The following is a 112,612-nucleotide window of genomic DNA, read 5'->3' on the forward strand; positions in this document are numbered from 1 at the left end:
CCCCCCCCCCCCCCCCCCCCCCCCCCCCCCCCCCCCCCCCCCCCCCCCCCCCCCAAAACCCACAAACCCCCCCCCCCCCCCCCCCTCCCCCCCTCCCCCCCCCCCCCCCCCGCTCCCCCCCCCCCCCCCCCCCCCGCCCGGCGGGAACTGGCGTCGGCGTGACGTTTCAGCAGCTCCCGAGGGGCATCCCGATGTGACGTTTCGCTGTCGATCGATCTCTTAGCGCGACCGAACGCGAACCGCACGGGAAAGTTACGACCGTTCACCCCTTTTGGTGGCGCGATGGACAACCGTCCGTCGCGCCACCGCCTTGTCCGCATACGTTCGTCCCGCTGCGAGCCACCGAGGCAACGGTGGCTCCCCATACGGGAGATCGATCGGGGGTGCACACGTGCGCATCGGACTGCTTACGGAGGGTGGCTATCCGTATGTGAGCGGTGACGCCAGACTCTGGTGCGACCGGCTCGTGCGCGGGCTCGGGCAGCACGAGTTCGACCTCTACGCGCTCAGCCGCAGCAGGCGTCAGGAGGACGAGGGCTGGCTGCCGTTGCCGCCGCATATCAGCCGGGTACGGACGGCTCCCTTGTGGACCGCCGAGGAGGACGGGGTCGCGTACGGCCGGCGCGCGCGCCGGCGCTTCGTCGAGAGCTACGGGGAACTGGCGGGGGTGCTGTGCGCCGGTCCGGGCATCGGCGGCCCGGCCGGTCCGGGCCCGGACGGCGCAAACGGTGCGGACGGCTCCGGTGCGGGACCCGGTCATCTGGCGGACCGTTTCGGCAGCGCGCTCTACGGACTCGCCGAACTCGCCCGTGACGAAGGCGGACTGGTCGGCGCACTGCGCTCCGACAGCGCCGTGCGCACGCTGGAGCGTGCCTGCCGCGCACCCGGCGCACTCGGTACGGCGCGCGAGGCGCGCGTGCCGGATCTGCTCGCCGTCGCCGCGCACCTCGAACGCGCTCTGCGCCCCCTCTCGCTCGACTGGTACGGCGACGACGGCCTCGGCGCCGCCGACCTCTGCCACGCCACCGCCGGCGGCCCGGCCGCCCTGCCGGGCCTGCTCGCCCGCCACTTCTCCGACGTTCCGCTGCTGGTCACCGAGTACGGCGTGCAACTGCGCTCGCACTACCTCGCCTCCGGCCCCGACGCGGCCACCCCGGCCGTGCGCGCCCTGCTCGCCGCCTTCCACGGTCGGCTGGCCGCCGAGGTCTACGGCCGCGCCGCGATCATCACCCCCGGCAACGCCCACGCCCGCCGCTGGCAGGAACGCTGCGGCGCCGAGCGCTCCCGCATCCGCACCGTCCACCCCGGCATGGAGGCCGGCCGCTTCGCCGAGGTCGGCGAGGCACCGGACCGGGCCGACCTGGACACGCTGGTGTGGGTCGGCCGGACAGAGCCGTCCAAGGACCTGGTGTCGCTGCTGCACGCCTTCGCGGAGGTCCGCAAGGAGGAGCCCAAGGCGCGGCTGCGGGTCGTGGGCGCCCCGACGGGACCGGAGGGCCGGGCCTACCTGGGCCACTGCAAGGCGCTCGCCGCCCAGCTCTTCCCCGACGAGGCCGACGGGGTGCACGCCGTCGGCGACAACCCGGTCGCCTTCGAGGAGATCGGCGGCCCGGAGGCGCCGACCCTCGCCGACGCCTACGCGTCCGGATCGGTCGTCGTCCTCTCCAGCGTCGTCGAGGGCTTCCCGGTCGGCCTGGTCGAGGCGATGCTCTGCGCCCGCGCGACCGTCTCCACCGACGTCGGCGCCGTGGTGGAGGCCATCGGCGGCACCGGTCTCGTCGTACCCCCGCGCAACCCGCGGGCGCTTGCGGAGGCGTGCGTGGCGCTGCTGCGCGACCCCGAGCGCCGTGAGCGCCTCGGAGCCGCCGCACGCGCCCGGGCGCTCGAACTGTTCACCGTCGAGCAGAACATCGCGGCATTTCACGGCATTTACCTGGAGATCGTCTCGCACTGCCCGGTGCGCCGGGTCGTCCTCGACGAGGCCGGGGAGCCGCTGCCGTTCGCGGCTCCGGCCGAGGCCCACGTCCCCGGCCGCTGGACCGGCCCCACGGCCCGCGTCGTGAGCCGGGGCGGGCCCGGCTGGGCCCTGGGCGCCCCCGCCGGGCCGACCCCGGTACGGGGCACGCCGCTCGCGGCCACGGAGGGCGCCCTGTGAACGGCGACGAGGACGACGCCGTGAACGGCGGTCCGGGAGAGCTTGACCAGCCCGGGCGCCCCGGTGGGGCCGACGCCTGGGACGCACGGTCGGAGGAATGGCTCCTGGGCATCGCGGAGGGCGGCTCGGCAGACGCCCTGTCCGGGAGCCGGTCGCCTGGATCGGCCGCGGTGTCCGGCGGGGGCACCACGCGGACTGCCCGGGAGACCGCGGGCCGCTGCGGATCCACCCCACGCCGAGGCGTCGCCGACCCCGTGAAAGCGCTGATGCACCGCCACCGCGCGCTCTGCGAGCAGGCCGTCGACCCACTGGAGATCGCGGCGGGCCTCGAAGCCCACGGCGTCACCGACCGGACCGCCGCCCGCTTCCGGCACCGCGACGTCTTCTCACTCGCCGAGGAGCTCTACGCGCGCGTGCCCCGCGACGGCGACCGGCGTCCGTGCCCGGAACCGGCGCCCGCGCCCCGCGTGCGCGCCGACCGGGCGCTGCTCACGCTCCTGCCTGGCGCGGTCGGCGTGGCGGTCGTGACCGGCGTACGGCTCACCGAGGGGCGCCCGCGCCTCCTGACGGCGGCCGCCGGCGCGCTCGCCCTCGCCCTGGCCGCCGGCCTGGCCCTGCGCCGCGGCCCCCTGGCCGTGCCCGCCGGTACCCTCGCCCGGCACACCCTGACCGGCACGCGCGCGTGGACCTGCTGGCTCCTCGCCTACGCCCTTCTCGGCAACGGCCTCCTGCGCGCCGTCCTGGACGGCGGCCCCGACGGCCTTCCGACCGGCGCCGCGCACGGCCCCTGGCCGGTGACCACCGCACCCGTCCTCGCTCTCACCCTGGCCTGCGCCCCGGCGGCCTGGAGTGCCCATCTCTTCACGGCGGGCGCCCGTCGCAGGCTCACGGGCAGCCGGGGCCTGGAGGAGTTCGCCGGGGCCGTACAGCCGCTCCTGCTCGGCACGTTCGCCCTCTACCTGGGCGTCCTCACCGCCCTGCTCGCCCTGTGCGGCGCCGCCCTGGGCGAACCCGCCGGCTACCCGGAGGCCCTCACCCTCGGCGCCGTGCTCCTGCTCGCCCGCCTCCTCACCGTCCACAACGTGCCGCAGGGCCCCACTCTCGCCCTCGCCGCCGCCACCGAGGCGGCCGCCGTGGGGCTGGTCCTGGCCGGCCGGCTGCCCGGCTGCGCCTTCCTCGCGGCCCCCGTCGACGCCCTGGCCGGCGCGTGGGGCGCGGGCAGCGTCCCGGCACTCGTCTGCGGCACCGCGGCCCTGGCGCTGCTGTTCCAGGCGACCCGCACCCTCACCCGTGCCTCGGCCCACGCGCCCACGGAGGACCCGGAGTGAGCAGAGCCGCCGTTCTCTTCGCCTGCCTCACCGTGCCGTCGCGGCGGCAGGCGCCCGGCACCCCGCCGGAGGCAACCGCACCACCCCTTGAAGGAGACCACCAGATGACCACCTCCCGACCCGGACCCGGAGCGTCCGGAACCACCGGAGTCGCCGGAGCGCACACCCCGGGAGCCACGCGATGAGGGTTCTGCTGATCGGAGCCAACGGATACCTCGGCCGCTTCGTCGCCGACCGGCTGCTCGCCGACCCGGCCGTCCAGCTCACCGCGCTCGGCCGCGGTGACGACGCCGACGTCCGCTTCGACCTCGCCACCGGCAGCCCCGGTGCGCTCACCCGCTTCCTCGACGCGGTCCACCCGGGCGTCATCGTGAACTGCGCCGGCGCCACCCGCGGCGGTGCCAGGGAACTCACCCGGCACAACACCGTCGCCGTCGCCACCATCTGCGAGGCCCTGCGCCGCAGCGGCTGCGGCGCCCGCCTCGTGCAGATCGGCTGCAGCGCCGAGTACGGCCCGAGCCAGCCCGGCTCCTCCACGGCCGAGGACGCCGTACCGCGCCCCGGCGGCCCGTACGGCGTCAGCAAGCTCGCCGCCACCGAACTGGTCCTCGGCTCCGGCCTGGACGCCGTCGTCCTGCGCGTCTTCTCGCCCGCCGGGCCCGGCACCCCGGCCGGCTCCCCGCTCGGCCGCCTCGCCGAAGCCATGCGCCGCGCCATGCAGTCCGGCGACGGCGAACTCAAACTCGGCGGCCTCGGCGTCCAGCGCGACTTCGTCGACGTACGCGACGTCGCCCGCGCCGTCCACGCGGCCTCGCTCTCCGCCGCCCAGGGCGTCATCAACATCGGCTCCGGCCGCGCCGTCCGGCTGCGCGACGCCGCCGCCGTCCTCGCCCGGGTCGCCGGATACGGCGGCGCCCTGCACGAACTCGACGGCCCGCCCGGCCCGCTGCGCAGCCCCATCGGCCACCCCCGCCTGGACCCCGACCACGCGGCCCCGGTCGCGTACCCGTACCCGGACGGCTGCGGCAGCTGGCAGCAGGCGGACGTGCGCTGCGCCCGCGACCGGCTCGGCTGGCGGCCCCGTATCAATCTCGAAGAATCCCTCGCGGACATCTGGATGGAGGCGGCATGCCGCATCTGACCAGTACCAGGGCGGGCGCCGCGACCACCGGCGTCCGCACCGCCTTCGGCATCCCGGGCTACGCCCACCCCCTCCTCGCCCCGGCGCAGTGGGCCGAACTCACGCGCCCGGGCACCCCTCTGCACTGGGTCGTCCTCAACGTGGCGAACGGCCCCGGCAGCCGCCCCGACCCGCACTGCCTGGAGGCCGCCGGCCGGCTCCGCAACGCGGGCGTCCGCGTCCTCGGTCACCTGGACACCACCTACGGCGCCCGCCCCCACGGTGACCTGCTCTCCGACGCCCGCCGCTATCACGACTGGTACCGCGTCGACGGCTTCCTGCTGGACCGCTGCCCGGGCGAGCGCACCGCGCTGCCCGACATCCGCCGTGCGGTCGCCAGGCTGCGCACCATCGGTGACGCTCCCCACATCGTCCTCGGCCACGGCACCCACCCCCACCCGGGCTACGCCGAGAACGCCGACCAACTGGTGACCTTCGCCGGTACCTGGAGCGACTACCGCTGGTCCCACGTCGCCGAGTGGACCGCGGACTATCCGCCGGACCACTTCTGCCACTTCGTGCACGGCGTGCCCCGCGGCCACCTCGACGAGGCACTGCGCATCGCCCGCTGGCAGGGCGCCGCCACCATCTACTTCACCGACCGCACGGATCAGGGCGGCCGCGCGGATCCCTGGGAGAACATGCCCGGCTACTGGGACGACATCGTCTCGCGGGTCGGGACAGGTGTCTCGGAATGAAGATGGCCATGGCAGTGTTACAGGGAGAACATCTGTAGTGATTGACCGACCAACGGAGTCCCCGTGTCGCTGCCACCCCTGGTCGAGCCAGCCTCTGAGCTCACCGTAGACGAGGTTCGCAGGTACTCCCGCCACCTGATCATCCCCGACGTCGGGATGGACGGGCAGAAGCGGCTGAAGAACGCCAAGGTGCTCTGTGTGGGCGCCGGCGGCCTGGGTTCGCCGGCGCTGATGTACCTCGCCGCGGCCGGTGTCGGCACCCTCGGCATCGTGGAGTTCGACGAGGTCGACGAGTCGAACCTGCAGCGCCAGATCATCCACAGCCAGGCCGACATCGGCCGTTCCAAGGCCGAGTCCGCCCGTGACTCCGTCCTCGGCATCAACCCGTACGTGAACGTGGTCCTTCACGAAGAGCGGCTCGAGGCCGAGAACGTGATGGACATCTTCAGCCAGTACGACCTGATCGTCGACGGCACGGACAACTTCGCCACCCGCTACCTGGTCAACGACGCCTGCGTGCTGCTCAACAAGCCGTACGTCTGGGGTTCGATCTACCGCTTCGACGGCCAGGCCTCGGTCTTCTGGTCCGAGTACGGCCCCTGCTACCGCTGCCTCTACCCGGAGCCCCCGCCGCCGGGCATGGTCCCCTCCTGCGCCGAGGGCGGCGTCCTGGGCGTGCTGTGCGCGTCCATCGGCTCCATCCAGGTCACCGAGGCCATCAAGGTCCTCACCGGCACCGGTGAGCCCCTCGTCGGCCGGCTGATGATCTACGACGCCCTGGAGATGCAGTACCGCCAGGTCAAGGTCCGCAAGGACCCGAACTGCGCGGTCTGCGGCGAGAACCCGACCGTCACCGAGCTCATCGACTACGAGGCCTTCTGCGGCGTCGTCTCCGAGGAGGCCCAGCAGGCGGCGGCCGGCTCGACGATCACTCCCAAGCAGCTCAAGGAGTGGATCGACGACGGCGAGAACATCGAGATCATCGACGTCCGCGAGCCGAACGAGTACGAGATCGTCTCCATCCCGGGCGCCAAGCTGATCCCGAAGAACGAGTTCCTGCTCGGCACCGCCCTGGAGGGCCTGCCCCAGGACAAGAAGATCGTCCTGCACTGCAAGACGGGTGTCCGCAGTGCGGAAGTCCTCGCGGTCCTGAAGTCCGCGGGCTTCGCGGACGCCGTTCACGTCGGCGGCGGCGTGATCGGCTGGGTCAACCAGATCGAGCCGGAGAAGCCGGTCTACTGAGCGCAGTCTCCGCGACGGGCGGGGGCTTCGGGTGCTGCAGGCGCCCGGAGCCCCCGCCTTCGTCATGAGCAGACCTTGCCGTCCTTCGGGACCGTGCCGTCCAGCAGATAGCCGTTCACCGTCGAGTCCACGCAGTCGCTCCCGCGGCCGTACGCGCTGTGGCCCTCGCCCTTCCAGGTCAGCTCGACGCCGACGCCCTTGCCCAGTTCGTCGGCCATTCTCCGGGCGCCCTCGTACGGGGTCGCAGGGTCGCCCGTGTTGCCCACCAGCAGGATCGGGGCCGCGCCCGGGGCGCTCACCTCCGGGGTGTCGTACTCCCCGGCCACCGGCCAGTCGTGGCACCAGCCGGCCGTGTCCCAGCCCAGGAAGTCGCCGAAGACGGGCGAGATCTTCTCGAACTCGGGCAGCAGCCTCTTCGTCTGGGCGAGCGAGGGCCGCTGCTTGTCGTCCAGGCACGATATGACCCGCTGGGAGTGGGCGCCCGTGCCGTAGTGCCCCGAGGTGTCACGTTCGTTGTACTGGTCCGCGAGCGACAGCAGCTCCGAGCCGTCGCCGTCCTCGGCTGCCTGGAGCGCGCTGGTCAGCGTCGGCCAGCTGTCCTGGCTGTACAGCGGCAGGAAGATGCCGGTCACCGCGAGGGTCTGGGTCAGCTTCCGCCCGGAGGAGGTCGTGAGCGGCTCGCTGTCGAGCTTCTCCAGCAGGTCCACGATCTTCCGCGAACCCTGCTCCGGGTCCTGCCCGGTGGACTTGAGGTAGTCGTCCAGCGCCCGCTGGAAACCCTGGGCCTGGTTCTTCGCATGGCCGACCGAGTCCGCGGCCGGGTCGACCACCGCGTCCAGGATCAGCCGCCCCACCTTCTTCGGGAACAGGTGGGCGTAGACGCCCCCGAGTTCGGTGCCGTAGGAGATACCGAAGTAGTGCATCTTCGTATCACCGAGCACCTGGCGCATCAGGTCCATGTCCCGGGCCGTGTCGGTCGTCGAGACATGCGCGATCAGCTCGCCGGCCGCCGTCTCGCAGCCCTTGCCGAAGGCGGCGGCGTCCTGGAAGTACGCCGTCTCCTCCGCCGCCGTGTCCGGGGTGGCGTCGATCGACTCGGCGGACCGCATGTCCTTGTCGCTGCGGCAGCGGATCCCCTCACTGGCGCCCACCCCACGCGGATCCCAGCTCACCAGGTCGTACCGCTCGCGCAGGGCGGAGGCGGTGGTGGCGTAGTACGGCATCCTCGAGACGCCCGAGCCACCCGGGCCGCCGAAGTTGAACAACAACGAGCCGATCCGCTTGCCCGAACCCCCGCTCGCCTGCGCCCGGATCAGCGCCAGCCCTATGGTCTTCCCGTCCGGCTTCGCCCAGTCCAGCGGCACCTTGAGCGTCGCGCACCGCCACTCGGCACCGGGCGCCACGGAGTCCGAAGTGCCTTTGCAGCGGCCCCAGTCGAGCTTCTGGGAGGTGAGGGAGGCGGGCAGAGCGGCAGCGGCGGTGGAAGAGGGCGAGGGCTGTTCGGACCGTGTCTTCCCTTCGTCCCCGCCCCCGCCGGAGGACCCGCCACCGCACCCGGCCACCAGCAATCCGGCGGCAACAGCGGCCGCCCACCGTACAGAACGCAACATGCGCGCACACCCCCCACACAGGCTCTCCGCAGGTTCGTCGCGGAAAGCGGTCAGGTCATAGTAGGCGGATCGAGCGAAGGCTGTTGCGGCCTGTGGATAACCTTTTGACCTGCGGTTTCTTAACTCGCCCCGCTCACGAACAGACCGTGCCGGCCTTCGGTACCCTCCCCTCCAGCAAGTAGCCGTTCACGTCCGACTGCACGCACTTGTTCTTGCTGTCGTAGGCCCCGTGCCCCTGCCCCCGGTACGTCAGCTCCACCCCGACGCCCTTCCCCAGCGACTCCACCATCTTCTTCGCCCCCTCGTACGGCGTGGCCGGATCGCCCGTGTTCCCCACGACCAGGATCGGCGCCGACCCGGGCGCGCTGACGTCGGGATGGTCGGCGGCGCCCGGCACCGCCCAGCTCGTGCAACTGACCATGCCCCACGCGAGGTAGTCGCCGAACAGCGGAGACGCGGCGCGGAATTCGGGCAGTTTCCGCTGGACGTAGTCGGCGCTGTACCGAGGCTTCTCGTCGGCGCAGTTGATGGCGATGTTCGCCGCCATGATGTTGCTGTACTCGCCGTTCTGGCTGCGGCCGTTCATCGAGTCGGACAGCAGCATCAGGATCTTCCCGTCGCCGTCGTACGCCTCTTCGAGCCCCTCGGTGAGGTACTCCCAGAAGTCCTTGGAGTACAGGGACTGGGCGATGCCGTTGGTGGCGGCGGTCTCGGTCAGCTGGCGGGGGAGGATGCCGGGGATCGGCTTCTTGTCGAGGTCCGCGAGGAGCTTGGCGATACGGTCCTTCACGTCCTGCGGGGTGTCGCCGATCGGGCACTCGGTCTTCTTGGACGTGCAGTCCTCGGCGAAGTTGTCGAGCGCGAGCTGGAAGCCCTTGGCCTGCCCCAGCGAGCTCTGCTCGGGATTCTGGGTGGGGTCGATGACGCCGTCGAGGACGGCCCGGCCCACGTTCTTCGGGAACAGGTGGGCGTAGACGCCGCCGAGTTCGGTGCCGTAGGAGATGCCGAAGTAGTGCAGTTGCCGGTCGCCGAGGACCTGGCGCATGAGGTCCATGTCGCGGGCCGCGTCGGTGGTGCGCACATGCGGCAGGATCGACTTGGAGTTCTTCTCGCAGGCCGCGTTGAACTGCTTGGTGCGGTTGATCAGCTGGGTGCGTTCGGTGCTGGTCTCGGGTGTCCCGTCCTGCTGGAAGTAGTTGTCGAGCTGTTCGTCGTTCTCGCACTCGACGGGGTCGCTGCGGCCGACTCCGCGCGGGTCGAAGCTGACGAGGTCGTAGCGGGTGCGCAGGGCCGCGTAGTCCTCGGCGAACGCGGGGAGTGTGGTGATCCCGCTGCCGCCCGGCCCGCCGAAGTTGAAGATCAGGGAGCCGATCCGTTTGCTCGCCTCGCCGCTGGCCTTGGCCCGGATCAGCGCCAGGCCGATGGTGGCGCCCTTCGGCTTCGACCAGTCCAGCGGCGCCTTCATGGTGGCGCACTGCCAGGCGCCGCCACCGGGCAGGGGCGAGGGGGTGTCGCCGCCGCCCTCGGCCTCGTCGGGGGCCGGGCAGGCCTTCCAGTCCAGCTTCTGTGCCGCCAGATCCCCGTCCTTGGCGGCGCTGTCGCTGCACCCGGTCAGCAGACAGGACAGCGCCAGAGCGGCGGTCAGGGCGGCGACAGGGATCCGGAAGGGGTTCGGCATGCTCCCATCCTGGGGTCGCGCGCGGCCACGCGCGCGGGGCGCGAGCCGTACGAGGTACGGCCCCGGTACGGCCGTGGCGCGTCCCGTACGAGCCGGAGCGCCTCGCGCCCTCGGCTCCGGCGCCGTGGCTAGAGCGCTCCCTTGCGGGACAGGTGGTTGAAGGCCAGCCAGCCGGGCAGGACCGGCAGCCACAGGGTCAGCAGCCGGTACAGCAGGACGGCGGGGGCGGCGACCTCCTTGGGGAGGCCGACGGCGATCAGGCCGACGGTCAGGGTCGCCTCGACCGCGCCGACACCGCCCGGGGTCGGCGCCGCGGAGCCGAGCGCGTTTCCGGCGAGGAAGACGACGGCGACACTGGCGATGCTGAGCGAGGAGCCCTCGTTGCCGAACGCCCGGATGGAGGCGTCCAGGCACATCACGAAGCAGGCGGTCAGCAGCAGCATGCCGCCGATGCCGGTGACTAGCTTCTGCGGCCGCTGCAGCACGTCCAGCATGCGCGGTACGACGCCCGCGAAAAGCGACCGCACGCGCGTGGAGACGAATTTCCGCAGGAACGGCACCGAGGTCACCACGAGGACCAGGACCGCGACGGTCAGCAGGCCCGCGATGACGGTGCGGGACGGCGACAGCGACGGGGTCTTCTCGGTGCCGGTCAGGTAGCCGAAGGAGAGCAGCATCAGGATGTGACAGCCGAGGCCGAACAACTGCGAGGCGCCGACACTCGCCACCGCGAGGCCGGGGCGCACACCGGCGCGCTGCAGGAAGCGGGTGTTGAGGGCGACACCGCCGACCGCCGCGGGCGCCACGATCTTCACGAACGACCCGGCGACCTGCGCCGCCACGGTCCGCACGAACGGCACCCGCTCGGGCACGAACCCGAGCAGCGCCATCGCGGCGGCGACGTAGCTGACCGCCGAGAACAGCACCGCGGCGATCACCCAGCCCCACTGGGCGTTCGCGACCAGGGGGCCGAACTCGATGTGGGTGAGCTGGGTCAGCAGGTAGTACGCGCCGATCGCGCCGGCGATGAGGCTGATCAGCGTGCGCGGCCGCACGCGCTCCAGGCGGGCCGGCTCGACGGGCGCCTGCGGCCTGATCTTCAGCACCTGGTGCCGGATCTGGGTGAGCAGGTCCTCTTCGCGGGCCTCTTCCAGCGCGTCGTCCAGGGCCCGCTTCTCGGCCCGCTGCTCGGCGCGCACCGTCTTCTTGTCGGGCTTTTCGGCTTCCTCCGCGCGGGCCTGCTTGGCCTGCCGGGACGCCTCCAGGACCGCGTCGCGTTCGCGCTCGGCGCGCTCTCTGGCCAGTCTTCGCAGCGTCGCGCGCGTGGAGCGGGTGAGCGCGATCGGCTGGAGCATCGGCAGGCAGTCGGCGACGGTGTCGGGCCCGAGGACGCCGACCGCCGATGCCACCGCCCGCTCGGCGCCGACCCGCAGACCGAGCGTGGTGACGAGCTGGGCGACGTCCATGCGCAGCAGCAGCTCGCCGGCCGCGATCTCGCCGCCGCGCAGGTCCGTGAGGATCACCGTGCCGGAACGATCCACCAGGATGGCGTCACCCGCGAGTCTGCGGTGCGCGATCCGGCGCGACTGCAGTGCCTGCACCTGGTGCCAGGTGTTGCGCAGCAGTTCGTCGGTGATCTCCTCGTCGGCCAGCGAGTCGAGGGTGCGGCCGCCGGTGTGCTCGTAGACGAGCATCACGGCGTCCGGGCCCAGCTCGGAGGTGGCGATCAGCTTGGGCGCGTTGGCACCGGCCGCGATCGCCGCGTACGCCAGCAGCGCCTCCTGCTCCAGGGCCTGGCGCAGCGACTGGAGGCTGGAGCGGGTGGCGAAGCCGCGCAGTGTCAGGTTGCGCCAGGCGCGGTAGAAGAAGCCCTGGGCCTGCTGTTCCCGGTCGACGACCGTGACGTCCAGCGGCGGGCCGTCCTCCAGGGTGACGAAGTAGCGCCGGCCCCGGTCGCCGTTCTCGGTGTCCAGGGCCTCCTCGCGGGCCGCGCCGACCGGGTGGAAGCCGACGTGCCTGAGGCCCGCCAGCAGGGTCCGGCCGGTGGGGCGGACGTTGGGGGAGCCGACCGCGTAGAGCGTGCCGTAGGCGACGGTCCAGCCGATCAGCACCGTGAGGATGATCGAGAACGGTGTCGTGTAGCCGGTGACGAGCATGGAGAACGCGTCGAGCATCAGCACGATCCACAGGACCGCGCGCCATCTCGGCCGCCGGGACATGCCGACGGCCGTCATATAGGCGATGACGGGCGCGAGATAGCCGTGCACCGGGTCGGTGAGGGCGTGGATGTCACCGGGGGAGGGCTGGGTGAGCGCCTCCTGGATGGAGCCCGGGGCGGCCCGGGCGACCCACAGGTCGGTGGCGAGGGTCACGCCGTGGGCGAGGACGGCCGCGAGCACGCCGTCGGCGATGCGCAGCCCGTCCCGCTTGATGAGGCGCTCGATCGCGAACGCGACCGGCACCAGCAGGATCGCGATGCTGGAGGCCAGCCCCGCGATCTTGATCAGCAGGTCGGGGGCCTGCCCGGTGCCCTTGTTGATGTCCTGTTCGAGCCCGGAGGTGGTGCCGTGCGCGAACGCGGCGATGCCGAGCAGCAGGGCGATGGCGAGCACGCCGACCAGGAGGCGCATGAGGTCGGAGGGGCGGTGCACGCGCGCGGGGAGCAGCGGTTCGTCGCCCTCCACCTCGTCCGTGTGGATCTCGTCCGGCACGTGTTCCGCCTCGGAGGCGTCGGGGGCGGCGTCGGGACCGACGGCGGGGGGCGGGTGTCCGGTGTCCGGTTCCACGACCTCCGCGCTCGCGGATTCCGAAGGTACGGTGCCGGATTCCGCCGCGTCCGGGCGTGCGGCGGCGTCAGAGGTGCCCGCCGCTCCGTCGGGGTGCACGCCCTGCTGCTCGGTCGTCTCTTCTTGATCTCGTATCACCAGTCACCGCCCGCACGATGGTGGCATGCCCCACCGACACACGAGGGCATCAGGGTGCAGATGCGGGGGCGCACAGTCTGCCCCAAGCGCCGCCCGAGGGCGAGGCGGCGACCTGACGCGCACCGAGCGGGTTGTCGGTGGGGTGCGGCAGGATGGGGCGAATGAGCGAGCAGAGCCATCCCGGGGACATCCGAGAGGGGTACGCGGACGAGCTGCCCGAGTACGCCGAGCGGGTCCTGGAGGTCGCCGAGCGGATCCCGCCCGGGCGCGTGATGACGTACGGCGACGTCGCGGAGTGGCTGGAGGAGGGAGGGCCGCGCCAGGTGGGGCGGGTGATGTCCCTGTACGGGGGCTCCGTCCCGTGGTGGCGTGTGGTGCGCGCCGACGGGGTGCTGCTGCCGGGGCACGAGCTGGGCGCCTTGGACCACTACCGGGCCGAGGGCACTCCGCTGAAGGAGGCGAGCAGGGCCGCGGAGGGGCATCTGCCGCGGCTCGACATGAGGCGGGCGCGGTGGGACGGCGGCACGGACACGGGGGCTCACACCTGACAGCTTCCGCCATCCGGGGCCCTCGGGGGGAACCTGTGGTCCGTTCGAGGGACACCGGGGACGTCCGTGGCATGACGTACGTTCGTGGGATGTGGGGTGCGCGTGCCACGAGTGCCGCCCGAGACGGACGGGAAGAAGCGGAAGCTCTGCTTCCGCCCGGTTCGTCGGCGTAGCGTCGGCTGCGCGTGTCCCGCTCACCCCACGGCCACCGCACTGCCCGCGCGACCGCGAGCCAACCAGCACACCCACCAGGACCGGCGAACCACGTGAGCTCCTCTTCCTCCACCAGGCGCCTGTCGCACCTCCAGGTGCGACAGGGGACCCGTGGCGCTTACCGACTGGTGCGTACCCCGCCGGCTGATGCGGATCCCCCTCGTCTGGACGCCGCACAGCGCGCCGTGGTTGACCACGCGGCCGGCCCGCTGCTCGTCCTCGCAGGTCCCGGCACCGGCAAGACCACCACCCTCGTGGAGTCGGTGGCCGCGCGGATCGCCCGCGGCGGGGACCCCGAGCGGATCCTGGTGCTGACGTTCAGCCGCAAGGCCGCCGTCGAACTGCGCGACCGCATGGCCCTGCGTGTCGGCGCGGCCCGCGCACCGCGGGCGACCACCTTCCACTCGTACTGCTACGCCCTGGTCCGCGCCCACCAGGACAGCGGCCTGTTCGTCGACCCGCTGCGGCTGCTGTCCGGACCCGAGCAGGACGTCACCGTCCGCGAGCTGCTGGCCGGCCAGCCCGACCTGGAGCGGCTCGGGCTGAACCACGTGCGCTGGCCGGACGAACTGCGCGCCTGCCTGACCACCCGGGGCTTCGCCGACGAGGTCCGCGCGGTCCTCGCCCGCAGCCGTGAACTGGGCCTGGACCCGGCCGCCCTGGACGCCTTCGCCCGCCGTATCGGGCGGCCCGACTGGCGGGCTGCGGCCGCCTTCCTCGCCGAGTACCTCGACGTCCTCGACCTCCAGGGCGTCCTCGACTACGCCGAACTCGTCCACCGCGCGGTACTGCTCACGCAGCGCCCCGAGGTCGCCCTGGACCTGGCCGGCCGCTACGACGCCGTGTACGTCGACGAGTACCAGGACACCGACCCCGCCCAGGTGCGACTGCTGGACGCCCTGGCCGGCGGCGGCCGCACGCTGGTCGCCTTCGGCGACCCGGACCAGTCGATCTACACCTTCCGCGGCGCCGACGTGAACGGCATCCTGGATTTCCCGTCGGCCTTCGCGCGCGTGGACGGCCGCCCCGCTCCGGTGCAGGTGCTGCGCACGGCCCGCCGCTCCGGGGCCGGCCTGCTGGCCGCGACCCGGCTGCTGACCCAGCGGATGCCGCTGACCCGGCTGCCCGTCGACAAGGTGCGTGCCCACCGCGAGTTGGCCGCCGCGCGGGACGGCGGCGGCGTCGAGGTCTACACGTACCCGACGCCCGGCACCGAGCTGGACAACATCGCCGACATCCTGCGACGCGCGCACCTGGAGGACGGCGTGCGCTGGAGCGACATGGCCGTCCTGGTGCGCGCCGGGTCCAGCACCATCCCGACGGTCCGCCGCGCCCTCACCGCGGCCGGCGTCCCCCTGGACATCGACGGCGACGACGTTCCGCTGCGCCACGAACCGGCGGTGGCACCCCTGCTGACGGCGCTCCGGGCCGTGGCGGAGGCGGAAGCGGCACACCCGGGTGCGGGCGTGAGCACAGAATCGGCCGGCCCCGGGACGGAAGCGGAACACCCCGGTGCGGGTGCGAGCACAGAGGGGGCCGGCCCCGGCGGGGACGAGGGCACCGCGGCGGCCCCCTGCTGGCTCGGTACCGAGACCGCGCTCACCCTGCTCACCTCGCCCCTCGCCGGCATGGACGCAGCCGACCTGCGCCGCCTCGGCCGCGCCCTGCGCGACGAGGAGCGGGCGGCCGGCAACGCCCTGCCGCCCCCCTCGGACGACCTGCTCGCGCGGGCCCTCGCCGAACCCGAGCGCCTGGCCGTCCACGACCCCGGCTACGCGCGTGGGGCGCAGCGGCTCGGCGCGCTGCTCAGGAAGGCCCGGGAGCGCCTGGCGGGCGGCGGTACGGCCGAGGAGGCGCTGTGGGACCTGTGGAACGGCACGCCCTGGCCCTCACGCCTGGAGCGCGCCGCCCGGCGCGGCGGCGCGGCGGGCCGCAACGCGGACCGTGACCTGGACGCCGTGTGCGCGCTGTTCGCCACCGCCGCCCGCGCGGAGGAGCGCAGTGGCGGCCGGGGCGCGCTGAACTTCCTCGCGGAGATCGAGGCCGAGGACATCGCCGCCGACACCCTCTCCGGGAGGGCGGTACGCCCCGACGCCGTCCGCCTGCTGACCGCGCACCGCTCCAAGGGCCTGGAGTGGCGCCTGGTCGTCGTCGCCGGCGTCCAGGAGGGCCTGTGGCCCGACCTGCGCCGCCGCGGCTCGCTCCTGGAGGCCGACCGCATCGGCCGCGACGGACTCGCCGAACCGCTCACCCCGGGCGCGCTCCTCGCGGAGGAGCGCCGTCTGTTCTACGTCGCCGCCACGCGCGCGCGTGAACGCCTCGTGGTCACCGCCGTGAAGGCCCCCGCGGACGACGGTGACCAGCCCTCCCGGTTCCTCACCGAACTGGGCGCCGAACCCCAGGACGTCACCGGACGGCCCCGCCGCCCGCTCTCGGTGGCCGCCCTGGTCGCCGAGCTGCGCGCGACCACGGTCGACCCGCGCGCGTCCGAGGCGTTGCGGGAGGCCGCCGCCCGGCGGCTGGCCCGGCTGGCCGCGCTCGCCGACGAGGACGGCCGCCCCCTGGTGCCCTCCGCCCACCCCTACCGCTGGTGGGGCATGTTCGAGCCGACCGAGAGCAAGGTGCCGCTGCGCGACCGCGACCAGCCCGTCGTGCTCTCCGGCAGCGCCCTCGACCAGCTGGCCAACACCTGCAGCCTGCAGTGGTTCCTGGGCCGCGAGGTGAAGGCCGACGCGCCTGCCACCACCGCCCAGGGCTTCGGCAACGTCGTGCACGTCCTGGCCGACGAGGTCGCCTCCGGACGCACCCCCGCCGACCTCGCGGTCCTCATGGAGCGCCTGGAGTCGGTGTGGAACGCGCTCGCCTTCGACGCCCCCTGGAAGTCGGCCCAGGAGAAGGACAACGCGCGCGTGGCGCTCGAACGCTTCCTGAAGTGGCACGTCCTGGACCGCACCGCACGCACCCCCGTGGCCAGCGAGCAGGACTTCGACGTCAGCCTCGAAGCGGGCGACTACGAGGTGCGCATCCGCGGCCAGATGGACCGCGTGGAGACGGACGGCGAGGGCCGCGCCTACGTCGTCGACTTCAAGACCGGCAAGCAGGCGCCCAGTGCCGCCGAGGTGGCCCGGCACCCGCAGCTCGCCGTCTATCAGCTCGCGGTCCGCGAGGGCGCCGTGGACGACGCCTTCGACGGCGTACGCCCGGAGGCCGGCGGCGCCGAACTGGTCCACCTCCGGCAGGGCGCCGCCCAGCGCGACGGCGGCGAGACCCTGCCCAAGGTGCAGGCCCAGGAGCCGCTGGAGGGCGAGTGGGTCGGCGACCTGCTGGCCACCGCCGCCGGCAAGGTCCTCGACGAACGGTTCACGCCGACCACCGGCCAGCACTGCACGCACTGCGCCTTCCGGGCATCGTGCAGCGCGCGGCCTGAGGGACGTCACGTGGTCGAGTGACGTACGACGCCCGTCCCACCGTTGTCAGTGGTCACCGTTAGCCTCGACGGCATGCCCGCCCGCATCACCGACCCCGAGCAGCTCAAAGAGCTCCTCGGCATCCCGTTCACCCCGGAGCAGACGGCCTGCATCATCGCGCCGCCCGCCCCGCAGGTGATCGTGGCCGGAGCCGGTTCGGGCAAGACGACGGTGATGGCGGCCCGCGTGGTCTGGCTGGTCGGTACCGGACAGGTGGCCCCCGAGCAGGTCCTCGGGCTGACCTTCACCAACAAGGCGGCCGGCGAGCTCGCCGAACGCGTCCGCAAGGCACTCGTCAGGGCGGGCGTCACCGACCCCGAAGTCATCGACCCGGACAACCCGCCCGGCGAGCCGGTCATCTCGACGTACCACGCTTTCGCCGGCCGCCTGCTGACCGACCACGGCCTGCGCATCGGCCTGGAGCCGTCCTCCCGGCTGCTCGCCGACGCCACCCGCTTCCAGCTCGCCGCGCGCGTGCTGCGCGAGGCCCCCGGCCCCTATCCGGCCCTCACCCGCTCCTTCGCCGACCTGGTCGGCGACCTGCTCACCCTCGACTCCGAGCTCGCCGAACACCTCGTCGGCCCCGAGGACCTCAGGGCCTGGGACGCCGGACTGCTGAACACCCTCGCGGCCGTCAAGCTCGGCAACGCCGACCTGCGCAAGGTCCCCGAGACGGCCGCCGCCCGCCGCGAACTGGCCGGACTCGTCGTCCGTTACCGGAGCGCCAAGCGCGAGCGGGACCTGCTCGACTTCGGCGACCAGATCGCGCTGTCCGCCGCGCTGGCCGGCATCCCCGAGGTGGGCCGGCTGCTGCGCGAGGAGTTCCGGGTCGTACTCCTCGACGAGTACCAGGACACCTCGGTGGCCCAGCGGGTGCTCCTGGCGGGTCTGTTCGGCGGCGGCACCGGCCACCCCGTGACCGCCGTCGGCGACCCCTGCCAGGCCATCTACGGCTGGCGCGGTGCCTCCGTCGCCAACCTGGACGACTTCCCCGAGCACTTCGCGCAGGCCGACGGAAGCCCCGCCACCCGCCAGGCGCTCAGCGAGAACCGCCGCAGCGGCGGCCGCCTCCTCGACCTCGCCAACGGCCTCGCCGAGCCGCTGCGCGCCATGCACGCGGGCGTGGCGGCCCTGCGCCCGGCCCCGGGCGCCGAACTCGAGGGCACGGTCCGCTGCGCCCTGTTGCGCACCCACGCCGACGAGATGGACTGGATCGCCGACTCCGTCGCCCACCTCGTCCGCACCGGCACGGCACCCGGCGAGATCGCGGTCCTGTGCCGTACGGCGACCGACTTCGCGGAGATCCAGGGCGCCCTCGTCGCGCGGGACGTCCCCGTCGAGGTGGTCGGCCTCTCCGGGCTGCTGCACCTGCCGGAGGTGGCCGATCTCGTCGCCGTCTGCGAGGTCCTCCAGGACCCGGGCGCCAACGCCTCCCTGGTCCGGCTGCTGACCGGCCCGCGCTGGCGCATCGGCCCCCGCGACCTCGCCCTCCTCGGCCGCCGCGCCCGGCTGCTGGTGTCCCACGCGCGCGTGGGCGACGCCGACGACCCGGACCGCAGGCTCGCCGAGGCCGTCGAGGGGGTCGACCCGGCCGAGGTGATATCGCTCGCGGACGCCCTGGACACCTTCCTGGAGCTGCCGCTCGACACCCAGCAGCAGGACGACGGCCTGCCGTTCTCGCCGGACGCGCGCGTGCGCTTCGCCCGCCTGGCGACCGAACTGCGCGAGCTGCGCCGCTCCCTGTCCGACCCGCTGATGGACGTCCTGCACCGCGTCCTCGCGGTCACCGGCCTGGAGGTGGAACTGTCCGCGTCCCCGCACGCGCTGGCCGCCCGCCGCCGCGAGACGCTCTCCAACTTCCTCGACGTCGCCGCCTCCTTCGCGGCCGGCGACCAGGAGGCGACCCTCCTCGCCTTCCTCGGCTTCCTGCGCACCGCCGCCCAGTACGAGAAGGGCCTGGACAACGCCCTGCCCGGCGGTGAGAACACCGTCAAGGTGCTGACCGCGCACAGGTCCAAGGGCCTGGAATGGGATGTCGTCGTCGTCCCCGGCCTGGTCAAGGGCACCTTCCCGAGCAGCCAGGGGCGCGAGAAGTGGACCGCCCAGGCCAAGGTGCTCCCGCACGCCCTGCGCGGCGACTCCGACACCCTGCCCGACGTCGAGAGCTGGGACTCGCGGGGCATGAAGGCCTTCCACGAGGCCATGAAGGACCATCAGCACACCGAGGAGCTCCGCCTCGGCTACGTCACCTTCACCCGGCCCCGCTCCCTGCTCCTCGGCTCCGGCCACTGGTGGGGCCCCAGCCAGAAGAAACCGCGCGGTCCCTCCGACTTCCTCCAGGCCCTGTACGACCACTGCGCCACCGGACACGGCGAGATCGAGGCCTGGGCCGAGCAACCGGAGGAGGACGAGGAGAACCCGGCCCTGCACACGTCGAGCGTCGACCAGGTGTGGCCGCTGCCCCTCGACGAGGCCGCCCTGGCCCGCCGCCGCGCGGCCGCCGAGACCGTCCTCGCCCACCTGGACGCGCTCACGACAGAGGACGGCCACCCCGCGGCCGGTCACGACCCCGCCGCCCACGAGGACCCGGAATGGCCCCCGCCGCCCGACGACGAGGAACCCGACCCCTACGAGGACGACCTCCCGGACGAGGACCCCGCCGACTGGGAATCCCTGAGCGCCGACCGCCCCACGGTCCCCCACCAGGCCACACCCGCCGAGCGCACGCCCCCGCACACGCCGGAGCACGCACGCGTCCCAGAACCCGGGCACGCGCGCGAGGCGCAATCCGAGCAAGCGCGCGCCCCTCGCACCCCCGAGGAGGGCCGCGTCACCCCCGAGGAGGCCCGCGCCATCGCCTCCTGGGACCGCGACCTCGACGCCCTCACCGGCGAGCTGCTGCGCGCCCGCCGCAGCGTCACCGACGTGCCCCTGCCCGCCGCGCTCTCCGCCACCCAGCTGATGCGGCTCGCCGAGGACCCGGACGGGCTCGCACAGGAACTCGCACGCCCCATGCCGCGCCCGCCACAACCGGCCGCACGCCGGGGCACCCGATTCCACGCCTGGGTCGAGGCGCGCTACGAAGAGCTCACCCTGCCCATGCTGGAGCCCGACGAGCTGCCCGGAAGCGACGCCGAGATCGCCGACGAACGCGACCTCGAGGCCCTCAAAGAGGCCTTCGAGCGCACCGAGTACGCCCACCGCACGCCCTACCGCGTGGAGGCACCCTTCCAGCTCGCCCTCGCCGGCCGGGTCGTACGGGGCCGGATCGACGCCGTCTACCGGACCGGGCACGGCGACGAGGCGACGTACGAGATCGTCGACTGGAAGACCAGCCGGACCCGGGCCGCCGACCCGCTCCAGCTCGCGATCTACCGGATCGGCTGGGCCGAGCAGCAGGGCGTGCCCCCCGAGTCGGTCACGGCCGCGTTCGTGCACGTCCGCAGCGGTGAGGTCGAGCGACCGGAGGGGCTGCCCGACCGGGCCGCCCTGGAAAAGCTGATCGTCGGACAAGCTGTCGGGCAAGTTGTCGGACAGGCCGAGTGTGACGAACCGCCCGCCGAGGATGTCGGTGCGGGCCGATAGGCTCGTGACCATGAGCCAGACCCCGGACAGCGCTGTCCGTACGTACATCGAGCAGCACCGTGCCGCCTTCCTCGACGACCTCGCCGAGTGGCTGCGCATCCCGTCCGTGTCGGCCCAGCCCGAACACGCCGCCGATGTCCGCCGCAGCGCCGACTGGCTTACCGCCGCACTCAAGAAGACCGGCTTCCCGACCGCCGAGGTCTGGGAGACACCGGGCGCCCCGGCCATCTTCGCCGAATGGCCCGCGGGCGACCCCGAGGCCCCCACGGTCCTCGTCTACGGCCACCACGACGTACAGCCCGCCGCCCGTACGGACGGCTGGCACAGCGACCCCTTCGAACCGGTCGTCCGGGAGAACCGCCTCCACGCGCGCGGGGCCGCCGACGACAAGGGGCAGGTGTTCTTCCACACACTCGGCGTCCGCGCCCACCTCGCCGCCACCGGCCGCACCGCACCCGCCGTCCACCTGAAGCTGCTGATCGAAGGCGAGGAGGAGTCCGGCTCCCCGCACTTCCGCGCCCTCGTCGAGGAACGCGCGGACCGGCTCGCCGCGGACACCGTGATCGTCTCCGACACCGGCATGTGGTCCGAGGACACCCCCACGGTCTGCACCGGCATGCGCGGCCTCGTCGAGTGCGGGATCGTCCTGCACGGCCCCGACCAGGACATCCACTCCGGCGCCTTCGGCGGCGCCGTCCCCAACCCGGCCACCGCCGTGGCCCGCCTGGTCGCCGCGCTGCACGACGAGCACGCGCGCGTGGCGATCCCCGGCTTCTACGACGGCATCGTCGAGCTCAGCGACCGTGAGCGGGAGCTGTGGGCCGAGCTGCCCTTCGACGAGGAGGGCTGGCTGCGCGAAGCACACTCGTACGCCACCGAGGGCGAGGCCGGGCACACCACCCTGGAGCGCATCTGGGCCCGCCCCACCGCCGAGGTCAACGGCATCGGCGGCGGCTACCAGGGCTCCGGCAGCAAGACGATCATCCCGTCCTCGGCCATGGTCAAGCTGTCGTTCCGGCTGGTCGCCGGTCAGGAGCCCGACCACATCGAGAAGGCCGTCCGCGCCTGGGTCACCGAGCGGATCCCCGCCGGCATCCGCGCCGAGATCACCTTCCTGCCGGCCACCCGCCCGTGCCTGACCCCGCTCGACCACCCGGGCCTCCAGTCGCTGGCCCGCGCCATGGGCCGCGCCTTCGAGGGACCGGTCCGGTTCACCCGTTCGGGTGGCTCGGGACCCGCCGCGGACCTCCAGGACGTCCTCGGCGCACCCGTCCTCTTCCTGGGGATCTCCGTCCCCTCCGACGGCTGGCACGCCCCGAACGAGAAGGTCGAGCTGGACCTTCTCCTCAAGGGCGTCGAGACCAGCGCCTACCTGTGGGGTGACCTGGCCGAGAACTGGCGCCATGCCCCCTGACCCGTCCGAGCCGTCCGGAGCGACAGCGCGCGCGGGGCACACTGGAAGGGCCGCCCCGCCCGTCTTGTCCCCGCCCGACCCGGTCTCCTCCCGCCCTTCGTCCCGCTGAACCGCCCGCTGAAACATCCGTTGCACTGGGGGAGTTGGAAGCACCCGTGACCACCTGGACCGACCACACCGCCGACCGACCCATCTCGCTCACCGCCCCGAACGGCATCGACCGCGCCGCCCACCACCGGCTCGACGAGGCCTGGCTCGCGGCGGCGTGGAGCCACCCCGACACCCGCTGCTTCGTGGTCTCCGGCGGCCAGGTCCTCATCGACGAGACGCCCGAAGGCCGTACCGAACTCGTCATGACCCCGTCCTTCGAGGCCCCCCTCACCGAAGCGCACCGCTATTTCCTGGGCACCGACGAGGACGGCGTCAGCTACTTCGCCCTCCAGAAGGACGCCCTGCCCGGCCGCATCGACCAGTCCGCACGCCCGGCCGGGCTGCGCGAGGCCGGACTGCTGCTGTCCCCCCGGGACACCGGCCTGATGGTGCACGCGGTCGGCCTGGAGAACTGGCAGCGCACCCACCGCTTCTGCTCCCGCTGCGGCGAGCGCACGGTCATCGCAGCCGCCGGCCACATCCGCCGCTGCCCCGCCTGCGGCGCCGAGCACTACCCGCGCACCGACCCCGCCGTGATCATGGCCGTCACCGACGAGGACGACCGCATCCTGCTCGGCCGCCAGGTCCACTGGCCCGAGGGCCGTTTCTCCACGCTGGCCGGCTTCGTCGAGCCCGGCGAGTCGATCGAGCAGGCGGTGCGCCGGGAGGTCTTCGAGGAGGCCGGGGTCACCGTCGGTCCCGTCGAGTACGTCGCCAGCCAGCCCTGGCCGTTCCCGTCCAGCCTCATGCTCGGCTTCATGGCCCGCGCGACCTCGACCGAGATCAACGTCGACGGTGACGAGATCCACGAGGCCCGCTGGTTCTCCCGCGACGAACTGGGCGCCGCCTTCGACTCCGGCGACGTCCTGCCGCCGTACGGGATCTCCATCGCGGCCCGCCTGATCGAGATGTGGTACGGCAAGCCGCTGCCGACGAGGAGCTTCGTCTGAGACGGCGACCCGGCTGATGACCGACACCCACGACACCTACTGGAATCACAACGTCCACTACCACCCGGTGGTGCTGGACGCCGTACCGCCCGGCTGCCGTGCCGCCCTGGACGTCGGCTGCGGCGACGGCCTGCTGGCCGCCGAGCTCGCGGCCCGGGCGGAGTCGGTGACCGGCGTGGACCGGTCACCGGAGATGATCCGGCTGGCGCACAAACGGGACACGGGAAACGTCACCTTCCTGGAGGGTGACTATCTCGACGGCGCGCTCCTCGACGAGGGGAGCTACGACTTCGTCAGCGCGGTCGCCGTCCTCCACCACGCCCCCTTCGACGACGCGATCGAACGGCTGGTGAGGCTGCTCGCGCCGGGCGGCCGGCTGGTCATCGTCGGCATGGCACACGACCGCACCCTCCTGGACCGGGTGATCAGCGGCTGCGGAGTCCTCGTTTCGTTGCTGCAGCGTGCGTGCAGGCGCGGCGGCGAGGGAGGTCCGTCGGGTATGCCGGTCGAGGACCCGATCATGAACTGGAAAGAGGTCCGGCGGGCCACCGGGCACCTGCTCCCCGGACGCCGGTACCGGCGTCGGCTGCTGTGGCGTTACACCCTCGTGTGGGACAAACCGGGCGACACGCACGAAGGCGGCCCCTGACCGGGTCAGGGGCCGCCTAGCGCGAGGACGCGAGGGAAACTACGCGCTGATCTTCTGCTTGACCTGGGCCAGCGAGGGGTTCGTCAGCGTCGAGCCGTCGCCGAAGAGGACCGTCGGGACCGTCTGGTTCCCGCCGTTCGCCTTCTCCACGAACGCGGCCGACTCCGGGTCCTGCTCGATGTTGATCTCGGTGTACGCGATGCCCTCGCGGTCCATCTGGCTCTTCAGCCGGCGGCAGTAGCCGCACCACGTGGTGCTGTACATCGTCACAGTGCCCTGCATCTCGCTCGCGCTCCTTCGGCAGGTCGGGGAAGGTCATCCAGGAGAGGAACGTACGCGGCCCGCCCGCCATTCCCCGCGGCACCAGCCGCCCGAGTGACGCCTGCCGCATTAGTACGACTGCAAGGGGCTGCCTGTGGACAACCGGCACAGCAGTCTCCGGCGACCTGGCAGCATGGCCGTGTGACAGCAGCAACGCACTCCTCCCTCTTCCCGCAGGTACCGGACTCTGCCGACGCGGTGCTCGAAGGGCTCGACCCCGAGCAGCGCGAGGTGGCGACCGCCCTGCACGGTCCGGTGTGCGTGCTGGCCGGAGCCGGTACCGGCAAGACCAGGGCGATCACCCACCGGATCGCCTACGGGGTACGGGCCGGCATTCTCCAGCCGTCCAGCGTGCTCGCCGTCACCTTCACCAACCGCGCCGCCGGGGAGATGCGCGGCCGGCTGCGCCAACTCGGCGCCCAGGGAGTGCAGGCCCGCACCTTCCACTCGGCCGCGCTGCGCCAGCTCCAGTTCTTCTGGCCGAAAGCGATCGGCGGGTCGCTGCCCCGGCTCGTCGACCGCAAGGTCCAGCTGGTCGCCGACGCGGCCGCCGCCTGCCGTATCCGCCTCGACCGGGGCGAGCTGCGCGACGTCACCGCCGAGATCGAGTGGTCCAAGGTCACCCAGACCGTTCCCGCCGACTATGCGCTCGCCGCCGTGAAGGCCGGCCGCGATGCCCCTCGCGACCCGGCCGAGATCGCCCAGATCTACTCCGTCTACGAGGACCTCAAGCGTGACCGCGCGGTCATCGACTTCGAGGACGTCCTGCTGCTGACCGTCGCGGTCCTGCAGGACCGGCACGACATCGCCGAGCAGGTCCGCGCCCAGTACCAGCACTTCGTCGTCGACGAGTACCAGGACGTCAGCCCCCTCCAGCAGCGCCTGCTGGAGCTTTGGCTCGGCGACCGCGACAGCCTGTGCGTGGTCGGCGACGCCAGCCAGACGATCTACTCGTTCACGGGAGCAACCCCCGACCATCTGCTCGACTTCCGCACCCGCCACCCCGGGGCCACCGTCGTCAAGCTGGTCCGCGACTACCGCTCCACACCCCAGGTCGTCCATCTCGCCAACGGCCTGCTGGCCCAGGCCCACGGCCGCGCCGCCGACCACCGCCTGGAACTGATCTCCCAGCGCCCCGCGGGACCCGAGCCCGTCTACACCGAGTACGCCGACGAGCCCGCCGAGGCCGAGGGCGCCGCCCGCCGTATCCGCGAGCTGGTCGACGCCGGGGTCCCGGCCGCCGAGATCGCCATTCTGTTCCGCACCAACTCCCAGTCCGAGACCTATGAGCAGGCCCTCGCCGACGCCGGGGTGCCCTACCAGCTGCGCGGTGCCGAGCGGTTCTTCGACCGGCCCGAGGTGCGCAAGGCGGGTGTCGCCCTGCGCGCCGCGGCCCGCTTCGGCGGCAATGACGCGCTGCTCGACGACACCGTGGACCTGCCCTCCCAGGTGCGCGCGGTCCTCTCCGGAGAGGGCTGGACCACCGAGCCCCCGGCCGGCTCCGGCGCGGTCCGGGAGCGCTGGGAGTCACTGGCCGCCCTGGTCAACCTGGCGCACGACGTCACCGCCGGCCGGCCGACCGCCACCCTCGCCGACTTCGTCGCGGAACTCGACGAGCGCGCGGGTGCCCAGCACGCCCCGACCGTCCAGGGCGTCACTCTCGCCTCCCTGCACTCGGCGAAGGGCCTGGAGTGGGACGTCGTCTTCCTGGTCGGTGTCGCCGAGGGCATGATGCCGATCACCTATGCGAAGACCGACGAGCAGATCGAAGAGGAACGCCGTCTCCTTTATGTCGGCGTGACCCGTGCCAGAGAGCGGCTCCATGTCTCCTGGTCTCTCTCCCGCACCCCCGGTGGCCGCCCGAACCGCAGGCCCAGCCACTTCCTGGACGGCCTGCGCCCCGGCTCCACCGGCACCGTCGGCCGTGGCGCCGGTGCCGGCGCCGGAGGCGTTGAACGCGGCTTCACCGGCGGCCCCGTGGCCGCACCCCGGCGCACCCAGCGCTCTCCCGCCCGCTGCCGGGTCTGCGGGCGCACTCTCACCGACGCCGGCGAGATGAAACTGATGCGCTGCGACAACTGCCCCTCCGACATGGACGAGGGGCTCTACGAGCGGCTGCGGGAGTGGCGCGCGGACCAGGCCCGGCTCAGCGGCCAGCCCGCCTTCTGCGTCTTCACCGACAGGACGCTGATGGCCATCGCCGAGAGCGCGCCGGACGACGACCGCGAGTTGGCCCGCATCCCCGGCGTCGGCATGCGCAAGCTCAACCGTTACGGCGCCGATGTCCTGGCCATCTGCGCAGGCCAGCAGCCCGGGGGAGCCGTTGAGGGGGACTGATGCCAACTCGTCGAAAAAATAGTTTGCGCATGCCCCAGCAATCCCCATAGGTTCTAGGCACGGAAGCGGCGGCCTTCTCGAAGGCCCCATTCCGTGTTGTACTTGCATATCCAAGCGGACTGGCTCACCCCAGTCCCCATAGACGCCGAGAGGAGGCGAGTCCAGTGATCAGCATCAAGACCAACATCAGCGCGGCCAAAATGACCGATCTCTCGGCCGTCTCCGCGTGCATGCTCGGCGTCCCGAACCTGGGCACCGGTCTGTCCGGCATTCCTGCCGTGCGTCCGGCGTCCTCCGTTTCTCTCGCGGGCCTTCCCGTCCGTGAGCGCAATGAGCGACCGACTGAGGCACTGGAAGCAGTAGCGGCACAGGCCAAGGCCTATGCCTTTACGGCAGCCGGTGCCGGAAGCCGGAAGCAGATGACGCAGCACCACCTGATGTGGGCCTTCCGTGGGCCAGAACCCTGGAGTGATCCAGCCTGATCGATCAGGCCGGCGCCTTCAGGGCCGCGGAACCCCATCCGGGATCCGCGGCCCTTCTGTTTGTCCCCACCACAGGGACGGACGGGCGAAGGGGCCTCGGGGCAAGAGCAGAACCCGGTACCAGCCGCCAACCGGTCCAACCCGACCGGCACGACCAGACGAGGAAGAACAGCCGTGCAACTCGAAGCGCACGCCCCGTCCGTACCGCCTTCCGAAACGATCCCCCCGCCCGGCCTCACGGAGGACTCCACCTTGATCCCGCTCACCGCGCTCACCGCGCTCGACGACGCCATCGAGAACCTCGGCGTGCCCGTCCCCTGCCGTTCCTACGACCCGGAGGTCTTCTTCGCCGAGTCGCCGGCGGATGTCGAGTACGCCAAGTCCCTCTGCCGCACCTGCCCGCTGATCGAGGCCTGCCTCGCCGGTGCCAAGGAGCGGCGTGAGCCCTGGGGCGTCTGGGGTGGCGAGCTGTTCGTCCAGGGTGTCGTCGTCGCCCGCAAGCGGCCGCGTGGCCGCCCGCGCAAGAACCCGGTCACGGCATGAACATCCAAGGAACGATCGACCGCCCCCTCACGCACGACCCCAAGAAGCAGGCCCCGATGAAGCCGTCCACCAGCGAGCCCACCGGCTCCGCGATCCCAGACTTCACCACTGCCGGTACGACCACCGGCTCGCGTCAGAACAGGACCCGCGAGATGCAACTCATCCCAGAAGCCCTTGCTCGTGCGCATATGCACGAGCGACTGCAAGAGGCCGAGCGGGAACGCCAGGCCGTGCGCCTGGCGACCGCTCGCCGGATGCAGCGCCGGGCCGAGCGCGCCTCGATGCGCGCCCGCCGTGCGCTCGCCATGGCCGTCATGCAGTGATCCCGAACACCTGAAGCGGTAGCCTCCCGGCTGAGGGAGGCGAAAACTTCACGCGGGGGCCGGTCCGGCCGAACGGACCGGCCCCCGCGGTGCGTTGTGCCCGCGGATCCGCGCACCGCGGCGTTATCGTCGCCGGGTGACGAGTCTTCCCGGAGGCAGTGATCACCGGGACTCCGGCACGGAGTCCCACCCTCCCGCGTGTGCCCGCTGCGGTAGCCCGGCCGACGGCCCCCTGCCCGCCACCTGGACCTGCTCCGTGGAGAACGGCGTCCGCCAGTTCTTCTGCGACACCTGCTCCAGGGAGAACCTCAGAGCGATCGAGGGTCGGCTCGACTCGTCCTGGTGGTGACCACCGCCCCTGCCGCGCCCTTACTGCGCCTCTACGGCCGCCTCCATCTCCTCGGCGTCCTCGGCTTCTACGGCTTCCTCAACTTCTTCGGCCTCTTCGAGGACGAACCCGGGCAGCCACGCCTCCAGTTCCTCCCGCAGCCGCACCGTCGCGCCCAGCTGGCAGAGCACGCCGATGGTGCTCAGGGTCACCCGGTGTATCAGCAAGTAGGCCGGTGGCAGGTTGAGCTGTTTGCCCAGCTGGTGGGCGGGGTTGCGAGGGTCGGCGATACGGGCCGCCTGGCTGCGCATCCAGTTGCGGGTGAAGGTGAACTCGTCGACCTCCGCCGGTTCGATGATCGGCAGCAGATAGTCCAGGACGGCGTCGGGGTCCAGCTCTATGGAGTCCTTGACGAACCCCTCGGCGCACAGCAGCTCGTAGACCGCCTCGGCGTCTCCGTCCAGTGTCATCCGCAGGGAGTCGCCGATCGGGGCGGGCAGGCCACCCGCGAGGCGGTCGACCGTGCCGAAGTCCAGCACGCCCAGGAGCCACTCCTCCTCGTCCTCCGGCCCACCGGGCAGCAGCCGGAAGTTGCCCGGGTGCGGGTCGGCATGCAGCAGACCGGTGCGGGCCGGGCCCGAGAAAAGGAACCGGGCCAGGAGCTGACCGGCCCGGTCACGCTGCTCCTGCGTCCCCTCCGAGATGATCTCCGAGAGCGGTATCCCGTCGATCCACTCGGTGACCAGGACCTGCTCGCACTGGTGCACCACCGCGGGGACCACCACATCGGGGTCGTCCGCGAACTCCTCCGCGTGCGCCTCCTGAGCCTGTGCCTCCAAGGCGTAGTCCAGCTCCTCGGAGACCCGGTCGCGCAACTCCGCGATCAGGGGCTTGATGTCCATGCCCGGGATCAGCGGACCCAAAAGGCGGGCGAAACGGCTCAGTTGCCCCAGGTCGGACAGCAGAGCCTCGCCGGCTCCCGGATACTGCACCTTGACCGCGACCGCCCGGCCGTCGTGCCACACCGCCCGGTGCACCTGGCCGATCGAGGCCGCCGCCGCGGGCTTCTCCTCGAACTCCAGGAACAGCTCCCGCCAGTCCTCGCCGAGGCGCTCGGCGAGCACCGCGTACATGGTGCGGGCCGGCATCGGCGGTGCGGCGTCCTGGAGTCTGGTGAGGGCCGCCCGGTAGGGGCCGGCGATCTCCTCGGGGAGGGCGGACTCGAAGACGGACATGGCCTGTCCGAACTTCATGGCCCCGCCCTTCAACTCTCCCAGAACCTTGAAGAGTTGCTCCGCCGTGCGCTGTTGCAGCTCGCGGCTGACGATCTCCGCGGACTCACCCACGATGCGCTTGCCCAGACCCCAGGTCGCCCGGCCGGCGAAGCCGAGCGGGAGCGCGGCGAGCTTGGCGGTCCGGGTGACCGCCTTCCGGGGAAGATCAGACATGCGCCCTCCAAGTCCCATTCGGCCGGGCGGCGTCCGCGCGCTCTCGTCGCTCCGCCGACGGCCGTTGCACCACCATTGTCTCGTGCGCGGCCCCATTGGTTGAGGAGTGTTCCCCCTTAGCTTTCTCCGCAGCTCCGCACGGGCATGCGGAGTGCGGCCGGACCGGCCGCGCATGCCACTGCAGAGCCGGCACGGACGCCTCCCAGCGCACTCCCGTGCCGGACGGCGACTCCCCGTCGAGGAAGGCCACGGCATGCGCGGCGGCCAGCCCGGCCACGGCCGTCGCCAGCGTCAGATCGCAGGCCCCCACCCGGCGGGCCTGGCCGGACCGCCACTGGGCGATCAAGCGAGGCCAGGCCGGATCCCGGTCCGAGCGGTGCTCGTGCAGACAGCGCGCGCAGCCGGTCCCGCCGGGCAGGACGAGCGGACCGACGACGCCCGTGCCCTCCACGACGCCCGTGTAGAGGTGAGGTGTCCCGGAGGCCATGAGCGGCTCGGCGGCGCGCGCGTCGGGGGCGTGCACCAGGACATCGTCACGCGGGGCGATGATCACCAGGGAGAGGCCGGGTTCCTCCGCGGCCGGGTCCGGGCGGCGCGGCGGGCGGTCCGGGGCGGCCCGGCGGACGACTCTGCGGGCGGCCTCGTCCCGTCGCTCGCCGACCGCCTCCGCGGGCAGCCCGCCCGGCGCCACGTCCCACGGCTGGACGCGACCCACGTCACGCACGTCGACCTCGCCGACCCCCGCGCCCGACAGCAGCGCGGCCAGCGTGACACCGACCCGGCCCGCGCCCCGGACCTGCACCCGCAGGGCACGCCGGGCCGCCAGCCGGCCGATCGCGCCGCCCGGCTCCGGAGTGATCAGGGACAGCGACGCGAGATCGGGACCGAGCCGGTCCAGGACCTCCTGCTTCGTGCGCAGCGCCGCCGCCGCCGGCCCGCCGCCGCGCGCGTCGTCGACGAGCCCGGCCCGTGACAGCCGCTCGACCAGCGCGTCGACATGCCCGTCCGGCAGGTCCATGCGCCGCCCCTCCGCACGCAGCAGTTCGAGCCCCCGGGTGCCGTTGAGCAGGTCCAGAAAGCTGCCGGTCGCCGTGTCCATCGGCCCGAGTGTCATCGCGTGCACCGGGGTCATCCCGAACTGCACGGTGTTGAGATCACGCCAGCCGCGCCGGAGCGCGGGCTTCACCAACGGATGCATGACAGTCCCCCGTAGCTGTCGAAAGGTCATGGAAGATCCCCGTCTGCCGGTGGAGCCGGTCACGCTCCGCCGACGACTGCCAGCATGCCCGGCCCACTCGGCGGACGCCGAAAGTTGTCCACAGGCGGTGGGTATTCGTCGTACAAATCAAACGCATGGTGGGGGATCGGCATCGAACCGTCCCGGACCCGGGACTTCCCCCGTGCGCAGCGGGTAACGTCGGGGCGTGCCCGCCGACCCACTGCACCGCGCCGGAAAGCCACAGCGCAGCATGACGAGCCAGCCGCCCAGCGGCTTGGGGGTGAGCGCGATCGAGGTTCGCAGAAGCGCCCGGCGCCGCCGGACCGTCTCCGCGTACCGCGAGGGCGATCGCACCGTCGTGCTGATCCCCGCCCGGATGTCCGAGGCGGAGGAGAAACGCTGGGTGACCGTCATGCTCAACAAACTCGCCGCCCAGGAGAGCAAGCGAGTGCTGGGCGACGCCGAACTGGCCGAGCGCGCCGAGCGGCTGTCGATCCAGTACTTCGACGGCCGGGCCAGGCCCGTCTCGGTGCGCTGGGTCACCAACCAGAACACCCGCTGGGGTTCCTGCACCCCCGCCGAGGGCAGCATCCGCCTCTCGCACCGGCTCCAGGGCATGCCCGAGTACGTCGTCGACTACGTCCTCTGCCATGAACTGGCCCACCTGCTGGTGCCTGGGCACGGTCCCGACTTCTGGCGGCTCCTGGAAGCGTATCCGCGGACCGAGCGGGCCCGGGGTTACCTCGAAGGGGTGGTCGCCGCCGACCGGCTGCCCCATGTGCCCGGCGCGCGCGATGAGTGACGCGCCCGGCCAACGCTCCCTTCGGGGCCGCTGAGCCCGGTTGTGTACCGGCTCTGTACCGACTTCCTCCGATGTCCGAGTTAGCCGTTAGCCTGGCGCGACGCACTCACATTCGGGATGGGGGACGGTCGTAGCGCATGGCCAGGGAATTCCAACGCGGCCACAAGGCCAGGATCAGTGACCTGACGGCGGGCACGGATCTGTACGTAGGCGTGCAGATCGCCGGGCCCGGACTGACCTTCGACATCAGCTGCTTCGGCCTGGACGCCGACGAGCGCCTGTCGGACGACCGGTACTTCGTCTTCTTCAACCAGCCGAAGTCACCCGAGGAGTCCATCCAGCTGCTGGGTGCGCAGGCGGGCGACACGGAGTCCTTCCGGGTCACGCTGGACCGGATCCCGCCGCGGATCCAGAAACTGGCGTTCACGGCGACCCTCGACGGCGCCGGGCAGATGTCCCAGGTCGCGCCCGGATACATCCGGATCGTCGCGGGCGGCGAGGAGGTGGCCCGGTACTCGTTCAACGGTTCGGAGTTCTCCACCGAACGCGCCGTGATGCTGGGCGACTTCTACCTGAAGGACGTGTGGCGCTTCGCCGCCGTCGGCCAGGGCTTCGACGGCGGCCTGGACGCGCTGCTGAAGAACTTCGGCGGCGAGGTGATGGAGGAGGAGGCGCCCGCCGCGCCCGAGCCGCAGCCGTCGCAGGCCGGGCCCGCGCCCGGGTTCGCGCCGCCCGCGTTCGCCGCCCCTGCCGCGCCCGCGCCGAGCCCCGCGCCGGCGCCCGCCCCGCCGGCCCCCGCGCCCGCCCCGGCCCCCACGCCCCAGGGCTTCACCCCGCCCCCGGCACCCGGCCCCGTGCCGGCTCCGAACGTGCACGGCGCGCCCACCGTCATCGCCCCGCTGGCCCCGCCCGGCCCCGGCACCGTGCCGCCCCCGTCCCCGGCCCCCGCGCCCTACGGCCAGCCGCCCGCCCCGAGCGCGCCCATGCCGCCCGGCTACGGCCAGCCCCCGGCGGCTCCGCAGTCCCCGCCCTCGCCGCCCGGCTACCCCCAGGCGCCCCAGGCCCCGACCCCGCCCCCGGGCTACGGCCAGCAGCCGACGTTCGGGCAGGTCCCCGGCCAGCAGACCTACGGAATCCCGCAGGGCGCTCCCCAGGGCGGAGCCGGAGTCGGCGCGGCGCTCCAGAAGTTCAAGGAGACGCCCACCGGGCAGCGCTGGACGCAGCAGAACAAGAAGCTCGTCCGGGTCGACCTGGGCATGGGCGGCCAGCCGGTGCTGGCCCGGCAGGGCAGCATGGTGCTCTACCAGGGCAAGGTCGACTTCAGCTACAAGGGCGCCGGGTTCGCCGGCCGGATCGTGGGCAACGCGACCGGCCAGGAGATGCAGCTGATGCGCTGCACCGGGCACGGCCAGGTGTTCCTCGCCGAGAACTCCGCCCATCTGCACCCCATCGAGCTCCAGGGCGACGCGATCTGTGTCTCCGCCGAGAGCGTCCTCGCCTTCGACGAGAGCCTCCAGTACGAGGTCCGCCGGATCGAGGGCCACGGCATCCCCGGCGGCGCGCTGTTCACGATGCAGTTCCAGGGCACCGGCACGATCGTCGTCAAGACGCACGGCACGCCCGTCGTGCTGCCCGTGACGCCGACGACGTTCGCCGACTGCAACGCCGTGGTCGCCTGGTCCGCGGCCTCCCAGGTGGTCGTCTCCAGCCAGGTCCGGATGCGCCGCAACGCCTACCCGGGCGACACCGGCGAGAGCGTCAACCTGCAGTTCCGGGGCGCCCCCGGCAACTTCATCGTGGTCCAGCCGTACGAGGTCTGAGGGAGCCCGTCATGAACCAGCCGCTCGCGGGCTACGCCCCCGCACCCGTCACCGCCCGCATGGAGAACCACGGCAACAACATGCTCAAGGTCGCCATGCAGACCGGGAACGACCTCCTCGCGCGCGTGGGGTCGATGGTCGCCTACGAGGGCTTCGTCCAGTACGAGCCCAACCCGCCGGCCGTGCGCCAGATCGCCCGTGACTGGATGACCGGCGAGGGCGCGCCCCTGATGAAGTGCTCCGGCGACGGACTGCTCTACCTCGCGGACTACGGCGCCGATGTCGTCGTCATCAACCTCAACGGCGACGGCATCTCCGTCAACGCCACCAACCTGCTCGCCTTCGACGCGCACCTCACCTGGGGTGTGGAGCGGGTCAAGGGACTGGCGAAGTTCGCCGGTCAGGGCCTGTGGAACACCAAGATCTCCGGGCAGGGCTGGGTCGCGCTGACCTCCCGGGGCAAGCCGATCGTCGTCGACTGCGGCGGCGGCGAGGACGAGACGTACGTCGACCCGGACGCGCTGGTCGCCTGGTCGCCGAACCTCAAGGTCAAGGGCAAGCGCAGCTTCAAGGCGCAGTCCCTGATCGGCCGGGGCAGCGGCGAGGCCTACCAGATGGCCTTCTCCGGGCAGGGCATCGTCGTCGTCCAGCCCAGCGAGGACAGCACCGACCGCCTTCGTTTCCGGGGCTGAGGGGGAGTCAGACAATCATGCAGAGCCCGCTTTTCGCGCACAACGACTCCCAGGTCCGGGACCGCTACAGCCTGCAGAACAAGCAGATGCTGCGGGTCGTCCTGGAGGGCCACGACGACATCCTCGCCCGCAAGGGCACGATGGTCGCCTACCAGGGACTCGTCGAGTTCGACGCCGAGTACACGAACAACCAGCAGTCACGCGCGCGTGCGTACACCGGCGAGGGCCTGGACCTGATGCGCTGCCACGGGCAGGGCACGGTCTACTTCGCCAACCTCGCCCAGCACGTCCACGTCCTGGACGTCGAGCAGGACGGGCTGACCGTGGACAGCGGCTACGTCCTCGCCATGGACTCCTCGCTGCACTACGAGGTGGTCGCCGTGGACAGCCTCTACGGCATCTCCGGCTCCGGGAAGTACCAGCTCAACATCACCGGCCGTGGCAAGGTCGCCCTGATGACCTCCGGCGCGCCGCTGCTGATGCAGGTCACGCCCGACAAGTACGTCAACTGCGACGCCGACGCGATCGTCGCCTGGTCCACCGGGCTCCGTGTCCAGATGCAGGCCCAGACGCATTCCTCGGGCGTATGGCGGCGTCGCGGCAACACCGGCGAGGGCTGGGAGCTCAGCTTCATGGGAAGTGGCTTCGCGTTGGTCCAGCCGAGTGAACTGCTCCCGCCGCAGAGCGCCCAGATCGGCCAAGGCCTCGCCGCCCAGTTCGGGATGGGCCAGCAGGGCGCGCGCGCAATGAACCAGGGCAACGCCTGGAGCTGACGGCCACGAGGTAAGGGGCGCACGCCGTGGCAAGCGCCCCTTACACGGGTCTTTGCGCAGGTCCCCGGTTCAGAGCCGTGCGCGGGTCGCTTCCAGGAGCCGTACGACCGAGTCGTCGGCGACCTCCGCGACCTCGTCGTAGGCGAACCAGCGCAGGTCCAGGGACTCGTCGCTGATCGCGTGGGCGGCGCCCGGCGGGGCCACGGCCGCGTACTGGATGTCGAAGTGCCAGTGGCACGGCGCCGGGATCGGGTGCCGGTCCAGGCGCACCGGGCCGCCCGGCAGCAGCGTCAGTCCGGGGATCCCGGACTCCTCGGCCGCCTCTCGCAGGGCCGCCGCGGCCAACGTGGCGTCGCCCGGCTCGCAGTGGCCGCCCATCTGCAGCCACATCCGCAGCTTCCGGTGCAGGGTCAGCAGCGCCCGGCCGTGCTCGGGGTCGACGACCAGCGCGCTCGCCGTGACATGCCCCGCGTGGCACGCCTTCCACATACCGTCGGGGTGCGCCGCGAGATGGTCCAGATAGGCCAGGCGCAGCTCTTCCTGGCCCTCGTACCCCTTGAGGACGAGGACCGTGTCGTCGTACAGGCTCACTCGGTGTCGTCGCCCTTTGCCTGGTCTTCCGCCGGGTCCGCCGGATCTTCCTTCTTGCGCAGGTCGGGCTTCTGGGCCGCCTCGCCGAGCATCTTGTCCAGCTCGGAGAAGTCCAGCTGCTCGCGGTGCACGAAGCCGTCCGGGTCGTCCAGGTCGCTCGCCGTCGGCAGCATGTCCGGGTGCGCCCACAGAGCGTCCCGGCCGTCGACACCGCGCGCGTCGGTGAGCGAGGCCCACAGCCGGGAAGCGTCGCGCAGCCGGCGCGGGCGCAGCTCCAGGCCGATGAGCGTGGCGAACGTCTGCTCCGCGGGACCGCCGGTGGCACGGCGGCGGCGCAGGGTCTCGCGCAGCGCGTCGGCGGACGACAGACGCGGCTTCGCGGCCGCGTGGACCACCGCGTCGACCCAGCCCTCGACGAGGGCCAGAGCGGTCTCCAGACGGGCCAGGGCCGCCTTCTGCTCGGGGGTGTCCTCGGGCTGGAACATGCCCTGCTGGAGGGCGTCCTGGAGCTGCTCGGGGTTCTGCGGGTCGAACTGGCCGACCACGTCCTCCAGCTTGGCCGTGTCGACCTTGATCCCGCGCGCGTACCCGTCGACCGCGCCGAACAGGTGTGAGCGCAGCCACGGCACGTGCGCGAACAGACGCTGGTGGGCCGCCTCGCGCAGCGCGAGGTACAGCCGCACCTCCTCCTTCGGCACACCGAGGTCCTTGCCGAACGCCTCGACGTTCACCGGCAGCAGCGCGGCCTTGCCGGCCGGGCTCAGCGGCAGGCCGATGTCGGTCGAGCCGACGACCTCGCCCGCGAGCACGCCGACGGCCTGCCCGATCTGCGTGCCGAACATGGCGCCGCCCATGGAGCGCATCATGCCGATCAGCGGGCCCGCCATGGCCTGCATCTCCTCCGGCAGGACATCGCCCATCGCGGCGCCGACCCGCTCGGCGACCGGGTCGACCAGCTCCTGCCAGGCGGGCAGCGTCGCCTCGACCCACTCCGCGCGCGACCACGCCACGGCCGAACCGGAACCGGACGGCAGAGACGTCGCGTCGTCCAGCCACAGGTCGGCCAGCCGCACCGCCTCCTCGACCGCCGTGCGGTCGGCGGGGCCCACGCTGGCGTCCTTGACGCCGTCCGAGGTGCCCTGGGAGACCGTCTGGCGGGCGATCTGCTTGGCCATGTCCCAGTTCACCGGGCCGCCCTCGTACGAGAGCATCTGGCCCAGCTGCTGGAAGGCCGCGCCCAGGTCGGTGGGGTTCAGCGAACCGAACATGGCAGCGAACGGATTGTCGGCGCCGGGCGTGCCGAAGCCGCCGGCCCCGGGTGTGCCGAAACCGAACGGGTTGGCCGGTCCCTGCCCACCACCGCTCTGCTGGTCCTTCTTCTTGCCCTCGTCGCCGTCTTCCGGCTCCTCCGGCGGAAGGCCGAAACCGAATGGGGTGTCACTCACGGGAATCCTCGGCTGGTAAGGCCACCGGTTCTCTCCGGCGGCGCGGCTGCCCGACAACACCACCCAGCGTAGACACCCCGACCCGATCGGGCCTCGGTGCTTCGCCGACAGTCGGCCTGCGGCAGGATGGATGCCACCTGGTACGTACGCGTCACTCACGCTCGTACTGAAGACAACCGCTGGAGACGCCCGGTGAGTTCCCCAGATCCGCAGGTTCGCGCAGCGCGAAACCCGTCAACCCCCGCCGCCGTGCGCGGACCCGTCGTCGCCGTCACCGGCGCCGCGACCGGGGTCGGCGCGCTGCTCACCGAGCGGCTGGCCGCCTCCGAGGGGATCAAGCAGGTCATCGCCATCGACGAGCGGCGCGGGGAGTGCGCGGACGCCCAGTGGCACATCCTCGACGTGCGGGATCCGGCCATCGCGGACAAGCTCCGCGGGGCCGACGTGGTGGTCCATCTCGCGCTCGACCTGGACCTGGAGACCGATCCGGCCGCCCGTACGGCCTACAACGTGCGGGGGACGCAGACCGTGCTGACCGCGGCGGCCGCGGCCGGGGTGCACCGTGTGGTGTTGTGCACCTCCGCGATGGTCTACGGCGCGCTCCCGGACAACGAGCTGCCGTTGTCCGAGGACGCGGAGTTGCGCGCCACGGCGGAGGCCACCGGCGTGGGGGACCTGCTGGAGATCGAGCGGCTCGCGCGCCGGGCGCCCCGCGCGCACCCCGGGCTCAATGTCACCGTCGTGCGCCCCGCAGTGCTCGTCGGAGGCACCGACACCGCTCTGACCAGGTATTTCGAGTCTCCCCGCCTGCTTGTCGTCGCCGGGTCGCGGCCCGCCTGGCAGTTCTGCCACGTCGAGGACCTGTGCAGCGCGCTGGAGTACGCCGTGCTGGAGCAGGTCGAAGGGGAACTGGCCGTTGGCTGTGACGGATGGCTGGAGCAGGAGGAGGTCGAGGAGCTCAGCGGGATCCGGCGGATGGAGCTGCCGTCGGCGGTGGCGCTGGGCGCCGCGGCCCGGCTGCACCGCATCGGGCTGACGCCGTCGCCCGCGGGGGATCTCGCCTACACGATGTATCCGTGGGTGGTGAGCGGCAGCCGGCTGCACGATGCCGGGTGGCGGCCGGGGTGGACGAACGAGGAGGTGCTCGCAGAACTGCTGGAGGAGGCGGCCGGGCGGCACACGGTGGTCGGCCGGCGGCTCGGCCGCAAGGACGCGACGGCCGCGGGCGCGGCAGGCGCGACGGTCGCGCTGCTGGGCGCGGCGGCCGTGGTACGGCGGGCACGAAAGGCCCGACGGCGGATCTGAGGGGTTTCGCCCCCGCCGCCCTTAACCCGTCCCGTCCTCCGGAAGGCCGGCCCCCTTCGGCCCCCCGTACCTGGGGGCTGTCGCCCCCGGACCCCCGCTTGGCCTGGACGGTCTCGTCCTCGAACGCCGGACGGGCCGGAGCGTGAGCGCTCACGCTGTAGGAGTCTCCAAAGCCGCACGCGCGCGTGCCTGGTGTTGGTCGTATTCCGTGCGGTCCCGGGTGTGCGGCACGATGGGGGTATGGCTGCTGTGAACGATCACCCCGGTGAGCTGGGTGCCGAAGATCCCGTCAAGCTGATCGGGATCCGGGAGAGCGCGCTCTCCGTGGACGAGGTCTTCGCGGCCGTGGGGGACGACGCGGCCGGTGGCATCGCGCTGTTCGTGGGGACCGTGCGGAACCACGACGGGGGCGCCGATGTGGACGCGCTCGGCTATTCGTGTCATCCCAGTGCCGAGAGCGAGATGCGGCGGATCGCGGAGAAGGTCGTCGCCGAGTATCCGGTGCGTGCGCTGGCGGCGGTGCACCGGGTGGGGGACCTGCGGGTGGGTGACGTCGCCGTGGTCGTCGGCGTGTCGTGTCCGCATCGCGGGGACGCCTTCGAAGCCTGTCGGAAGCTGATCGACGACATCAAGCACGAGGTGCCCATCTGGAAGCACCAGAAGTTCTCGGATGGGACGGAGGAATGGGTCGGAGCCTGCTGAAGAACGCCTGTCCGGCTTCCGGTTGCGTAACCGTACCCCCCGCGTGAGCGTTGTCAGTGCGGATGATTAATCTGCTGATCAGTCAGTCGCGGACGGTCATGGGGTTGGGAGGTCGGCATGGGGGCGCTTGTCTGGTTGCTGATTCCGCTTGTGGCCGCGGTCGCTGCCGGTCTCTGGGGCAGCTGGGCCAATCGGACCAGGAGAGCCCGGAGCGACGGGCCCGAACTCGACGGATACGCACGGTTCCGCGAGGCCATGGAGAGGTCCCACTCGGGCAGCTGAGACATGTCTGACGGGTGGCCCTGACGGTGCGCTGACAGACCCGTCCCGTACTGTCTTCGCATGCCACGCCGCACCGCGACGATGCTCGCCTCCACCCTGATGCTGATCGCGCTCCTGTGCGCCGGTGTGCTCATCACCGTGCCGTACTCGGAGATGTCCCCCGGTCCTACCGTGAACACGCTCGGGGACCACGGCGGCGAGCCGGTGCTGCAGATCTCCGGTCACAAGACCTACGCGACCTCCGGGCACCTGAACATGACGACCGTCCGGGTCACCAGCGCCGACTACAAGATGAACCTCGTGGAGGCCGTCTACGGATGGCTCTCGCACGACACCAAGGTCGTGCCGCACGACACGCTCTACCCGGACGGCAAGACCGAGCAGCAGTCCACCCAGGAGAACGCCGAGGAGTTCAGCGAGTCCCAGGAGAGCGCGAAGGTCGCCGCCCTGAAGGAACTGGGCGTCCCGGTGAAGTCCTGGGTCATCGTCTCGACGGTCCTCAAGGGCTCGCCGTCCGAGGGCAAGCTGCACGCCGGTGACGTGATCAAGGCCGTCGACGGTACGGCGGTCAAGGAGCCGGCCGACGTCGCCACGCTGGTGACCAAGCACAAGCCCGGCGAGGACGTCGTCTTCACGGTCGTACCGGCCAAGGAACAGGCCGCCGCCGAGAAGGCGAAGAAGACGGCCACCAGGACCGAGAAGGTCACCATCCCCACGACCACCTCCTCCGACGGCGGGGAGAAGCGGGCCGTCGTCGGGATCTCCGCCGGGACCGATCACACGTTCCCGTTCGACATCGACATCAAGCTTGCCGACGTCGGCGGACCGAGCGCGGGCCTCATGTTCGCGCTCGGCATCTACGACAAGCTCACCCCGGGCAACCTCACCGGCGGCAAGTTCGTCGCCGGCACCGGCACGATCGCCGACGACGGCACGGTCGGCCCGATCGGCGGCATCTCCCTGAAGACCATCGGCGCGCGCGACAAGGGCGCCCAGTACTTCCTGACCCCGGCCGACAACTGCGCCGAGGCCGCCAAGGGCACCCCGAGCGGTCTCACCCTGGTCAAGGTCAAGACGATCGACGACGCCCTCGGCGCCCTCAAGGACATCCGCGACGGGGACACCGGCGCCCTGCCGAAGTGCGGCACCAAGAGCTGAGGACCGGCAGACGACCGGAAAAGCCCGGGGGCGCCCTTCCTGACGAGGGGCGCCCCCGGTGCCGTGTGCCGGGCGTGTACGAGTGCGTACGACCGTGTGCGGGAGGCTCAGTCCGCGAACGTCGCCTTCAGGGCCTCCGCCAGACCCGGGACCAGGTCGGGGCCGGTGAGGACCTCCGTCGGGGAGTCCTTCTCGCGCAGCCGCACCGCCGCGTCGCGGCTGCCGTCCCGCAGCACGCCCACCGTCATCCGGACCTCCTGGCGGTCGGGGTGCTGCGCCACCCACTTGGCCAGCTTGGCCTCGCTCAGCCCCTCCGGGACCTGGGTCTCGGCGGACGGCGGCAGCATCAGCCGCTCCACCGTGAGCGCGCAGCCGACCACCGCGTCCGGCCAGGCGATGGTGCCCAGGAACTCATCCAGCGCCTTGTCCGTTGGCACTTCGTCCTGCTCGATCGGGGTGAGACCGGTGGTCACGGACTCGTCCTCCAGACCGAGCTGGGCGGCGAGAGCCGGTTCCTGGGTGCGCAGCCGTGCGGTGTCGACGAGGGCGAAGAGGCGAGCGGGCTGGTCCCAGCCGAGGCCGGAGGCGTACTCGTCGATCTCGAGGACGGCCCGGGTGAGCGGGTTCGCTGCCATGGGAGTGTTGGACATGGTCACAATCCTGCCTCGTTCATGGCCGGAATCGGGAACCGAGTAAGTCGTGAGTAAGTTGCATAGGTGTGGCCCCACGATCACGGGGGGCCACGTCCGGCCCGCGAACAAGAGGGTCTGACGCAACAAAAGCGGATCAACAGCGAATCAAACAGCGAACTTCGAGGTGCGCACCTTGGCTTTCCAGATGCCGGACCGCGGCGGAGGCCCGACGGGGCCGCGGATGAGAGCGGGCCGCCCGTCCCGGCGAGTCCGGACCCTGCTCATGACACTGGGCGTCCTGGCCGTACTCGGCATGGCGTTCACCATGTTCGCGGGCTTCTGGACGGACTGGCTCTGGTACCGGTCGGTGCACTACTCCTCGGTGTTCACCACCACCCTGTGGACGAAGATCGGGCTGTTCTTCGTCTTCGGGCTGCTGATGGCGGCCGCGGTGGGCTTCAACATCTGGCTGGCGCACCGGTTGCGGCCGCCGCTGAGCGCCATGTCCATGGAGCAGCAGAGCCTGGACCGCTACCGGATGGGCATCGCGCCGTACAAGAAGTGGCTGCTGTTCGCGGTCACCGCGCTGGTCGGGCTGATCGCCGGCGCCTCCGCGGCCGGACAGTGGCGCACCTGGCTGATGTGGGTCAACGGCGTGCCCTTCCACCAGAAGGACCCGCAGTTCCACCTCGACGTCTCCTTCTACGCCTTCGACCTGCCCTGGTACCGGTTCCTGCTGGGCTTCGGCTTCGCCACCGCGATCCTCTCCCTGATCGCGGCCGCGCTCACCCACTACCTGTACGGCGGGCTGCGCGTGACCAGCCCCGGCGCGCGTGCCACCGGTGCCGCGACCGGCCACCTCTCGGTGCTGCTCGGCTTCTTCGTCGCCCTCAAGGCGGTCGCCTACTGGCTCGACCGCTACGGACTGGCCGTCAAGTCCAGCGACTTCAAGGCCACCGACAACTGGACGGGCCTCAGATACGTCGACGCGAACGCGTACCTGCCGGCCAAGACGATCCTGTTCTGCATCGCCGTCATCTGCGCGCTGCTGTTCTTCGCCACCCTGTGGCGGCGCACTTGGCAGCTGCCCGTCATCGGGTTCGGCCTGATGGTCCTGTCGGCGATCCTCATCGGCGGCCTGTACCCGGCGATCGTGCAGAAGTTCCAGGTCCAGCCCAACGAGCAGGCCAAGGAAGCCCCGTACGTCCAGAAGAACCTCAAGGCGACCCGCGAGGCGTACGGCATCGACGACACCCAGGTCACCGAGTACACGGGCAAGAGCACGACCACGGGCAAGACCAAGCTCCGGGACGACGTCGACGCCACGGCGAGCATCCGGATCATGGACCCGAACATCGTCTCGCCGACGTTCCAGCAACTCCAGCAGATGCGGAACTACTACGCGTTCCCGACCAATCTGGACGTGGACCGCTACACCAAGGACGGCAAGGTCCAGGACACCGTCATCGGCCTGCGCGAGCTGAACCTCGCCGGCATCCCGAAGAACAACTGGATCAACGACCACTTCCGCTACACCCACGGCTACGGCGTGGTCGCCGCGAAGGGCACCGAGGCCGACAACCAGGGCCAGCCGGTCTTCACCGAGTCCGACCTGCCGTCCCAGGGCGACCTGGGGACGTACCAGCAGCGGGTCTACTACGGCGAGAAGACCAACACCTACTCGATCGTCGGCGGTCCCCAGAAGGAGATCGACTACTCCGACGACAATGGTGAGAAGCTCACCAGCTACCAGGGAAAGAGCGGGGTCAGTCTCTCCAGCCCGATCAACCGCGCCGCGTACGCGATGGCGTTCAACGAGCCGCAGATCCTGTACTCGGGCGCGATCGGCAAGGGCTCGCGGATCCTTTACAACCGCACGCCCAAGGAGCGGGTCGAGGCGGTCGCCCCCTGGCTGACCATCGACGGCGACGCGTACCCGGCGATCGTGGACGGCCGTATCCAGTGGATCGTCGACGCCTACACCACGTCGAACGGCTATCCCTACGCCTCCCGTACGACCCTCGGTGACACCACCGCCGACTCGCTGACCGCGAACAACAACTCCCGCGCGGTGGTGGCCCAGCAGAACCAGGTCAACTACATCCGCAACTCGGTGAAGGCGACCGTCGACGCGTACACCGGCGACGTCAAGCTCTACCAGTGGGACACCGAGGACCCGGTGCTGAAGACCTGGATGAAGGCCTTCCCGGGCACGGTGCAGCCCAAGAGCGCCATCTCGCAGGACCTGATGAACCATCTCCGGTACCCGCAGGACCTGTTCAAGGTGCAGCGCGAACTGCTCACCCGCTACCACGTGACGGACGCCCAGACGTTCCTGACCGGCAGCGAGGTGTGGCAGGTGCCCGACGACCCGAGCAACAAGTCGGGAGACGCGGTACCGCCGTACTACCTGAGCATGAAGATGCCGGACCAGAGCGCGCAGACGTTCTCACTGTCCACGACGTTCACGCCCAATGGCCGGGACAACCTCAGCGCGTTCATGTCGGTCGACTCCGAAGCCGGTTCCAAGGACTACGGCAAGATCAGAATCCTGAAACTGCCGACCAGCACGACCGTCGACGGACCCAAACAGGTCCAGAGCAAGTTCAACTCCGAACAGGAGATCGCCGCCGCCATCAAACTCCTCAAGGGCGGCGACTCCGAGGTCGAGTACGGCAATCTGCTGACCGTGCCGCTGGACGGGGGCCTGCTGTACGCGGAGCCCGTCTATGTACGCGGCGCCGGGGTCAAGTACCCACTGTTGCGCAAGGTGTTGGTCACCTATCAGGGCAGGACCGAGTTCGAGAACACCCTCGACGAGGCGCTCAACAAGGTGTTCGGCTCGAACGGCTCGGACACCGGGTCCTCGGACACGGGATCCTCCGACAACGGGACGACCACGCCGCCGGCATCCGGCAACCCGACGGTCCAACAGGCGCTGAACGACGCCCAGAAGGCCTTCGAGGCGGGCCAGGAGGCCCTCAAGAAGGGCGACTGGACGGCGTACGGCAAGGCCCAGGACGAGTTGCAGGACGCGCTCAGCCGGGCCGAGGCGGCGCAGTCCAAGGCCGACAAGACCGGCAGTGGCACATCGTCCGGCAGCACCCCGAAGCCCAGCGCCAGTGCGAGCCCCGGCACCAGCGCGAGCCCGGGCGCGAGCAGCAGCCCCAGTCCGAGCGGATGATCGCGCCCGCCCCGCGCCGTGGTACGGTTTGAACACAACGGCGCGGGGTGGAGCAGCTCGGTAGCTCGCTGGGCTCATAACCCAGAGGTCGCAGGTTCAAATCCTGTCCCCGCTACTGAAATCGAAGGCCCGGATCCTTTTGGATCCGGGCCTTCGTGGTGTGCGGGCAGGCGGCCAACGGCGCCCGGACCGGCGGCTCGTGGTGTCCGGACGGTCGGCGCCCGTGTCCGGACGGACGGCGAACGCATGTACCGGTGCGCGAGGTCGCCGTGCCGCTGTGGGGAGTTGGCAGAGATGTGTTTGACTTGTCGTTCTGTGGGCATGTCGACAAAACGCTGAAGTGACCTCACGGGTTGCGGTATACCGGATGTACCCAGGTTGCAGGTGGTGCGACGATGGACGTTATGGGGGACAAGGCAACTCTGTTCGAGACAGGGCGATTTGTGCAGCCTTCGGGCGAGGAGCCGACCCGCGACGAGGCCGCCGAGGCCGCTGAAGAGGCACGACGCCGGCTCCATGCCGAGGCCGGTGACGTCGAGTCGATGAGTGTCCTCGGCGCCATGCTGCTGCGCCGTGGCGACCTCGACGGGGCCGAACCCCAGCTGCGTGCCGCCACCGCCGCCGGTGACCGTGCCGCCGCCAACAACCTCGGCGTTCTGCTGCACCAGCGCGGCTACCCCGACGAGGCCGCCGGATGGTGGCGGATCGCCGCCGTGGCCGGCTCCGCGGCCGCTGCCCATGCCCTGGGCCGGCATCACCGTGAGCGCGGCGACGAACCCGCCGCCGAGTACTGGCTGCGCCAGTCCGCCGAGCAGGGCCACGCGCTCGGCGCCTACGCGCTGGCCGATCTGCTGGAGCACCGCGGCGACGCGAACGCCGGTCAGTGGATGCGGGCCGCCGCCGAGCGCGGGCACCGGGAGGCGGCGTACCGGCTGGCGCGCGCGCTCGACCGCAGAGCGGGCGCGGACGAGGGCGAGGCCGGGGCCGACAACGGTGTCGGCGCGGAGAGCACCGCCGGGGCCGCGGAGACCGAAGAGGCCGAGCAGTGGTACCGGCAGGCCGCCGCCCGCGGCCACCGGCGGGCCGCGCTGCACCTCGGGGCGATCCTGGAGCGACGCGGCGCGCTCAAGGAGGCCGGGCGCTGGTATCTGACCTCCGCCAAGGACGGCGAGCCCCGGGCCGCCTGCGCGCTCGGCTTCCTGCTGCGCGACGCCGGGGACACCGAGAGCGCCGCCGTGTGGTGGCTGCGGGCCGCCCAGGACGGCGACGGCAACGCCGCCAACGCGCTCGGCGCGCTGCACGCCGAGCGCGGCGAGACCCAGACCGCCGAGCGCTGGTACCGGGCGGCGATGGACGCCGGCGACGACAACGGGGCGTACAACCTCGGGCTGCTCTGTGCCGAACAGGGGCGGACCGCGCAGGCCGAGCAGTGGTACCGGCGGGCCGCCTACGCGGGGCACCGGGAGGCGGCCAACGCGCTCGCCATCCTGCTGCTCCAGGGCGGCGACACGGCCGGCGCCGAACCGTGGTTCTCCAAGGCCGCCGAGGCCGGCAGCGTGGACGCCGCGTTCAACCTCGGGATCCTCTACGCCGGGCGCGGCGAGGACCGTGTCGCGCTGCGCTGCTACGAGCGGGCGGCCGCCGCCGGGCACACCGAGGCGGCGCTCCAGGTCGGCATCGCCCGGCTGCGGGAGGGCGACGAGGCCGCCGCCGAGCGGCATCTGCGGTGCGCCGCGGGCGGCGGCAGCGCGGAGGCCGCCTACCGGCTGGCCGCCGTGCTCGACGCGCGCAGGCCGGCGGTCTCCGAGCACGAGCTCGGGGAGTCCTCGCTGCACACCAAGACCGAGTGCGAGGAGTGGTACGAGCGCGCCGCCTCGCAGGGGCACCGGCGCGCCCAGGTTCGGGTCGGGATGCTCGCCGCGGCGCGCGGGGACGTGGTGGAGGCGGCGCGGTGGTACCGCGTCGCGGCCGAGGCCGGGTCACGGAACGGCGCGTTCAACCTGGGGCTGCTGCTGGCCCGGGAGGGGAGCGAGCCCGAGGCCGCCGTGTGGTGGCAGCGGGCCGCCGACGCGGGGCACGGGCGGGCGGCGTTGCGGCTGGCCCTGGTCTACGCGCGTCGTGGCGAGCTGGCCGAGGGGCAGCGGTGGGCCGACCGGGCGGTGGCGCTGGGACCGGCCGAGGTGACCGAGCGGGCGGGGCGGCTACGGGACGCGCTGCGCGAGGAGCTGTCGGCCTGAGCTGCGCATTTCCGCAGATCAGGTGGGCTGACCGCAATGGATTTGCTTCTGCTCGCATCCCTCACGTAGTGTTCTGTTCATCGACGCGGGGTGGAGCAGCTCGGTAGCTCGCTGGGCTCATAACCCAGAGGTCGCAGGTTCAAATCCTGTCCCCGCTACTGAAGGCCGAGGGCCGGAATCCGGAAACGGATTCCGGCCCTCGGTTTTTGTTCCGGGACTTTGGTGTTCCGGGACTTTGGTTCAGAGGTCTCCGTTCCGACGCGGGTGCGGCTACGGGACGTGACCCACCGCCTCCTCGTAGAGCGCCCGGTCCACCGTCCGGGACTCGGGGAGCGGGGCGCCCGACGCGACGCCCTGGGCCCGGTACGCCGCCTGCAGACGTGTCGTCGTGCCCGCGCGGATCTCCCAGTCCATGTGCAGCGGCGGGGTCGAGCGCAGGATCGCGGGGTCGGTCCTCAGCAGCTTCGCGAGGTACGTGACGAAGTCCGCGTCCGACTTGTAGTCGCCGGCGAAGTACGTGTCGACCGTGCGGATGTAGGCCCTGAGCAGCGCCACTCCCGCGTCGACGTCGTCGTTCAGGAGGGTGCGGCCGTACAGCATCCCGCCCAGTGGCTCGCCCTGCGGCTGGCCGCCCAGGAACGCGTAGCCGGCCTTCCCGGTGACCTGGCGCCACACCGGGTCCAGCAGCCAGGCCGAGTCGACGCCGCCGTTCCGCAGGGCCGTGAGGACGTCGGCCGAGCCCAGTTGCTGGTAGCGGATCCGGTCCAGGCCCCCGCCATGGCTCGCCAGCGCCTTCTGCATGGGGTACGCGATCACCGAGCCCTTGCCGATCATCGTGCCCAGGGTGCGCCCCGCCATCTCCACGCCGGACGCGTTCTCGCCGTTCTTCAGGCGCACCCACAGGCCGCTCCGCGACTCCGGGTCGGGCGAGAAGTTGCCCGCGACCCACTTGATGTCGAAGCCGCCGCGGACGCCGTTCATCACGGCCGCCTCGGGCGCCGCCCACATCGCGTCGATGTCCCCCTTGGCCAGCAAGGGAAGCGCGTCCGGCGTGGGCAGCACCTTCAGCGTGACGTCCAGGCCCTCCGCTTTGAACTCGCCTTTGTCCAGGGCCACTTCGAGAGGTGCCACGTACTCCGCGCTCAGGGTGCCGGTCGCGATGGTGATCTTGCGGGGTTTTGCCAGGGGCCGGGCCGCGGGCTTGCCGGGGGAGCACCGGGCCGGGGTCCTCGTCGGCGAGAGGTCGGCCGGGTCGGTCCAGGACCCCTGGCCGCAGCCCGCCACCGGGCGGACCGTGCGAGGTGCCGTGGCCGTCTCCCGGTCCTCGGCGTGCTTCGCCGAGCAGGCCGTCGCCAGCAGGGCCAGCGCGGCTGCCGCGACCGCGTAGCGACGCGCTCTCATGACTGCCCCCGTCCCCGGTCCCGCGGCGCCCACGGGGTGAGCAGGCGGCCGGCGAGCCGGATCAGCTCGGAGAAGACCACGCCCAGGACGGCGACGCAGACGATCCCCACGAACATCACGTCGTTCTGGAACAGCGCGCGCGAGTCGAAGATGAGGTGGCCGAGGCCGTCCGAGGCCGCGATCTGCTCGGAGGCGACGATCACCAGGACCGCCACTCCCGCGGCGATCCGCGCGCCGACCAGGACCGCCGGGAGCGAGGCCGGCAGCAGGACATGGCGGAACATCTGCCAGGGCGAGGCGCCGAAGACCCGGCCCGCGTCACGGTGGCCGGAGGGGACGGCGATCACCGCCGACATCGTGGAGATCCACACGAAGAAGAAGACCGTGACCGCCACCAGGGCCACCTGCGGGCCTTCGCCCAGGCCGAACATGTTGAGGAAGACCGGGAGCAGGGCCAGCTTCGGTACCACGTACAGGGCGTCCAGGAGCGGCTCCAGGGCCGCCTTGACCAGCGGGAGGGAGCCCATCAGCAGGCCCAGCAGATAGCCGGCCGCCGTACCCGCCGCGTAGCCCGCGAGCACCCGGCGGGTGGTCGCGCGGACGTCCGGCCACAGGTCGCCCGCCGACGCCCGGTCCCAGCCGTCGGAGAGGATCGTGGACGGCGCCGGGTAGACGCGGTCGTCGATCCAGGCCTGGGTCGCGGCCAGCTGCCACAGGAGGACCAGGAGGACGGGGACGGCGGTCGCCAGGGTCAGCTCCAGCGCGCGCCGGCGCCGGTGGGTGCGGGCGGGACGGAGTTCGGCGGGGCCGGGGGCGCGCACCAGGACACGGGTCTCGCGGTCCGGGGTGAGGGTCGTCATGCCGGTACCGCCTCCTTGCGCAGCAGCTCCCACAGTTCGCTCTTCAGCGCCGTGAACTCGGGGGTGTCGCGGATCCCGCCGGTGCGCGGGCGCGGGAACGGCGGGCGGTGCTCGGCGATGATCCGGCCCGGGCGGGCGGACATCACCAGCACCCGGTCGCCGAGGACCAGCGCCTCCTCCAGGCTGTGTGTGATGAAGAGGGTGGTGGTGCGCAGGGCCTGGGTGAGGTCGAGGAGTTCGTCCTGGAGGATCACCCGCAGCTGGGCGTCCAGGGCGGCGAACGGCTCGTCCATGAGGAGGAGTTCGGGCTCCACGGCCAGGGCGCGGGCGATCGCCACCCGCTGGCGCATCCCGCCCGAGAGGGTCGCGGGGTAGGCGTCGGCGAAGTCCGCGAGCCCCAGCCGGGCCAGCCAGTCCCCGGCGCGTGCGTTCGCCGCGCGGCGCGGGACGCGCTGTACGTCGAGGCCGAAACGGACGTTGGCGAGGACCGTCTTCCAGTCGTAGATGCCGTAGTCCTGGAAGATCATCGCGGCCGGGCGGGGGCTGTCGGTGCGGATCTCCAGCCGGCCGGCGCTCGGGCGGAGCAGGCCGGCCGCGATCCGCAGCAGGGTCGACTTGCCGCAGCCCGAGGGCCCGACCAGACAGACGAACTCACCGGGCGCGACGGCCAGGTCGAGCGGACCGAGGGCGTCGACCGCGTGCGGGGACCGGCCGAAGACGCGGGTCAGGGCATGGGCGTGGAGCTTCGGGTACGCCGGAGGCGGCTGATACGGCTCTCCCACGGGATCTCCTCGCAAGAGTGCGGACCCGAAGACCATATGACGGTCCGTCAGATTCGGGAACCCCGTGTACGGCGAAGAGATACGACACGAGGGCCCCGGCACTCGCCGTGAGTGCCGGGGCCTTTCGGGACGTTCGTCAGGCGGCCGCCGCGCAGTCCGGGCACAGGCCGCGGTACGTCACCTCGACGTCGGAGACCGTGAAGCCGAACCGCTCCGAGGCGGGGAGGTCGGCCAGCGGGTTGCCGGTCGGGTGGACGTCGCGGATCGAGCCGCACTGGGCGCAGACCAGGTGGTGGTGCGGCCGGTGCGCGTTCGGGTCGTACCTCTTGGCGCGCTTGTCCGTCGAGACCTCGAGCACTTCGCCGAGCGAGACCAGCTCGCCGAGGGTGTTGTAGACGGTCGCCCGGGAGATCTCCGGCAGCTTGGTGACGGCCCTGGCGTGGACCTCGTCGGCCGTCAGGTGGACGTGTTCGCCGTCGAGGACCTCGGCCACGACGCGTCGCTGCGCGGTCATCCGCCATCCGCGTCCACGCAGCCGGTCCAGAAGGTCACTCATGCTCACCAGCTTAACAGCAGGCTGACCATTTTCCGAACGAGTGTGACTTTGGATCTGACCTTGATTTGGATTAAGTCCAATATAGGATCTGGCTCGTTCCAGCAAAGTGACAGGAATGGTGCGAAAAGACTCGGGAGGCAGGTGTGGCGCGCAGGGGCCGCTGACCACCGACGCCGATGCGCCGGTGGCCGACGACCAGAACAGCGAGACCGCCGGTGTCGGCGGCCCGGTCCTGGTGCGGGACCAGCTCCTGCGGGAGAAGCTCGCCAACCGTGAACGCATCCCGATGGGGGTTCCCCCGCGCTTCTAAGGCAGTGGGGGAGCGTGGTGCACGCACGCGGTGCGGGCACCTACGGAACCGTCACGGTCACCCCGGACGTCACGCCGTGCACGCGCGCCGCGTTTCTCTCCGAGGTCGGCAAGCAGACCGAGACCTTCGCGCGCTAGACGGGTTGCGGGGCGCGGGTGCCGACCCAGCAGCGGATGATGTCGCGGACCGAGACGATGCCGGCCGGTTCGCCGCCGTCGAGGACGATCAGGTGGCGGAAGCCGCCGTGGGCCATCGCCCGGGCCGCCTCCTCCAGGGTCCAGGTCGGGGTGGCGAAGACGACGTCGTTGGTGGTGTGGGCGTGGATGGGCTCCGTGTCAGGGTTCTGGCCCAGGCCGACGGAGTTCAGGATGTCGCGTTCGGTGAGGATGCCGATGCCGCCGGCGTCGGGGTCGTGGACGATCGCCGCGCCCACGCGACGCGCGGACATCAGGGCGGCTGCCTGGCGGAGTGTGTGGGCGGGGCCGACGGTGAGGACCACCGTGCTCATGGCGTCACGGACGAGCATGAAAGGTGCCACCTCCTAGGGAACCGCGGAGATAGTTCAGCGATTCACAAATGCACAAAGTGGGGGTTCTCACAGGGTGGCAGGTAAAGCCCGGGTCAACAAGGGGGTGTGTGTAGCCAACTGAGGGCGCACGCGCTCATATGTGCTGGAGAAGACTGCCCTGTTCTGCCTCAGAAGGCTGTTTCAGTAACGCTGGGTGAGGTACGACAACAGCTCCTCGTGGAGCAGACCGTTGGACGCGGCCGCGTTGCCGCTGTGTGGGCCGGGGCGGCCGTCCAGGCCGGTGAAGGTGCCGCCGGCCTCCGTCACGACGATCGCGGTCGCCGCCATGTCCCACAGGGACAGCTCCGGCTCGGCACAGATGTCCACCGACCCCTCGGCGACCATCATGTACGGCCAGAAGTCGCCGTACGCGCGCGTGCGCCACACTTCGCGGCTCAGGTCCAGGAAGCCGTTCAGCAGCCCCCGCTCGTCCCAGCCGCTCAGCGAGGAGTACGCGAACGAGGCGTCGGACAGCTTCGAGACCTTGGAGACGTGCAGGCGGGTAGCCGAGGAGAGGCTGCGGCCGGTGTAGGCGCCGTGCCCCTGCGCCGCCCACCAGCGGCGGCCCAGCGCCGGTGCGGAGACCACGCCGACGACCGGCCGGTAGCCGCCCTCGGCCGCCTCCATCAGGGAGATCAGGGTCGCCCAGACAGGGACACCGCGTACGTAGTTCTTGGTGCCGTCGATCGGGTCGATCACCCAGCGGCGCGGGCCGGTGCCCTCGATGCCGTACTCCTCACCGAGGACCGCGTCCCGTGGACGGGCGCGCTGCAACTGGCCGCGGATCAGCTCCTCGGCGGCCTTGTCGGCCTCGCTCACCGGGGTCATGTCCGGCTTGGTCTCGACCTTGAGGTCGAGGGCCTTGAAGCGGGCCATGGTGGCGGCGTCGGCCGCGTCCGCGAGTACGTGGGCGAGCCGCAGGTCATCGTGGTAGTCGGGCATGCCACGAACGCTATCTGCCGGGGTGGGGGCGGGGCTACAGAGGCACGGGGCGGATACGGGGGATGTCCTGGGGACAGAGGCACGGGGCGGATACGGGGGATGTCCTGGGGACAGAGGTGGTTCGGGGAGGCGAACCTCCGCCGACCGGGCGGTGAGCGGTGGCCTCGGCGCACCCGCGTGTGTTGGCCGAAGGGCGCCCCCCGGTGCCTTCGCGAACCCTTGACAGTGGGATCGTGCGCGTCAAATCTGGGCGCAGAGCCGCCCGCCCCAGGAGGCGATGATGCCTGCAGCTCGGGAGTCCCTGCTGGACGCCGCGTACACGGCGCTCGCCCGCCGCCCGTGGGCCGCCGTGCGGATGGTCGACGTGGCCGCGGCGGCCGGGGTGTCCCGGCAGACGCTGTACAACGAGTTCGGCAGCAAGGAAGGCCTGGCGAGGGCGCTGGTCCGCCGGGAGGCCGACGGGTATCTCGCGGGGGTGGAGCGGGCGCTGGTCGGCCATACCGAGGTGCGGGAACGCCTGACGGCGACGGCCGAGTGGATGGCCGCGGCGGCTCGGGAGAACGTGCTGGTACGGGCGATGCTCACGGGGTGCTGGAGCGAGCGGCTGCCATCGCCGACGCTGACCGCGGTGCCGTCTTCCTCGGCGGTGCCGGCGCAGCGGAGGGCGGACGGGCCGCTGCCTTCTCCCGGGGACTTCGTGCAGATCGTGCGGGACCGGGCGGTGGCGGTGCTGTCGGGACCGGGAGCAGTGCGGGGGAACGGTGAGCTGGCCCGGTCGTGCGAGCTCGTGGTGCGGCTCGCGCTGTCGTGTGTGGCCGCGCCGCCGGGGGAGGGCGGAGTGGCGGAGCTGGTGCGGGGGGCGCTGCCGCGGCAGCCGGTGTGACGGGGGTGAGGGGTGGCGCGGGCTGCGGGTGCGTGGGGGCTTGGCGCGCCCACGCGGCGATAGCCGCATATTGATACGGCCCCGCGCCCCTTTGGGGCGAGTTTGTCAGTGTGTCGAGCCCGAGAGCTGGAGGCCGATCACGCCCGCGATCACCAGGCTGATGGAGATGATCTTCAGGGTGGACACCAGGTCGCCCAGGAAGATCATGCCGTAGATCGCCGTGCCCGCCGCCCCGATGCCTGTCCACACCGCGTAGGCCGGGCCCACGTCCAGCTTCTTGAGGGAGAGGGTCAGCAGGCCGAAGCTGCCCAGGGCGAAGGACGCGAACGCGATCGTCGGCCATAGACGGGTGAAGCCGTGGGACAGCTTGAGGCACACGGCGAAGCCGGTCTCCAGAATTCCGGCCACGATCACCAGCAGCCACGCCATGTGCCGTCCTCCCGTAAAGCCAGCTCGGTGCGATTATGCACTTACCGAACTCGGGTCAGGACAAACAACGCGGTGGTCAGTCGCCTTCCGTGCGTTCGCGTGTCGACAGGAGACGGCGCAGCGAGTAGAGACGGGCCGGGTCCGCGTGGCCCTCGGCGACCCACTCGTCCAGCGCGCAGTCCGGCTCGTCGTGGCTGCACGCGCGCGGACAGTTCACCGTGCCGGGCTCCAGGTCGGGGAAGGCGAGGATCACCCGGGACGGGTCGATGTGCGCCAGCCCGAAGGAGCGGACGCCCGGGGTGTCGATGACCCAGCCTCCCCCACTCTCGGCTTCGCTCGAGCGGGAGGTGCCCCCACCGCCGGTGAGGGGAAGGGCCAGAGCGGAGGTCGTGGTGTGGCGGCCCCGGCCGGTCACCGCGTTCACATGGCCCGTCGTCCGCCGGAGGTCCTCGGGGACCAGGGCGTTCACCAGCGTTGTCTTGCCGACGCCCGAGTGGCCGACGAACGCCGTGATCTTGCCGTCCAGATGGTCCTGGACCACGCGGGCCGCAGCCCCCGTCTCCAGTTCCGCACGGCTCGTGACCACGTAGGGGATCTCCAGGTGGCCGTACAGCTCCAGGAGCTTGTCCGGCGGGGCCAGGTCCGACTTGGTCATGACCAGGAGCGGGGTGAGGCCGGCGTCGAAGGCCGCGACCAGGCAGCGGTCGATGAGACGCGGGCGGGGTTCCGGGTCGGCCAGGGCCGTGACGATCGCCAGCTGGTCGGCGTTGGCGACGACCACCCGCTCGAACGGATCGTCGTCGTCGGCGGTGCGGCGGAGCACGGACGTCCGGTCCTCGATGCGCACGATCCGGGCCAGGGTGTCCTTCCTGCCGGACAGATCGCCCACCAGGGCCACCCGGTCACCGACCACCGCCGCCTTGCGGCCCAGCTCGCGCGCCTTCATCGCCAGGACCGTACGGTCCTCGACCAGGCAGGTCAGCCGGCCCCGGTCGACGGTGAGGACCATGCCCTCGGCCGCTTCCTCGTGCGCGGGGCGGATGTGCGTACGAGGCCGGGTGCCCTTGCGGTTGGGGCGCTGACGGATGTCGTCCTCGTCGGTGTGCTTGCCGTAGCGGCGCATCGTCGTACGCCCCTAGGCCCCGTCGCTCCCGAGCATCCCGGTCCACAGGTCGGGGAAGTCCGGCAGGGTCTTCGCCGTGGTCGCCACGTTCTCGATCTGAACGCCCTCCACGGCCAGGCCGATGATCGCACCGGCCGTGGCCATGCGGTGGTCCTCGTAGGTGTGGAAGACCCCGCCGTGCAGCCTGCGCGGGCGGATGTGCAGGCCGTCGGCGGTCTCGGTGACGTCACCGCCCAGCTCGTTGATCTCCTTGGTGAGCGCGGCCAGCCGGTCCGTCTCGTGGAGACGGAGATGGGACACGCCCCGGAGGGTGGAGGGGGAGTCGGCGAGGGCGGCGACCGCCGCGATGCCGGGGGTCAGTTCGCCCACGTCACGCAGGTCGACGTCGACCCCGTGGATCCGGCCGGAACCGGTGAACTCCAGGCCGTACTCGGTCAGTTCGCAGGAACCGCCCATCTCGGTGAAGATCTCGCGCAGCCGGTCGCCCGGCTGGGTGGTACGCGACGGCCAGTCCGGGATCAGCACCTTGCCGCCCGTCACCAGGGCGGCGGCGAGGAACGGCTGGGCGTTCGAGAGGTCCGGCTCGACGGTCAGGTCCCGGCCGAGCAGGGCGCCCGGGGTGACCCGCCAGACGTTCGGCTCGCCGCCCGACTCCGGGGTGTCCACCTGGGCGCCGACCGCGCGCAGCATGTCGACGGTCATCCGGATGTGCGGGAGGGAGGGGAGCGTCGCGCCGATGTGGCGGACCTCCACGCCCTGGTTGAACCGCGGACCGGAGAGCAGCAGGGCCGACACGAACTGGGACGAGGACGAGGCGTCGATCGACACCGGGCCGCCCTCCAGAGCGCCGCTGCCGTGCACGGTCAGCGGGAGCGTGCCCCGGCCGTCGTCGTCGATCCGGGCGCCGAGGGCGCGCAGGGCGTCGATCACGCCGTGCAGGGGCCGCTCGTAGGAACGGGGGTCGCCGTCGAAGCGGATGTCGCCGGCGGCGAGGGTGGCGACGGGCGGCAGGAAGCGCATCACGGTGCCGGCGTTGCCGACGTCCACCGTGGCGGGGCCGCGGAGGCCGGCGGGGAGCACGCGCCAGGCCTCGCCGGAGCCGTCGGGGCCGCCGGCGCCGGAGGAGCTGGAAGACACCGTCTCGTCGATGCCGACGCCCATCGCGCGCAGGGCGCCGGCCATCAGCAGGGTGTCGCGGGACCGGAGGGGGCGGCGCAGCCAGCCGGGCTCGGAGGCGAGTGCGGCGAGGACGAGGGCGCGGTTGGTGACCGACTTGGACCCGGGCACGTGGACCGTCGCGTCGACGGCCCCGCTTGCATGGGGGGCGGGCCAGAGGGCGGTTGGTGCGGTGGGGTTTGCGGCCATGGGGCCACTTTAGTGGGAGGCCGGGGTGGGAGTGCGGGTCGCTCCGCGGGGGAGGCCGTCGTTTTGGGTGCGGGTCGCTTCGCGGGGTGGCCGTCGTTTTGGGTGCGGGTCGCTTCGCGGGGAGGCCGTCGTTCGGTGCGGGTCCGTGGGGGCTGGTCGCGCAGTTCCCCGCGCCCCTTGGTTGGGTGCGCTCAGGTCGGCCGGGTGTCTTGGTTGGGGGCGCTCAGGTCGGCTGTGTGCCTTGGTTGGCTGCGGCCGCGTCGGATGGGATGCGGCGGTCATCTTTCGAGCAGCCAGCGGCCTCCGCCGATCAGTGAACACAGGGACACCGCGTGGAACAGGAACAGCCACATGCCTGCCGGTACGTGGGTCAGGCGGGAGAGCTGGTCCGCGTCCGAGTCGCCGGCGCCGCCCCGTGAGCGCTTCGCCTGGAGCTCGAACGCCGGGCGTACGCCGCCCAGCAGCAGGAACCACACCACCGCGTACGCGAACGCCGCCTGCACCTGGGGCCCCGCCAGCCAGGACACCAGCAGGAACGCGCCGCCCGTCAGGAACACGGTCAGGACGCCGTACGCGTTGCGGATCATCACCAGCATGGCGATGAGCAGGGCCGTCGCGACCCACAGCAGAAGGGTGATGCGGCCGGCGCCGAGCAGGGCCGCGCCGCCCAGGCCGAGCAGCGGGGGCGCGGTGTAGCCGGCCGCCGCCGTCAGGATCATGCCCAGGCCGTGCGGCTTGCCCCGGCTGACCGTGAGGCCGCTGGTGTCGGAGTGCAGGCGGATGCCGGTGAGCTGGCGGCCGGTGAGCAGGGCGACCAGGCCGTGGCCGCCTTCGTGGGCGATCGTGATGGCGTTGCGGGATATCCGCCACACGGTGTGCGGGACGACCACGGCGGCCGCGGCGGCGAGCGTCGCGATCACCACCCACAGGTCCGGGTCGGGCTGGGTGCCGATCAGCTCGTCCCAGAGAGAGGTCGCTGTGCTGGTGTCCATGGTCTCCGGTTGTTCCCTCGCGTCGTACGGAGTCGGCAGTGTGACACGTATGCATGTGCGGATGGCATGTCAACGGCCGGAAGAGAGGGAACATCCCCGGATCAACGCCCTCGGTCCCGGATCGGACCGCGTCTCCGTCCCGGATCGGACCGCACCGGTCGCCTCCGCCCCGCGCCGGTCCGCCGGTCCGCCGTGCCGGGGTGACGCGGCGTGCGTGACGCGGCGTGCGCACGGTCGCGGAACGACCGGGCGGGCGCGGGTGGTTGGGCGCGCCGGGCGTTGATTCCGCCGTCCCGGCTTCGGCCCGGGGCGTGAAATGTAGGGTTGTGAAGATGTGCGGACGGTACGCGTCGAGTCGTGGGCCCGAGGACCTGGCCGGAATCTTCGAGGTCGAGAAGTGGGAGCCCGAGGAGACTCTGGCGCCCGACTACAACGTGGCCCCCACCAAGGAGGTCTACGCGGTTCTGGACCGGCCCCTGAAGGACGCGGACGACAAGCGGCCGGTCCGTCAGCTGCGCAGGCTCAAGTGGGGCCTGGTGCCCTCCTGGGCCAAGTCGCCCGAGGGCGGCGCCCGGATGATCAACGCGCGCGCCGAGACCGTGCACGAGAAGCCGTCGTACCGCCGCGCCTTCGCCGCCCGCCGCTGCATCCTGCCCGCCGACGGCTACTACGAGTGGGTCACCGCCGCGGAGGAGCGGGAGTTGGAGGTCGAGGGCAGGAAGAAACGGCCGCGCAAGCAACCGTACTTCGTCCTGCCCGCCGACGGCTCGGTGTTCGCCATGGCCGGGCTGTACGAGTTCTGGCGGGACCGCACGCTGCCCGACGATCATCCGCTGGCCTGGTGGGTGACCTGTTCGGTGATCACCACGGAGGCGGAGACCTCGCCGCTGGCGGTAGCGCCCGCCGAGGGCCCGCGGTCGCTGTCCGACATCCACCCCCGGATGCCGCTGATGCTGACCCCGGACCGCTGGGACGCCTGGCTCGACCCGGCCCGCACGGACGTCGAGGACCTGCGCTCGCTGCTCGCCCCGCCGCCCGAGGGCCTGATGCGGGCCTACCCGGTCGCCACGGCCGTCAGCAACGTCCGCAACAACGGGCCGGAGCTGCTGACGGAGCTGGAGGCACCGGAAGAGAGCACACTCTTCTAGCCCCCGCTCTTCTAGCCTGCTGCCGTGACCACTTCGAAGATCGTCGGTACGGAGGCGGGGGACGCCCGCATCACCTGGTACGAGGCCGAGAAGGCGCGGCTGGTGCTCGCCGTGAGCCATGGGGCGGGCGGCGGCATCGAGGCCCGTGACCTCCAGGCCCTCGCCGCGGTGCTGCCGGAGCACGGCGTGACCGTCGCACTCGTGGAGCAGCCCTGGCGGGTGGCCGGCAGGAAGGTCGCCCCGGCGCCCAGGACGCTCGACGTGGGCTGGCGGGGCGTGTGGCCCGCGCTCGCCGCGCCGGGGCTGCCGGTGGTGTCCGGCGGGCGCAGCGCCGGAGCCCGGGTCGCCTGCCGTACGGCCACGGAGCTGGGCGCCGCCGCCGTCCTCGCCCTCAGTTTTCCGCTGCACCCCCCGGGCAGGCCGGAGAAGTCGCGGGCCGAGGAGCTGCTGGCAGCCGGGGTGCCCACCCTCGTCGTCCAGGGCGGAAACGACCCGTTCGGCAGGCCGGCCGAGTTCCCGGCGGGCGACTACCGACTGGTCGAGGTGCCGGGCGCCGATCATGGATTCGCGGTGCCCAAGAGGGCGGACATCAAGCCGGACCAGGTAGTGGCAATCATCACGGACGCGGTCCTCGGGTGGACCGCGGCCCTCGGGTGACGCCTGGGAATGTTGCGCGACGGACCACTGTTGATGCCGACAGAAGTGCTGGGGCACCAGCGCCGACGCCGAAGGAGAGGAAGTCCGCCGCATGGGTTCGACCATCTGCCCGAGCCGCAACAGCAGCGCTGACCTGGACTGGACAGTGCTGCACGCGGCCAAGACCGCTCCTATTCGAGCGGCGGCAGGCACGGGTCGTGTTCTATCCTCCGAGTCGAGTGGGATCGGTTTCGGTCCTGCCCTGGATCTTGAGGAGGTGGGTCCGGTCACTGGGACCGACGCAGGGACCGACAACGGCCAGGCGGAGCTGCCCGAGGGCCGGGGCACGAGCGCGGAGTCGACCTCGGAGCGCACCGCGCGCTTCGAGCGGGACGCGCTGGAATTCCTCGACCAGATGTACTCGGCCGCGCTGCGCATGACCCGCAACCCGGCCGACGCCGAGGACCTGGTGCAGGAGACGTACGCCAAGGCGTACGCGTCCTTCCACCAGTTCCGTGAGGGCACCAACCTCAAGGCGTGGCTGTACCGCATTCTCACCAACACCTTCATCAACTCGTACCGCAAGAAGCAGCGTGAACCCCAGCGCTCCGCGGCCGAGGAGATCGAGGACTGGCAGCTTGCCCGCGCCGAGTCGCACATGTCGACCGGTCTGCGCTCCGCGGAGTCGCAGGCGCTCGACCACCTGCCCGACTCGGATGTGAAGTCGGCGCTGCAGGCGATCCCCGAGGAATTCCGCATCGCCGTCTACCTTGCCGACGTAGAGGGCTTTGCGTACAAGGAGATCGCGGACATCATGGGGACACCCATCGGTACGGTGATGTCCCGGCTGCACCGGGGCCGCCGTCAACTGCGCGGCATGCTGGAGGACTACGCGCGTGAGCGCGGGCTCGTCCCGGCCGGCGCCGGGGAGTCGAACGAAGCGAAAGGCTCGGGCTCATGAGCTGCGGAGAGCCGCACGAGACGGACTGCGGCGAGGTACTCGATCATCTGTACGAGTTCCTCGACAGTGAGATGCCGGACGTCGATCGCGTCAAGTTCAAGCAGCACTTCGACGAGTGCTCGCCCTGCCTGGAGAAGTACGGGCTGGAGCAGGCCGTGAAGAAGCTGGTCAAGCGGTGCTGCGGCCATGACGACGTGCCCAGCGACCTGCGGGCCAAGGTGCTGGGGCGGCTGGACCTGATCCGCTCCGGCCAGGCCGTCCCGGAGCACGACGTCACGGCCACCCAGACCACGTCGGTCACACAGAGCGCCCCGGTCGCTCCGCAGGAGAGCTGAGCGCTGCTCGCCGGGCGTTGCCGCCTCCGGTGGCCCGTCACCCGAATGTGCTAATCCTCCGGTCATAACCCCCGGACCCTCCGGCTCCCGCCTAGGCTCCGGAGCCTGGACAGGCATGGTCGGGGGAGGGGCGAGATGGAGGCGGTTCCGGCACGGGCGCGCGCGTACGTGACCTGTGTCGCCCTCGGCGCCCTGTGCTGTCTGCTACCGCTGCCGGCCCTGCGTACGCCCTGGTGGGCGGTGGCCCTGCTGGCCGCGCTGTACGCGGGCTGCGAGCACGTCCTTCGACGGCGGCTCGGCGGCATCTTCTACCCGGTGCTGCTCGCGGGTGCCTTCCTGCTGCCACCGCCGGCCGCGGCGCTCGTACCGCTGCCGGGTGCGCTGCTCTCGCACGTCGAGCAGCGGCCGCAGGGGCTGCGGAGGGTCTGGCGGGCCGCCGAGCTGGCGCTCGCCGTGTGGGGCGCGGGGCGGGTCCATTGGGCCCTGGGCGGCCGGGACTCCGTCGTGGACTGCGACTTCCCTTACGCGCTGCTGCCGTGCGCGGCGGCGGTCCTGGCGTTCTGCGGGGTGCTCGCCCTGCTGGACGGCGGGATCCTGGCCCTCGCGGAGCGCGTGCCCGTACGACGGGCCTGGCGCGGTCTGCTCTCCCGCTCCCTCGGGCCGATCGGGGTGCACGGGCTCGCCGGGCTGATGATGGCGGTGCTGTGGCGCAGTCCCTTCGGTCCGGTCGCCGCGCTGCTCGTCCTGCTGCCGATGTGCGTGTCCTGGTGGGTGTTCGCCCAGTACCACCGGGAACGGGCCGCCCACCAGGCCACCATCCGCGCGCTCGTGCAGGCCGTCGACATCAAGGACGGCTACACCCGCGGGCACTCCGAACGAGTCGGACAGGCCTCCGTGATGATCGCGCGCGAGCTGGGCATGGACGACGAGCGGGTCGAGGTGCTCCGCTTCGCCGGGATCCTGCACGACGTGGGGAAACTGGGCGTCCCGACCCGCCTGCTCCGCAAGGACGGGCCGCTCACCCCGGAGGAACGGCGGATCATCGAACTCCATCCCGAGTACGGCCATGAGATGGTGCGCGGGATCTCCTTCCTCGGCGAGGCCCGGGCGGCGATCCTCCACCACCACGAGCGCATCGACGGCAGCGGCTACCCCTACGGTCTGGTCGGCAGTCAGATTCCCGAGTCGGCCCGCGTGGTGGCCGTCGCCGACGCGTTCGACGCGATGACCTCGACGCGCTCCTACAGCCGGGCCCGGCCGGTGGGGGTGGCGGTGGAGGAATTACGACGCTGCGCCGGTCGGCAGTTCGACGCGGGTGCCGTCGACGCCCTGGTCCAAGCGCTGGCCAAACAGGGCTGGCACCCCGCGGTGACCGCCGACGACGTCCCACCCGACCCAGCGGTGTCCAGCCGGCCGAGAAGCGAGGCCCAGAGCGTAGGCCGGAGCACCCCATGACTCCCGACGACCCGCCGCGCCCCCCAGGCCACACAACCCCCACCCCCACCGCTCCACCGCCAAGCCCCACAAACCCACCGAGCCGCAGCTCGGCGGCTCCCCCGTCCGGGGCCGGTGGTGTAGGGCGTGGTGGTGGGGGATTTGTTGGGATTCAGGGGGGTGGGTTTGGCTTTGGCGGGGCGGCTGCGGGGTTTCGGGTCTGTCCTCCCGCCGCCCTGTGGGGCATCCGGGCCGCCGCGCTGGTTCTCGCGCTCGGGTCCCTCGGCGGCACGCTCTGGGAAGGGCTCGCGGACCGGAGGATCGCGCTCGCCTTCGGGGGCCTCGTCGCCGTCGGGGAGCTCAGCCGCCGGAGCGGTGCCGAGGCTCGGGAGGCCGCTCCGCTCGCGGCTGCCGGGGGGCTCGCCTACGCCCTGCTCGGTGCCGACGGCGGGGCCGCAACCCACGACGGGGCCTTTCAGGTCGTCACCGTCGTCTGCGTGGCCTCCCTGCTCGGCAGCGTGCCCCACATAGCCGGCGGGCGCCGGCCCACCCTCGACCACCTCGCCCGCCGCGTGCTCACCGTCGGCTTCGCCGCCGTCTGCTTCCAACCCCTCTACAGCAGAGGCGTGTTGGCGCAGTGGGGCGGACCGGCGTACGCGCTGCTGCTGGTCGCGCTGCTGGTGCTCACCGCGCTGTGCGACGCCGTGCTCGCCGCCGCGCAGGCGCACTCCCGCACCGGATGGCCGTTCGGGCCGTTGCTGCGGGACGAGCAGCGCGGACTGCTCGGCATCGGGTCCGCCGTCTGTGCCACCGGAGCGGTGATGGCGCTGGCCGTCGCCGTCGTCGGCCTCTGGGCGCTGCCCGTCTTCTGTCTGCCCCTCCTCCTCACCCAGCTGTCCCTGCGCCGGTACGCGGCCGTCCGGGCCACCTACCGGCAGACCATCGCCTCCCTCGCCCGTGCCACCGAGATAGCGGGGTACACCCCGGCCGGGCACGCCCGCCGGGTCGCCACGCTGAGCCAGTCCGTCGGGCGTGACCTGGGGCTGTCCCAAGCGGAGCTCACCGTGCTGGAGTACGCGGCGTTGATGCACGACATCGGCCAGCTCAGTCTCGTCGACCCGGTGCCCGCCGGGGCCACCGCCGGACTGCCGGCGGCGGAGCAGCGGCGAATAGCACTGCTCGGAGGCGCCGTCGTACGGCAGACCGGGGTGGACGCGGCGGTCGCCGTGGTCGTGGAGCGGCAGGCAGATCCGTACCGGGAGCAGCCGCTCGCCGCCCGGATCGTGCGGGTCGTCAACGCGTACGAGGAGAAGGCCCGGGATTCCGGGCCCGGCGGGCCGCTGACCGCGCTGGAGGAGTTACGGCTGGCCACCGCCGGGGACTACGCTCCCGAGGTCGTGGAGTGCCTTGCGCGCGTACTCTCCAGGGACTGTCTGACCTTGCGCGCGGCTGGGTAACCCATGGGTAATGAGCGGCCCTCCCGTCGTACGTGGTTGGATGCGAAGGAGAGGGTGATGTCCGGGGGCACAAGCCAGCCCACTGTGCGGAAATGGAACTGGCAGGCGGGAATCGTGAGGATCTTCGGCAAGGGACGGCACCGGCCCTCCGCCTCCTGGCGGCAGGCCACCGATCGCGCGTTCACGCTGATCGGCGACGGCCGGTACGAGGACGCGGGCGAACTGCTCACACGTGCCGCCGACCTGGAACCCTGGCTGTCCGAGTCCTGGTTCAACCTCGCCCTGCTGCACAAGTTCCGGCACGACTGGGAGCAGGCGCGGGCGGCCGGCCTGCGGGCGGTGGCCCTCCTCGACCGGGAGACCGGGGCGCCCGACTGGTGGAACGTGGGCATCGCCGCGACCGCGCTGCAGGACTGGCCGCTGGCCCGGCGGGCCTGGCAGGCGTACGGGCTGCGGGTGCCCGGCGGCGCCACGGTGTCCGGTGAGCCGGCCGGGATGGACCTCGGCAGCGCCGCCGTACGGCTGTCCCCGGAGGGGGAGGCCGAGGTGGTGTGGGGGCGGCGGCTGGACCCCGCCCGCATCGAGGTGCAGTCGATTCCGCTGCCGTCGTCCGGGCGGCGCTGGGGCGAGGTCGTGCTGCACGACGGCGTGCCGCACGGCGAGCGGACCACGGTGACCGGGCATGCGTACCCCGTCTTCGACGAGATCGAGCTGTGGGCGCCGTCGCCGGTGCCGACCTGGGTGGTGCTGCTGGAGGCGGCGACGGAGGCGGACCGGGACGCGCTGGAGCAGCTAGCCGGGGACGCCGGGTTCGCGGCGGAGGACTGGTCGTCGTCGGTGCGGCTGCTGTGCCGGATGTGCTCCGAGTCGCGGATGCCGTCGGACGAGGGCGACGGGGTGCATCTGGATCCCCACGACCACAGTGAGCCGGGGCATCCGGGGCCGCTGGGGCACCGGACGGACGGGCAGCTGTGGGTGCCGGAGCGGGAGTGCGGGGTGGCTGCGCCGGCCGCGCTGGTGAGGGGGTTGCTGGACGGGTGGGTCGCGGACAGCCCTGACTCCCGGGATTGGCGGGATCTGGAAGAGGTCTGCTGAAGGCCGTGCTTCGGGTTCGGCTGGGTGGGGTGGTGGCGCCCACGCGGCGGTAGCCGCATATCGGATACAGCCCCGCGCCCCTTTGGGGCGCGCCCCTGACGGGGCGGATCCACGTACCCTGTATCAGCAACATCACCCCCGTTTTACCTAGGAAGGCTTACGTCGGTCATGGCGCAGCAGGACACCGATCAGCAGCACGTGGGCGTGCTCCCCGTGGATGACGACGGGTTCGTCGTCGACACCGAGGGGACCGAGGAGCGCGAGAACGCCTGGCGTGCGCGGGGGACCTCGCGGCCCATCACCGTCGTCGGGAACCCGGTGCTGCACAAGGAGTGCAAGGACGTCACCGAGTTCGGGGACGAGCTGGCACAGCTGGTCGCCGACATGTTCGCCAGCCAGCGGACCGCCGAGGGCGTCGGCCTCGCCGCCAACCAGATCGGCGTCGATCTGAAGGTCTTCGTCTACGACTGCCAGGACGACGAGGGCGCCCGGCACGTCGGTGTGGTGTGCAACCCGAAGCTGGTCGACCTGCCGGCGGACAAGCGACGGCTGGACGACAGCAACGAGGGCTGCCTGTCGGTGCCCACCGCCTACGCCCCGCTCGCCCGGCCCGACTACGCCGAGGTCACCGGGCAGGACGAGCAGGGCAACCCGATCAAGGTACGCGGCACCGGCTACTTCGCTCGGTGTTTGCAGCACGAGACCGATCACCTGTACGGGTACCTGTACATCGACCGGCTCTCCAAGCGGGAGCGCAAGGACGCCCTGCGGCAGATGGCCGAGAACGAGCCCCGCTACCCCGTGGTCGCCAACGACTGAGACGGACAAGGGCTGTTGTGACGCCTGGTCGGGACTGCCCCGGCCAGGCGTTCGTCATGTTCGGTCAGACTCGCTCACCTGTCCGTCGTACATTCGAGCCTTTGTGCGCCCCTAGCGATCCCTAATCAGTCACACAAGGGGAGATTCTCGGCATAGCGGGGTAGTGAATGGAGCAAATCCGTTCCCAGACCGGTCAGTTGTGGTGCTGAATGGGAAGTGCGGGGATACGCAACGGCGCACGCCCGGCACAGCGGGAGGGGCGTGCGCACCTGGCGGCTGAGAGGGGTTTGTTCGTGCACGCTTTCTCACACAGCACCACATCGACGCCGACGGCGATCGCGGTTCCACCACAACTCGCCCTGCCCGTCATCGAGGCCGAGTTTCCTCGGCAACTGCATCCGTATTGGCCGCAGCTCCAGGAGAAGACCCGCCTCTGGCTGCTGGAAAAGCGGCTGATGCCGGCGGACAAGGTGCAGGAATATGCCGACGGCCTTTGCTACACCGACCTGATGGCCGGGTACTACCTGGGCGCCTCCGACGAGGTGATCCAGGCGATATGCGACTACAGCGCGTGGTTCTTCGTCTGGGACGACCGGCACGACCGTGACGTGGTGCACGGCCGGTCGGCCGACTGGCGGCGGCTGAGGTTCCGTTTGCATACGGCCCTCGACGCCCCCCTGCACCATCTGCACCACCCGGACACCTTGGTCGCGGGGTTCGCGGACAGTGTCGCGCGGTTGTACTCGTTCCTGCCGGGGACCTGGAACCGGCGGTTCGCCCGGCACTTCCACGACGTGATCGAGGCGTACGACCGCGAGTACCGGAACCGCACCACGGGATACATTCCGGGGGTCGAGGAATACCTCGCCCTGCGGCGCCTCACCTTCGCCCACTGGATATGGACGGATCTGCTTGAGCCGAGCGCAGGGGCTGAACTCCCGGACGCCGTGCGCAAGAATCCGGCGTATCGGCGTCCGGCGCTGCTCAGCCAGGAATTCGCCGCCTGGTACAACGACCTCTGCTCGCTGCCCAAGGAAATAGCGGGCAATGAGGTGCACAATCTGGGAATAAGTCTCGTCACCCACGAGGGGATGAGCCTGGAACAGGCGGTCGAAGAAGTCAGGCGACGCGTCGAGGAATGCATTAGCGAATTCCTGGCCGCCGAGCGGACCGCTCAACGATTCGCCGAACAGCTCGATGACGGCACCGTGCACGGAAAGGAACTCGGTGTCGCGGTCCTGGCCTGTGTCGCCAATATGCGGAACTGGTTCAGTTCCGTCTACTGGTTCCACCACGAATCCGGCCGGTACATGGTCGACAGCTGGGACGACCGGTCCACGCCCCCGTACGTCAACAACGAAGCGGCAGGTGAGAAATGACCGTCGAGTCCGTGAAGCCCGCGACCGCGGAGCCTTCCGAACGCGGTGAACTGCGCGAACCGCCCCTCGCCGGCGGCGGTGTGCCGATGCTCGGCCACGGCTGGCAGCTGGTCCGCGACCCGCTGGCCTTCATGTCGCGGTTGCGCGCCGACGGCGACATGGTGCGCCTGCGCCTCGGCCCCAAGGAGGTGTACGCCGTCACCACCCCGGCGCTCACCGGGGCCCTCGCCCTCAACCCCGACTTCATCATCGCCGGCCCGCTCTGGGAGTCCCTGGAGGGACTGCTCGGCAAGGAGGGCGTGGCCACCGCCAACGGCCCCCGCCACCGCCGCCAGCGCCGCACCATCCAGCCCGCCTTCAACCTCTCCGCGATCCCCGACTACGGACCGATCATGGAGGAGGAGGCACACGCGCTGACCGAGCGCTGGCAGCCCGGCTCCACCGTCGACTGCACCTCGGAGTCCTTCCGGGTCGCCGTCCGCATCGCCGCCCGCTGCCTGCTGCGCGGCGAGTACATGGACGAGCGCGCCGAGCGGCTGAGTGTCGACCTCGCGAGCGTCTTCCGCGGTATGTACCGGCGGATGGTCGTACCACTCGGTCCGCTCTACCGGCTGCCACTGCCGGCCAACCGCGAATTCAACCGGGCGCTGGCCGATTTGCATCTCCTCGTCGACGAGATCGTCGCCGAGCGCCGGGCATCTGGTCAAAAGCCGGACGATTTGCTGACAGCATTGCTGGCGGCGAACGACGAGAATGGCGAGCCCATCGGGGAACAGGAGATCCACGACCAGGTCGTCGCGATACTCACCCCCGGCAGCGAAACTGTCGCGTCCACGATCATGTGGCTGCTCCAGGTCCTCGCCGAACACCCGGAACAGGCCGAGAAGGTACGGACCGAGGTCGAATCCGTGACAGGAGGCCGACCGGTTGGATTCGAGCACGTTCGGCGGCTCACGCACACCAACAATGTCGTCGTCGAGGCGATGCGTTTGCGGCCCGCCGTATGGATATTGACGCGGCGCGCCAAGACCGACACCGAGCTCGGCGGCTATCGCATTCCGGCGGGGGCCGACATCGTCTACAGCCCCTACGCCATCCAGCGCGATGCCGACTCGTACGACGCGCACCTCGACTTCGACCCGGACCGCTGGCTTCCGGAGCGGGCCCAGGAGGTGCCGAAGTACGCCATGAGCCCCTTCAGCGTCGGCAACCGCAAGTGCCCCAGCGACCACTTCTCCATGACCCAACTCAGCCTGATCACGGCGGCGTTGTGTGCCAGGTACCGCTTCGAACAGGTTCCCGGGTCCAACGACGCCACCCGGGTGGGCATCACGCTGCGGCCGCACCGGCTGCTGCTCACGCCCGTGCCCTGGTGACCTGCCGGCCGGCGGGTGACTCCTGATACCGGCGCGCGCTCAGGCGGCCTCCGGGCCCCGGAACGCGCGCCGGTAGGCGTTCGGTGTGGTGCCCAGCTCCTTCACGAACTGGTGCCGCAGCGCGGCCGCCGTACCGAAGCCGGTGCGGTCCGCGACGGCGTCCATCGTCTCGTCGGTCCCTTCCAGCAACTCCTGGGCCAGCAGCACCCGTTGCCGCAGGATCCAGCGGTACGGCGTGGTGCCGGTCTCCTGCTGGAAGCGGCGGGCGAAGGTGCGCGGGGCCATCAGGGCGCGGGCGGCCAGCTGCTCGACGGTGACCTCCTGGTCGAGATGCTCCGCCATCCAGGTCAGCACCTCGCCGACCGTGTCGCAGGGGCCCTCCGGCAGCGGGCGCTCGATGTACTGGGCCTGGCCGCCGTCCCGGTGCGGGGGCACCACCATCCGCCGGGCGATCTTCTTGGCGACCTCGGGCCCCTGCTCCTTGCGGACGATGTGCAGACAGGCGTCGATACCGGCCGCGGTGCCCGCCGAGGTGATCACCGGGTCCTCGTCGACGTACAGCACGTCCGGCTCGACCCGGGTGCGCGGGAAACGGCGGGCCAGCAGCCGCGCGTGCCGCCAGTGCACGGCGCACCGCCGCCCGTCCAGCAGCCCGGCCGCGCCAAGCACGAAGACGCCGGAACACACGCTGAGCACCCGGGCGCCCCGGTCCACCGCCCGGCGCAGCGCGTCGAGCAGTTCGGGCGGGTAGTCCCGCTCGACATTGGAGTCCGAGGCCGGTACCGCGATCAGATCGGCCTCGTCCAGCCGGTCCAGGCCGTACGGCGTGGAGACCGTCAGGCCCGGCACATGGGTGCCGAGCGACGGCCCCTCCGCCGAGACCACCGCGAAGTCGTACACCGGCAGCCCCTCGTCGGAGCGGTCGAGGCCGAAGACCTCGCAGACCACCCCCAGCTCGAAGGGGTGCACACCGTCCAGCAGCACTGCGGCCACGTTTTTCAGCATGCTGCCAGTGTGCCTCGCCACTGGCAGTAATTCGAGGGTGTGTGGCAGTGCTGCCACTCACGGTAAGGAGCATTCGGCGCGAGAGTGGTGTCCATGAACGGAAACCAGATCGAAGGTCTCGTCGGAATGGTCCTGGTCCTCGGCATCCTGGTCCTCATGGCCCTCCCGTCCGTGCTCGGCGTCCTGCGCGACAGGCGCATCGACCGGCAGATCAGGGAGGCCCACGAGGACCGCGGGGAGCGGGAGACCCAGAAGGCTCAGAAGTCCTCGTCCAGGTCCACGGTGCCCTCCACCGCGACCTGGTACGCGGACGGACGCCGCTCGAAGAAGTTCGTCAGCTCCTGAACGCCCTGCAGCTCCATGAAGGAGAACGGGTTCTCCGAGCCGTACACCGGAGCGAAGCCGAGGCGGCCGAGCCGCTGGTCGGCGACGCACTCCAGGTACTGGCGCATCGAGTCGGTGTTCATGCCGGGCAGGCCGTCACCGCACAGGTCACGGGCGAACTGCAGCTCCGCCTCGACGGCCTCCCGCAGCATGTCGGTGACCTGCTGCTGAAGCTCGTCGTCGAAGAGCTCCGGTTCCTCCTTGCGGACCGTGTCGACCACGTCGAACGCGAAGCTCATGTGCATCGTCTCGTCACGGAACACCCAGTTGGTGCCCGTGGCGAGACCGTGCAGCAGACCCCGGCTGCGGAACCAGTAGACGTACGCGAAGGCGCCGTAGAAGAACAGGCCCTCGATGCACGCGGCGAAGCAGATCAGGTTGAGCAGGAAGCGGCGCCGGTCGGCCTTGGACTCCAGGCGGTCCAGGTTCTCCACCGAGTCCATCCACTTGAAGCAGAACTCGGCCTTCTCGCGGATGGAGGCGATGTTCTCCACCGCGGCGAACGCGGCCGTGCGGTCCTCCGGGTCGGGGAGGTAGGTGTCCAGGAGGGTCAGGTAGAACTGGACGTGCACGGCCTCCTCGAACAGCTGGCGGCTCAGGTACAGCCGGGCCTCGGGGGAGTTGATGTGCTTGTACAGCGTCAGCACCAGGTTGTTCGCCACGATCGAGTCACCGGTCGCGAAGAAGGCGACGAGCCGGCCGATCAGGTGCTGCTCGGAGGGGCTGAGCTTGGCGAGGTCGGCGACGTCCGAGTGGAGGTCGACCTCCTCGACGGTCCAGGTGTTCTTGATGGCGTCCCGGTAGCGCTCGTAGAAGTCCGGGTAGCGCATCGGACGGAGAGTCAGCTCGAAGCCCGGGTCGAGCAGGTTCTTGTGCTGGGTGGTCATTACTGGCAGGCCTCGCAGGACTCGGGGTTTTCCAGGGAGCAGGCGACCGCGTCTTCGGGAGCCGTCTGCTGGGCGGGAACGGTGGCTTGGGCCTGCGCGGCGCGGGCGATCCGGGTCGCCGGGCGCGAGCGCAGGTAGTACGTCGTCTTCAGGCCCGACTTCCAGGCGTACGCGTACATCGAGGAGAGCTTGCCGATGGTCGGCGTCTCCAGGAACAGGTTCAGGGACTGGGCCTGGTCCAGGTACGGGGTACGGGCCGCGGCCATGTCGATCAGACCGCGCTGCGGGATCTCCCACGCCGTGCGGTACAGCGACCGTACGTCCGCCGGGATCCACGCGAAGTCCTGCACCGAGCCGTTGGCCTCGCGCAGCGCCTCCCGGGTGCGGGCGTCCCAGACGCCCAGGTCCTTGAGCTCCTGCACCAGGTAGGAGTTGACCTGGAGGAACTCACCGGACAGCGTCTCGCGCTTGAAGAGGTTCGAGACCTGCGGCTCGATGCACTCGTAGACACCCGCGATCGACGCGATGGTGGCGGTGGGCGCGATGGCCAGCAGCAGGCTGTTGCGCAGGCCGGTCGTCGCGATCCGCGCGCGCAGCGCCGCCCAGCGCTCCGGCCAGGTGAACTCGACGCCGTAGTGGTCGGGGTGCAGCACGCCCCGGGCGGTGCGGGTCTTCTCCCAGGCCGGCAGCGGGCCGCCGCGCTCGGCGAGGTCGGCGGAGGCCTCGTACGCGGCGAGCATGATCCGTTCGGCGATCCGGGTGGAGAGCGCCTTGGCCTCGGCGGAGTCGAAGGGCAGCCGCAGTTTGAAGAAGACGTCCTGGAGACCCATGGCACCGAGGCCGACGGGACGCCACTTGGCGTTGGAGCGGCCCGCCTGCTCGGTCGGGTAGAAGTTGATGTCGACGACCCGGTCGAGGAAGGTGACGGCGGTACGGACGGTCTCGTCCAGCCGCTCCCAGTCGATGTCGCCGGCCGCCGTGTCGACGAACGCGCCGAGGTTCACGGAGCCCAGGTTGCAGACCGCCGTCTCGCCGTCGTCCGTGACCTCCAGGATCTCCGTGCAGAGGTTGGAGGAGTGGACGACATGGCCGGGGGTGGCCGTCTGGTTCGCGGTCCGGTTCGCCGCGTCCTTGAAGGTCATCCAGCCGTTACCGGTCTGCGCGAGGGTGCGCATCATCCGGCCGTACAGGTCACGGGCCGGGATGGTCTTGCGCGCGAGCCCCTCGGCCTCGGCCTTGCGGTAGGCCGCGTCGAACTCGTCGCCCCACAGGTCCACCAGCTCCGGCACGTCGGCCGGGGAGAACAGGGACCACTGCCCGTCGGCGTTCACCCGGCGCATGAACTCGTCCGGGACCCAGTGCGCGAGGTTCAGGTTGTGCGTACGCCGGGCGTCCTCACCGGTGTTGTCGCGCAGCTCCAGGAACTCCTCGATGTCGGAGTGCCAGGTCTCCAGGTAGACCGCGGCCGCGCCCTTGCGCCGGCCGCCCTGGTTCACCGCGGCCACCGAGGCGTCCAGGGTCTTCAGGAACGGCACGATGCCGTTGGAGTGCCCGTTGGTGCCGCGGATGAGGGACCCCCGGGACCGGATCCGGCTGTACGAAAGACCGATGCCGCCGGCGTGCTTCGAGAGCCGGGCCACCTGGTGGTAGCGGTCGTAGATGGAGTCCAGCTCGTCCTTCGGGGAGTCGAGGAGGTAGCAGGACGACATCTGGGGGTGCCGGGTACCGGAGTTGAAGAGGGTGGGGGAGGAGGGGAGGTAGTCGAGCCGGCTCATGAGCCCGTAGAGCGCGGCGACTTCGTCCAGGGCGCGGACGTCCGTCTTCGAATTGAACACAGTGTCATCCGCCAGGCCGGCGGCGACGCGGAGCATGAAGTGCTGGGGGGTCTCGATGACCTTGCGGGTGATCGGGTGCCGGAGCAGGTAACGGCTGTGCAGGGTGCGCAGGCCGAAGTAGCCGAAGCGGTCGTCGGCGTCCGGGTCGACCAGGGCGTCCAGGCGGGCCGCGTGCAGGCGCGCGAACTCGGCGGTGCGGTCGGCGATGAGGCCCTCGCGGTGGCCGACGGCGACGGACTCGGTGAAGGACGTCACGCCCTGCGAGGCGGCCTCGGCGCGGATCGAGATCGTCAGCAGCCGGGCGGCGAGCCGGGAGTAGGCGGGGTCCTCGGAGATGAGGCCGGCGGCCGCCTCGGTGGCCAGCTCGCGCAACTCCGACTCGTCGGCCCGCGCGGACCGGCCGCGCAGCGCGGCGGCGGCGACCCGGCCGGGGTCGGTGTCGGGGAGGTCGGCGGTCAGCCCGGTCAGGGTCCGCAGCAACGCGGTGCCGGGACCGTCCTCGTCCACAGAGATGGTCGCTGAAGCCGGTTCGGCTGGCGCGATGGTCACGTGGGGCTCTCCCTCGCTCGGCACGGGGCCTGGCGGAGGGCAGGAGGCAGCACACGAGCGCACGCACGCGTGTCGCGTCCCCGGCCCACTCCACGAGGCCCGGACGTCAGAACACCCGGGCCGGACGGCCGGGCGTGCTGTCGGCAGGTCCTCGGACTGACTCCTGTGCACGAACATGCACAAGTACACCGTTGCGGGACAGTTCCGGATTCGCACCGGATTCCCCTGCGGCGACAGCGAGCATGAGCATACATCTAGTGCCGGGTCGCGGTGTCACCCCCACATGTTGTGTCGCGGTGGTGTCGGAGTGTCAGCTCGTAGGTGAGGAGGGTGATGTCGTCCAGGTGCGGCACGGGATTCCAGTCCCGCTCGGGTGTGCGGACGAAGCCGAGGCGTTCGTAGATCCGGTGGGCGGTGTGCATGCTCCGCTGGCTCGACAGGACGACGGCCGTGCAGCCCTCCGTGGCCCGCGCGCGGTCGACGCAGGCGCGCACGAGGGCCTCGCCGGTGCCTCGGCCGCGGGCCTCGTGCGCGACCGCGAGCGCCCTGATCTCGGCCTCGCCGGGGCGGGCGATGTCGGCGACGGGGCCGGGGCCGGCGACGAAGGTGACTCCGCCGAGGAGTCGTTCGCCGTCCACGGCCACGAGCACCTCGGCGGCGACCGCCCGGCTCGCCACGTCCTTCAGCACGGGCAGGTACTCGTCGCCCTCGCCGTAGTCGAGGAGGCCGTCCTGGAGGTAGGCCCGGGCGGTGATCTCGCCGAGCGCTTCGTATTCGGCGGGGTCCGCGGGCCGGATCGTGATGTCCATGCCGCCGAGTCTGCCGGAGGCCTCCGACGCCGTGCTCCTGGATTTCCAGGGGGTGCCACCTCCCCGTTCGGGCCGTGCGGGCAGTCGAGTTGCGGGGCCGGAGGGGAGTGCTTCCATGGAGTTAGGTGCCCGCGGGTCCTCCGTACCGAGAGCCGGTCTCGCAAGGAGAGGCACCATGACGAGAATCGTCCGTCACCCGCCGGGCAAGGTACGGCCACGCAGTGCGCCGATGGCGACGCTGGACGCACGCCGGGCATGGCGCCGCGCCCGGCGGTTCCTCCTGGGGCACTGGCACCATCTGACGATCCGGCTGGAGGCCCGCCGCAACACCACCCGTCCCAAGAACTGGCGCCGATGGTGGTCGTACACCAATCTCAACCGGGTTGTCTGGCTCACCCTCCTGATCCTGTTCCTCGCCTGGGTCGGTGAGGGTCTCTGGATCCTCGTCACCCACCAGACGACCCCCTTCGAGAGGTGGCGGAAGGGCTCGGACGCCGGGTTCGAAGCCGTTCTCCGTTTCCTCGGTCCCCTCCTCGCCGCCTCCGTAGCCGCGGCGACGTTTCTGTTCTTCTGGTACCACTGGACCAAGCGGCGCTACCTGGCCAAGGCACGCACCGATCCGCGCAGGCTGGTGCGCACGGCAGGGCCGGACATCTCCGAGATCGTGGGGCGCGAGGAGTTGGCCCGGGTCATCGCCCAGCGGCTGCGGCAGCGCGAGACCCGCCGGCCCTATCTGCTCGTCGGCGGTATCGGCTCGGGCAAGACCGCCGTTCTGGTGCGGCTCACCGAACTGCTGGCCCGGCAGCATGCCGTTCCCGTGCCGATACGGCTGCGGGACGCCACCGGGGGCGACCTGAACTTCGAGCGCATGGCCCGGGAACGGTTCGCCGAGGAGGCGCCCCAGGGCATTCTGGCGCGCGGCAAGAACGGCCGGGTCTGGCAGCAACTGCTCGCCGACGACAAGGTGGTGGTCATCGCCGACGGCCTGGAAGAGGCGGTACTCGACGAGAGGTTCCAGGAGGACCGGGACAACATCATCCGCAAGGCCATCGAGCGGGCCCACGAGGAGAGGCTGCCGCTCGTCATCGCGTCCCGGCCGCACAGCCCGCTGGAGAGCACACCCGCGGCGATCGTGGAGCTCGAACCGCTGAGCGAGGAGGAGGCGTTGCGCTTCGTCGAGGCGCGGGTCCCGGAGACGGACGAGCGCCGCCTCGACTGGATCGTGGAGACCGCGGAGGTCACCGAGTCGCCCATCTATCTGCAGATCGCCCGCGAACTGCACCACCACGGCGGCCTGGAACGCGACCGTCCGCGTGACGACGCCCACCGGCTGGACACGCGCAGCTGGGACCGCGGCACGCTGAGACTGTGGCTGCTGGAGACGTGGGACCGTGCCGTGCGCGAGGGCCGGCTGCGCGAGGGCGTCGAGCTGAGTCCGCAGGAACGCGACGACACCGTCAAGGTGGTCGCCGCGCTCGCGTGCATCGGACTGCTCCAGGACAAGCTGGAGGTCGGGTTCGGCGAACTGCTGGGCAGTGACGTCCACCCGGGTCGGGCGCGGCGGACATCGGCCCGGGCGGACCATCTGTGGGCCAGGACACGCCGTTTCGACCGGTACGGCAAACGCGGGAACACCTTCTCGGAGTGGCACCGGGAACGGATCTGGGACACGCTCTGCGATCATCTGAGCCCGAGGGAGCGGAAGCGTCTGCGCGAGGGCAGCATGGGCCAGTGCCAGACGGCGTTCGCCCACTTCGCGGCCAACGCGAACAGACTCCGGCTGGTGGAGAGTTTCGAGAAGAGGGTTCGCTTCCCGCACAGCATCATCCAGGCCTACTTCGGCTTCCGTATGCTGCATCAACTCGGTGAGCGGGACGCCGGCGAGTTGATCGAGCTGGCACTGCGGCCGCCGGGCCCCAGCCGTGAGCTGCTCATCGCCCTGGTGCTGCTCTCCCGCCGCCGGGCGGCGGAGCTGTCGGCCAAGGGAGGCAACGTCGCGGCGGAGCTGCGCAAGCACCGGGACGAGCTGTGGCGGCAGGCCCCGGTGTTCGGCCGGCCCATGGCCGACCGCCTGTTCACGGCCGCGAACCGCCGTACGGATGATCCCAAGGCCCTCGACCTGTACGCGGCGGCCCTGGAGATCGACAGCGTGGAACCCCGGCCACGCCGGCTGAGCGACATCGTCGAGAAGGTGCGCGAGCGCTGGCCCGACATCAAGGGCGACCGTCGCACCGTCGAGGACGCCAAGCGCAGGCTGCTCAAGCAGCTCGGCACGACACTGCGTGCGGCCTCCGAGAAGACCGACACCATGCGCCTCTACCACCACCTCTTCCAGCTCGGGAAGGCGGAGCCCTCGTACGCCGTGCGCCTGGCCGTCGCCCAGGAGTTCGGCAGCGGAGGAACCGCGGCGTTCGCGGTGATCCGGGAGAAGATCGGCCTGAACACCGACCCCGTCAGGGAGTACGACGAGGCGGTCGGCCGGCTGCGGACCCGCAGGAGGCGGGAGGACCAGGACTGGACCGGGCGGATGCGGGACGCGATGACCGCCCGTGCCTCCTCATGGGACAGGTCGGCCGCGGAGATCGACCGGCTGCAGCAGCGCCGCAAGGAGACCAAACAGCGGTACCGGAACGACCGTATAGAGCTGTCCAGGGAGTTCGTGATGAGGGCCTGGATGATCCCCATGCTCCTCGGCTCCGTCGACGACGCCCACCGTGACGAGGCCCGCGAACGCCTCGCCAAGTGGCTGCGCCACCTCGATCCGACGTACACCCAGGGCGCCCCCGACCTGCCGCTCGCCCTGGAGGCCGCGCTCGCCCAGGGCTTCAAGTTCGCGGCCAACCGGCGCAAACGCCACCCTTACTCGTATCCGGGCAGCCGGGCCGAGCTGATCCGGCAGGCGGAGACCGTGCTTCAGCGGTCCCGGTGCTGGTACACGCAACTGACCCTGATCCAGGCGCTGTGCCTGTGGGAACTCCCGGACAGCGCCGGCCGCCGCGAACGGGACGTGGAGGACGCGGTGTGGCGGGACGACCACTGCGACGGGTCGCCCGAGCCGTCCCGGGTGATCGGCGGGACCAGCGCGGTGCAGACGGTGCAGCGCTGGCTGTCCATGACGGGCACGGTGAACAGCCCGCCGGGCTCGCCGGGCCCGAACGGTGACGCGTCCCGGCGGACACTGCATCCGTTCGTCGCCGAGGCCGGCGATCTGGCGGCGATGGCACTGGAGACCGGGCAGCCCGAGCGCTTCCTGTGGATCGACGAGAAGACCGTCACCGACAACGTGGGTTCACGCACCGGACAGAACGGCGCTTACCGCAAGCACAACCTGTGGATACCGCCCTCGGCCGGCTGGAGCACCCTCGACGGACGCGCTCAGCGTCTCGTCGCCGACGTGCTGCTCATGCTGAACCTGGTCGAGCGGGACGGATATCCCGACGAGGTCGAGGAGCGCATGGCCCGCGCCGAACTCTCGGGTGCGCCGCTCCCGCCGTGCATCCGCACGAGCCGTGAGCCGCTGCGCCCCGGTCTGCGGCCCGGCACCGCAGCGCCTCCCGCCCCGGGTGCCACGTGCCTGCCCGACTGCGAGTTCCAGCTCTGTCCGTACCCTCCCCGGGGCACGGTGCCCCGGGGAGAGGTCCGTGAGCCGTTCTGCCGGCAGCAGCAAGTGCTGCTGCCGGGACCCGTACGGCGGTTCTTCCCCAGGCTGGTGCGCCGCAAGACACCCCCCTGGGTGAGCATGCGCGTCCGTGAACTGGACCGCTTCTGGGACGCGATGGCCGGGCGCACGCGTCACTAGGGAGCCTCGCGTGCAACCCGGCCGGGTTTCGTCAGTGCGCGGACCCCGCGACGGCCGGCGGAAGCTCGACCTCCACCCCCGGGTCGCCCGCGTCCGCCGTGTAGTCCTGCGGCCTGGTCTCGTCGATGCCCTCGGGGGCCTTCAGGGCCTTCAGAGCGAACGTCAGGACCACGGTCACCACCACGTTCATCACGAACGCCGTCAGGCCGATGTAGCCGATCTCGCCGATGCCCGGGATCTCCTTGGCCGAACCGCCGAAGTGCTTCTGGGTGGGGGAGGCCACGCCGTAGGCCGCGGCCGTGCCGTAGACCATGCCGACCGCCCAGCCGGCCAGCAGGGCCCAGCGGTGGAACCAGCGGGTGAACAGGCCGCCGACCAGGGCCGGGAAGGTCTGGAGGATCCAGATGCCGCCCAGGAGCTGGAAGTTGATGGCGACCGTCTTGTCCATGGTGAGGACGAAGACCAGCGCGCCGACCTTCACCAGCAGCGACACGAGCTTGGAGACCTGGGCCTCCTGCTTCGGCGTGGCGTCCGGCTTGATGAAGTCCCGGTAGATGTTGCGGGTGAAGAGGTTCGCGGCCGCGATGGACATGATGGCCGCCGGGACCAGGGCACCGATGCCGATCGCGGCGAAGGCCACGCCCGCGAACCAGTCCGGGAACATGTTCTCGAACAGCTGGGGGATCGCCAGCTGGCCGTTGGTGACCTTGACGCCGGCCGCGATGGCCATGAAGCCGAGCAGCGCGAGCAGGCCCAGCATCAGGGAGTACAGCGGCAGGATCGTGGTGTTGCGGCGGATCACGTCCCGGCTGCGGGAGGACAGCGTCGCGGTGATCGAGTGCGGGTACATGAAGAGGGCGAGCGCGGAGCCCAGGGCCAGGGTGGCGTAGGTCCACTGGCCGGCCTCGGGTGGTGCGAGCGCCCCGCGTGGTTTGCCGGTGGCCGGGTTGACCTGGGCGAACGCGTGGCCCGCCTTGGCGAAGACGTCGTCGAAGCCGCCCAGCTTGATCGGGATGTAGATGATCGCCACCGCGATGACGAGGTAGATCAGCCCGTCCTTCACGAACGCGATGAGCGCGGGCGCGCGCAGACCGGAGGAGTAGGTGTACGCCGCCAGGACGCCGAAGGCGATGAGGAGCGGGAGGTCCTTCACGAACCAGTTGGTGCCGTCGCCGCCGCCGACGCCCATGACGTCGAGGACGGCCTGGATGCCGACGAGCTGGAGCGCGATGTAGGGCATCGTCGCCAGGATGCCGGTCAGGGCGACGGCGAGCGAGAGGCCCTTGGAGCCGAAGCGGCCGCGCACGAAGTCCGAGGTCGTCACGTAGCCGTGCTTGTGGGAGACCGACCACAGGCGGGGCAGGAACGTGAAGATCAGTGGATAGACGAGGATCGTGTAGGGCACCGCGAAGAAGCCGGCCGCGCCCGCCGCGTAGATCGCCGCCGGTACGGCGACGAAGGTGTACGCCGTGTAGAGGTCGCCGCCGAGCAGGAACCAGGTGACCCAGGTACCGAACGACCGGCCGCCCAGGCCCCATTCGTCGAGGGAGTGCTCGTTCTCGGCCTTGCGCCAGCGTGCGGCCAGGAAACCCATGACCGTGACGGCCAGGAAGAAGAAGATGAAGACGCCGAGCGCGACGCCGTTCACACCGTCCTTCACTGCTGCGCACCCCCGCTCGTGTGGTCGGCCTTGCGGGCGCGCTGGTCACGCTGCCAGAGCTGGTACGCGGTGATCGTGAGCACGGTGGATATCAGCACCCACAGCATCTGGTACCAGTAGAAGAACGGGATCCCGATGAACGTCGGGTCCGTCTTGGCGTAGGAGCCCACCCACAGCATCGCCACGAAGGGCGCGACGAGGCAGACGGCGATGACCACGCGTATCGGTGTCACCACCGGCTGCCTCACTTCAGGTACATCCGACATACCGCGGCTCCGTCCCCTCACCGTTCGCCTGTGTAATGCGCAGGCAATCTAGGTCACGGCGTCACCGCAGCGGAAGTAGCTGTTCGGCTATCGGTATGTCGATTCTGTGAAAGGCGCTCCGCGTCAGTCCTGCGGCCGCTTGAGGCGGGCCACGAACTTGTAGCGGTCGCCGCGGTACACCGAGCGCACCCACTCCACCGGCTGGCCGTCGCGGTCCAGGGAATGCCGGGAGAGCATCAGCATCGGCAGGCCCACGTCGGTGCCGAGCAGGCCGGCCTCGCGCGGGGTGGCCAGCGAGGTCTCGATGGTCTCCTCGGCCTCGGCGAGATGGACGTCGTACACCTCGGCGAGGGCGGTGTAGAGGGACGTGTACTTGACCAGGGAGCGGCGCAGGGCCGGGAAGCGCTTGGCGCTCAGGTGCGTGGTCTCTATGGCCATGGGCTCGCCGTTGGCCATGCGCAGCCGCTCGATGCGCAGCACCCGCCCGCCCGCCGTGATGTCGAGCAGGCCGGCGAGCCGGTCGTCGGCGGTGATGTAGCCGATGTCCAGCAGTTGCGAGGTCGGCTCCAGGCCCTGGGCGCGCATGTCCTCGGTGTACGAGGTCAGCTGGAGTGCCTGGGAGACCTTCGGCTTCGCCACGAAGGTGCCCTTGCCCTGGATGCGTTCCAGCCGGCCCTCGACGACCAGCTCCTGGAGGGCCTGGCGGACGGTGGTGCGGGAGGTGTCGAACTCGGCGGCCAGTGTGCGCTCGGGCGGGACCGGGGTGCCGGGCGCCTGTGTCTCCGTCATTTCGAGGAGATGTTTCTTCAGGCGGTAGTACTTGGGCACGCGCGCGGTACGGACGGCTGTCCCGCTCTCGTTCTCCGCACTGCTGACGTCGGTGCTCATGCTCCGCCTTCCCGGCTCCTGATCCGGCCACTTCGTGGCACGGCAGCGTACCGGGATATCCCCGGCACGCTGCGTGATCCCCTCTGTATACCGCCGCGGGGTCTTTTGGTCTAGTCCACCAGGTGAGTGGTCTACCGGAATTGTCTCGTCCGCGCCCCGGGTTTTCGAGGGCTTCTTACTTAAAGGTTCCTGCATATATAGGTCGCATAACGGCTGGTCGGAGGCCATTCGACCACCCTTGACAGGCCTGCTGGTCTGGGCCAAGCTTCCCGCACTGGTCTACACCATTGGTCCAGGTCCCGGCCCAACGCTCGCGCGGGGAGGCGGGGGGGTTTGAGGCATCCCTGAGGAGGGTGGCGTGAAGCGCAAGCTGATAGCCGCGATTGGTATCGCGGGCATGGTCGTCTCCATCGCGGCGTGTGGCAATGACAAGAAGGACGACAACAAGTCGCAGGGGACGGACGCCAAGGAGCTGACCGTCTGGCTCACCGTGGACGCCCAGAACAACTGGCCCGACCTGGTGAAGGCCGCCGACGCGGCCGTGCAGAAGAAGCACCCCGGCATCAAGATCAAGCACGAGTACTACGGCTGGCCGGACAAGAACACCAAGCTGGACGCCGTCCTCGCCACGGACAAGGCCCCCGACGTGGTCGAGATGGGCAACACCGAGATGCTCGGCTACATGGTCAAGGGCGCCTTCGCCCCCGTCGAGACCTCCCAGTTCACCAACGCCGACCAGTGGCTCGACGGCCTCAAGGCCTCGGTGACCTACGACGGCAAGACCTACGGCGTGCCGTACTACGCCGGTGGCCGCGTCGCCAACTGGCGCAAGGACGTCGCCGCCTCGGCCGGCATCAAGACCACGCCGAAGACCTACACCGAGCTGACCGCCGACCTGGACAAGATCCAGAAGAAGGAAGGCGACAAGTTCAGCGCCTGGTACCAGCCCACCCGCGACTGGTACGCGGCCATGTCCTTCGTCTACGACGCGGGCGGCTCCATCGCCGCGGAGTCCGGCGGCCAGTGGAAGGGCAACCTCTCCTCGCCCGAGTCCATCAAGGGCCTCACCGAGTTCAAGAACGTCATCGACAAGTACATGCACGGTGACAAGACCAAGGACGAGTCCGACCGGTACATCGTCTACGGCCAGGGCAAGTCGGCCATGATCTTCGGTGCCGCGTGGGAAGGCGCCACCGCGGCCGACCCGAAGAACGACAAGACCGGCGGCAAGCTGAAGGACAACCTCGTCAACTTCGTGATGCCCGGCCCGTCCGGCAAGAACATGCCGGTCTTCCTGGGCGGCTCCGACCTCGCCATCCCGGTGAAGTCCAAGGCGCAGGGCGTGGCCGCCGAGTGGATCAACGCCTTCACCGGTCCCTCCGGCCAGAAGGGCCTGATGGCCAAGGGCAACCTGCCCAACAACAAGACCGACCTCGCGACGCTGAAGAACGACCCGGCGACGGCCGTCCCGGCCACCGCGGCCGAGTCCAACTGGTTCGTCCCGATGGCGCCGGGCTGGGGCCAGGTCGAGAAGGCGCAGGTCCTGCAGACCATGCTGCAGAACATCGGCACGGGCAAGCAGTCGGTCGAGGCGGCCGCCAAGACCGCGGACGCCGCGATCGACAAGGTCATCAACACCAAGTAGTCGGACTGAGGCCGGGCCTGGCCGACGGGGGGGCCAGGCCCGGTCGATGGGTTCCAAAAAGAGAGTGCCGCGTTGGGTTGTGGGGCCGCTGCGAAGGTGTTGCGGCTGGTCGCGCAGTTCCCCGCGCCCCTGACGGGGCGCGTCACCTGACGTTTCTTGAACTGCTTAGGAGCGCGATGAGTGCCGTTGACACGACCACACCCGCCAAGGTGCCGGCACCTCCACCGGACTCCCGGTACAGACCACGCGCGAACCGGCGCTCGGGCGGCCCGTCCGTCCCCTGGCTGCTGCTCGCGCCCTGTCTGGCGATTCTCGGCCTGGTGCTCGGCTACCCCCTCTACCGGCTGGTCGCCCTCTCCTTCCAGGAGTTCGGGCAGTCCCAGCTGTGGGGGTTCAAGCCGGCCGAGTGGGTCGGGTTCGGGAACTTCTCCGACGTCCTGGGCGACACCGAGTTCTGGCAGGTCGTGCTGCGCACGATCGTCTTCGCGGTCGGCTGCGTGGTCTTCACCATGGTCGTCGGCATGCTCATCGCCCTGCTGCTGCAGCGGGTCTCCGGCTGGGTGAAGACCCTGGTCAACATCGTGCTGGTGGCCAGCTGGGGCATGCCGGTCATCGTTGCCACCACGCTCTTCAAGTGGCTCTTCGACTCCGACTACGGCATCCTCAACGCCCTGCTCAGCAAGATCCCCGGGGTCGACCTGATCGGCCACAACTGGTTCGCCAGCGGACCCCAGGGACTCGCGGTGATCATGCTCCTGGTGGTCTGGGGAGCGGTGCCCTTCGTGGTCATCACGCTGAGCGCCGGTCTGACCCAGGTCCCGGCGGAGCTGGAGGAGGCCGCCCGGCTCGACGGCGCGGGCGCCTGGGGCGTCTTCCGTTACGTCACGCTCCCCATCCTCAAGCCGATCATCGTGATGCTCACGACCCTCTCGGTGATCTGGGACATGGGCGTCTTCCCCCAGGTCTTCGTGATGCGCGGCGGCCACCCCGAGCCCGAGTTCCAGCTGCTGACCACCTACTCCTACGACCGCGCCTTCGTGGTCAACGACTACGGACAGGGCTCCGCGATCGCCCTGCTCACCGTGCTGCTCCTGCTCGGTGTCGTCGCCGTGTACATGCGCCAGATGCTGAAGATCGGAGAGGTCGAATGAGCACCGCAGCCGCCCGCAGGGGACCCCGTCTGGGCTGGAACCTCCTCGGCCTCCTGGTCTTCGTCGTCGTCGGCTTCCCCGTCTACTGGATGCTGAACACGGCGTTCAAGCCGGCGAAGGACGCCATCGACCCGGACCCGAGTCTGCTGCCCACGGGTCTGACCCTGTCCAACTTCCGCCGCGCCCTGGACATCGGTGACTTCTGGGGGTCGGTGGGCCGCAGCCTGATCGTCTCCCTGTCCGTCGTCGTGATCGGCATGATCATCGGCCTGCTGGCCGCCCTGGCCATCTCGCGGTTCGCCTTCCGCGGCCGCAGGATCGTGATCGTCGGCATCCTCGCGGTCCAGATGGTCCCGCTGGTCGCGATGATCATCCCGGTCTTCCTGCTCCTCAACGACCTGGGGCAGTACGACAAGCTCACCGGCCTGATCATCACCTATCTGACCTTCATCCTCCCGTTCACGGTGTGGACCATGCGCGGCTTCATCGTCAACATCCCGAAGGAGCTGGAGGAGGCCGCGATGGTCGACGGCTGCTCCCGCACCGGTGCCTTCATCCGGGTGGTCTTCCCGCTGCTGGCCCCGGGCCTGGTCGCCACCTCGGTCTACGCCTTCATCCAGGCCTGGAACGAGTACATCTACGCCCTGATGCTGCTCAGCCAGGAGCACCAGACCGCGACCGTCTGGCTCGCCAACTTCACCACCAAGCACGGCACCGAATACGCCCCGATGATGGCCGGCTCCACGATGATGGCCGTGCCGATCGTCGTCCTGTTCCTCCTCGTCCAGCGCAAGATGGCCGCGGGTCTGACCGCGGGCGCCGTGAAGGGATAACCGCACCCGATGACGACACTCGCCAGCGGCACCACCGCGTCCGCTCCGAAGGACGGCCTGTCCCGCGACGCGCTGACGGTCCTCCAGCCGGGCTTCACCGGCACCACCGCCCCCGACTGGCTGCTGCGCCGGCTCGGCGAAGGCCTCGCCTCCGTGGGCGTGTTCGGCCGCAACGTCGCCTCACCCGAACAACTCACCGCCCTCACCGCCCAGTTGCGCGCCGAACGGGACGACGTCCTGGTGGCGATCGACGAGGAGGGAGGTGACGTCACCCGTCTCGAGGTGCGCACCGGCTCCTCCTTCCCCGGCAACAACGCCCTCGGCGCCGTCGACGACGTGGAGCTGACCCAAGAGGTCGCCCTCGAACTGGGCCGCCGCCTCGCGGCCTGCGGGGTGAACTTCAACTGGGCCCCGTCCGCGGACGTCAACTCCAACCCGGCCAACCCGGTCATCGGCGTCCGCTCCTTCGGCGCCGACCCGGACCTGGTCGCCCGCCACACGGCGGCATACGTGACCGGCCTCCAGTCGGCCGGAGTGGCCGCCTGCACCAAGCACTTCCCGGGCCACGGCGACACCGCCGTCGACTCCCACCTCGAGCTGCCCCGCATCGACGCGACCGCCGACGTGCTGTACGCCCGCGAGCTGGCCCCGTTCCGTGCCGCCATCGCCGCCGGCACCCGCGCCGTGATGAGCGCGCACATCCTGGTCCCGGTCCTGGACCCGGACCGACCGGCCACGTTGTCCCGCACCATCCTCACCGATCTCCTCCGCGGCGAACTCGGCTACGACGGCCTGATCGTCACCGACGGCATGGATATGCAGGCCATCTCCGCGACCTACGGCATCGAACACGGCAGCGTCCTGGCCATCGCCGCCGGAGCCGACGCGATCTGCGTGGGCGGCGGCCCCACGGACGAGGAGACGGTACGGCGTCTGCGCGACGCCCTGGTCGCGGCGGTCCACTCCGGCGAACTCCCCGAGGAGCGCCTGGCGGAGGCGGCGGACCGGGTACGGTCACTGGCCCGCTGGACGGCGACGACCGAGCGGGCGCACCCGGACCACGCGGCCACGGACATCGGCCTCGTCGCGGCCCGCCGCGCACTCGATGTGACGCGCGTCGACTCCGGCGCGCCCCTGACCACGGCCCCCTTCGTGGCGGTGTTCACCTCGGAGTCCAACATCGCGGTGGGCACGGAGACCCCCTGGGGAGTGGCCGCGGAACTGTCCCGTCGCCTGCCCGGCACGGAAACGGCCGACTTCACCGGCGACCACGCGGGCCAGGAGGCCCTGGCGGCGGCGGGCGACCGCAGGATCGTGGCAGTGCTCCGGGACGAACACCGCCACCCCTGGATGACCACGGCCCTGGACGCACTCCTCAAGTCCCGCCCGGACACGATCGTGGTGGAAATGGGCGTCCCCCAGGCACCCCCCAGGGGCGCCCTGCACATCGCCACCCACGGAGCGGCAAGGGTGTGCGGCACGGCAGCGGCAGAGGTCATAGCGCCCCTTTAGGGGCGCTGGGGGTACCCCCAGCCGAAGGCTGGGGGAGGAACTGCGCGACCAGCCCCCACCGGGCGGCCGCTCGCCAACGCGCCGCACCCGGCAGACGGAGCCGCTAAATCCCCTGCCAAGCCGGCTTGTTGACGAACGTGTACCGGAAGTAATCCGCAAGCTTCAGCTTGGACGCGGCCCCCTCGTCCACCACCACCGTCGCATGCGGATGCAACTGCAGCGCCGACGCGGGACACACCGCGGCGACCGGCCCCTCCACGGTCGCCGCGACCGCGTCCGCCTTCCCCTCACCCGTCGCGAGCAGCACCAGATGCCGCGCCTCCAGGATCGTCCCGATCCCCTGGGTGATCACGTGGTGCGGCACCTGCGCGATGTCCCCGTCGAAGAACCGCGCGTTGTCGACGCGGGTCTGCTCGGTGAGCGTCTTGATCCGCGTGCGCGAGGCCAGCGACGAGCACGGCTCGTTGAACCCGATGTGCCCGTCCGTCCCGATCCCGAGCAACTGCAGATCCACGCCGCCTGCCTGCGCCAGCGCCCCGTCGTACGCCTCGCAGGCGGCCTGCACGTCCTCGGCCGCGCCGTCGGGGCCGAGGAACGCGTCCATCCCGATCCCGAGCGGCTCCAGCACCTCGCGCCGCAGCACCGACCGGTACGACTCAGGGTGCTCGGCCGGCAGTCCCACGTATTCGTCGAGCTGGGCTATGCGCGCCCGTGAGGTGTCCACGGCACCGGACCGCACCTTGGCCGTGAGCGCCTGGTAGATGGGCAGCGGGGTCGAGCCCGTGGCCACCCCGAGCAGCGCGTCCGGCTTGCGGCGGAGCAGCTGGGCCATGGCCTCGGCGATCAGCTCGCCACCCGCGGCGGCGTCCGGAACGATGACAACTTCCACGCTGGGCCTGCCGTTCTGTCTATGTGGTTTAGACCAATCAGATGGGACCAATCTAACAGAACCAGCCCCCGTCACCCTGGGAGCGGGCGCAGGAAAAGGGGACAAGTGCGAGGTTACGTGAATGCGTCAGAACGGGTGAATCAAGGAAAATTCCCACCCGTCCACCGGAGTGTCGGAAATTGCCGCACCCCATCCGGCCCCACAAGCGCTTCCGGCGGGCTACGCTGCGATCGCATCGACTGTGAACAGTCTCCAACGCATGGACACACACCGTGGTCTAGTCCACAATTGCGTACGAGGACTGAAGGAGTACGGCGGGACCGTACGACACAGTCTCACTCTTCCGTCTTCCCCGCACAGGAAGGCGGACCGAGGAACCGGAGCTCTCTGCCCTGACTGCCCCGGCTCCTCACCCTTCGGCCGACTGGGACCGCACACCCCACGGCCGTTGCTGCTCCGGGCTGCGGTGCCGGGAGGGTTGAGGGTCCCTCCCAGGCGCCGCGGCCCGCGGGTGTTCTCAGCCGCTTTTAGGCCATGAACAGACCCGCAGGTACGCTCGCAGAGTGCCCTCCATGAACGAACTGGTCCGCCAGCACACCGCGCTCGACGACTCCGACCTCGAGTGGCTCCATCTGCTGGTCTCGGAGTGGCAGCTGCTCTCCGACCTCTCCTTCGCCGACCTGGTCCTGTGGGTCCCCACCGCGGACGGCACCCGGTACGTCTCGGTGGCGCAGATGCGCCCCAACACCGGTCCCACCTCCTACCAGGACGACATGATCGGCCATCTGGTGCCGCGGGGCCGCCGTCCGATGCTGGACATCGCCCTGGACGAGGGCCGGATCGTCCGTGAGGGTGACCCGGAGTGGCGTGAGGAGGTCCCCGTACGGGTCGAGTCCATCCCGGTACGGCGTGAGGGCCGGGTCCTCGGGGTCATCGCCCGCAACACCAATCTGCTGACCGTGCGCACCCCGAGCCGGCTGGAGCTGACCTACCTCCAGAGCGCCTCCGACCTTGCGCAGATGATCGCTGCCGGATCGTTTCCCTTCCCGAACCAGCAGGTCGACATGGATGCCTCGCCGCGCGTCGGCGACGGCCTGATCCGGCTGGACGCGGACGGTGTCGTCCAGTACGCCTCCCCGAACGCCCTCTCCGCCTACCATCGCCTCGGCCTCGCCGCCGACCTGCTCGGCCATCACCTGGGTCAGACCACGGCCGAACTCGCCCCGACCCGGGGGCCGGTGGACGAGGCGCTCGCCAAGGTCGCCAGCGGCTGGGCGCCGCGCGAGTTCGAGATCGAGTCCAACGACGGCGCGATCCAGTTCCGGGCGATCCCGCTCAAGCCCAAGGGCACCCGCATCGGTTCCCTGGTGCTGCTCCGGGACGTCACCGAACTCCGGCGCCGCGAACGAGAGTTGATCACCAAGGACGCGACCATCCGGGAGATCCACCACCGGGTCAAGAACAACCTCCAGACGGTCGCCGCGCTGTTGCGCCTGCAGGCCCGCCGGATCGAGTCCGAGCGCGGCCGGGAGGCCCTGGAGGAGGCCGTGCGACGGGTCGGCTCGATCGCGATCGTGCATGAGACGCTGTCCCAGAACCTGGACGAGCGTGTGGAGTTCGACGAGATCGCCGACCGGGTGCTCGCGATGGTCGCCGAGATCTCGCCGGGCAAGGTCGCCGGCCGGCGCACCGGACGCTTCGGCATACTCGACGCCGAGGTGGCGACGCCGCTGTCGATGGTGCTCACCGAGATCCTGCAGAACGCCCTCGAACACGGCTTCCGCGAGGGCGACACCGGCACCGTCGAGGTCACGGCGGTCCGTGGCGGCACCACCAAGGAGGCCCGGCTCCTGGTCACCGTCCAGGACGACGGCGTCGGCCTGCCCGAGGGATTCGACCCGCACCGTTCCGGCAACCTCGGTCTGCAGATCGTACGGACGCTGGTGGAGGGCGAGTTGGGCGGCACGTTCGACATGGTGCCGGCGCCGGAGCGGGGGACCCGGGTGATCCTCGACGTTCCGGTGCAGCCGCAGAAGTAGTCCGGTCCTGGACGCTTCAGGTACCGGGCACAGCAAAGAGCCCCGGACCTGGTGGGTCCGGGGCTGTTCACTCGTTGTGGGTACTGCGCGCTGCGGCTCGGGGGCGGGAGATGCGTACTCGCTGTACGCGCCGCCAAGCTCAGGCTGAGCGGGGTGGGTTGCGTCAGGCGGAGGCCTGACGAGCCCGGTTGCGGGCGGCACGGCGCTTCATCGCACGACGCTCGTCCTCGCTGAGGCCACCCCAGACGCCGGAGTCCTGACCGGACTCGAGCGCCCACTGCAGACACTGGTCCATAACGGGACAGCGACGGCAGACGGCCTTGGCTTCCTCGATCTGCAGCAGCGCAGGACCGGTGTTGCCGATGGGGAAGAAGAGCTCGGGGTCTTCCTCGCGGCAAACGGCGTTGTGACGCCAGTCCATGGCTGCTACCTCTCCTTGGTATTACATGCACGTTAGCTTGTGAATGTGAACGCTTTCACGAATCCCTCAACAAGTGAAGGGCCGACCGCCAGGTTCCCTGGCAGGGGTCCTGTGAGTTGAAGGGGGATTCCGGTGATCAGTGGACGCCGGTCTTGCGGGCCGTCCCGATCGCCACGTAGAGCCTCGCAAACCTCAGCGACGGATACAACCCCTTCCGAAAAGTTTTTTTTGATTCCTCGGTGTCGACTGGGTCACAGCCGTACTTCCATGGGGTGGATCCTGGCCTAAACGTTCGAGTGAAAGGACTTTGGCCCGTTCCGCTCACACAATCACACGCAGTGCGCGGCGTACGCCTGTGAACGTCACGCTCGTACGCAGTCCTAGGTGGTCGCCGTCCATCTGAAGGGGGAGGGGGACCTTCGAATGCAAGGTGAACTGGTCCAGATCGTGCAGAGACACGGCGTGCTTGCCATGGGGTCCGCGCTCGGGGGACGAAGTGAGCAACTGCGTGCCATACCGGGCAACCGCGGTGGTCGACAGGCGGCTGAGACCGAGTACGTCGATGCCTTTATCGAACGAGGCCTTAGGCGACGTGTACATCGGGCGATTGCCGAGATACGTCCAGGGCGAGGTGTTCGAGACTATCGCCACGACCAGATCGTCGATCGGGTCGGCGCCCGGCCGCTCAAGGGTGATCGTGCCGTGTCGGCGGTGCTGCTCACCGAAGAACTGCCGGACGACCTGTCGTACATACAGGGCGTGCGTCGATTTCTTGCCGAGCTCGCGCTGCTGCTCGACCCGGCCGACCACGCCGGCGTCGAAGCCGAGCCCCGCGTTGAAGGTGAACCAGCGGGCCGGGACCGCCTCGTCCACGGTGCCGGGGGTGCCGGCGGTCAGCCCGAGGCCGACGACCCGCTCCTGTTTCTCGCGCAGCGCGGCGAGCAGGGCGCCGGTGGCCTCGACCGGGTCGTTGGGCAGGCCGAGGGCGCGTGCGAAGACATTGGTGGAGCCGCCGGGGACCACGGCGAGACCGGGCAGCCGGTCCGGGTCGGGGCCGGCGTAGAGGAGTCCGTTGACCACCTCGTTGACCGTTCCGTCGCCGCCGAGGGCCACGACGAGGTCGATGTCGTCGCTCTCCGCCGCCTGTCGGCCAAGGTCACGGGCGTGGCCGCGGTACTCGGTGGTGACGGCCTCCAGTTCGACCTCGCTCGCGAGCGCGTGGATCAGAACATCGCGCCTACGTGCGCTTGTGGTGGTTGCCGCCGGATTGACCACGAGAAGTGCACGCATGGATTGCAGCGTACCCACTCGAAAGTACCGGGCCCAGGCCGTGTTAGGGATCCGGTAAGAGAAAGGGGCGTGAGTCTGAACACGTGGCCCTGCGGGGCGGGACCGGTGTTTTCGGGCGAGGGCTACCCTTCTGGCGTGAGCAATGCGCCTACGGCCGAGAAGGCCGACGTAACCGACGGGTCCCGTCCGCGGCGGCTGACGTATGCGGCCGCGCTGAGCGGACTGGAAGGGCTCGCGCTGGCGGTCGGCGGGGTGTGGATGCTCGTCCTCGGGCTCACCGGGTCTCCGGACGACCGGGGACAGGCGGTCACCGGGGGCATCACCGTGCTCGTGCTGGCGCTGCTGCCGCTGCTGGCGGCGCGGGGGCTGCTGCTGCGCAAGAGCTGGAGCCGGGGACCCGCGGTGATCACGCAGATCATGGCGCTGCCGGTGGCCTACAACCTGCTGCAGGCCGACAGCGCGGCCATTCCGGCGGGGATCGCCTTGGCCGTGGTGGCGCTGGCTTCGCTGGTCCTGCTGGTGAACTCCGCTACCACCCAGGCCCTGGGAATCAAGGGGCCCGGGCGCAGTAGCTGATCCGCGGGGTGCCGCGGAGACCTACTCCTCCACCAGCAGCTTCTCCCGGAGCTGAGCCAGCGTCCGGGCCAGCAGCCGGGAGACGTGCATCTGGCTGATGCCGACTTCCTGGGCGATCTGGGACTGGGTCATGTTGCCGAAGAAGCGAAGGAGAAGGATCCGCTTCTCTCGGGGCGGAAGGTCTTCCAGGAGCGGCTTGAGGGACTCGCGGTACTCGACGCCCTCCAGGGCCTCGTCCTCCGCGCCGAGCGTGTCGGCGACCGCCGGGGACTCGTCGTCGGTGTCGGGGACGTCCAGGGACAGCGTGGAGTACGCGTTGGCCGACTCCAGGCCCTCCAGGACCTCCTCCTCCGAGATCGCGAGCTTCTCGGCGAGCTCGTGGACCGTGGGGGAGCGGCCGTGCTGCTGGGACAGCTCCGCCGTGGCGGTCGTGAGCGCGAGGCGCAACTCCTGGAGACGGCGCGGGACGCGGACCGCCCAGCCCTTGTCGCGGAAGTGACGCTTGATCTCGCCGACCACGGTCGGGGTGGCGTACGTGGAGAACTCCACGCCCCGCTCCGGGTCGAACCGGTCGACCGACTTGATCAGGCCGATGGTGGCGACCTGGGTGAGGTCGTCCAGCGGCTCGCCGCGGTTGCGGAACCGGCGGGCGAGGTGCTCCACGAGCGGCAGATGCATCCGGACCAGCTTGTTGCGCAGCTCCGCGTACTCGGGGCTGCCGTCCTTCAGCTTGCGCAGCTCGATGAACATGGCGCGCGCACCGCTGCGGTCCTGAGGTTCGTGATGGGTCGCCTGCACGACCTCCGCGGCCAGCGCCTCGTTCTCGGCGTATCGCTCGTGCTCGCTCATCGTCCCGCCCGTCGCCCTTCCACGAGCCTTCGCCCCGGCTCGGTTCGGGGCCGCGACCCCGTTCCGACCTTCCGGAGGCGCGCTCTGCACGGCACCGTCCAGGCCGACCGGCGCGGAGGGTTCCTCCGGGTGCGGCCTGGCCTGTTCCGGGATGCCGTCGATGCCGTCAGCCATGCGGCGGGAGCCGGCCTCGGGCTCTTCGCCCCCGGCCGGCAGCTCCCGTGTGCCGCGCTCTTCGTCCCGCACCGGCCCGTCCCCGTTCCTCACGCCGGCCCGGGTCCCGCGCCGCGCTGTTTGTAGAGGCTGATCGTCACGGTCTTGTCCTCGTCGACGGCCGACGAGACCTTGCCCGCCAGGGCCGAGAGCACGGTCCAGGCGAAGGTGTCCCGCGAAGGGGCGTGGCCGTCCGTGGTCGGGGCGGAGACCGTGACCTCCAGCGAGTCGTCGACGAGGCGGAAGACACAGCTGAGCACCGAGCCGGGAACGGCCTGCTGGAGCAGGATCGCGCAGGCCTCGTCCACCGCGATGCGCAGGTCCTCGATCTCGTCCAGGGTGAAGTCCAAGCGGGCGGCGAGACCGGCCGTGGCCGTCCGCAGCACCGACAGGTAGGCACCCGCAGCCGGCAGCCGGACTTCCACGAAGTCCTGGGTCGCGGGCTCGCCTGCGATCTGGGACACCCTCACCTCCATGGTGGTACAAGCATTTCGGGGCCGAGGGTCGCCCCCCGGGGTAACGCACTACGTGGTTCAGCGGTGACGCTACCGCGCTCCGAACTTTTCTGTCCCGGGACCCCAACCCCCTGGCGTCACTCACAGTAAACCTGTGGATACGCTCCGTGTCTAGGGGTCCGGCTTGCCCAATTGGGAAGAGCGCGCGCCGGGTTGACGTACCCCGGCGTCGAACCGTCGAACCGTCGCCACGGCCGCCTTCAGCAGCCGTAGTGCAGTGTCACACGAGGACGTGGTCGACGAAGCACCAGCGCCAGTCCTCGCCCGGCTCGAAGGTCCGCATCACGGGGTGACCGGACGTTTCGTGGTGCCCCGTCGCGTGTCTTCCCGGTGACGAGTCGCAGCAGCCGACATGGCCACAGGTCAGACAGAGCCGCAGCTGGACGGGGTGCCAGCCCCGGGAGAGACACTCCGGGCAGGTCTCGTTCAGCGGCTCGGGTTCCGGGTGCGGCAGCGCGCCGGCGTGCGTGCACTGTTTCATGATTGCCAGATTACGACGGCTGTGCGGGTGGCCGCGCGGAAAATGAGGGCGGGCGAGGATCATGGACGTGTTGCCACTGCTGTTGCTGGTGGCCGGGAGCGCGGCGGTCGCCGGCGCGGCGCGGCGCACCCCGGTGCCGGCACCCCTGCTGCTGGTCGCCGTCGGGCTGCTGGTGTCGTACATTCCCGGAGTTCCCGGCTATACGCTCGACCCGGACATCGTCCTGCCGCTGGTGCTGCCCCCGCTGCTGTACAAGGAGGGCACCGAGAGTTCGTATCTCGATCTGCGGGCCAACATCCGGCCCGTGGCGCTGCTGTCGGTGGGGTACGTGCTCTTCGCGACCTTCGTCGTCGGCTGGGCCGCCTATGCGATCGTGCCCGGGCTGCCGCTGCCCGCGGCGCTGGCGCTGGGCGCGGTGCTGGCGCCCACGGACGCCGTCGCGGCCGCCGCGATCGCCCGCCGGGTGGGGCTGCCGTCCCGGCTCACCACGATCCTGCAGGGCGAGTCCCTGCTGAACGACGCCACCGCGATCACCGCCTACCGGGTGGCCGTCGCGGCCGCCCTCGGCGAGGGCGCCTCCTGGATCCACGGGGTCGGCGAGTTCCTGGTGGCCGCGATCGGCGGCGTGCTGGTCGGGCTGGCGCTGATGGTGCCGATCCACTGGCTGCGCACCCATCTCCAGGAGCCCCTGCTCCAGAACACGCTGTCGCTGCTGATTCCGTTCGTCGCCTACGGCGTCGCCGAGCAGTTCCACGCCTCCGGTGTGCTGGCGGTGGTGGTGGTCGCCGTCTATCTCGGCCACCGCGCCTGGGAGGTCGACTTCGCCACCCGTCTCCAGGAGGACGCGGTGTGGCGGATGGTCGCCTTCCTGCTGGAGTCGGCGGTGTTCGCGCTGATCGGACTGCAACTGCCGGTCGTGCTGAAGGGCCTCGGCGCGTACCACGGGGTCGACGCCGCCTGGTACGCGATCGCTCTCTTCCTCGTCGTGGTCGTGGCCCGGTTCGTGTGGATGTTCCCGGCGGCGTTCCTGCCGCGCCTGCTGTCCCGGCGGATCCGTGAACGTGAATCGGACTTCACCTGGAAGAGCCCCGTCGTCTCGTCCTGGGCGGCCATGCGCGGCGTGGTCTCGCTGGCCGTCGCCTTCTCGATCCCGCTCACCCTGCACGACGGCAGTGACTTCCCGCAGCGCAACCTGATCCTGTTCCTGACCTTCACGACCGTCATCGGCACCCTGGTGGTGCAGGGCCTCAGCCTGGCCCCGCTGATCCGGCTGATGAAGTTCCCGCCCCGGGACGTGCAGGCCGAGACCCTCGCCGAGGCCAACGCCCAGGCGCAGGCGTCCCGCGCGGCGGAGAACCGCCTCGACGAGCTCCTCTCCGACGAGCGCAACGAACTGCCGCCGCCGCTCGCCGACCGCCTGCGCACGGTCCTGGAACGCCGCCGCAACGCCGTCTGGGAGCGCCTGGGCCAGGCCAACCCCGTCACCGGCGAGTCGGTCGACGACACCTACCGCCGGCTGTCCCGCGACATGATCAGCGCCGAACGCGCGGTCTTCGTCCGGCTCCGTGACCACCGCTACATCGACGACGAGATGCTCCGCACCCTGCTGCGCCGACTGGACCTGGAGGAGGCCGCGGCGTACCGGGAGGCGACCTGAGCACCCAGGAGAAGGGCTGGTCAGGCGGTGACGACCGCCGCCACCCGGGTCCCGCGCCGCCACGCGCCCGCCGCCGCCAGCTCGACAAGCCCATACAGCAATTTGGCGACATACAGCCGCTCCACCGCCAGCCCGTGCCGGTCCTCGAAATCCCGGGCGAAGCCGTCGAGTCCGGGCGTCGTCCGCGCGTACCCGCCGAAGTGGAACCGCTCGTCCAGCGACCAGTCACCCCGCCGTCCCCCGAACGCCTCCCGCTGGAGCCGCTCCGTCTCCCCCGCCAGGAACCCGCCCCGCAGCACCGGCACCCCCAGCGCCCGCTGTCCCGCGTCCAGCCCGGCGGCGAGCCCGGCCAGCGTGCCCCCGGTTCCGCACGCGATCGCCACCAGGTCGGCCCGCCCGCGCAGCTCCTCGCCGAGGGCCCGGCACCCGCGTACCGCCGCCGCGTTGCTGCCGCCCTCCGGCACGACATACGCGTCCTCGGCTCCTGCCGCCCGCGCCAGAGCGGCCAGCACCTCCGGTTCGGTCTTGCGCCGGTACGTCGACCTGTCGACGAAGTGCAGACGCATGCCGTCGGCCGCGCACCGCTCCAGCGAGGGGTTCAGCGGCCGGGCGGCCAGCTCCTCGCCCCGGACCACGCCCACCGTCGGAAAACCGAGCAGGCGCCCGGCCGCGGCCGTCGCCCGCAGATGGTTGGAGTACGCCCCGCCGAAGGTGAGCACCGGCCGTCCGGCCGCCGCCTCGATGTTCGGGACCAGCTTGCGCCACTTGTTGCCGATCAGCTCCGGGTGGATCAGGTCGTCCCGCTTGAGGAGGAGCCGGACGCCCTGGCGGGCGAACCGGTCGTCGGTCACCTCCTCAAGGGGAGACGGGAGCCGGGGCGAAAGTATGTCGGCGCTGGTCACGCCGTCATTGTCGCCCGGAGTGCGCACCGGGGCTCACTTCAGGCGGTCCCGGACGCGCTCGCGCAGCCAGCCCATGGTGAAGCCGCGGGGGTCCACCTTCCCGGGCTGCCACTCCGCGTGGCCGAGCACCGACCGCTCGGACCAGCCGTGCCGCCGGCACACCGCCGCGGCCACCTTCTCGATCGCCTCCAGCTGGGCCTCGGGCCAGGGGTCCTCGCCGTCGCCCAGGTTCTCGCACTCGAAGCCGTAGAAGTGCCGGTTGCCGTCGGTGTTCGCCTCGTTGGCCTGGGGCAGGGCCTTCTCGGCGATCACGGCACGCAGGACGTCGTCGTCGCCCAGTCCCGCGTGGTTGGCGCGGCCATGGCCGACGAGGTGGACCGTGCCGTCCTTGGCGATGACTCCGTGGCACAGCGGGCCGGGGAGGCCGGGGCGGCCGTCGTAGCAGATCCGGACCGTGTTTTCGGTGCCGTGGGTCACCGTGTGGTGGATCATCACGCCGTGGACGGGGCCCCAGGGGCCCTTGTGGTTCCGGTTGTGTTCTCTCCAGTCGTCGACCTCGACGACCGTGACGCCCTCGTTCCGCAACGCGTCGAGGAAAGCGCCCGCGGACATGGGTGGGGCCATGACCGCCTCCTTCGCTTTTGTCTTGCTTGTGCCGGAACTTCTACCGAAGGCGCGGGCTCCGGACCAGCCCCCACGAAGGTGTTCGGATCGCGTGCGAGTCGATCCGGACAAGTCGTCATATCGCAGGTCAGGTGAGCGGATATTCGCCCGGCATGCCCATGTGTCCGATGATCTATTCCCGCTCTTTCGGGTAATGGCCCGAGCACGGTCTGTGATGACAGGGTGGCCGGTGAGACCGATGCGCGGGCAGTTCGGCGTCCGCGCAGGTATGGGAGGGCATTTCCTTATGTCGGTAGGCGAAGAGGTCCGCACGGATCAGGGCAAGCCGCAGCAGTCTCTGGACACGGCGGCCGCGCGGAACCTGGCCACCACGACCAAGTCCGCGCCCCAGATGCAGGAGATCAGCTCCCGCTGGCTGCTGCGGACGCTGCCCTGGGTCGATGTCCAGGGCGGCACGTACCGAGTGAACCGGCGGCTCACCTACACGGTCGGCGACGGCCGTATCACGTTCCTGAAGACCGGCGACCGGGTCGAGGTCATCCCCGCGGAGCTGGGCGAGCTGCCCATCCTGCGGTCGTACGAGGACCAGGAGGTACTGGGGGAGCTGGCCCAGCGATGCCGGCAGCGCGACTTCGCGGCGGGCGAGGTCATCGCCTCGTTCGGCAACCAGGCGGAGGAGGTCTATCTGCTGGCCCACGGCCGTGTCGAGAAGATCGGCACCGGCCCGTACGGTGACGACGCGGTGCTCGGCGTCCTCGGCGACGGCGCGCACTTCGGCGAGCAGGGCCTGATCGACCCGGACGCCATCTGGGAGTACACCGCCCGCGCGGACACGGCCTGCACCGTGCTGACCCTGTCCCGGCAGGACTTCGAGCAGGTCGCGGAGCGCGCCGACTCGCTGCGCGAGCACCTTCAGCAGCTGCGCGCGATCCCCGAGCAGCGCACCAACAAGTTCGGCGAGAAGGAGGTCGCCCTCGCGGCCGGCCACAGCGGCGAGCCCGAGATCCCGCACACCTTCGTCGACTACGAGGCCCGGCCGCGCGAGTACGAGCTGAGCATCGCCCAGACCGTGCTGCGCATCCACACCCGGGTCGCCGACCTCTACAACCAGCCGATGAACCAGACCGAGCATCAGCTCCGGCTCACCGTCGAGGCGTTGAAGGAGCGCCAGGAGCACGAGCTGATCAACAACGCGGAGTTCGGTCTCCTCAGCAACTGCCAGTACGACCAGCGGCTGCAGCCGCACGATGGCGTACCCAGCCCGGACGACATGGACGAGCTGCTCAGCCGCCGCCGCGGCACCAAGCTCTTCCTCGCCCACCCGCGCGCGATCGCCGCCTTCGGCCGTGAGCTCAACAAGCGCGGACTGGTCCCCGAGTCCGTCGAGGTCGGCGGCAACCGCATCCCGACCTGGCGCGGGGTCCCGATCTACCCGTGCAACAAGATCCCGGTCTCCGATGCCCGGACCACGTCGATCATCGCCATGCGTACCGGCGAGGCGGACCAGGGTGTCATCGGGCTGCGCCAGTCCGGGATCCCCGACGAGATCGAGCCGAGCCTCTCGGTGCGCTTCATGGGCATCAACGAGCAGGCCATCATCAACTACCTGGTCACGGCCTACTACTCGGCGGCCGTCCTGGTCCCCGACGCGCTCGGCGTGCTGGAGAACGTCGAGATCGGCCGCTGGAGGTGACGTTTCCGCACTTGGCGGCCGTGTTCCCGCCCTCCGGGGCGGGTACATCCTCGGGGTACGTGCCGAGCCGGGGCGGAGACGCCACCGTATGCGCACTCCGCGAAGGGGAGGCCATGGCCGAGTTCGTGACGGAGCGGCAGCAGCGTGCCACGGGGGTGGCGCCGGAGAGGTCCGAGTCCCTCGAAGGAGCCGAGGCGACGGCCATACTGGAGCGGGCCAGGGCCTCCGTCTACCCCGAACTGCACGCGGCCGTCGACTCGTTGCCCGGTTCGATGCGGCGGATCGCGCGCTACCACTTCGGGTGGGAGCAGGCGGACGGCACTCCGACGGCCGGCGACGCGGGGAAGGCCATCCGGCCCGCCCTGGTCCTCGCCGCCGCCGAGGCGCTCGGCGGACCGGCAGCCCGCGCGGCCGCCGTACGGGCCGCGGCCGCCGTGGAGCTGGTGCACAACTTCACGCTGCTGCACGACGACGTCATGGACCGGGACACCTCCCGCCGCCACCGGCCCACGGCGTGGACCGTGTTCGGCGACGCCGACGCGATCCTCGCCGGGGACGCCCTCCAGGCGCTGGCCCTGCGGCTGCTGGCCGAGGACCCGCACCCGGCGTCCGGCCCGGCCGCCGCCCGGCTCGCCCAGTGCGTCCTCGAACTGTGCGCCGGTCAGCACGCGGACACGGCCATGGAGGACCGGGCCCCCGGCGAGGTCACCCTCGACGAGGTGCTCGTCATGGCCGAGGCCAAGACCGGGGCGCTGCTCGGCTCCGCCTGCGCCCTGGGCGCGCTGTACGCGGGCGCGGCGGCGGAGGAGGTGGCGGCGCTCGACGGCTTCGGCCGGCAGGCCGGGCTCGCCTTCCAGCTGATCGACGACGTCATTGGCATATGGGGTGATCCACGGCGCACCGGCAAACCGGCCGGCGCGGACCTGGCGGCCCGCAAGAAGTCCCTGCCGGTCGTCGCGGCCCTCACCTCCGGCACCCCGGCCGCGGACGAGCTCGCCGAGCTGTACGCCAGGCCGCGGGTGCGGGCCGACGCCGACGAGATCGCGCGTACGGCACTGGCCGTGGAGCGGGCGGGCGGCCGCGACTGGGCGCAGGCCGAGGCGGCCGACCGGATGGCCCGGGCGATGCAGGAGCTCGCCCGTGCCGTACCCGGCCCCGAGTCGGCCGGCGGTCTGCTCGCGCTCGCCGAGTTCGTGACCCGGCGCAGCAGGTGAAGACCCCGGAGCCCCCGGAACCGTGCGGCTCCTGACCCCGCACGGCCCCCGGGGGCTCCGGCCCGACGGGTCCCGCACATCCCCACGGTGTGCGGGGCTCGCCGTTTGCCACGGAGTGCGGCCGCCGTTTTCCACCGAGCGCGGGCCCGCCGCCCTCCACGCTGTGCGGGGCGCCGCCTTTTGCCGGGCTCCGCCGGGATCTCCGGGTTCCTTCGGATCCCGGAGATCTCCGTTTCGGCCTAGGCTGGGGATATGGACAGCCAGGACCGGGTTTGTCCGGAGTGCGGGCAGGCCGTCGAGAGAGTGGTGCGTCGGCACAAGACGCTGGGCGCGTGGGTTCCCGTCTGGGGTCCCGGTCCCTGCCGTAATCCCGACTGCGCCACCAACGGCGCGGCAGAGCGGGCCTCACCGCAGTCGCCGCCCCGGTCCCCGCCGCCCGAATCCGCGGGGAAGAAACCCTGAGCGAGTAGCGCACCGAGGCCCTAGCGTCGTCACATGACCGGACTTCCGAACATCCTGCACATCACCGAGCGCTCCCTGTGGGAGGAGGCCCGCGCGCGGGGCTCCTACGAGCTGTCCACCCGCGGCCGCACCCTCCGGGAGGAGGGCTTCATCCACTGCTCCACCCGCGACCAACTCCCGCGCATAGCCGCCTTCTTGTACGGCTCCTACGACGGCCCGGACGAGCTGGTGGTACTGGTCGTGGACCCGGCCCGGGTCGGCGTACCGGTGAAGTGGGAGGCGGCGGAGCCGGGCGGCGAGGAGTTCCCGCACGTGTACGGGCCGATCCCGGTCACGGCCGTGGTGGACGTGGAGCCCTGGGGCTGAGCAGGGCTGGTGAAGTCCGCTGCGGTTCGGCCGTGCCCCGAAGGGGCGCTGGGGGTACCCCCGGCCTTCGGCTTGGGGGAGGAACCGCCCGACCGGCGACGACGGTGCCGCGGTCGGGCGACGGCCGAGCACGGCACTTCCAGCGGAGCGCTCAGCCCCGGCCCGGAAGTCCGCCGGTCTCCGGGTCCCGGCCGGTCAGGCAGTAGATGCCGCCCGCCGGGTCGCGCAGGACCGTCCAGTGCCGCCCGTCGGCCACATGGACGGCGCCGAGCTCCTCGTGCCGGGCCCGGGTCGCCACGATGTCCGCGCAGGCCAGGTCGAGATGGGCGGCGGCGGGCCGTTCGTCGGCCAGCCGCTGGAGCAGGATCCGCACGGGCAGCCCGGCCGGTGGCCTGAGCACCCGGAACTCCGGCAGCGCACCGGTCAGCAGCTCCCAGCCGGTCAGCTCCGCCCAGAACGCGGTCTCCGTCTCGTACGCGGACGGCGGGATGTCGAGGCTGACCTGGTCGAGCCGGCTGCCCGCGGCGACCGGGGGCCGTACCGACTCCCCCTGCCAGGGCACCGCGCACCACAACTGCCCGGCGGGCGAGCGCAGTACGGCCCAGCCCCCGTGCTCGGCGACCGGTTCGGCGCCGAGTTCCCGGGCCTGCTTCACCAGGCCCGGCACGTCCTCCACGCAGAGGTCCAGGTGGGCTCCGCCGGGGCCCGAGTCGACGCCCTGGAGCTTGACGCAGGCGTCGACGCCGGTGGCCGGCAGCAGCGTCACGAACTCGTCGTTCTCCCCGCGGGGCGCGGAGAGGAAGGTGCCGGTGACGGCCGTCCAGAAGGCCTGGGCGGCCGCGAGGTGCGCGGCGGGGCGGTCGGCGAAGGCGTACGTCCAGCGGATGGTCATGGACGGGATCGTAAAGGCGCGGCTACTGGTCGCGGCGTTCCGTGAAACGCAGCAGGTTGCCCGCCGGGTCCCGGAACGCGCAGTCCCGGACGCCCCAGTGCTGGTCCGTCGGCTCCTGGATCACGTCACCGCCGTGTTCCCGCACCCGCTCGTAGAGCGCGTCGCAGTCGGTGGTGGAGAAGATCACCCCGCGCAGCATGCCCTTGGCGAGCAGCTCGGCCATGGCCTGCCGGTCGGCGGGGGAGGCGTCCGGGTTGGCGCCGGGCGGCTCCAGCACGATCTCCACGCCCGGCTGCTGGGGCGACCCGACGGTCACCCAGCGCATCCCCTCGAACGCCACGTCGTTGTGGACCTCCAGACCGAGGACGTCCCGGTAGAAGGCCAGGGCCTTGTCATGGTCGTCGACGGCGATGAAACACTGCGCGAGTTTTACGTCCATGGGGTCAGGCTAGGAGGAAACGGCCGGGCGTGCCGGATCGGCTCAGGGACTCAGCTCATGGCCCAGACGTAGGGATCGTGGCCGGGGGGCGGGCCGGCCTGAGCGGTGGGGGCCGGGGTGCGGATGCCCGAGGTGGTGGCGAGGGCCTGGCTGACATGGGCGGCCGTGACGGTCAGCGCGCCGTCCGGGGGTGTGTCCGCACGGGCCGCGTGGGTCCGGGCCAGGGCCGCCGCCTCGTCCAGAAGGTCGAACGCCGAGCCCGGCAGCGCCCGGTCGGGCACGTGTTCGTGGGCGAGGGCGGCGGCCGCCGCCAGGGCCTCGTCGGTGAGTGTCACCGTGTGGTGCTCCTCAAGGCCGGCCCGTCCGGCGCGGAGGATCTCGCGCACGTCGGCGGCGGGCGGCTCTTCGAGCGGGACGGGCTGGACGAGGCGGTCGAGGCCGGGGTCGGGGTCCCGGCGGTCGTAGTCCCTGGGGCCGCAGTCGCCGAAGACCAGGACACCCGGGGCCGCCAGGAGCGGGCGGAGCAGGCCGAGGGGGGTGGTGGCGCCCTCGGGCAGGTGCAGGGGGGTGAGGGCGCCGTTCAGGTAGAGGATCAGGCCGGTGCTCTCCTTGACCTCGGTGAGGAGGTCGGCGATCAGGGCGGTGCCGCGGGCACGGTGATGGGGGTCGGTCAGGACGGCACTCAGGTCGAGCGCGCGGACCCGGTGGCCGAGGAGGGCGTCCGGTACCCGGCCCTCGCCGACGGCCCGGGCGACCCCCACGGCCACGGCCTCCTTGCCCACGCCGGGCGGGCCGGTGAGGAGCGGGACCCGGCGGTCGCGGCGGGTGAGGGTGCGCAGGACCCGGTCGATCTCGGTGGCGCGGCCGATGACGGGCATGGCACCGGCGGCCGGATCCCGGGTGAGGGACGCCAACACGGAGAGGGTGGCCGGGTCCCGGGGGAGGGAGTCCGGGGCGATGAAGGACGCGTGGATCCGCCCGGGGTCGACCTGGTGTTCCGTGAGGATGTCCGCCGGCAGGGTGTGCGCGGTGGCCAGCAGCGCCAGCAGGATGTGAACGGGCTGTACGAGCCGGTGACCGAGCCGGTCGGCCTCCTGGGGTGCCCGTTCGAGGACGGCGGTGGCCTCACCGGTCAGCGGCAGGTGGTCCCCCGGTTCGGCCGTGCCCCTGCCCAGGGCCGTGGTCAGCGCCGCGCGCAGCCCTTCGGCGGGGGTGCCGAGCAGTCGTACGACCTCGGTCTCGTCCGCGACGAGCAGCGCCAGCAGGACATGCCCGGACTCGACGTACCAGTGCTTGAGCGCCCGTGCCTCCTCGCGGGCGAGGTCGACGACCTCCCGCGCCCGGTCACCGAACCTCTCGTACATGGCTCACCCCCGCCAGGTCCGCCCGGGCCCTTCGGGTGTGCGGGTGCTCCGCGCCCAGCAGCCGTTCCCGCACCGCCACCACCTCCCGCAGCAGCGCCAGGGCCTCCTCCCGGCCGCCCGTGAACGCCAGGTTGCGGGCCAGCAGATGCCGGGTCCGCAGTGTGTGCGGATGCTCCGTGCCCAGCACCCGCCCCCGGTCCGCGAGCAGCACCCGGAGCATCCCGACCGCCTCCTCCCGGTGTCCCGCCTCGCCGAGGTTGACGGCGAGGAACTGCCGGGTGCGCAGGGTGTCCTCGTGGTCGGGGCCGAGCAGCCGCAGCTGTTCGGCGAGGAGCCGGCGCAGCAGCCCGGCCGCCTCCACGGGACTGCCGGCGCCGCCGAGGCTGTGCGCGTGGGACTGGCGGCCGCGCAGGGTGTCCTCGTGCTCGGCGCCCAGGATCCGGGTCTGCTCGTCGACGATCTCCCGGAGCAGCGCGGCGGCCCCCGTCCAGTCCCCGGACCGGCCCTGCTCGACCGCGGCCGTGTGGCGGCGGCGCAGCTCGGGTCCGGCGGTGGCGCCGAACGCGCGGTTGATGCCCAGGGCGATCGAACTGGCGGTGCCGGCGCCCCGGTTGCGCGGGGTGGGCAGGCCCTCGGCGGCCATGATGGCGCTCAGGCGGCGGTAGAGGTCGTCGATCGTGAGCAACTCGGGCCCGCCGACCACCCCTTCGCGCAGTAGTCGTATCAACCGGCCGGAGAACGCGGTGTGTTCCTCGTCGGGGAGGGCGAGGGCGACCTGGTCGCGCTGGGCGGAGGTCAGGACGTAGGTGCCGGCCACCTCCAGCCGGTCGATCCGCCCGGTGTCGCCGCTGAGCGAGTCGCCGACGGCCCGGCCGGAGAAGCAGCAGTCGAGGACGACCACCTTGGTCTCGGCGGGGGAGTCCAGGACGGCGTCGCGCAGCTTGTCGTACTCCAGGGAGTTGAACTCGGGCGCCTCCCAGCGGCTGTCCGGCAGCGCCAGGTACAGGGCGTGGCGGCGGCCGGCGACCAGTCCGTGACCGGCGTAGTAGACCAGCAGGAGGTCCTCGGCCTCGGCGACGGCGGAGCGCAGCCGGTCGCCGACCGTGCGCAGGTCGCCGTCGTCGAGCAGGACCGTGCAGTGGCTCTCGGGGACGAGCCGGTACAAGGGCTCGGTGAGCAGCCCGGCGAGATCGGCGACGGTCCGCTCGACGGCCGGCAGGTCGGGCAGTGCCGGGTCGGAGTAGCGGCTGGCGCCGATCAGGACGACCCGGGAGCGGTGGGGGTCGGGGAGGCGCATGTCACCCGCCCTGTTCCGGCCGCTCCTCCAGGGCCTGCCGCAGGAGCTGTTCGACGTCCTCGCGGCTGACCCGCTTGGCGTCGATCTCGACGGCCGGCCCGCGCTCGTGCCTGACGCTCAGTTTCACGTCGCTGCGGCGCGGCTGGGTGATCCAGGCGCGCAGACAGGAGGCGAGCACGGTGAGCGGGCCGCCCGCGCCCAGCAGCACGGACACCGTGTCGAGCGGGACGCCCAGCCGGCCCTCGGCCGGGGCGCCCCCGGTCAGCCGGACCTTGCCGGCGAGCGCCGGCTCGCCGCTCAGCCAGTCGGTCAGGGACTCGGCGTCCGTGACCGGGGCGGGGCTCAGGACAGAGATGATCGCGGTTGCCAAGGTTCCCCCCGATACGTGCACCGACCTTGCCCGACGCGTGCACAGACGTTGCCGGGCGACGGTGTCGACCTTGACGGCCAGTGTAGGGCCGGGACAGCGGAAAGCGACCTGGTCAGTACGGACGGCGACGGGGCCTGGTGAACGTACGGGCCACACAGGACGGGATCACCGTGCTCTCCTCGTGGTCCCGCGCCCGGTACGCGCTCGGCGTCTCCCCGACCAGCTCGGTGAAGCGTGAGCTGAAGGACCCCAGCGACGTACAGCCGACGGCCATGCACACGTCCGTGACCGTGAGGTCACCGCGCCGCAGCAGCGCCTTGGCCCGTTCGACCCGGCGGGTCATGAGGTAGCTGTACGGCGTCTCCCCGAAGGCCTTGCGGAAGCTGCGCTGGAAGTGTCCCGGGGACATGAGGGCCGTCCTGGCGAGCTCGGTCATGTCGAGCGGCTCGGCGTACTCGCGGTCCATGCGGTCGCGCGCCCGGCGCAGCCGCCTCAGGTCCTCCAGGGTCATGGCCTCAGCATGGCATGCACATCCCCCACACGGACCAGCCTTGTTCTTGAACCTTCGTTTGCCTCCGGTTCTCGCGCAATTGGTCCGCGCTTGTTTGCATAAAGGAATGGACCACATCACGTTCCTCGTGGCGGTCGTGATCGTCACTGCACTTGCTTTCGACTTCACCAACGGGTTCCATGACACGGCGAACGCAATGGCCACGTCCATCGCGACCGGCGCGCTCAAGCCGAAGACAGCCGTTCTGATCAGCGGTGTGCTGAACCTGGTCGGAGCTTTCCTCTCGACGGAGGTCGCCAAGACGATCTCCGGCGGCATTGTGAACGACGCCAAGGTGACCCCAGCGATGATCTTCGCGGGGCTGGTGGGTGCGATCCTCTGGAATCTGCTGACCTGGCTGGTCGGACTGCCCTCCAGTTCCTCCCACGCCCTGTTCGGCGGACTGATCGGCGCGGTGTGGGTCGGCGCCGGCTCCGGCGCGGTCAACTTCGGAAAGGTCCTCGAGAAGATCATCATCCCGGCGTTCGCCTCGCCGGTGGTGGCGGGCGTCGCGGCGCTGATCGCGACGTACTGCGCCTACAAACTCACCGCCCGCGGCCGCGAGTCCTCCGTGACCAAGGGCTTCCGGCTCGGGCAGATCGGCTCGGCCTCGCTGGTCTCGCTCGCGCACGGCACCAACGACGCCCAGAAGACCATGGGCATCATCACCCTGACCCTGATCTCCGTCGGCGCCCTCCCGGGCGACGCCGGCCCGCCGGTCTGGGTGATCTTCAGCGCCGGTCTCGCCATCGCCCTAGGCACCTACATCGGCGGCTGGCGGATCATCCGCACCATGGGCAAGGGTCTGACCGAGATCCAGTCCCCGCAGGGCTTCGCGGCGGAGACCGCCTCCACGGCCGTCATCCTGACCTCCGCGCACATGGGCTTCGCCCTGTCCACCACGCAGGTCGCCTCCGGTTCCATCCTCGGCGCGGGCCTCGGCCGGAAACTCGCGGAGGTCCGGTGGGGCATCGCCGGCCGCATGGTGGCCGCCTGGCTGATCACCCTGCCCTGTGCCGCGCTGGTCGGCGGCATCTCCGCGGCCGCGGTCAAGCACGGCGGCAACTTCGGCACGGTCGTGGTCGCGCTGGTCGGTGCCGCGCTCGCGGCGGGCATCGTCCTGCTGTCGCGTCGCAACCCGATCGACGCGAAGAACGTCAACGACGGCCACGAGGTCGCCCTCCGCACCACGCCCCCGTCCAACGTCGGCACCGCCGCCTGAGTGAGGGAGTTCCCATGAGTATCGACTGGACCGCACTCGGGCAGGTCACCGCGGTGAGCATCGGAGTTACAGTCGCAGTGGTGGTCGTCTTCGCCCTCGGTGTCCTCGGGCTCGCCCGTTACGAGGGCGTCAAGGAGCAGGGCGGCACCAGCACCGTGGGCGCAGCCCAGGCGGGGCTGTGCTTCCTCGCCTGCCTGGCGGTGGTGGCGTACGGCATCTACCTGATCGTCCCGCAGTTCCACTGACCCCTGACCCGCTGAGCCGCTGAGGAGGACTGGATGACGACGCCGGACCTGCTGTCCGACCTGGCCGACCTGAAGGTCGACTACAGCGACCCGGACGACCCCGTACTCATCCGCCCGGACGGATCCCCGATCGACACCTGGCGGGAGAACTACCCGTACCCGCAGCGCATGGAGCGCAAGGAGTACGAGTGGCACAAGCGGCTCCAGCAGATCGAACTGCTGAAGCTGCAGACCTGGATCAAGGAGACCGGCCGCCGGATCGTCATAGTCTTCGAGGGACGGGACGCGGCCGGCAAGGGCGGCACCATCAAGCGCTTCACGGAGCACCTGAACCCCCGTGGCGCGCGGGTGGTGGCGCTGGAGAAGCCCAGCGAACGCGAGAGCGGCCAGTGGTACTTCCAGCGCTACGTCGAACACCTCCCGACGGCCGGTGAGATCGTCCTCTTCGACCGGTCCTGGTACAACCGGGCCGGCGTCGAGCGGGTCATGGGCTTCTGCTCGGACGACGAGTACCGGCGCTTCATGCGCCAGGCCCCGCTGTTCGAGCGGATGCTGGTGGACGACGGGGTGGACCTGGTGAAGTTCTGGTTCTCGGTCTCGCAGAGCGAGCAGCGGACCCGCTTCACCATCCGCCAGGTCGACCCGGTACGGCAGTGGAAGCTCAGCCCGATGGATCTGGCCTCGCTGGATCTCTGGGACAACTACACGGCCGCGAAGGTGGCGATGTTCCGGGAGACGGACACCGAGTACGCCCCCTGGACGGTGGTCAAGAGCAACGACAAGAAGCGCGCCCGGGTCGAGGCCATGCGCAGCGTCCTGGCCCGCTTCGACTACGCCAACAAGGACGAGGAGGTCGTCGGCAGCCCGGACCCGCGGATCGTGGGTGCGGCGGCGGGCCTCCTGGAGGCCGGCGAGGACGACCACGGCGGCCATCACTAGCACCGGCGAACAGGGCGGGGCCGACCGGATCTCCGGTCGGCCCCTTTGCTTTCGGAACGGTACGGACACGGTTCGGAGCGGTGCCCGAGGACCTTCCGTATGATCTGCGCCGCCACCGGGGAACAGCTTCCGGAGCCACCACCGTTGACTCAGCTGCCCATGGTTTTCCTTTGAGCAGCGAGAGAGCAGCGAGAGAGCAGCCGGGACATGGCGGGTCGGCCACGAGCTCTTTCAGCGTTGCCGCTCCAGGGTGAGGACCGCAGCCGCGATTGACGACATTCGATTGGGGCTGCAGCGCGCGTGATGGAAGATCCGCCAGGGCTTCAGGCGGGCCACGCGCCTCGCTCGACTGGTGCCCGTGTTGCCGACAGCGCGCGGTTGACGGTGAGCTGGGTCGGTGACAGGTCACGACCGGGTGGGCGTCTGACCGGTGTCGTCACCCAGGGGCCGGCTCCAAGGCAGGCGCGGTCGGCGAGGACCGGGACGCCCTGGCGTTCGCAGATCCGGATGATCCGGTGGGTGCGGGCCGCGGTCAGGTCGTGGGTCCGGCCCGGCAGGGCGGGTGAAAACCACAGAACCCGGCCGGCTGGGTCGGTCACGACCTGGACGTTCACCCCGTGGCGTCGGTGTTTGGCGGAGTAGTCGGCCCGGCCATCGCCCAGGCGGTCGCACGCGGCGAGGGTGCCGTCGAGCAGGACGAAGTCCGGGTCGGCTTCACGCAGGACCTTGAGCAGGCCGGATGCCCGGGCCGCGAGCAGGTCGACCACCCTGCGGATGTAGGCGTGGGCGGTGCCCACCGAGATGCCGAAGCCGACGGCGATCTGTGCGAGGGTGTCGTGCGGCCCGGCCTCATTGGATCAGGTCGGTGTGCGGATGCTCGGGGGAGGTCGGGCAGATGTAGATCTGCATGTTGTCGGTGTTGCCGACTTCGACCTTGGTCGGCTGCGAGGGGCTCTGGCCACAGCAACGTCCGACGGTGTTGGCGGCGTAGGCGGCGGCCTGGTCTTCGCAAGGCGCCCAGCTGTGTCCCTCACCGCCGTCCCATTCGAATGAGGCGATGGTCAGCAGCGGGACCATCCGCACATCACAGACAGTGCAGTATCGGGGGTAGGGATCGGTGCGGCCCCACGGAGGCCAGCCGCCGACCTTCCAGCCAGGCGCGTCTGCCAGATGGACGTCATAGAAGTCCCGCGGACAGTCCGCGTGCTCGGAGCTGTCCACGTCGGCGCCGGCCGCCTGCCATCTGCTCCAGTCCTCCACCATCCGCAGCGTCTGCGGGCTCAGATCGAGGCTGTTGGGGTACTCGGTGATCGCTTCCGGTGCCAGCACGCACGGCTCCGGCAAATAGCCGTCATCGTTCACCTCGTACGGTTCGGGCGGTGTGGCGAGGACGTCGACGACCTCGGCGGCGGACCGCCAGAACAGTGCGGTCGCCGGCTTGTGATGCGGATCGTGGTCGTAGGGGCACCACAGAACCTGGAGCAGATCGGCCTGTCCGGGCGGCCGCAACAGGGGTATGTCGCGCAGATACAGCTGGGCCACGGGCAGCATGGGGACCGGGCAGTCCGCGGGCGGAGGGCCGACGGCGAGCCGCTCCGCGAGCATCGCGGCGTTCCGCTCCTTGACCGCCGCCTCCTCGGGCGTTGTCCCACGGCCATTGTGATCACGGTGCCACCGGGCCTGCATGCGTCTCTTGAGCCGCACGTCGGCCGGCGACTGGCGGAACCCGCTGTCCACGTGCAGGTGCGAGGCTTCACAGTGCGGCCACGGCTCCTCAGCCGGCCACAGCAACGGCCCCCCGACCGAGCTCTCCCCGACCGAAGGCGACCCGGGACGAGGGTGCAGCCGAATCGCAGGACGCGCCAACGGCGCCAGCTCGGGAAAGACCGCGGTCACGTCCACGGGCCGCGGCGGAGTAGTGCGTACGAAAACCATGCCGGTGATCCTGTCACCAGCCACTGACAACCCCTGGCCGCCTCAACCAGCACCGGTGGCAGCGGTGTTCAGCCGGTCACGTCCAACGCATGCAGCCTCGGCCACATCGACAGCAAGCCCGCCCATGTGGCAACCAGCACACTGCAGGGTGATCTGCTCGTCGCCCTCGCCCAGTGTCACAAGGTCGGTGGCCCTGGCCCCGCGCGCGGCCTTCAAGGACTTCGCCGGGGTCCCGGACCTGCCCGCGAGCCGCAGGCCCTCCGGGTGCGCGACCGGCTCCACGCCCGAGCCGGCTTCCCGCAATTCGACATCGACGTCGACCCACTGGCCGTCCCGCATGAAACGGACCGGGCCGGCAGCCATCTCCGTGGTGAGACTGCCGTCCTTGTTCACCCACGTCGTCGACGTCTCGGTGCGCTCCGAGAGCGCTTCCACCCGCGTGCCGGACAGCCGCGCCGCGACCCGGGCGGAAGGGATGTCGACTGCCTGGGTGGCCGTTGCCGGCTTCTTCGGCGCGTCCGCGGTGCGAGGCGGTGCGGCCGCCCCCGAACTCGTCGCGTCGAGGAGGGTGATGGCCATGGCCAAGGCGATACCGCCCGCTGTCCAGCGAGCGCTTCCCCCGTGCCAAGGCCGCCCGCGTCGTCGTGACACGGGTCTGTGAACCGTCATGATTCTTCGACCTCTCACCTTTTCTTCGCCATCACCCATGTGATGACAAAGAAAAGCTATGCGAAAGGTAAAGATTGCAAAGGGTGGCAAAGTCGCAGGAGGTGGATGGCGGGTGACTGTCTGTTGTGGTGATCTGCGTCACCCTGCCGGGTCAACTCGCCTGAGGGCACGGGCAGTTCGCCGCGGCGAGGCTTTCGGGCAGAAAAGACCGCACCCGGACCGTCTGGGTCGCCGTGCTCGGCGGCCTGCGGGCCGGGTGCGGGAAGAGAGACGCTGCAATCGAAGTAATCGCAGGTCAGAAGGCATGGATAAAGATCAGGCCTTCTTGGTCTCCCAGAAGATCTTGTCGATCTCGGCGATGAGCTCCAGGGCCTTCTCGCCGGTCTTCGGGTCCGTGGACGCCTTGGCGGCGGACAGGGCCTTCAGGGTGTCGTTGACCAGAACGTGCAGCTGGGGGTACTTCTCGAAGTGCGGGGGCTTGAAGTAGTCGCTCCAGAGCACCGAGACGTGGTGCTTGGCGAGCTCGGCTCGCTGCTCCTTGATGACGGTGGCGCGAGCCTGGAAGTGCGGGTCGTCGTTGGCGGCCATCTTCTCCTGCACGGCCTTCACCGACTCCGCCTCGATGCGGGCCTGGGCCGGGTCGTACACACCGCAGGGCAGGTCGCAGTGCGCGCTGACCTTGACCTTGGGGGCAAACAGGCGGGAAAGCATGGAGCATTCCTTCCTCGTGATCGTCTTCTCAGGTGGGACATTACTCCCTGGGAAGCCTGATTTCGCGAGTGCCCCCATGGGCTTAGGACAAAAGTCCAGGGTCAGACTGAGACTGGTGGAGGAACGGACCGGGGAGGTGCCGGCGATGCCGGAGCTGTCGCAGGAGACCGAGCGGGGGAGGGGCGCCGCGCCCTTCGGACTGGCCGAGGTGACCGGCCCGTCGATGGTGCCCACGCTGTACCAGGGGGATCAGCTCCTGGTGCGGTACGGGGCCAGGGTGAGGGCCGGTGACGTCGTCGTCCTGCGCCACCCCTTCCAGCAGGACCTGCTGGTCGTCAAGCGGGCCGTGGAGCCGCGCGAGGGCGGCTGGTGGGTGCTCGGGGACAACGCGTACGCGGGCGGGGACAGTACGGACTACGGGACCGTGCCGGAGGAGCTGATCCTCGGCCGTGCCCTGTTCCGCTGGCGGCCGCTCAAGGCCGGTCAGCGTTCGCCGCTGGCACTGGCGCGCTGGGCGCTCTCGGCGGCCCGTCCGGTGCTCTCCGACCGCTCGGGCAGGTCGGGCCGGTCCGCCTCCAGGCGTTTGCGGGCCCGGTAGGCGGCCACGTTGGCGCGGGTCGCGCAGCGGTCCGAGCAGTAGCGCCGGGAGCGGTTGGTCGAGGTGTCGAGGTAGGCGTTGCGGCACGGCGCCGCCTCGCACAGGCCGAGCCGGTCGACGCCGTACTCGGTGAGGTGGAAGGCCAGGCCCATCGCCGCGATCGCCGCATAGCCGGCGGTGGCGTTCGAGGGGTGGTCGGCCAGGTGCATGTGCCACAGCGGGCGGTCGTCCTCGTCCCGGTGGTCGTGGCCGGAGATCTGCGGCGACACCGGGAACTCGAGCAGCAGTGAGTTCAGCAGGTCCACGGCCAGCGTCTCGTCGCCCTTGTCGGCAGCCTCGAAGACCGCGCGCAGCCGGGCCCGTACCGAGCGGAAGCGGGTGACATCGGCGTCGGTGGTGCGGCGGGCCGCCGACGCGTTGACCCCGAAGAGGTCGCGGACGGCCTCGACCGAGGTCAGGGAGTCCTTGCCCCGGACCGGTTCCTCGCTGTTGACGAGTCGGACAGCGTAGTCCGAGTAATAGGCCAGTTCCACTTGTAGTCCTTACGGGGGTGCTCTACGGTCAGTGGGTGCGGTCGGGTAACGGCCGATCGTGCTTCCAGGGTATTACGGGACTTGTGCGGTGGAGGGTTGCCATGACGGACACGCGGACGACCACGACCGGGACCGACTGGGGTGCCTGGCAGAAGAGCTGGGACCGGCAGCAGGAGTGGTACATGCCGGACCGCGAGGAACGCTTCCGGATCATGCTCGACATGGTCGAGGCGCTCGTCGGTACGGCCCCTCGGATCCTCGACCTCGCGTGCGGCACCGGCAGCATCACCGCCCGGCTGCTCGCCCGCTTCCCGGCGGCGGTGAGCGTCGGGGTCGACCTCGACCCGGCCCTCCTCGCCATCGCCGAGGGCACCTTCGAGGGCGACGAGCGGGCCACGTTCGTCACCGCCGACCTCAAGGACCCCGACTGGCGCGCGAGGCTGCCCCACGCCTCCTACGACGCGGTCCTGACCGCCACGGCCCTGCACTGGCTGCACAGTGAACCCCTCGCGGCCCTCTACGGTCAGGTCGCGGAACTCGTCCGCGACGGCGGTGTCTTCATGAACGCGGACCACATGATCGACGACAGCACGCCCAGGATCAACGCCGCGGAACGGGCGCAGCGGCATCTCCGCATGGATCAGGCCAAGGAGTCGGGGGCGCTCGACTGGGCCGAGTGGTGGCAGCTGGCCGCGCAGGACCCGGTACTGGCCGGTCCGACGGCCCGCCGGTTCGAGATCTACGGCGAGCACGCGGACGGCGACATGCCCCCGGCGGCCTGGCACGCGCGCGTGCTGCGGGAGAAGGGTTTCGGTGAGGCCCGGGCGGTGTGGTGCTCGCCTTCGGACACGCTGCTGCTCGCCGTGAAGTAGAGGGACCGAAGGGGCGGTACGACAAGAGTCGTACCGCCCCTTCGGTGTCGTCGGCCGTGGTCCCGTTACAGCACCTTCGACAGGAACGACTTCGTGCGGTCGTGCTGGGGGTTGGTCAGGACGTCGCGCGGATGGCCGGACTCGACCACCACGCCGTCGTCCATGAAGACCAGGCTGTCACCGACCTCGCGGGCGAAGCCCATCTCGTGGGTGACGACGATCATCGTCATGCCGTCCTCGGCCAGGTCCCGCATCACGTCCAGGACCTCGCCGACCAGCTCCGGGTCGAGCGCGGAGGTCGGCTCGTCGAAGAGCATCAGCTTCGGCTGCATGGCGAGCGCGCGGGCGATCGCGACGCGCTGCTGCTGGCCGCCGGAGAGCTGCGCCGGGTAGTGGCCCTTGCGGTCGCCGAGGCCCACCCGGTCGAGGAGCCGCTCCGCCCGCTCCCGGGCCACCGCCCTGGACTCGCGCTTGACCTGGACCGGCGCCTCCATGACGTTCTCCAGGGCCGTCATGTGCGGGAAGAGGTTGAAGCGCTGGAACACCATGCCGATGTCCCGCCGCTGCGCCGCGACCTCCTTCTCCTTCAGCTCGTAGAGCTTGTCGCCGTGCTGGCGGTAGCCGACCAGACGGCCGTCGACGTACAGCCGGCCGGCGCTGATCTTCTCCAGATGGTTGATGCACCGCAGGAACGTGCTCTTGCCGGAACCGGACGGACCGATCAGGCAGAACACCTCGCGCGGCAGCACCTCCAGGTCGATGCCCTTGAGGATGTGCGACAGTCCGAACGACTTGTGCACGCCCTCGGCCTTGACCATCGGGGCGCCGCTGCTCGGCGGGGTGATGTCCTTGGCGAGACCGGTCATCGGGCCACCTCCGGGCGGCGGAACGAACCCCACTGGGCCAGATTCTTCCGCAGCCGCTGCAGCGGGGTGGGCGGGAGGTTGCGCGAGGAGCCGCGGGCGTAACGGCGTTCGATGTAGTACTGGACGATGCTGAAGATCGTGGTCAGGAACAGGTACCAGATGCAGGCGACGAAGTACATCTCGACGACCGCCAGCGAGGTGCTGGAGATGTCCGTGGCCTTCTTGATCAGCTCGGGGAGCTGGACCGCGTAGGCCAGCGACGAGGTCTTCAGCATGTTGATGAACTCGTTGCCGGTCGGCGGGATGATGACCCGCATGGCCTGCGGGAGGATCACCCGGCGCAGCGTCTGGCTCTGGGTCATCCCCAGCGCGTGCGAGGCCTCGGTCTGCCCCTCGTCGACCGACTGGATGCCGGCGCGGACGATCTCCG

The 112,612-nt window shown here is 71.0% G+C and carries 99 protein-coding genes, 2 tRNA genes, 3 pseudogenes and 1 riboswitch (1 of these 105 cut by a window edge); of the genes and pseudogenes, 57 read left to right on the top strand and 47 right to left on the bottom strand.

Features of this window, described 5'->3' with window-relative positions; translation table 11 throughout:
* The first annotated feature begins 391 nt into the window (after positions 1 to 391).
* The 5 genes from ACZ5K7_RS36730 to moeZ all read left to right on the top strand — a co-directional run bounded on the left by ACZ5K7_RS36730 (position 392) and on the right by moeZ (position 6,603).
* The gene (locus tag ACZ5K7_RS36730) at positions 392 to 2,155 is read left to right on the top strand and encodes a DUF3492 domain-containing protein (protein ID WP_450972681.1); all 1,764 of its coding nucleotides are present in this window, start codon (positions 392 to 394) and stop codon (positions 2,153 to 2,155) included.
* Between the two features lie 254 nt (positions 2,156 to 2,409).
* Positions 2,410 to 3,483: a hypothetical protein gene (locus ACZ5K7_RS36735; RefSeq protein ID WP_468920950.1), complete on the top strand. Its 1,074-nt coding sequence runs from the start codon at positions 2,410 to 2,412 to the stop codon at positions 3,481 to 3,483.
* A gap of 181 nt (positions 3,484 to 3,664) precedes the next feature.
* Positions 3,665 to 4,624: an NAD-dependent epimerase/dehydratase family protein gene (locus tag ACZ5K7_RS36740; protein WP_351704783.1), complete on the top strand. Its 960-nt coding sequence runs from the start codon at positions 3,665 to 3,667 to the stop codon at positions 4,622 to 4,624.
* Positions 4,612 to 5,361, top strand: coding sequence for a spherulation-specific family 4 protein (locus tag ACZ5K7_RS36745; RefSeq protein ID WP_468920764.1), 750 nt, complete (start codon positions 4,612 to 4,614; stop codon positions 5,359 to 5,361). The genes ACZ5K7_RS36740 and ACZ5K7_RS36745 overlap by 13 nt, the downstream gene beginning before the upstream one ends.
* 63 nt (positions 5,362 to 5,424) lie before the next feature.
* Positions 5,425 to 6,603 (top strand): adenylyltransferase/sulfurtransferase MoeZ, encoded by a 1,179-nt coding sequence (moeZ, locus tag ACZ5K7_RS36750; RefSeq protein ID WP_351704789.1) that lies wholly within the window; start codon positions 5,425 to 5,427, stop codon positions 6,601 to 6,603.
* A 62-nt stretch (positions 6,604 to 6,665) separates the two neighbouring features.
* Here the strand turns inward: moeZ and ACZ5K7_RS36755 are convergent, their stop codons facing one another.
* From ACZ5K7_RS36755 to ACZ5K7_RS36765, 3 genes are all read right to left on the bottom strand, one after another.
* The gene (locus tag ACZ5K7_RS36755) at positions 6,666 to 8,213 is read right to left on the bottom strand and encodes an alpha/beta hydrolase (protein ID WP_468920767.1); all 1,548 of its coding nucleotides are present in this window, start codon (positions 8,211 to 8,213) and stop codon (positions 6,666 to 6,668) included.
* A gap of 133 nt (positions 8,214 to 8,346) precedes the next feature.
* Positions 8,347 to 9,891, bottom strand: a complete 1,545-nt coding sequence (locus ACZ5K7_RS36760) for an alpha/beta hydrolase (RefSeq protein ID WP_468920770.1) — start codon at positions 9,889 to 9,891, stop codon at positions 8,347 to 8,349.
* Between the two features lie 128 nt (positions 9,892 to 10,019).
* Entirely contained in the window at positions 10,020 to 12,815 is a 2,796-nt protein-coding gene (locus ACZ5K7_RS36765) for a lysylphosphatidylglycerol synthase domain-containing protein (RefSeq protein WP_468920773.1), read from the bottom strand.
* A 161-nt stretch (positions 12,816 to 12,976) separates the two neighbouring features.
* Between ACZ5K7_RS36765 and ACZ5K7_RS36770 the strand changes: the two genes are divergently transcribed.
* From ACZ5K7_RS36770 to ACZ5K7_RS36795, 6 genes are all read left to right on the top strand, one after another.
* Entirely contained in the window at positions 12,977 to 13,363 is a 387-nt protein-coding gene (locus ACZ5K7_RS36770; RefSeq protein ID WP_351704801.1) for an MGMT family protein, read from the top strand.
* Positions 13,364 to 13,629: 266 nt separating this feature from the next.
* Positions 13,630 to 17,025, top strand: coding sequence for an ATP-dependent helicase (locus ACZ5K7_RS36775; protein WP_468920777.1), 3,396 nt, complete (start codon positions 13,630 to 13,632; stop codon positions 17,023 to 17,025).
* Positions 17,026 to 17,076: 51 nt separating this feature from the next.
* On the top strand, positions 17,077 to 20,628 hold the full coding sequence (locus ACZ5K7_RS36780) for a UvrD-helicase domain-containing protein (RefSeq protein ID WP_468920780.1): 3,552 nt from the start codon (positions 17,077 to 17,079) through the stop codon (positions 20,626 to 20,628).
* A 10-nt stretch (positions 20,629 to 20,638) separates the two neighbouring features.
* On the top strand, positions 20,639 to 22,042 hold the full coding sequence (locus tag ACZ5K7_RS36785; RefSeq protein ID WP_468920783.1) for a dipeptidase: 1,404 nt from the start codon (positions 20,639 to 20,641) through the stop codon (positions 22,040 to 22,042).
* Between the two features lie 155 nt (positions 22,043 to 22,197).
* Entirely contained in the window at positions 22,198 to 23,142 is a 945-nt protein-coding gene (gene nudC, locus ACZ5K7_RS36790; RefSeq protein WP_351704813.1) for an NAD(+) diphosphatase, read from the top strand.
* Between the two features lie 16 nt (positions 23,143 to 23,158).
* On the top strand, positions 23,159 to 23,791 hold the full coding sequence (locus ACZ5K7_RS36795) for a class I SAM-dependent methyltransferase (RefSeq protein WP_351704816.1): 633 nt from the start codon (positions 23,159 to 23,161) through the stop codon (positions 23,789 to 23,791).
* A 39-nt stretch (positions 23,792 to 23,830) separates the two neighbouring features.
* On the opposite strand, the gene ACZ5K7_RS36800 is transcribed toward ACZ5K7_RS36795, so the two are convergent.
* Positions 23,831 to 24,073 carry a mycoredoxin gene (locus ACZ5K7_RS36800; protein ID WP_351704819.1) on the bottom strand — a complete coding sequence of 81 codons (243 nt, stop codon included), beginning with the start codon at positions 24,071 to 24,073 and terminating at the stop codon, positions 23,831 to 23,833.
* 180 nt (positions 24,074 to 24,253) lie between these two features.
* On the opposite strand from ACZ5K7_RS36800, the gene ACZ5K7_RS36805 reads away from it, so the two are divergent.
* The 5 genes from ACZ5K7_RS36805 to ACZ5K7_RS36825 all read left to right on the top strand — a co-directional run bounded on the left by ACZ5K7_RS36805 (position 24,254) and on the right by ACZ5K7_RS36825 (position 28,146).
* Entirely contained in the window at positions 24,254 to 26,449 is a 2,196-nt protein-coding gene (locus tag ACZ5K7_RS36805; RefSeq protein WP_468920788.1) for an ATP-dependent DNA helicase UvrD2, read from the top strand.
* A 164-nt stretch (positions 26,450 to 26,613) separates the two neighbouring features.
* Positions 26,614 to 26,931, top strand: a complete 318-nt coding sequence (locus ACZ5K7_RS36810; RefSeq protein WP_468920791.1) for a hypothetical protein — start codon at positions 26,614 to 26,616, stop codon at positions 26,929 to 26,931.
* A gap of 174 nt (positions 26,932 to 27,105) precedes the next feature.
* Entirely contained in the window at positions 27,106 to 27,474 is a 369-nt protein-coding gene (locus tag ACZ5K7_RS36815) for a WhiB family transcriptional regulator (protein WP_010984500.1), read from the top strand.
* Positions 27,471 to 27,797, top strand: coding sequence for a hypothetical protein (locus ACZ5K7_RS36820; protein WP_351704828.1), 327 nt, complete (start codon positions 27,471 to 27,473; stop codon positions 27,795 to 27,797). Before ACZ5K7_RS36815 ends, ACZ5K7_RS36820 begins: the two co-directional genes overlap by 4 nt.
* Before the next feature lie 136 nt (positions 27,798 to 27,933).
* Positions 27,934 to 28,146 carry a hypothetical protein gene (locus ACZ5K7_RS36825; RefSeq protein WP_468920796.1) on the top strand — a complete coding sequence of 71 codons (213 nt, stop codon included), beginning with the start codon at positions 27,934 to 27,936 and terminating at the stop codon, positions 28,144 to 28,146.
* A gap of 20 nt (positions 28,147 to 28,166) precedes the next feature.
* On the opposite strand, the gene ACZ5K7_RS36830 is transcribed toward ACZ5K7_RS36825, so the two are convergent.
* Both ACZ5K7_RS36830 and ACZ5K7_RS36835 read right to left on the bottom strand, forming a co-directional pair.
* Positions 28,167 to 29,573: an ABC1 kinase family protein gene (locus ACZ5K7_RS36830; protein ID WP_351704833.1), complete on the bottom strand. Its 1,407-nt coding sequence runs from the start codon at positions 29,571 to 29,573 to the stop codon at positions 28,167 to 28,169.
* Positions 29,566 to 30,771, bottom strand: coding sequence for a TOMM precursor leader peptide-binding protein (locus tag ACZ5K7_RS36835; RefSeq protein ID WP_468920799.1), 1,206 nt, complete (start codon positions 30,769 to 30,771; stop codon positions 29,566 to 29,568). The genes ACZ5K7_RS36830 and ACZ5K7_RS36835 overlap by 8 nt, the downstream gene beginning before the upstream one ends.
* Before the next feature lie 226 nt (positions 30,772 to 30,997).
* Between ACZ5K7_RS36835 and ACZ5K7_RS36840 the strand changes: the two genes are divergently transcribed.
* From ACZ5K7_RS36840 to ACZ5K7_RS36855, 4 genes are all read left to right on the top strand, one after another.
* Complete coding sequence (locus tag ACZ5K7_RS36840; protein WP_351704839.1) at positions 30,998 to 31,594, top strand: M48 metallopeptidase family protein; 597 nt, start codon at positions 30,998 to 31,000, stop codon at positions 31,592 to 31,594.
* 137 nt (positions 31,595 to 31,731) lie between these two features.
* Entirely contained in the window at positions 31,732 to 33,414 is a 1,683-nt protein-coding gene (locus tag ACZ5K7_RS36845) for a TerD family protein (RefSeq protein ID WP_468920803.1), read from the top strand.
* An 11-nt stretch (positions 33,415 to 33,425) separates the two neighbouring features.
* The gene (locus tag ACZ5K7_RS36850; RefSeq protein WP_351704845.1) at positions 33,426 to 34,106 is read left to right on the top strand and encodes an AIM24 family protein; all 681 of its coding nucleotides are present in this window, start codon (positions 33,426 to 33,428) and stop codon (positions 34,104 to 34,106) included.
* 17 nt (positions 34,107 to 34,123) lie between these two features.
* Positions 34,124 to 34,879, top strand: a complete 756-nt coding sequence (locus tag ACZ5K7_RS36855) for an AIM24 family protein (protein ID WP_351704848.1) — start codon at positions 34,124 to 34,126, stop codon at positions 34,877 to 34,879.
* A gap of 69 nt (positions 34,880 to 34,948) precedes the next feature.
* On the opposite strand, the gene ACZ5K7_RS36860 is transcribed toward ACZ5K7_RS36855, so the two are convergent.
* Complete coding sequence (locus ACZ5K7_RS36860; protein ID WP_351704851.1) at positions 34,949 to 35,470, bottom strand: NUDIX hydrolase; 522 nt, start codon at positions 35,468 to 35,470, stop codon at positions 34,949 to 34,951.
* Entirely contained in the window at positions 35,467 to 36,915 is a 1,449-nt protein-coding gene (locus ACZ5K7_RS36865) for a zinc-dependent metalloprotease (protein WP_468920807.1), read from the bottom strand. Before ACZ5K7_RS36865 ends, ACZ5K7_RS36860 begins: the two co-directional genes overlap by 4 nt.
* Positions 36,916 to 37,107: 192 nt before the next feature.
* Here ACZ5K7_RS36865 and ACZ5K7_RS36870 point away from each other — a divergent pair, with 192 nt between their 5' ends.
* From ACZ5K7_RS36870 to ACZ5K7_RS36880, 3 genes are all read left to right on the top strand, one after another.
* Entirely contained in the window at positions 37,108 to 38,220 is a 1,113-nt protein-coding gene (locus ACZ5K7_RS36870; protein ID WP_351704857.1) for an SDR family oxidoreductase, read from the top strand.
* A 240-nt stretch (positions 38,221 to 38,460) separates the two neighbouring features.
* Positions 38,461 to 38,922, top strand: coding sequence for a molybdenum cofactor biosynthesis protein MoaE (locus ACZ5K7_RS36875; protein WP_468920811.1), 462 nt, complete (start codon positions 38,461 to 38,463; stop codon positions 38,920 to 38,922).
* Between the two features lie 342 nt (positions 38,923 to 39,264).
* Entirely contained in the window at positions 39,265 to 40,362 is a 1,098-nt protein-coding gene (locus ACZ5K7_RS36880) for a YlbL family protein (RefSeq protein WP_351704863.1), read from the top strand.
* A 107-nt stretch (positions 40,363 to 40,469) separates the two neighbouring features.
* Here the strand turns inward: ACZ5K7_RS36880 and ACZ5K7_RS36885 are convergent, their stop codons facing one another.
* The gene (locus tag ACZ5K7_RS36885; protein WP_351704866.1) at positions 40,470 to 41,012 is read right to left on the bottom strand and encodes a PPA1309 family protein; all 543 of its coding nucleotides are present in this window, start codon (positions 41,010 to 41,012) and stop codon (positions 40,470 to 40,472) included.
* Between the two features lie 187 nt (positions 41,013 to 41,199).
* Between ACZ5K7_RS36885 and ACZ5K7_RS36890 the strand changes: the two genes are divergently transcribed.
* The 4 genes from ACZ5K7_RS36890 (at position 41,200) to ACZ5K7_RS36905 (ending at position 46,573) form a co-directional block, all read left to right on the top strand.
* Positions 41,200 to 44,178 carry a UPF0182 family membrane protein gene (locus tag ACZ5K7_RS36890; protein WP_468920952.1) on the top strand — a complete coding sequence of 993 codons (2,979 nt, stop codon included), beginning with the start codon at positions 41,200 to 41,202 and terminating at the stop codon, positions 44,176 to 44,178.
* 41 nt (positions 44,179 to 44,219) lie between these two features.
* Positions 44,220 to 44,293, top strand: a tRNA-Met gene (locus ACZ5K7_RS36895).
* A gap of 280 nt (positions 44,294 to 44,573) precedes the next feature.
* Entirely contained in the window at positions 44,574 to 46,415 is a 1,842-nt protein-coding gene (locus ACZ5K7_RS36900) for a tetratricopeptide repeat protein (RefSeq protein WP_468920816.1), read from the top strand.
* 84 nt (positions 46,416 to 46,499) lie between these two features.
* A tRNA-Met gene (locus tag ACZ5K7_RS36905) sits at positions 46,500 to 46,573 on the top strand.
* A gap of 112 nt (positions 46,574 to 46,685) precedes the next feature.
* Here the strand turns inward: ACZ5K7_RS36905 and ACZ5K7_RS36910 are convergent.
* From ACZ5K7_RS36910 to ACZ5K7_RS36925, 4 genes are all read right to left on the bottom strand, one after another.
* A complete protein-coding gene (locus ACZ5K7_RS36910; RefSeq protein ID WP_468920819.1) occupies positions 46,686 to 47,816 on the bottom strand; it encodes an ABC transporter substrate-binding protein in 1,131 nt (376 codons plus the stop codon).
* On the bottom strand, positions 47,813 to 48,676 hold the full coding sequence (locus tag ACZ5K7_RS36915; protein WP_468920822.1) for an ABC transporter permease: 864 nt from the start codon (positions 48,674 to 48,676) through the stop codon (positions 47,813 to 47,815). The genes ACZ5K7_RS36910 and ACZ5K7_RS36915 overlap by 4 nt, the downstream gene beginning before the upstream one ends.
* Positions 48,673 to 49,494 (bottom strand): ABC transporter ATP-binding protein, encoded by an 822-nt coding sequence (locus tag ACZ5K7_RS36920; protein ID WP_468920825.1) that lies wholly within the window; start codon positions 49,492 to 49,494, stop codon positions 48,673 to 48,675. Before ACZ5K7_RS36920 ends, ACZ5K7_RS36915 begins: the two co-directional genes overlap by 4 nt.
* Before the next feature lie 100 nt (positions 49,495 to 49,594).
* On the bottom strand, positions 49,595 to 50,014 hold the full coding sequence (locus ACZ5K7_RS36925) for a Fur family transcriptional regulator (RefSeq protein WP_351704881.1): 420 nt from the start codon (positions 50,012 to 50,014) through the stop codon (positions 49,595 to 49,597).
* Positions 50,015 to 50,129: 115 nt separating this feature from the next.
* Here ACZ5K7_RS36925 and ACZ5K7_RS36930 point away from each other — a divergent pair.
* Positions 50,130 to 50,458: pseudogene (locus tag ACZ5K7_RS36930) on the top strand (catalase); the annotation flags it as partial.
* Here ACZ5K7_RS36930 and ACZ5K7_RS36935 read toward each other — a convergent pair.
* Together ACZ5K7_RS36935 and hisN are read right to left on the bottom strand one after the other, a co-directional pair.
* Positions 50,458 to 50,850, bottom strand: coding sequence for a CBS domain-containing protein (locus tag ACZ5K7_RS36935; protein WP_468920828.1), 393 nt, complete (start codon positions 50,848 to 50,850; stop codon positions 50,458 to 50,460). The pseudogene ACZ5K7_RS36930 and the gene ACZ5K7_RS36935 overlap by 1 nt on opposite strands.
* A gap of 183 nt (positions 50,851 to 51,033) precedes the next feature.
* Positions 51,034 to 51,834: a histidinol-phosphatase gene (gene hisN / locus ACZ5K7_RS36940; protein ID WP_351704887.1), complete on the bottom strand. Its 801-nt coding sequence runs from the start codon at positions 51,832 to 51,834 to the stop codon at positions 51,034 to 51,036.
* A 277-nt stretch (positions 51,835 to 52,111) separates the two neighbouring features.
* Here hisN and ACZ5K7_RS36945 point away from each other — a divergent pair, with 277 nt between their 5' ends.
* Positions 52,112 to 52,717 carry a TetR/AcrR family transcriptional regulator gene (locus ACZ5K7_RS36945; RefSeq protein WP_351704890.1) on the top strand — a complete coding sequence of 202 codons (606 nt, stop codon included), beginning with the start codon at positions 52,112 to 52,114 and terminating at the stop codon, positions 52,715 to 52,717.
* A 105-nt stretch (positions 52,718 to 52,822) separates the two neighbouring features.
* Here ACZ5K7_RS36945 and ACZ5K7_RS36950 read toward each other — a convergent pair whose 3' ends face one another.
* The 4 genes from ACZ5K7_RS36950 to ACZ5K7_RS36965 all read right to left on the bottom strand — a co-directional run bounded on the left by ACZ5K7_RS36950 (position 52,823) and on the right by ACZ5K7_RS36965 (position 56,626).
* Positions 52,823 to 53,146, bottom strand: a complete 324-nt coding sequence (locus ACZ5K7_RS36950; RefSeq protein WP_360476918.1) for a DMT family transporter — start codon at positions 53,144 to 53,146, stop codon at positions 52,823 to 52,825.
* A gap of 76 nt (positions 53,147 to 53,222) precedes the next feature.
* On the bottom strand, positions 53,223 to 54,269 hold the full coding sequence (gene rsgA / locus ACZ5K7_RS36955; RefSeq protein WP_351704893.1) for a ribosome small subunit-dependent GTPase A: 1,047 nt from the start codon (positions 54,267 to 54,269) through the stop codon (positions 53,223 to 53,225).
* 12 nt (positions 54,270 to 54,281) lie between these two features.
* Positions 54,282 to 55,634 (bottom strand): 3-phosphoshikimate 1-carboxyvinyltransferase, encoded by a 1,353-nt coding sequence (gene aroA / locus ACZ5K7_RS36960; RefSeq protein WP_468920833.1) that lies wholly within the window; start codon positions 55,632 to 55,634, stop codon positions 54,282 to 54,284.
* A 278-nt stretch (positions 55,635 to 55,912) separates the two neighbouring features.
* Positions 55,913 to 56,626, bottom strand: a complete 714-nt coding sequence (locus tag ACZ5K7_RS36965) for a M50 family metallopeptidase (RefSeq protein ID WP_351704899.1) — start codon at positions 56,624 to 56,626, stop codon at positions 55,913 to 55,915.
* A 332-nt stretch (positions 56,627 to 56,958) separates the two neighbouring features.
* Between ACZ5K7_RS36965 and ACZ5K7_RS36970 the strand changes: the two genes are divergently transcribed.
* The 10 genes from ACZ5K7_RS36970 to ACZ5K7_RS37015 all read left to right on the top strand — a co-directional run bounded on the left by ACZ5K7_RS36970 (position 56,959) and on the right by ACZ5K7_RS37015 (position 67,266).
* Positions 56,959 to 57,774: an SOS response-associated peptidase gene (locus ACZ5K7_RS36970; RefSeq protein ID WP_351704902.1), complete on the top strand. Its 816-nt coding sequence runs from the start codon at positions 56,959 to 56,961 to the stop codon at positions 57,772 to 57,774.
* A 24-nt stretch (positions 57,775 to 57,798) separates the two neighbouring features.
* The gene (locus ACZ5K7_RS36975; RefSeq protein ID WP_468920837.1) at positions 57,799 to 58,431 is read left to right on the top strand and encodes an alpha/beta hydrolase family protein; all 633 of its coding nucleotides are present in this window, start codon (positions 57,799 to 57,801) and stop codon (positions 58,429 to 58,431) included.
* Between the two features lie 256 nt (positions 58,432 to 58,687).
* Entirely contained in the window at positions 58,688 to 59,371 is a 684-nt protein-coding gene (gene sigR, locus ACZ5K7_RS36980; RefSeq protein WP_351704908.1) for an RNA polymerase sigma factor SigR, read from the top strand.
* Positions 59,368 to 59,706, top strand: a complete 339-nt coding sequence (rsrA, locus tag ACZ5K7_RS36985) for a mycothiol system anti-sigma-R factor (protein WP_351704911.1) — start codon at positions 59,368 to 59,370, stop codon at positions 59,704 to 59,706. The genes sigR and rsrA overlap by 4 nt, the downstream gene beginning before the upstream one ends.
* A 135-nt stretch (positions 59,707 to 59,841) precedes the next feature.
* Positions 59,842 to 61,161 (top strand): HD-GYP domain-containing protein, encoded by a 1,320-nt coding sequence (locus ACZ5K7_RS36990; protein WP_351704914.1) that lies wholly within the window; start codon positions 59,842 to 59,844, stop codon positions 61,159 to 61,161.
* Between the two features lie 215 nt (positions 61,162 to 61,376).
* Positions 61,377 to 62,597: an HD-GYP domain-containing protein gene (locus tag ACZ5K7_RS36995; RefSeq protein WP_351705244.1), complete on the top strand. Its 1,221-nt coding sequence runs from the start codon at positions 61,377 to 61,379 to the stop codon at positions 62,595 to 62,597.
* 114 nt (positions 62,598 to 62,711) lie between these two features.
* Positions 62,712 to 63,692, top strand: a complete 981-nt coding sequence (locus ACZ5K7_RS37000) for a hypothetical protein (RefSeq protein WP_351705247.1) — start codon at positions 62,712 to 62,714, stop codon at positions 63,690 to 63,692.
* 168 nt (positions 63,693 to 63,860) lie between these two features.
* Positions 63,861 to 64,511 carry a peptide deformylase gene (gene def / locus ACZ5K7_RS37005; RefSeq protein WP_351704917.1) on the top strand — a complete coding sequence of 217 codons (651 nt, stop codon included), beginning with the start codon at positions 63,861 to 63,863 and terminating at the stop codon, positions 64,509 to 64,511.
* A 293-nt stretch (positions 64,512 to 64,804) separates the two neighbouring features.
* On the top strand, positions 64,805 to 65,890 hold the full coding sequence (gene cyc1 / locus ACZ5K7_RS37010) for an epi-isozizaene synthase (RefSeq protein WP_468920956.1): 1,086 nt from the start codon (positions 64,805 to 64,807) through the stop codon (positions 65,888 to 65,890).
* Positions 65,887 to 67,266, top strand: coding sequence for a bifunctional albaflavenone monooxygenase/terpene synthase (locus tag ACZ5K7_RS37015; protein WP_468920843.1), 1,380 nt, complete (start codon positions 65,887 to 65,889; stop codon positions 67,264 to 67,266). Before cyc1 ends, ACZ5K7_RS37015 begins: the two co-directional genes overlap by 4 nt.
* Positions 67,267 to 67,305: 39 nt before the next feature.
* Here the strand turns inward: ACZ5K7_RS37015 and ACZ5K7_RS37020 are convergent, their stop codons facing one another.
* On the bottom strand, positions 67,306 to 68,271 hold the full coding sequence (locus tag ACZ5K7_RS37020) for a helix-turn-helix domain-containing protein (RefSeq protein WP_468920845.1): 966 nt from the start codon (positions 68,269 to 68,271) through the stop codon (positions 67,306 to 67,308).
* A 93-nt stretch (positions 68,272 to 68,364) separates the two neighbouring features.
* On the opposite strand from ACZ5K7_RS37020, the gene ACZ5K7_RS37025 reads away from it, so the two are divergent.
* Positions 68,365 to 68,616, top strand: coding sequence for a hypothetical protein (locus tag ACZ5K7_RS37025; RefSeq protein WP_351704929.1), 252 nt, complete (start codon positions 68,365 to 68,367; stop codon positions 68,614 to 68,616).
* On the opposite strand, the gene ACZ5K7_RS37030 is transcribed toward ACZ5K7_RS37025, so the two are convergent.
* The 3 genes from ACZ5K7_RS37030 to ACZ5K7_RS37040 all read right to left on the bottom strand — a co-directional run bounded on the left by ACZ5K7_RS37030 (position 68,529) and on the right by ACZ5K7_RS37040 (position 72,735).
* Entirely contained in the window at positions 68,529 to 69,542 is a 1,014-nt protein-coding gene (locus ACZ5K7_RS37030) for a ribonucleotide-diphosphate reductase subunit beta (RefSeq protein ID WP_351704932.1), read from the bottom strand. The two genes, ACZ5K7_RS37025 and ACZ5K7_RS37030, sit on opposite strands and share 88 nt — an antisense overlap.
* Positions 69,542 to 71,926 (bottom strand): ribonucleoside-diphosphate reductase subunit alpha, encoded by a 2,385-nt coding sequence (locus ACZ5K7_RS37035; RefSeq protein ID WP_468920848.1) that lies wholly within the window; start codon positions 71,924 to 71,926, stop codon positions 69,542 to 69,544. The genes ACZ5K7_RS37030 and ACZ5K7_RS37035 overlap by 1 nt, the downstream gene beginning before the upstream one ends.
* A 125-nt stretch (positions 71,927 to 72,051) precedes the next feature.
* Positions 72,052 to 72,176: riboswitch (cobalamin riboswitch) on the bottom strand.
* Positions 72,177 to 72,180: 4 nt separating this feature from the next.
* Positions 72,181 to 72,735 carry a GNAT family N-acetyltransferase gene (locus ACZ5K7_RS37040; protein WP_351704938.1) on the bottom strand — a complete coding sequence of 185 codons (555 nt, stop codon included), beginning with the start codon at positions 72,733 to 72,735 and terminating at the stop codon, positions 72,181 to 72,183.
* Positions 72,736 to 72,910: 175 nt separating this feature from the next.
* On the opposite strand from ACZ5K7_RS37040, the gene ACZ5K7_RS37045 reads away from it, so the two are divergent.
* Entirely contained in the window at positions 72,911 to 76,534 is a 3,624-nt protein-coding gene (locus ACZ5K7_RS37045; RefSeq protein WP_468920852.1) for an NACHT domain-containing protein, read from the top strand.
* 31 nt (positions 76,535 to 76,565) lie between these two features.
* Here the strand turns inward: ACZ5K7_RS37045 and mctP are convergent, their stop codons facing one another.
* The 3 genes from mctP to ACZ5K7_RS37060 all read right to left on the bottom strand — a co-directional run bounded on the left by mctP (position 76,566) and on the right by ACZ5K7_RS37060 (position 79,348).
* Positions 76,566 to 78,194 carry a monocarboxylate uptake permease MctP gene (gene mctP, locus ACZ5K7_RS37050; protein ID WP_351704944.1) on the bottom strand — a complete coding sequence of 543 codons (1,629 nt, stop codon included), beginning with the start codon at positions 78,192 to 78,194 and terminating at the stop codon, positions 76,566 to 76,568.
* On the bottom strand, positions 78,191 to 78,460 hold the full coding sequence (locus ACZ5K7_RS37055) for a DUF3311 domain-containing protein (RefSeq protein WP_351704947.1): 270 nt from the start codon (positions 78,458 to 78,460) through the stop codon (positions 78,191 to 78,193). The genes mctP and ACZ5K7_RS37055 overlap by 4 nt, the downstream gene beginning before the upstream one ends.
* 123 nt (positions 78,461 to 78,583) lie before the next feature.
* A complete protein-coding gene (locus ACZ5K7_RS37060; protein WP_093499171.1) occupies positions 78,584 to 79,348 on the bottom strand; it encodes a GntR family transcriptional regulator in 765 nt (254 codons plus the stop codon).
* A gap of 358 nt (positions 79,349 to 79,706) precedes the next feature.
* On the opposite strand from ACZ5K7_RS37060, the gene ACZ5K7_RS37065 reads away from it, so the two are divergent.
* The 4 genes from ACZ5K7_RS37065 to ACZ5K7_RS37080 all read left to right on the top strand — a co-directional run bounded on the left by ACZ5K7_RS37065 (position 79,707) and on the right by ACZ5K7_RS37080 (position 84,489).
* Positions 79,707 to 80,993 (top strand): extracellular solute-binding protein, encoded by a 1,287-nt coding sequence (locus tag ACZ5K7_RS37065; RefSeq protein WP_351704951.1) that lies wholly within the window; start codon positions 79,707 to 79,709, stop codon positions 80,991 to 80,993.
* Positions 80,994 to 81,169: 176 nt separating this feature from the next.
* Positions 81,170 to 82,144, top strand: a complete 975-nt coding sequence (locus tag ACZ5K7_RS37070) for a carbohydrate ABC transporter permease (RefSeq protein ID WP_351704954.1) — start codon at positions 81,170 to 81,172, stop codon at positions 82,142 to 82,144.
* Positions 82,141 to 82,977, top strand: a complete 837-nt coding sequence (locus ACZ5K7_RS37075; protein WP_351704957.1) for a carbohydrate ABC transporter permease — start codon at positions 82,141 to 82,143, stop codon at positions 82,975 to 82,977. The genes ACZ5K7_RS37070 and ACZ5K7_RS37075 overlap by 4 nt, the downstream gene beginning before the upstream one ends.
* 9 nt (positions 82,978 to 82,986) lie before the next feature.
* Entirely contained in the window at positions 82,987 to 84,489 is a 1,503-nt protein-coding gene (locus ACZ5K7_RS37080; RefSeq protein ID WP_468920859.1) for a glycoside hydrolase family 3 protein, read from the top strand.
* Between the two features lie 103 nt (positions 84,490 to 84,592).
* On the opposite strand, the gene nagB is transcribed toward ACZ5K7_RS37080, so the two are convergent.
* Positions 84,593 to 85,378, bottom strand: coding sequence for a glucosamine-6-phosphate deaminase (nagB, locus tag ACZ5K7_RS37085; RefSeq protein WP_351704963.1), 786 nt, complete (start codon positions 85,376 to 85,378; stop codon positions 84,593 to 84,595).
* A gap of 572 nt (positions 85,379 to 85,950) precedes the next feature.
* Between nagB and ACZ5K7_RS37090 the strand changes: the two genes are divergently transcribed.
* Entirely contained in the window at positions 85,951 to 87,417 is a 1,467-nt protein-coding gene (locus ACZ5K7_RS37090; protein ID WP_351704966.1) for a sensor histidine kinase, read from the top strand.
* A gap of 163 nt (positions 87,418 to 87,580) precedes the next feature.
* On the opposite strand, the gene ACZ5K7_RS37095 is transcribed toward ACZ5K7_RS37090, so the two are convergent.
* Both ACZ5K7_RS37095 and ACZ5K7_RS37100 read right to left on the bottom strand, forming a co-directional pair.
* Positions 87,581 to 87,838: a WhiB family transcriptional regulator gene (locus ACZ5K7_RS37095; RefSeq protein WP_006142322.1), complete on the bottom strand. Its 258-nt coding sequence runs from the start codon at positions 87,836 to 87,838 to the stop codon at positions 87,581 to 87,583.
* A 321-nt stretch (positions 87,839 to 88,159) separates the two neighbouring features.
* On the bottom strand, positions 88,160 to 89,128 hold the full coding sequence (locus ACZ5K7_RS37100; RefSeq protein ID WP_468920863.1) for a diacylglycerol/lipid kinase family protein: 969 nt from the start codon (positions 89,126 to 89,128) through the stop codon (positions 88,160 to 88,162).
* 135 nt (positions 89,129 to 89,263) lie between these two features.
* Between ACZ5K7_RS37100 and ACZ5K7_RS37105 the strand changes: the two genes are divergently transcribed.
* A complete protein-coding gene (locus tag ACZ5K7_RS37105) occupies positions 89,264 to 89,704 on the top strand; it encodes a hypothetical protein (protein ID WP_351704972.1) in 441 nt (146 codons plus the stop codon).
* A gap of 21 nt (positions 89,705 to 89,725) precedes the next feature.
* On the opposite strand, the gene ACZ5K7_RS37110 is transcribed toward ACZ5K7_RS37105, so the two are convergent.
* From ACZ5K7_RS37110 to ACZ5K7_RS37120, 3 genes are all read right to left on the bottom strand, one after another.
* Positions 89,726 to 90,799 (bottom strand): RNA polymerase sigma factor SigF, encoded by a 1,074-nt coding sequence (locus ACZ5K7_RS37110; RefSeq protein ID WP_351704975.1) that lies wholly within the window; start codon positions 90,797 to 90,799, stop codon positions 89,726 to 89,728.
* 17 nt (positions 90,800 to 90,816) lie between these two features.
* Positions 90,817 to 91,230, bottom strand: coding sequence for an ATP-binding protein (locus ACZ5K7_RS37115; protein ID WP_020130755.1), 414 nt, complete (start codon positions 91,228 to 91,230; stop codon positions 90,817 to 90,819).
* Between the two features lie 271 nt (positions 91,231 to 91,501).
* The gene (locus tag ACZ5K7_RS37120; RefSeq protein WP_351704979.1) at positions 91,502 to 91,762 is read right to left on the bottom strand and encodes a UBP-type zinc finger domain-containing protein; all 261 of its coding nucleotides are present in this window, start codon (positions 91,760 to 91,762) and stop codon (positions 91,502 to 91,504) included.
* Between the two features lie 61 nt (positions 91,763 to 91,823).
* Between ACZ5K7_RS37120 and ACZ5K7_RS37125 the strand changes: the two genes are divergently transcribed.
* Entirely contained in the window at positions 91,824 to 93,419 is a 1,596-nt protein-coding gene (locus ACZ5K7_RS37125) for a Na+/H+ antiporter (RefSeq protein ID WP_468920866.1), read from the top strand.
* Positions 93,420 to 93,439: 20 nt separating this feature from the next.
* On the opposite strand, the gene ACZ5K7_RS37130 is transcribed toward ACZ5K7_RS37125, so the two are convergent.
* Both ACZ5K7_RS37130 and ACZ5K7_RS37135 read right to left on the bottom strand, forming a co-directional pair.
* Positions 93,440 to 94,321, bottom strand: coding sequence for a 1-aminocyclopropane-1-carboxylate deaminase/D-cysteine desulfhydrase (locus ACZ5K7_RS37130; RefSeq protein WP_351704985.1), 882 nt, complete (start codon positions 94,319 to 94,321; stop codon positions 93,440 to 93,442).
* Between the two features lie 33 nt (positions 94,322 to 94,354).
* Positions 94,355 to 94,945: an N-acetylmuramoyl-L-alanine amidase gene (locus ACZ5K7_RS37135; protein ID WP_468920868.1), complete on the bottom strand. Its 591-nt coding sequence runs from the start codon at positions 94,943 to 94,945 to the stop codon at positions 94,355 to 94,357.
* A 286-nt stretch (positions 94,946 to 95,231) separates the two neighbouring features.
* On the opposite strand from ACZ5K7_RS37135, the gene ACZ5K7_RS37140 reads away from it, so the two are divergent.
* From ACZ5K7_RS37140 to ACZ5K7_RS37155, 4 genes are all read left to right on the top strand, one after another.
* Positions 95,232 to 96,638, top strand: coding sequence for a family 2B encapsulin nanocompartment shell protein (locus tag ACZ5K7_RS37140; RefSeq protein WP_351704991.1), 1,407 nt, complete (start codon positions 95,232 to 95,234; stop codon positions 96,636 to 96,638).
* Positions 96,639 to 96,751: 113 nt separating this feature from the next.
* The gene (locus ACZ5K7_RS37145; RefSeq protein ID WP_468920871.1) at positions 96,752 to 97,852 is read left to right on the top strand and encodes a family 2 encapsulin nanocompartment cargo protein polyprenyl transferase; all 1,101 of its coding nucleotides are present in this window, start codon (positions 96,752 to 96,754) and stop codon (positions 97,850 to 97,852) included.
* 252 nt (positions 97,853 to 98,104) lie between these two features.
* Complete coding sequence (locus tag ACZ5K7_RS37150) at positions 98,105 to 98,314, top strand: hypothetical protein (RefSeq protein ID WP_351704997.1); 210 nt, start codon at positions 98,105 to 98,107, stop codon at positions 98,312 to 98,314.
* A gap of 33 nt (positions 98,315 to 98,347) precedes the next feature.
* Positions 98,348 to 98,680, top strand: coding sequence for a DUF952 domain-containing protein (locus ACZ5K7_RS37155; RefSeq protein ID WP_351705000.1), 333 nt, complete (start codon positions 98,348 to 98,350; stop codon positions 98,678 to 98,680).
* A 151-nt stretch (positions 98,681 to 98,831) separates the two neighbouring features.
* Here ACZ5K7_RS37155 and ACZ5K7_RS37160 read toward each other — a convergent pair whose 3' ends face one another.
* From ACZ5K7_RS37160 to ACZ5K7_RS37185, 6 genes are all read right to left on the bottom strand, one after another.
* Positions 98,832 to 99,572 (bottom strand): VOC family protein, encoded by a 741-nt coding sequence (locus ACZ5K7_RS37160; RefSeq protein ID WP_351705003.1) that lies wholly within the window; start codon positions 99,570 to 99,572, stop codon positions 98,832 to 98,834.
* A gap of 22 nt (positions 99,573 to 99,594) precedes the next feature.
* On the bottom strand, positions 99,595 to 100,011 hold the full coding sequence (locus tag ACZ5K7_RS37165) for a VOC family protein (protein ID WP_351705006.1): 417 nt from the start codon (positions 100,009 to 100,011) through the stop codon (positions 99,595 to 99,597).
* A 50-nt stretch (positions 100,012 to 100,061) separates the two neighbouring features.
* Positions 100,062 to 101,375, bottom strand: a complete 1,314-nt coding sequence (locus ACZ5K7_RS37170) for a Clp protease N-terminal domain-containing protein (protein WP_468920876.1) — start codon at positions 101,373 to 101,375, stop codon at positions 100,062 to 100,064.
* Positions 101,356 to 102,672: a caspase family protein gene (locus ACZ5K7_RS37175; RefSeq protein ID WP_468920879.1), complete on the bottom strand. Its 1,317-nt coding sequence runs from the start codon at positions 102,670 to 102,672 to the stop codon at positions 101,356 to 101,358. Before ACZ5K7_RS37175 ends, ACZ5K7_RS37170 begins: the two co-directional genes overlap by 20 nt.
* Before the next feature lies 1 nt (position 102,673).
* The gene (locus ACZ5K7_RS37180) at positions 102,674 to 103,042 is read right to left on the bottom strand and encodes an effector-associated constant component EACC1 (protein ID WP_468920882.1); all 369 of its coding nucleotides are present in this window, start codon (positions 103,040 to 103,042) and stop codon (positions 102,674 to 102,676) included.
* Positions 103,043 to 103,154: 112 nt separating this feature from the next.
* Entirely contained in the window at positions 103,155 to 103,553 is a 399-nt protein-coding gene (locus ACZ5K7_RS37185; RefSeq protein ID WP_351705021.1) for a helix-turn-helix transcriptional regulator, read from the bottom strand.
* A 106-nt stretch (positions 103,554 to 103,659) separates the two neighbouring features.
* On the opposite strand from ACZ5K7_RS37185, the gene ACZ5K7_RS37190 reads away from it, so the two are divergent.
* The 3 genes from ACZ5K7_RS37190 to ppk2 are packed head-to-tail and all read left to right on the top strand — an operon-like array spanning position 103,660 to position 105,998.
* Positions 103,660 to 104,814, top strand: coding sequence for an inorganic phosphate transporter (locus ACZ5K7_RS37190; protein ID WP_468920885.1), 1,155 nt, complete (start codon positions 103,660 to 103,662; stop codon positions 104,812 to 104,814).
* 14 nt (positions 104,815 to 104,828) lie between these two features.
* Positions 104,829 to 105,059, top strand: a complete 231-nt coding sequence (locus tag ACZ5K7_RS37195; RefSeq protein ID WP_351705027.1) for a hypothetical protein — start codon at positions 104,829 to 104,831, stop codon at positions 105,057 to 105,059.
* Between the two features lie 33 nt (positions 105,060 to 105,092).
* Positions 105,093 to 105,998, top strand: coding sequence for a polyphosphate kinase 2 (gene ppk2 / locus ACZ5K7_RS37200; RefSeq protein ID WP_351705030.1), 906 nt, complete (start codon positions 105,093 to 105,095; stop codon positions 105,996 to 105,998).
* 231 nt (positions 105,999 to 106,229) lie between these two features.
* Here ppk2 and ACZ5K7_RS37205 read toward each other — a convergent pair.
* The 4 genes and pseudogenes from ACZ5K7_RS37205 to sodN all read right to left on the bottom strand — a co-directional run.
* Positions 106,230 to 106,837 (bottom strand): annotated as a pseudogene (locus ACZ5K7_RS37205) (transposase); the annotation flags it as partial.
* A gap of 10 nt (positions 106,838 to 106,847) precedes the next feature.
* Positions 106,848 to 107,933, bottom strand: coding sequence for a hypothetical protein (locus ACZ5K7_RS37210; protein WP_468920889.1), 1,086 nt, complete (start codon positions 107,931 to 107,933; stop codon positions 106,848 to 106,850).
* 132 nt (positions 107,934 to 108,065) lie between these two features.
* Positions 108,066 to 108,512, bottom strand: a pseudogene (locus tag ACZ5K7_RS37215) (hypothetical protein); the annotation flags it as partial.
* A 405-nt stretch (positions 108,513 to 108,917) separates the two neighbouring features.
* Positions 108,918 to 109,313, bottom strand: coding sequence for a superoxide dismutase, Ni (gene sodN / locus ACZ5K7_RS37220; protein ID WP_055634112.1), 396 nt, complete (start codon positions 109,311 to 109,313; stop codon positions 108,918 to 108,920).
* A 145-nt stretch (positions 109,314 to 109,458) separates the two neighbouring features.
* Between sodN and sodX the strand changes: the two genes are divergently transcribed.
* Positions 109,459 to 109,911 (top strand): nickel-type superoxide dismutase maturation protease, encoded by a 453-nt coding sequence (gene sodX / locus ACZ5K7_RS37225; RefSeq protein ID WP_468920958.1) that lies wholly within the window; start codon positions 109,459 to 109,461, stop codon positions 109,909 to 109,911.
* Here sodX and ACZ5K7_RS37230 read toward each other — a convergent pair.
* Positions 109,797 to 110,444: a CGNR zinc finger domain-containing protein gene (locus ACZ5K7_RS37230; protein WP_468920892.1), complete on the bottom strand. Its 648-nt coding sequence runs from the start codon at positions 110,442 to 110,444 to the stop codon at positions 109,797 to 109,799. The genes sodX and ACZ5K7_RS37230 overlap by 115 nt on opposite strands.
* A gap of 101 nt (positions 110,445 to 110,545) precedes the next feature.
* Between ACZ5K7_RS37230 and ACZ5K7_RS37235 the strand changes: the two genes are divergently transcribed.
* Positions 110,546 to 111,316, top strand: a complete 771-nt coding sequence (locus ACZ5K7_RS37235; RefSeq protein WP_468920895.1) for a class I SAM-dependent methyltransferase — start codon at positions 110,546 to 110,548, stop codon at positions 111,314 to 111,316.
* A gap of 65 nt (positions 111,317 to 111,381) precedes the next feature.
* Here ACZ5K7_RS37235 and ACZ5K7_RS37240 read toward each other — a convergent pair whose 3' ends face one another.
* Together ACZ5K7_RS37240 and ACZ5K7_RS37245 are read right to left on the bottom strand one after the other, a co-directional pair.
* Positions 111,382 to 112,182 (bottom strand): amino acid ABC transporter ATP-binding protein, encoded by an 801-nt coding sequence (locus ACZ5K7_RS37240; RefSeq protein ID WP_468920898.1) that lies wholly within the window; start codon positions 112,180 to 112,182, stop codon positions 111,382 to 111,384.
* On the bottom strand, positions 112,179 to 112,612 hold the end of the coding sequence (locus ACZ5K7_RS37245) for an amino acid ABC transporter permease (RefSeq protein WP_351705045.1). It continues 496 nt past the right edge of the window; the window shows 434 of its 930 coding nt (coding positions 497–930); its start codon lies off the right edge, out of view; it ends in the stop codon at positions 112,179 to 112,181. The genes ACZ5K7_RS37240 and ACZ5K7_RS37245 overlap by 4 nt, the downstream gene beginning before the upstream one ends.

The sequence above is a fragment of the Streptomyces sp. NPDC031497 genome (genome assembly GCF_055580905.1).

Bases quoted from the DNA above. Each gene is read 5' to 3' on its own strand.
- ACZ5K7_RS36740 (WP_351704783.1), top strand. From the start codon at position 3,665: ATGAGGGTTCTGCTGATCGGAGCCAACGGATACCTCGGCCGCTTCGTC.
- ACZ5K7_RS36745 (WP_468920764.1), top strand. From the start codon at position 4,612: ATGCCGCATCTGACCAGTACCAGGGCGGGCGCCGCGACCACCGGCGTC.
- ACZ5K7_RS36755 (WP_468920767.1), bottom strand. From the start codon at position 8,213: ATGTTGCGTTCTGTACGGTGGGCGGCCGCTGTTGCCGCCGGATTGCTG.
- ACZ5K7_RS36760 (WP_468920770.1), bottom strand. From the start codon at position 9,891: ATGCCGAACCCCTTCCGGATCCCTGTCGCCGCCCTGACCGCCGCTCTG.
- ACZ5K7_RS36770 (WP_351704801.1), top strand. From the start codon at position 12,977: ATGAGCGAGCAGAGCCATCCCGGGGACATCCGAGAGGGGTACGCGGAC.
- ACZ5K7_RS36780 (WP_468920780.1), top strand. From the start codon at position 17,077: ATGCCCGCCCGCATCACCGACCCCGAGCAGCTCAAAGAGCTCCTCGGC.
- ACZ5K7_RS36785 (WP_468920783.1), top strand. From the start codon at position 20,639: ATGAGCCAGACCCCGGACAGCGCTGTCCGTACGTACATCGAGCAGCAC.
- ACZ5K7_RS36795 (WP_351704816.1), top strand. From the start codon at position 23,159: ATGACCGACACCCACGACACCTACTGGAATCACAACGTCCACTACCAC.
- ACZ5K7_RS36800 (WP_351704819.1), bottom strand. From the start codon at position 24,073: ATGCAGGGCACTGTGACGATGTACAGCACCACGTGGTGCGGCTACTGC.
- ACZ5K7_RS36820 (WP_351704828.1), top strand. From the start codon at position 27,471: ATGAACATCCAAGGAACGATCGACCGCCCCCTCACGCACGACCCCAAG.
- ACZ5K7_RS36830 (WP_351704833.1), bottom strand. From the start codon at position 29,573: ATGTCTGATCTTCCCCGGAAGGCGGTCACCCGGACCGCCAAGCTCGCC.
- ACZ5K7_RS36835 (WP_468920799.1), bottom strand. From the start codon at position 30,771: ATGCATCCGTTGGTGAAGCCCGCGCTCCGGCGCGGCTGGCGTGATCTC.
- ACZ5K7_RS36845 (WP_468920803.1), top strand. From the start codon at position 31,732: ATGGCCAGGGAATTCCAACGCGGCCACAAGGCCAGGATCAGTGACCTG.
- ACZ5K7_RS36850 (WP_351704845.1), top strand. From the start codon at position 33,426: ATGAACCAGCCGCTCGCGGGCTACGCCCCCGCACCCGTCACCGCCCGC.
- ACZ5K7_RS36855 (WP_351704848.1), top strand. From the start codon at position 34,124: ATGCAGAGCCCGCTTTTCGCGCACAACGACTCCCAGGTCCGGGACCGC.
- ACZ5K7_RS36875 (WP_468920811.1), top strand. From the start codon at position 38,461: ATGGCTGCTGTGAACGATCACCCCGGTGAGCTGGGTGCCGAAGATCCC.
- ACZ5K7_RS36880 (WP_351704863.1), top strand. From the start codon at position 39,265: ATGCCACGCCGCACCGCGACGATGCTCGCCTCCACCCTGATGCTGATC.
- ACZ5K7_RS36885 (WP_351704866.1), bottom strand. From the start codon at position 41,012: ATGTCCAACACTCCCATGGCAGCGAACCCGCTCACCCGGGCCGTCCTC.
- ACZ5K7_RS36890 (WP_468920952.1), top strand. From the start codon at position 41,200: ATGCCGGACCGCGGCGGAGGCCCGACGGGGCCGCGGATGAGAGCGGGC.
- ACZ5K7_RS36900 (WP_468920816.1), top strand. From the start codon at position 44,574: ATGGACGTTATGGGGGACAAGGCAACTCTGTTCGAGACAGGGCGATTT.
- ACZ5K7_RS36910 (WP_468920819.1), bottom strand. From the start codon at position 47,816: ATGAGAGCGCGTCGCTACGCGGTCGCGGCAGCCGCGCTGGCCCTGCTG.
- ACZ5K7_RS36915 (WP_468920822.1), bottom strand. From the start codon at position 48,676: ATGACGACCCTCACCCCGGACCGCGAGACCCGTGTCCTGGTGCGCGCC.
- ACZ5K7_RS36920 (WP_468920825.1), bottom strand. From the start codon at position 49,494: ATGGTCTTCGGGTCCGCACTCTTGCGAGGAGATCCCGTGGGAGAGCCG.
- ACZ5K7_RS36925 (WP_351704881.1), bottom strand. From the start codon at position 50,014: ATGAGTGACCTTCTGGACCGGCTGCGTGGACGCGGATGGCGGATGACC.
- ACZ5K7_RS36935 (WP_468920828.1), bottom strand. From the start codon at position 50,850: ATGCTCGTCCGTGACGCCATGAGCACGGTGGTCCTCACCGTCGGCCCC.
- hisN (WP_351704887.1), bottom strand. From the start codon at position 51,834: ATGCCCGACTACCACGATGACCTGCGGCTCGCCCACGTACTCGCGGAC.
- ACZ5K7_RS36945 (WP_351704890.1), top strand. From the start codon at position 52,112: ATGATGCCTGCAGCTCGGGAGTCCCTGCTGGACGCCGCGTACACGGCG.
- ACZ5K7_RS36950 (WP_360476918.1), bottom strand. From the start codon at position 53,146: ATGGCGTGGCTGCTGGTGATCGTGGCCGGAATTCTGGAGACCGGCTTC.
- rsgA (WP_351704893.1), bottom strand. From the start codon at position 54,269: ATGCGCCGCTACGGCAAGCACACCGACGAGGACGACATCCGTCAGCGC.
- aroA (WP_468920833.1), bottom strand. From the start codon at position 55,634: ATGGCCGCAAACCCCACCGCACCAACCGCCCTCTGGCCCGCCCCCCAT.
- ACZ5K7_RS36965 (WP_351704899.1), bottom strand. From the start codon at position 56,626: ATGGACACCAGCACAGCGACCTCTCTCTGGGACGAGCTGATCGGCACC.
- ACZ5K7_RS36970 (WP_351704902.1), top strand. From the start codon at position 56,959: ATGTGCGGACGGTACGCGTCGAGTCGTGGGCCCGAGGACCTGGCCGGA.
- rsrA (WP_351704911.1), top strand. From the start codon at position 59,368: ATGAGCTGCGGAGAGCCGCACGAGACGGACTGCGGCGAGGTACTCGAT.
- ACZ5K7_RS36990 (WP_351704914.1), top strand. From the start codon at position 59,842: ATGGAGGCGGTTCCGGCACGGGCGCGCGCGTACGTGACCTGTGTCGCC.
- def (WP_351704917.1), top strand. From the start codon at position 63,861: ATGGCGCAGCAGGACACCGATCAGCAGCACGTGGGCGTGCTCCCCGTG.
- ACZ5K7_RS37015 (WP_468920843.1), top strand. From the start codon at position 65,887: ATGACCGTCGAGTCCGTGAAGCCCGCGACCGCGGAGCCTTCCGAACGC.
- ACZ5K7_RS37020 (WP_468920845.1), bottom strand. From the start codon at position 68,271: ATGCTGAAAAACGTGGCCGCAGTGCTGCTGGACGGTGTGCACCCCTTC.
- ACZ5K7_RS37025 (WP_351704929.1), top strand. From the start codon at position 68,365: ATGAACGGAAACCAGATCGAAGGTCTCGTCGGAATGGTCCTGGTCCTC.
- ACZ5K7_RS37030 (WP_351704932.1), bottom strand. From the start codon at position 69,542: ATGACCACCCAGCACAAGAACCTGCTCGACCCGGGCTTCGAGCTGACT.
- ACZ5K7_RS37040 (WP_351704938.1), bottom strand. From the start codon at position 72,735: ATGGACATCACGATCCGGCCCGCGGACCCCGCCGAATACGAAGCGCTC.
- ACZ5K7_RS37045 (WP_468920852.1), top strand. From the start codon at position 72,911: ATGACGAGAATCGTCCGTCACCCGCCGGGCAAGGTACGGCCACGCAGT.
- ACZ5K7_RS37055 (WP_351704947.1), bottom strand. From the start codon at position 78,460: ATGTCGGATGTACCTGAAGTGAGGCAGCCGGTGGTGACACCGATACGC.
- ACZ5K7_RS37060 (WP_093499171.1), bottom strand. From the start codon at position 79,348: ATGAGCACCGACGTCAGCAGTGCGGAGAACGAGAGCGGGACAGCCGTC.
- ACZ5K7_RS37070 (WP_351704954.1), top strand. From the start codon at position 81,170: ATGAGTGCCGTTGACACGACCACACCCGCCAAGGTGCCGGCACCTCCA.
- ACZ5K7_RS37075 (WP_351704957.1), top strand. From the start codon at position 82,141: ATGAGCACCGCAGCCGCCCGCAGGGGACCCCGTCTGGGCTGGAACCTC.
- ACZ5K7_RS37080 (WP_468920859.1), top strand. From the start codon at position 82,987: ATGACGACACTCGCCAGCGGCACCACCGCGTCCGCTCCGAAGGACGGC.
- ACZ5K7_RS37090 (WP_351704966.1), top strand. From the start codon at position 85,951: ATGAACGAACTGGTCCGCCAGCACACCGCGCTCGACGACTCCGACCTC.
- ACZ5K7_RS37095 (WP_006142322.1), bottom strand. From the start codon at position 87,838: ATGGACTGGCGTCACAACGCCGTTTGCCGCGAGGAAGACCCCGAGCTC.
- ACZ5K7_RS37100 (WP_468920863.1), bottom strand. From the start codon at position 89,128: ATGCGTGCACTTCTCGTGGTCAATCCGGCGGCAACCACCACAAGCGCA.
- ACZ5K7_RS37120 (WP_351704979.1), bottom strand. From the start codon at position 91,762: ATGAAACAGTGCACGCACGCCGGCGCGCTGCCGCACCCGGAACCCGAG.
- ACZ5K7_RS37125 (WP_468920866.1), top strand. From the start codon at position 91,824: ATGGACGTGTTGCCACTGCTGTTGCTGGTGGCCGGGAGCGCGGCGGTC.
- ACZ5K7_RS37135 (WP_468920868.1), bottom strand. From the start codon at position 94,945: ATGGCCCCACCCATGTCCGCGGGCGCTTTCCTCGACGCGTTGCGGAAC.
- ACZ5K7_RS37140 (WP_351704991.1), top strand. From the start codon at position 95,232: ATGTCGGTAGGCGAAGAGGTCCGCACGGATCAGGGCAAGCCGCAGCAG.
- ACZ5K7_RS37145 (WP_468920871.1), top strand. From the start codon at position 96,752: ATGGCCGAGTTCGTGACGGAGCGGCAGCAGCGTGCCACGGGGGTGGCG.
- ACZ5K7_RS37150 (WP_351704997.1), top strand. From the start codon at position 98,105: ATGGACAGCCAGGACCGGGTTTGTCCGGAGTGCGGGCAGGCCGTCGAG.
- ACZ5K7_RS37155 (WP_351705000.1), top strand. From the start codon at position 98,348: ATGACCGGACTTCCGAACATCCTGCACATCACCGAGCGCTCCCTGTGG.
- ACZ5K7_RS37160 (WP_351705003.1), bottom strand. From the start codon at position 99,572: ATGACCATCCGCTGGACGTACGCCTTCGCCGACCGCCCCGCCGCGCAC.
- ACZ5K7_RS37165 (WP_351705006.1), bottom strand. From the start codon at position 100,011: ATGGACGTAAAACTCGCGCAGTGTTTCATCGCCGTCGACGACCATGAC.
- ACZ5K7_RS37170 (WP_468920876.1), bottom strand. From the start codon at position 101,375: ATGTACGAGAGGTTCGGTGACCGGGCGCGGGAGGTCGTCGACCTCGCC.
- ACZ5K7_RS37175 (WP_468920879.1), bottom strand. From the start codon at position 102,672: ATGCGCCTCCCCGACCCCCACCGCTCCCGGGTCGTCCTGATCGGCGCC.
- ACZ5K7_RS37185 (WP_351705021.1), bottom strand. From the start codon at position 103,553: ATGACCCTGGAGGACCTGAGGCGGCTGCGCCGGGCGCGCGACCGCATG.
- ACZ5K7_RS37190 (WP_468920885.1), top strand. From the start codon at position 103,660: ATGGACCACATCACGTTCCTCGTGGCGGTCGTGATCGTCACTGCACTT.
- ACZ5K7_RS37195 (WP_351705027.1), top strand. From the start codon at position 104,829: ATGAGTATCGACTGGACCGCACTCGGGCAGGTCACCGCGGTGAGCATC.
- ppk2 (WP_351705030.1), top strand. From the start codon at position 105,093: ATGACGACGCCGGACCTGCTGTCCGACCTGGCCGACCTGAAGGTCGAC.
- ACZ5K7_RS37210 (WP_468920889.1), bottom strand. From the start codon at position 107,933: ATGGTTTTCGTACGCACTACTCCGCCGCGGCCCGTGGACGTGACCGCG.
- sodN (WP_055634112.1), bottom strand. From the start codon at position 109,313: ATGCTTTCCCGCCTGTTTGCCCCCAAGGTCAAGGTCAGCGCGCACTGC.
- sodX (WP_468920958.1), top strand. From the start codon at position 109,459: ATGCCGGAGCTGTCGCAGGAGACCGAGCGGGGGAGGGGCGCCGCGCCC.
- ACZ5K7_RS37235 (WP_468920895.1), top strand. From the start codon at position 110,546: ATGACGGACACGCGGACGACCACGACCGGGACCGACTGGGGTGCCTGG.
- ACZ5K7_RS37240 (WP_468920898.1), bottom strand. From the start codon at position 112,182: ATGACCGGTCTCGCCAAGGACATCACCCCGCCGAGCAGCGGCGCCCCG.